The following is a 115343-nucleotide window of genomic DNA, read 5'->3' as shown; positions in this document are numbered from 1 at the left end:
GGTACCTATCAGATGCTGCCGATGGAACTGGCGACCGTCGTTCAGGAGCGCGTGAAAGTCATCTATGTCCTGTTGCAGAACCACGGCTTCGCCTCGATCGGCGCGCTGTCAGAGTCGCACGGTTCCCAGAGGTTCGGTACCCGCTACACGATGGGTGCAGGCAATGCGCACAACGAACCGGGTGAATACCTGCCGGTCGATATCGCCAAGAATGCCGAATCGTGGGGCTTGGACGTACTGCGCGTGTCAACGATGGACGAGTTCCGCGATTCCTACCGCAAGGCCGAAGCATCGGACAAGGCGACGATGATCCACATCGAGACGGATCTGTACGGACCGAATCCGCCGAGCTCAAGTTGGTGGGATGTTGCAGTGGCCGAGGTCTCGCGTATCGATTCGACCACCAAGGCCCGCAAGGAATACGAAGAGAAGAAGGCCGAGCAGCGCCTCTACCTCTAACGATGACGAGCCGGCGATAAGCCGTCTGCGTGCAGGTGCCTTGTCGCATCATATCTGCAGAGGCAGAAAAGACGCGGCAGCAGGGGTGTCCCTGCTGCCGCGTTTATGCGTGGCGCGACCAGATCAGATCTGGTCAGCCGCTTTCAGGATCTGGCGGATGACCACGACCGGTGTCAGGATCGAGGTGGCCAGACCGGTTGGGGCGGTCAGTGCCAGGGCAGTACATGGGCTGATGCGTCACGATTTGGGGAATGTTCGGACAAATAGATGTGTCAATCGTGGGTCGGCTGAGTGCGTATGAGGCAGTAGGACCTGGCGTCGACAAGCCCGAGTCGGCGGCCACGCTGAGAGTGGACGTGCGAAGCAATGGGATGATGCAGTCGTGAAGCGGCGGCGTTAAGTCACTGCTCTGACAGGGCAGTGGCACACCTAAATGTAGTGACAAATATTCGGCGTTGTCGTACACTGAAAGAGTACAAGCTGAATAGCTCGACGAAGTGAGGAGAAAGGTCATGGCAGTTCACGACGTTCTAACCGTTGGCCGCAGTGGCGTGGATGTGTACCCCCTTCAGGTGAACACGCCCCTCGACCAAGTAACGACGTTCCAAAAGTTCCTCGGCGGATCGCCGATGAATGTCGCGGTGGCAGCGGCAAGACTGGGTGAGGATGCGGCAATCCTGACAGGTGTGGGCGACGATCCATTCGGAAAGTACGTTCGCGACGAAATGCGTCGCCTGGGTGTCAGCGATGAATTCGTCATCACCGATCCGAACCTGAACACACCGGTGACGTTCTGCGAGCTTGTTCCCGACGCGCCGTTCTTTTTCTACCGTGAGCCGTCGGCTCCTGACCTGCAGATCAAGACGTCTGATCTGCCGGAAGAAACCGTGAAGAACTGCAAGGTCTTCTGGTTCAGCGGCACCGGCCTGTCAGAGGACCCCTCCTACACCACCCACATTGACGCCCTGAAGATGCGCGGCCACAAGCCATACACGATTTTCGATATGGACTGGCGGCCCATCTTCTGGGACGACATTGAACTCGCCAGGCAGCGCTACGCCGAGTGTCTCGAATACACCGACGTGGCAGTGGGTAACCGCACCGAATGTGAAATTGCAGTAGGGGAGAAGGACCCCGAGCGTGCTGCAGATGCGCTCCTAGAACGCGGCGTTAAGATCGCCATCGTCAAGCAGGGGCGTGACGGTGCACTGGCTAAGACGGCCGACGAGCGCTTGGTTGTGCCTGAACTACCGTGCGTGCCCATGAACGGCGCAGGTGCTGGTGACGCATTCGGCGGCTCGCTGGTGCACGGTCTGCTGCAGGGCTGGGATCTGGAGAAGATCATTCAGGGCTGCAACGGTGCCGGCGCGATCGTGGCATCTCGTCTGGAATGCTCCACAGCAATGCCGACTGAGGAAGAGATCTGGAAGGCAGTCAACGCCGGAACATGTGATGTTCTGACCGAAGACAACTGACTCATCTCAGTGGCCTGAGAGGGTGGGCTAGTAGCCCGATTAGTTCGGCTCTCGCCCACCTTTTCATGTGGCCTTAGAACGGCGGCGTGGCGGCTCCTCGTCTGGCAGACTGTTTGTGCGTGCAATAATCTTTACACGTATGACAAATGCCGATAGGGTCGGTGCGTGCTCCATTGAAATTATCGTCCTGGCACTGACATTCCTCACGCTTGAAACGGTCAAACGAAGCAACATGCGTGGAATCTACGGCGCATTGAGAAGTTTCACGAGGGTGTTCGCAAACTCTGGTGGACCTGTCATCTCAATGTATTTTCTGGCTCCAATCGCCATTGTCAGCGCCACTGTTGGAAAACTGCTCGCCAACCGGATCAACCAAGCTGTTTTCAACGCGATTGTTATTGTCCTAACTATTGTGTCCGCGGCTTGTCTGCTTGTGTAAAGAATCGTGCGAAAGCCCAAGTCCGAGTCGCTGTAATGCTGGGAATATATCGCATCAGGGTTTTAATGTCAGAACAAGCCGTGCTATGATTGGCAGTCAGGCGCACAACGGGATAGCCAACGCCGGTTGTCCGTGACAATAAGAGAGGTCTTATCATGGTCAATATTGGTCTCATCGGTGCAGGTCGCATTGCACACGTGCACGCCAACACCATTGCCGCCAATCCCAACGCACAGCTGGTGGCGATTGCTGACCCATATCAGCCAGCAGCGCAGGAACTGGGTGAGCGATTCGGCGCAACGGTTCTGTCCGACGCGAAGGACCTGTTTGCCCTCGACAACCTTGACGCAGTCGTCATCTGCTCCCCAACACCGCAGCACCCACAGCACATCATTGCCGCCGCCACAGCCGGCCTGCCCGCATTGTGCGAAAAGCCGATCGCCCTGGATTACGAGGCAGCCAAGCAGCTCGAGAAAGACCTCGAAGGCCTCAACCCGACCATCATGCTCGGCTTCAACCGTCGCTTCGACCCGTCCTTCGCCGCGATCAAAGCCCTCGTCGATCGGGGTGAGATCGGTCAGGTCGAGCAGGTGACCATCACCTCGCGCGACCCCGAAGCTCCCAGCCCGCAGTACGTGGCCACCTCAGGCGGCATCTTCAAAGACATGACGATCCACGACTTCGACATGGCGCGCTTCTTCCTCGGCGACATTGTCGAGGTATTCGCCTACGGCCAGAACTTCGACCCGGAGATCAAGAAAGCCAACGACTTCGACGCAACAATGATCCTGCTGCGCAACGCTGACGGCGTTGTCGCCACCATCATCAACTCGCGCCACTGCGCCCCCGGCTACGACCAGCGCCTGGAAGTCTTCGGTGCCGACGGCGTGCTGAACGCCGACAACGTGCGCGCCACAACCGTTGAACTGTCCACATCGAACTTCTCCGCATCGAAGGAGCCGTACCTCAACTTCTTCCTGGAGCGCTACGCCCAGGCATACAGCAACGAGCTCAACACATTCCTCGACGCGATTGCACACGGCCAGACACCGACCCCGAACGTCACCGATGGGATCAAGGCTCTTCAAATCGCTGAAGCCGCTCAGGAATCGGCTCTGACCGGCGCATCCATTACGTTGTCCTGAATCACCCGCACATCCACACGACACGAAAGATTGACACGATGAAGATTGCAGGAGCCCCGATCAGCTGGGGTGTATGTGAAGTTCCAGGCTGGGGATACCAGATGAACCCGCAGCGCGTCCTGACGGAAATGAAGCAGATCGGCCTGACCGCCACAGAATTTGGCCCCCAGGGATGGCTGCCGCTCGAAGCTGAAGCCCGCGCCGCGCAGGTCGCCACGTATGAACTCGACGTCGTCGGCTCATTCTTCCTGTCCATCATGCACGACCCTGAAATCGACCCGATTCCTGCCGTCCAGAAAGAACTCGATGCATTCGAGGTCGCAGGCGGCAAATACCTGATCCTCGCCGCAGACTCCGGCGTTGAAGGATACGACGAGCGTCCTGTCCTGGACGAAAAAGGCTGGGAAACACTGTTCACCAACCTCGACCGCATCTCAGCCGCATGCGCCGAGCGCAATGTGATCGCCTGCCTGCACCCGCACTGGGGCACCATGGTGCAAAACGTTGACGAAGTGGAGCGCGTCCTGGACAACTCGAAGGTTGGCCTGTGCCTGGATACCGGCCACCTCGCCTGCGGTGGTGCAGACGTTGTCGAACTGGTCAACAAGTACGCCGACCGCGTCGACATCGTCCACGCCAAGGACATCCACAAGGACATGACCGACAAGCTTCTGCCCGGCGAACTCAAGTGGGGCGAGGGCGTCAGGGCCGGTATGTTCGCACCCATTGGCGAGGGCGACATTGATTTCGCTGCGATCGTCAACAAGCTCAATGAAGCTGGATTTGACGGTTACTACGTCCTTGAGCAGGACATCATGATCGACGAGGAACCACCGGCAAACGGCGGTCCTGTCGTTGACGTCAAGAAGTCTCTGGAAGTGCTCAAGGCTCTCGACAAGTAAGACGGGTCTATTGACGAGGCGTCTCGCTGTCTGGCGAGGCGCCTCGTGTGCGTCTAACGCGCCGACATCGTGCCTGTCGTTTCCCTTTCGATCAGAGACGGCGAGACGACCACATGATGTGGCGCTCCGTCCGGATCCTCCATCCGCTCCAGCAAAATCGACGCCGCGCGCGTTCCCATTTCCTCCACGGGCTGCGAAATCAAAGTCACCTGAGGTGACACCATTGTCGTCCAGTCAGCATCATCGGTGCCGATCAGTGACACATCCTCGGGCATGCGCCGCCCACTTTCCTGCACCGCCCGATACGCACCCATCGACAGCACGGCGTTCGCCGCGTAGATGGCGGTCGGCGGGTGGGCTCGAGCCAAAGCGGACGCGGTCGCCTGGCGGGCTCCTCCGGCGTGAATATTCGTCTCCACCAGCTGCAAACCATGACGATCGCGATGCGCCTCCGTCCATGCGGCCTGGAAACCCAGATAGCGGTCAAACGTGGTGGAAGCTGCAGACGGACCAAACAAACACAGAACACGCTGGTGGCCGCGTTCAATCAGATGATTCGCAGCTAACCGGCCGACAAGAACGTTATTCAAGAGCACCGAGTCACCCTCGTACGATCCGACACGCCGGTCAACGACGACGGTGGCAATGCGGGCCCGGGTCAGCAGCTCAACGTTCTCATCAGCTTCCGACGCCGCGGTCAGGATCACTCCGCACATGCGCTGTGAAATGGCATTGGCAATAAAGCGGCGCTCGCGGTCCAGATCTTCACCCGTATTACACAACACGATCGACAGACCGTTGGCGGTGGCGATCTGCTCAATGGAGGCGACCAGTCGCGAAAAGTACGGGTTCTGAATATCCGACACGATGACAGCCCACACATCCGAGCGCTGGCGGCGCAGGGCGCGACCTGTTGAATCGGGGACATAATGCGTGCGCCTGACAGCTTCCATCACCCGTTCAGCGAGGTCAGGCTTAACGGTGCCTGCGTTGCTCAACACGCGTGAGACGGTCGCCGTTGACACCCCTGCGGCGCGAGCGACATCGATCATGCGCACGCGTTGGGGAGCATCGATGGATTGATGTTTTCTTTTCATAGTGTCTTTTCCGCAAAATGCCAACCAGTGTTGCTGTCAAGTGTAATGACTGCGCCACTGCAGACCCGTCTTGACGTGGACTGTCAACAATATTAGCCTAAAATGTAATCGATTGCATGAAAGGCCGACGATGACCACCCCACATCCATTCACAGCTCTGCCCCTCGGCGGGATCGGAACCGGCAACCTGGCGCTCGCTGCCGATGGATCGCTCAAACAATGGCAACTGCACAACATCGGAAATCACACGGGAACGCTACCCGGATCATTCTTTGCCCTACGCATCAGTCAGTGGGAGCCGCCTTTCAACGAACAGCGTGTCCTGATCGCCCAACCAGGTGAGCCGCACGAACCAACAGTCTTGGTCAACGATGATGACGTACCGACTTGGCAGCGCGACCTGCTCGAGGAATTCTCACCGATGGCCAATGCCTCCTTCGAAGGACACTATCCATTTGGCACCGTGACATTCGTCGACGACACACTGCCGGTGAAAGTCACGCTCGACGCATTCACCCCGCTCATCCCGCTGAACGAAGATGACTCCGCACTACCTGCCGCCCTTTTCACCTTCACCTTCACGAACACTGACCCCAAGACCGGGCTCAACGGCTGGCTCGGCGCAGGTCTTCAGAACGCCATCGGTCATGACGGCATGACCAACCCGGTAGGCGTCCACTCACCGCGATACGGCGGCAACGTCAACACCGTCCACCGCGCAGACGGTTGGACCGAACTCACCATGACCAACCCCTCCTTAAACGAATCCGCTCCGCGCGATCCTGGAGCAGGCACCATGAGCCTGAGCGTGTCAGGCACGCGCGTCAGCTCCCTTCCTCAGTGGACTGATCCGGCGCAGTTCATGGACTTCATGGCGACACGCCAGCCGGTGGGCCCCGACGAATGGAACGACGTTCCAGATGACCTGCCTGACCCGCAGCCCAACGGCATCACAGTGCGTCCCATGCCCAGCCCGTCAGGATCAACATGGAACGGGGGAGTGGTCTCGCAGTTCTTCCTTGAACCGGGTGAAACCACCACAGTGCGCGTCGCGATCACATGGCACTTCCCGAACAGATACGTCAACTTCGTTCAATTTGGAGGCGTACAACCCACCTACGCTCCGGCCACACACTGGCTGGGAAACCGCTACACCACACGCTGGTCGGATGCCTCACAGGTCACCGCGTACGTACACGAAAACTGGGACACCCTCGAACACCACTCACGCGCATGGGTGGATGCCATGACGAGCTCTGACCTGGCCGACGAACCGGGCGGCGAAGTCGCAGATCGGATGCTCACACAGGCCGCAATTGTGCGCTCCCCGAGCTACTTCCAAAGTGCTGATGACCGCACATTCGCCTTCGAGGGAGTCCTGGGCGCATCCACGCCGATGTGGGCTGGATTCGTCGGCGGGTCATGTCCGCTCAATTGCACGCACGTGCACGCCTACGCGCAAGGCACAGCCAAGCTTTTCCCACGCATGGAACGCTCCATGCGCGAAACAGAGTTCACCATCACGCAGGCACCCGAAGGATTCATCCCGCACCGCGTCCTGCTGCCACTGGAGACGCCACAGATCTGGGACAGAGAAATCGGAGGACCGGGCGATCCGGCGCTTGACGGAATGCTGTCAATCGTTCTGCGCACATATCGCGAAGCCCGCTACCAGGCTGGCGGCGCATGGCTGGAGCAGTACTGGCCGAACCTGGTGCGGCTGATGGACTATATCGAAGACACATGGGACCCCGACTCAACCGGACTGCTCCACGGCATCCAGCCCTCCACGCACGACATTGACCTGTGTGGTATCAACCCCTACATGGGGACATACTGGCTGGCAGCACTGCGCGCGATGGAAGAGATTTCCAAACTTCTGGGCGACGATGAGCGCGCCAGCCACTACCGAGAACGCTTCGAGGCATCCTCACGTGCCTACGATGAGGCGCTGTTCACCGGCGAGTACTACCGCCAGGTCCTCGAAGAAGGGGACCACGACGACTTCCAGTGGAAGGACGGGTGCCTGTCTGACCAGCTCATCGGCCAATGGTGGGCGCACCAGCTTGACCTGGGATACCTGCTGCCACGCGACCACGTGGTGACGGCGCTGAAGAATGTTGTACGCCTGAACCTACGCACCGGTTTTGACGACTTCGAGCACCCCTACCGCTCATTCGCTACCGGCAAGGAAACGGGTCTGCTGATGTGCTCATGGCCGACCGGTGGGCGACCCGATGTGCCCACACGATACTGCGACGAAGTGTGGACGGGCATCGAATATCAGGTGGCGGCACACTGCCTGCACGAAGGGCTCACCGACGAAGGCTATGCGGTCCTGCACGGACTGTGGGCGCGTTACGACGGCACGACACGCAATCCGTACAACGAAATCGAATGCGGTGACCACTACACGCGCGCGCTGTCCGGTTGGAGCGTCTTCGATGAGCTCACAGGGATCACGTGGAACCAGTTCACCGGCGAACTGAGGATTGCCCGCGAGCCGCGCCGCAGCCTCGTCGTGATGACAGGCACCGGTTGGGGCACGCTGACGCGCGACGAGGGAGGCCTCACACTGACCTGCCTGTACGGCACCATCGATGCCACGGCCGTGACCGTGGCAGATACCCCCGTGGCGCCGGAAGGAGTGAACATCTCAGCTGGAGAGAGCGCTAAACTGTCTGCAGCACAGGAAAGTTGATCGAAAGGCGCCCAGTGACATCTGCGAAGCGTGCAGGAATCCCGACCACCATCATTGTCGTGGGGTTGATGCTGTTCTCCATGTTCTTCGGAGCGGGAAACCTAGTCTTCCCTCCACAACTGGGACAGCAGGCTGGAACGAACTACTGGCCGGCGATCCTTGGTTTCCTGTCAACCGGTGTGGTTCTGCCGATGCTGGCGATTATTGCGGTGGCAGTGTCTGGCGCCGGGCTGGGAGATATTGCCAAGCGAACCGGCAAGGTTTTCGCGATGATCTTCCCGGCACTGATCTACCTGTCGATCGGCGCGTTCTACGCGATCCCGCGTACTGCGAACGTTGCGTACGAAATGGGGTTTGTTGGGCCAACCGGAATATCGGGCACAGTGGCGCTGCTCCTGTTCGTCGTGGCGTTCTTTGCTCTGAGCCTATGGCTGTCACTGCGCCGCGCCGGCATCGTCGACGCGCTGGGCAAGTATCTGACTCCCGCCCTTCTGACATTGATCGTCATCCTGGTGATCGTGGGATCCGCGCGCCTGAGCGCTGCTCCCAGTGCGCCGAGCGAGGAATACGCGTCCTCGCCTTTCACGTCCGGCATCCTGGAGGGCTACTTGACGATGGATTCGCTGGCTGCACTGGTCTTCGGGATTGTTGTCCTGCTGTCGCTGTACTCGCGTGGAGTACCCGCGGGGCGCCCCTCCGTCATCGCCTGCATCATGTCAGGTGTGGTCGGGGCAGTACTGCTGGGACTTGTCTACCTGGGGCTGGGGCATCTGGGTCGCTCCGTTGGCCAGCAATTCAACAACGGTGCAGAACTGCTTGCCTACGCTTCGCACGTCGCCCTCGGATCAGCAGGATCGTGGGTGTTTTCCGGAATCGTCCTTCTGGCATGTCTGACGACGGCGGTTGGCCTGATCACCTCGACCGCCTCCTATTTCGCGACCCTGATCCCTGCTGTTGACTACCGAGGGTGGAGCATCATCTTCACCATCATCGGCGCGCTGATGGCAAACCTGGGCCTGACTGTCATCCTCGACATTGCGGCTCCTCTCAACGCGCTCCTCTACCCCGTAGCCGTTACGCTGATTTTCCTCACGCTGATCCAGGCCGCACTGCGTTTCCGCCTGGTGTGGGCCTATCGCCTGCCGGTTGCGCTCGCGGCGGTTTTCGCACTCAACGACCTTCTGCGTTCCTTCGACATTGAAATTGGTCGGGCGATCCCCGCCATCATGAAGCTGCCGCTGTATGGTCAGGGACTGTCATGGATCCTGCCAGTTGCCATCCTGGCTGCTATCTGCATCGTGATCGACAAAATCCGAGGACTGTCAATTCAGAGCCCCTCGGAGATTGCCCGTCGGTCAACACTGCTGCATGACCTGCCCGAAACGGAAACTACCGCTTAATCAATCCGGCGTACTCAAAAGCGCGCGCCAGACCATCCTCGTCAACGGGGGAGGTCACCCACGAGGCGATCGCCTTGACGTCTTCGCTTCCATTGCCCATCGCGATACTCGTGCCCACACCCGCCAGAAGCTCACGGTCATTGGGGGAGTCACCGATTCCTACAACGTCACTGATGCTGATTCCAAGGTGACCACACAGCACATGGGCGCCCGTCAGTTTGTGACACTGTGCTTTGAGGATTTCACCGACGCGCGCATCGGCCGTACCCACCGAGCCACCGATGATGTCGAAACGCTCATCCAGCTGGCTGCTCATCGCCTCAAATATTCCGGCGCGAGGTGCCAGGAACGCACATTTCGAGGCCGAATCGGGTATCCCGGAGCGCAAGTACGGTTCGATCTGGCGCATATACGGCACCCAATCGGGATCTTTGCCGGGGAAAACTGACAAATAGTCGGCAGACGGATGCATGGCCTCGGAACTTTGCCACACCCACAAACACTCATTGCGGCTCAGCACCTCGTTGACTGATTCAATGTCCGCACGGTCGATGCGTTCATCGCGGATCACCTGACCATCGACCTCAACGTAGGCACCTGATCCGCCGATTACTGCGGAAAAGCCCAGATCCCACAGCCACGGGTAGATTTCTGGAGTGGATCGGCCGGTGCACATGGCCAGAATATGTCCGGCCTCGCGTGCCTCGCGGCAGGCAGCTTGAGCAGATGGTGGCACGTCCTGCGTCCGTGTGAGCAGCGTGCCGTCAAGATCAATCAGAACGAGTCGAGCCACGGTACCTCCTTCGTATTAGGCAGTGTGTCATACCTGTGGAAGAATGGTCAGCTGAAATAAGGAGAAGCGATGGCGTATATCGGAACCGATGATTCCTCAGGCGACCCGGTCTTTCAGGAAGACTCGGACGTTAAAGTACGCACCTACCAGCGCGGTCGTATCCGCATGGTCTACGCCGTGCGTGATAACCGCGTCGAGGAACATGCGCCGGATCCTTCCCGCCCTGTCTTCGTCATGATTCACGGCGTGGGGATGGGCAGGCGAGCACTGGCTGGACTGGCCAGGGAACTGGCACCTCACGGCACTGCCTATACGGTTGACTTGCCAGGCTTTGGTGATTCACCCACTCCGAAGCGCCCCCCGTCGATGGCTCAGTACGGCAAACTCGTTGCCGCTTTCATACGGGACAACAAGCTGCGTCACGTGATCGTGATTGGTCACTCGATGGGCACCCAGGTCGCAGTGGAGGTGGCGCGGCAACGGCCCGACCTGATCGATCAGCTGGTTCTGATTGCTCCGACCATCAACCCCGCCAGGCGGACCCTCCACCAACAGGCATGGGATCTGATTACTGACTTTGCCGACGATGGGCTGCACGTGATGGCAGTGGGTGTTGCGAATTATCTGCGTGCCGGCCCAGTCTGGTTCTTCCGAACGATTCGCGCCATGATGGATCACCGCGTTGAACGCATCTACCCGCAGGTGCCCACACCCACACTGGTCATGCGCGGAGAAGACGACCTGGTGTGTCCGCACGACTGGACGAAGCGCGTGGCACAGCTGCTGCCACACGGCACGTACGCGTCGATCGAGAATCACGGCCACGAAGCTGTGCTGCGAGATGCCGCTGCTGCCACTCAGATCATTCTCGATCACGTACTATGACCAATGTGGACATATCTCATCAGCCACTGCTGAGCGTCATCATCCCGGCGTATAACTCGCAAGATTATCTGCGCCGATGTGTCGAGTCCCTGATCGGCTATGCGCACCCCATCGAAATCCTCATCATCGACGATGGATCGAGTGACAAGACTCCCGAGCTTGCCGACAAACTGGCGCGCAGATTCCCTGAAATCCGCGCAGTCCACCAGGCTAACGCAGGGCATGGCGGCGCCCTCAACACCGGCATCCGCGAGGCCACAGGCCGTTACCTGAAAGTCGTGGACTCTGACGACTGGGTCGACCGGCGCTCGCTGACACGCGTGTTGGATCAGATGGCCGCAGACCAGGACCGCGGCGACGACGTCGACATGTACGTGGCGAACTACGTCTACGAGAAACAAGGAAAATCTCATAAGCATGCGGTCCGCTTTCTCAACGTTCTTCCTGCTGATCGCATCATTGGGTGGGATGACATGCGTGCGTGCCGCTACGACCAGTACCTCATGATGCACACGCTCATTTTTCGCACCGAGCTGGTCAGACAATCCGGGATGATCCTGCCGGAGCATACCTTCTACGTGGACTACCTGTATTCCTACGTGCCCTTGCCGCATGTGCGAACGCTGCGCTACATCGATGCGAATCTGTACCGCTACTTCATTGGCCGCGATGACCAGTCAGTGAACGAAAAAGTCATGATTTCACGTATCGACCAGCTGCTGCGCGTCAACGCGGGGATGCTTGCCGGCACCCCTGACGAATCCACTGTCCCTGCACACCTGTATCGCTACATGATTCACTACCTGCGCATCAATTTCATCGTGTGCTCCCTGATGTTGTTGCTCTCTGGCACACCAGAACACGTCCAGGAGAAAGAACGCCTGTGGGCGGAAGCTGACCGAGACTACCCGCAGGTCACTCGGCAGGTCAGATCAGGTCTGCTCGGACGGCTGATCTCGCTGCCGGGAACGCCCGGACGCGTCATCCCGCTGTCGATCTACCGCATCGCCCGCGCCGTCCTCGGCTTTAATTAGAATGCGAAAAGAATCTGCCCGCCGGGCTCGGTGATCGTGACGTGCGGCGCGTCAGAATCATGCAGGTCGAGAAAAACGCAGATCGTGTGTCCATCCGCGCTGGAGCGGTACGACAGCTGCTCGTTGGTTACCTCGCACACCTGCGTGCGCGCATGGACAAGCCACGGATGCTGGCGACGCAGCGCAATGAGCGCCTGGTGGGTCTGGAACACTGATTCGCCCAGATTCGACAGGTGTTCGGGCAGATCAGGGAACGAGGGACGCACCTGATCGTCGCCGCCGAGCTCATCGGTCTTGATTCCGGTATAGCCCTGTTCGTCGCCATAGTAGATCGATGGGATCCCGCCGACAGTCATGACAATGGCGAGGGCGACGCCGACATGTTGGCTCCCGATCTGCGAGGCAATTCTCGTGACGTCGTGGTTGCCGATGAATGTCTGTGGGGTGAAGGAATCGAGGAAATGGTTGTGACGATCGAGGCACCACTGCAGCTCAAAGAAATTTCGATCCGAGATACTCGACCAGATTGCCTTCCACAGTTCGTATTGGGTCAGTGAATCAAAATGGCACTGCTCGATCATGTCGGTGTAGTCACCGTGGATTACTTCACCCATCAGCCACGTTTCAGGGAAACGCGCCCGAACGGGGTCGATGACGTCGCGCCAAAAATCGCTCGGCACAGAGTAGGCGGCATCCAGACGCCAGGCGTCGATGCCGCGTTCAAGCCAGTAGGTCATGACGTCGGTGGCGTATGTGCGCGCCTGTGCACCGGCGTGATTGAGCCGAACCAGCTCACCGTGACCTTCAAAGATGCGTGGAGTCGGACCTGCGGGGTCCTCCCAGTCAATGTCGAATAAGTCCGCGTGCTCACTGTCGGGGCCGGCAGCGAGAACCTCGCTGACCAGCGGGTGCCGAGAGCTGACGTGAGAAAAGACACCGTCACATGCCACGCGGATGCCGCGCTCGTGGCACGCGGCAATGAGGTGATCAAAGTCAGCTTCATCTCCCAGGCGCGGGTCAACTGCGAAGTGGTCAAGAATGTCGTAGCCATGTGATGTTGACTGGAAGATCGGGCCCAGAAGCAGGCCGTTGGCTCCCAGCTCGATCAGGTAGTCCAGCCAGTTTTCCAGCATGGTGATCCGGTGCGCCGACGCGTCGGCCCCGAACGGAGGACGAATGGGGGCGCCGCACATTCCCAGCGGGTAGACGTGCCACCACACCATGTGATCAATCCATGACATGACTTTCGCTTTCCTGGTCGTGGTCATAATGTAGACGCGTGGGACAAGTCATCGAGGGCATCGCAGTCATCGCAGTCATTATGGCTGTTGGATGGATCGCGCGCGCAACGAAAATCCTCAAGACCGATGCTACTGGACACATCACTGACCTGGTGTATTGGATCGCCGCGCCCGCACTCCTGTTCTCCACGATCGCATCAGCTGACCTCGATGTTGTCATCGGCCGTCCCCTCGTCGTGGCAGCAGCAAGCGGTGTCGTCACCGCCAGCGTGTTCGCTCTGATCGCTCGCCTGACGATGCGGCCGACGATTGGCGATCTGACGGTCGGCGCAATGTCGTCCTCGTTGAACAACGCGGCCTACGTCGGCATCCCGATCGCAATCTACGTACTGGGGTCAGCAGTACACGGCGTGCCGATCATGGTGTTTCAGCTGGGCTTCTTCACCCCGATGTTCTTCGTCCTCATCGACCTGTGTACGCCGGGTATCACGCTGTCGATTGTGACCATCGTACGCTCCGTGGTGACCAACCCGATGGTGATCGCGGCGTTCCTCGGATTCCTGTGCGCAGCGGTGAGCCTGGATGTGCCGCCACTGATCGCCAACGCGACCGAGATGATCGGGCAGTCCGCGCCGGCGCTGGTCCTGATTAGTTTTGGCGCTTCCTTGGTGGGGCAGCGCCTGACTGCGCGATCCCAGGACGGGCACATGGTGATACTCGCCAGCTGCTTCAAACTCATGGTTCAGCCGGCGTGCGCGTTCGGAGCAGGACTGCTGCTGGGCATGGACGGGCACGCGCTGTTGGCAGTCACGGTGATGGGCGCGATGCCCACCGCGCAAAATGCCTTCATCGCCTCAGCGCGGGCAGGCGTCGGCAATCACATCGCGCAGGGCACTGTGCTGATTACCACGATCATGTCACTGCCGGTGACCGTGCTGATCGCCTGGCTCTTCCACCTTGCGGCTCTGGTTTAGACAGATCACGACAGCGCGGCAGCGACCGCCAGACGCAGCGTCGTCTCAAACTGTGTTTCACGTTCCTGCGCCGTCATATCCGACGACGAGTCAAGCAGGTGATCCGAACACGTCAACACGGTCAGTGCCTCTCGGCCGCACTCTGCCGCCACGCCATACATCGCGGCAGCTTCCATATCCACGCCCAACACACCATAGTCCGCCAGGCGTTGTGTCTGACCGTCGGGCGCGAAGTAGAAGTGGTCACGCGAAATAATCGTTCCCACGTGAACAGTGTCGTCTTCGGTTGCGGCCTCGACGGCGGCTCGCGCCAGGTTGAACGAGGCGACCGCACTGAAATTGACACCGGGAATGCGCAGCTGATTCATTGCGGAATCCGTGTGTGCACCGATCGCGACGATCGTGTCGCCCACATGAACTTTCGGTGAGATTCCGCCGCACGTGCCGACGCGGATCACGCGCTGAACGTCGAAGAACTTCATCAGTTCGGTGACGTAGATCGTTGCGGAAGGCTGACCCATTCCCGATCCCATCACCGACAGTGGCTGACCGTCGACAGTGCCGGTGAAGCCCAGCATGCCGCGCACATCAGTGACCAGTCGCGGTGAGTCCAAAATTGTTTCAGCAATACGCTGGGCACGCTTCGGGTCACCCGGCATCAGGACTGCGGGGGCGAAATCACCTGGCTCAGCTGCAATGTGTGGGGTCGACATGGGCCTTCCTTCGTTCTCGTGTGGCGCGAGACCATCCGATATGCGGATACTTCTTCACCGCGCGCTGACAATACTCTAGCGTGAGCTTCATCCCGCAAGTGATGGAGTGACGAAAATGAGCTCACAACAAACCAAACCGCGTCGCGAAACGTGGTCCGGTCAAACAGCGTTCCTCATCTCAGCCATTGGTTCAGCTATCGGCCTGGGGAACATCTGGCGTTTTCCAGGCGTGGCCTACGCCAACGGTGGTGGCGCGTTCCTGGTGCCGTACCTCGTCTCCCTCGTCTGCGTCGGTATCCCGATCCTCTTTCTTGACTACGCGATCGGTCATAAACTGCGTGGCTCACCGCCGTGGGCGCTGCGCCGCATGACAGCCGGCGGAGAATTCCTCGGCTGGTTCCAGGTCGGCGTCTGCTTCGTCATCTTCATTTACTACGCAGCGGTGGTTGCCTGGGCGGCCAGCTATGCGTGGCACTCCATCACCCTGGCATGGGGAGATGACTCGCAGACCTTCTTCCTCGAAACGTTCCTCCAACTCGACGGATCAGATTCAGTGTCATGGACACCCGTCCTGTCAGTGTTGGTCCCTCTGGCCGTGATCTGGCTGTTCGTCCTGTTCATCGTGGGACGCGGACTGACCAAGGGCGTGGAACTGGCGAACCGTATTTTCCTGCCGTTACTGGTCATCCTGTTCGTGGTGATGGTGGTGCGCGCACTGTTCCTGCCTGGCGCCATGGAAGGACTTAACGCTTTCTTCACCCCGCAATGGGATCAGCTGACGAATCCGCATGTGTGGCTGGCAGCGTTTGCACAGATTTTCTACTCGCTGTCAGTGGGCTTCGGCATCATGGCGACCTACGCCTCCTATCTCAAGCCCAAGTCAAACCTGACCGGAACCGGCCTTGTTGCAGGTTTTGCCAACTCATCCTTCGAGCTGCTCGCCGGCATCGGCGTTTTCGCCGCCCTCGGCTTCATGGCACATGCTCAACAGGTTGGCGTGAACGAACTGGAAGGCCTTACCGGCCCGATCCTGTCGTTCGTGACCTTCCCGCAGATTATCTCGATGATGCCGGGCGGCCCCATCTTCGGCGTCCTGTTCTTCACGTCCCTGACGCTGGCAGGAATCACCTCGCTGCTGTCACTGTTGCAGGTTGTTTCCGGCTCCATCCAGGACAAGTTCGGAGTCACCCCGCGTAAGGCTGCGATGATTATGGGCGTGCCTGCGATGGTGCTGTCGCTGGGACTGTTCGGTGTGCGCTCGGGACTGAATGTCCTCGACGTCATCGACACCTTCGTCAACAACATCGGCGTGGTCGCCTCTGCCATGGCGCTGTGCCTGCTTTCCGCGTTCGCCGGTCCGCGCCTGAAGGGACTGCGTCTGCACCTCAACTCGGTCTCATCGATCCGAGTTCCCGCTTTCTGGGACCTCGTTGTGGGTGTGATCAGCCCGATCGTCCTGGGCTTCATGCTTATCAGCGCACTCATCGACTATGTGATGCACGGATATGACGGGCATGCTACCTCCTTTGTCGGCATGTTCGGTTGGGGAATGCTGCTGGCAATCATCGTCTTCGCCGTTATCATGACGGTGACCAAGTGGCATCACTCCCTCGACTCGCGCGCGAAAGGACTGGAACAATGACAGCGAGCGCACTCATCTTGATGGTCATCTCGATCCTGCTCGTGTGGGGAGGCCTCGTCGCCTCGACCGTCGCACTCAAGACCCTCAAGCAGCCTGACGTTGACGACACCATTGAGGAGCCTGTCGAGTGAAACTGGCAGCTTTCGATCTGGACGATACGTTAGCCCCCTCGAAGTCGCCGCTCCCGTCCCTGATGGACGAGCGCCTGTGCGCGCTCCTCGACGTTGCCGACGTGTGCATCATCTCCGGAGGACACATCGGCCAATTCCGCACACAGGTCCTGGCGCACCTGCACGCTGACGACGCGCAGCTTGAGCGCCTGCACCTGATGCCAACGTGTGGAACCCGCTACTTCAGGTATCGCGACCAGCAGTGGCACCAGATCTACGCGATGGATCTGAGCGCAGACGAGCGCCAGCGGGCCATCGAGTCCCTGACTCGGCACGCACACGACCTGGGAATTTGGGAAAGCCACACCTGGGGAGACATTATTGAAGATCGAGGATCACAGATCACCTTCTCTGCCCTGGGGCAGGAAGCGCCCCTGGAGGCCAAGCGCGCATGGGACCCGGACGGAACGAAGAAAGTTGCACTGGCTGAGCGGGTCGCCCGCGACGTTCCTGAGCTGTCGGTACGCGGTGGCGGGTCCACATCTGTCGATATCACCCGGCAGGGCGTTGACAAGGCGTTCGGCATGCGCCACCTGGTCGAGGCAACACGTATTGCAGTCAGCGACATAGTGTTTGTCGGGGACAGGCTTGACGAGGGTGGCAACGACTACCCGGTGAAAGCCGCAGGATTCACGACGATCCCAGTGTCAGGATGGGAGCAGTGTGCTGAGGTGATCGCGCAGCTAATTGAGTGCGCGAGTCGCCCAGAAAAACACTGCTGACGCAGCAGCCACATTCAGCGAATCCACACCGCCGGCCATCGGGATACGCACCGTCAGATCTGTCTGCTCAATGGTGCGGCGCGACAATCCGTCGCCCTCAGTACCGAAGAGCAATGCCACCTTCTTGTCCGGAGGGTTCGCCACGAACTCATCGAGACTCAGTGAGTCATCACTGAGTGCGCAGGCGACCGTGCAGTAGCCCGCCTCGCGCAGCACGTCAACGGCTGGCCAGGTATCCAGCCGAGTCCACGGTACCTGAAAGACCGTGCCCATGGAGACACGGACGGAGCGCCGATACAGCGGATCACAGCAGCGAGGTGTGACGATGACAGCGTCAACACCCAGAGCAGCTGCAGAACGGAAGATTGCACCGACATTCGTGTGATCAACCAGGTCTTCCAGCACAGCGATCCGGCGCGAACGTGTTAAGAGGTCCGACACGTCCGGCAGCTCGGGACGCTGCATAGCGGCAAGAGCCCCGCGATGCAGGTGAAATCCGGTGATGTGTTCGAGCACCTCTTCGGAGGCGATATACACGGGCACGTCACCGCCGTCAACACTTCCTGTCGAGGATGCCAGCAGATGCTCCATCTGCTCGAGCCAGCGCGGCGCCATGAGGAATGAACGCGGATGATGACCCGTCTCAAGTGCCCGCATGATCACATTGTGTGATTCCGCCATGTACAGTCCGCGTTCCACTTCCAAGCTTGAACGCAGCTTGACGTCCGTCATGCACGTGTAGTCAGCAAGCGCACCGTCCGGTACGGCTGCTTCCACGTCTTCCAGGCTCTGACATGCGGTTAAATCGATGATCACACCCGCCATTATGCTCCATCGTTTATCCACAGCGCACCGTGGGTACCCTCGTCAATCCACAAAGCCCAGACGCGTGCTGGCACAGGTCGATCCTCATGCGGTGAACTGCACGCACCGACACAGAAGGAGGACGTCATGCTGACCGAGCAGACGAAGGTAGAGGGAATGTATGGGCCTGCAGGATGGCTCGACACGAGTGGCATCACAGTTCTTTTGGCTCCTTACATGGAGCTGGATGATCACGATTATTGTCGCTTCACTATGGTTGGTGGGGACGATGCTCGCGAGCTGAGGAGCCTGCTGAGTGCAGAAAACCTGCAGTGTTCGCAAAATGGAGGGCCGACGGTTGAAGCCGCGCTCGATGCTGCGATCACTTTCCCTCAGGAGGTGTACGTGAGCGGTTATGTCATTCGCCAGCCGCGACGAGACGAACGAGTCAGTGTCGATGCGCTCGTGATACGTCACTCATTACCGGACGGTGTGACGCGAGCCTGGCCATATTTGCGCGACAGATACGCGCTGCATTGTCTGGCACCCGACGAATGCGACCGCATCTTGTTGGATGATCCGGTCGGGCATCTGGCGTGGTGGTTATGGTGGGACTAGAGACGCTAGGCTAGATCCATGTCCGTCTACTCATGGCTTTTTCGCAGCGTCATCCACCGCACTGATCCTGAACGTGCCCACCATGCAGGCCTTAACGCCGTTGCGTGGGCAGGACGACACGGCTTAATCCGCGCACTGATGCGCGCCACCATCGGATACTGGGATCCGCATGCACGCTCCATGCTGCTGTGGCCCACGCGCTCCCTGCCGACAATCGGTGAGCGCACCGTGCACGGACGCCTGGGTCTTGCAGCCGGAATGGACAAAGATGCACGCGCCATTGAGGGCATGTGCGCGCTGGGATTCGGATTCGTCGAGATTGGGACGATCACACCCCGACCGCAGCCAGGGAACGACCAGCCACGCCTGTGGCGCCTCATGGACCAGGCCGGCCTGCGCAACCGGATGGGATTCAATAACGAGGGTGTCGACCAGGCTGTTGCGCAGCTACGTGAGCTGCGATCCACTCGTCACGGCAGGCGCTGTATCGTCGGGGCGAATATCGGAAAGAACAAGGTCACTCCACTTGACCAGGCGCCTCGTGACTACGAGATCTGTGCCCAGAAAGTTGCGCCGTGGGTGGACTTCATTGTCGTCAACGTGTCCTCACCCAACACTCCGGGACTGCGGGACCTGCAGGCTGTCGATCAGCTTCGCCCCATCCTGGAGGCTGCGCGACGCGGAGCCGATGCGGCGCAGCAGCGCCGTCACGTGCCGTTGCTGGTGAAAATCGCGCCCGACCTGAGCGATGACGACATCATCGAGGTGTGCTCCATGAGCCGGGACATGAAACTGGACGGGATAGTGGCCACCAATACGACGATCAATCACGAGTGGGGAGAAGGTGGCGTTTCAGGAGCCCCGCTGTTCCCGCGTGCTCTCGATGTGGTGTCTCTGGTTGCTGAGCACCTGGACGACCATCAGCTTCTGATCGGCACGGGCGGGATCTTCACCGCATCTCAGGCTCAGGCCATGCTGGATGCCGGTGCCGACCTCGTTGAAGCATTCAGCGCATTCGTCTTCGAAGGGCCGACGTGGCCGGGCGCGATGAACCGCGCCCTGGCCCTGAACTAGTCTTTCTGTTTCTTCGACCCCTTCGGGAACTCGCCGCGTCCCACCTGAGGAGCCGGCGAGCGCCAGCGGCGTGCCATCAGCATGCGTGAAAATGCGTAGAACCACGAGCCGCGCGGGATCACCTTGTCAGGGAAGCGCTCGCGGATACGACGTTTGAGGATTTGCCAGACTATGACGCCCTCAATAATGCAGAGCAGCAACGCGCCGTAGAAGAAGATGAACATCACCATCATGACGACGGGGAGCTGACCGTTGGTTTGCTGCGCCGGTGCGATGAAGGAAAATGCCAGCGACAATGCGATGAAAACCAGCATCACCGGCATCATGAACTCGCAGATCGACCAACGGGCATCCAGGTAGTCGCGGATGAAACGACGGATAGGGCCACGATGCTGGGGCGGCATATAGCGCTCGTCTCCCGTCGTCATCGCTTCCTGTTCACGGCGGAAACGCTCATCACGCTTCTCTTTGGCCTGTCGGCGGGCTTCCTTACGGTCAGCCGGCACCAGCGGACGATTCCTGCGCGCCTCAGCCTGTCGGCGCGTCGGCGTCGGACGGCCCTTCTTTGCGCTCGCTTCATGCGTCGGCTCGTCGACGGGAGCGGCTGTCGTTGACTCTTCTGAAGATTTCTTACGGAATAACACACCTTTAGGGTAGTTGATTGAGACCCACAAGCCGAACTACTAAACTCAGTGATATGACTACCACTACTCATGATGACCTCACGCCCTCAGTCCAGGAGCTGCGTGAACGTGTCGATCAGCATTTCGACGAGCTGCTCGACGAACTCAAGACACTCGTATCCATTCCGTCAGTTTCCTCCCTTCCGGAGCATCAGGACGACGTGCAGAAATCAGCTGAACACGTCAGCAAGCTCTTCAACGATCTTGGCCTGGAGACTGAGATTCTACGTGCCGACTCGCCTTTCGGCGGACAGGGTGAGCCAGCCATTGTTGGACACACCCCCGTCATCGAGGGAGCGCCCACCGTCCTGCTGTATGCACACCACGATGTTCAGCCCACTGGTGAACTCGACCGCTGGGACGGTGACCCGTTCGACGCCACCGTTAAGGGGGACAGGCTCTATGGCCGCGGCGCATCCGATGATGGCGCCGGCGTGATCGTCCACCTGGGCGCCCTGCGCACCCTTGCCGATGATCTGGGCCTGAACGTGCGTGTCTTCATCGAAGGTGAAGAGGAGCTTGGTTCCCCCTCGTTCGAAAACTTTCTGACGACCCACGCTGACAAGCTGGACGCTGACGTCATTGTGGTTGCTGACGGTGACAACTGGAAACCGGGGATTCCCGCGATGACTGCGTCACTGCGTGGCAACGCCGTGGTGACCGTGGACGTGCGCGTACTCGAGCACGCTGTCCACTCCGGCGCATTCGGCGGTCCGATCATGGATGCTGTCACAATCGCTGCGCGCATGATTGCGACCTTGCACGACGAGGACGGCAACGTGATTGTCGAGGGCCTCAAAGCCACCGACACGTCCGATATAGACTGGCCTGAAGACGAGTATCGTGAGGCTGCTGGCGTCCTTGATGGAGTGACGCTTGCCGGATCGGGTGACCTGGCGGCGCGCGTGTGGACAAAGCCATCTATCAACGTTATTGGCATGGACGTTCGCTCTGTTGCGGAATCATCCAATACGATCGCCCCGCACGCACGTTTCCGCCTGTCGATGCGCGTGGCCCCCAACCAGGCCCCGGCCGAGGCTCGAGACAAGCTGATCGAGCATCTCAAGGCACATGTTCCGTTCGGCGCTGCCATCGACATTTCAGTGGAAAAGTGCTCACCGGGATTCCTGGCCGACCTTGATTCCGAACCTGCCCGCGATCTGCACTGGGCGCTGGACACCGCGTGGGACACTGACGCGGTGAATAAAGGTGTGGGCGGATCAATCCCGTTCATCTCCCACTTCAAGAAGCACTTCCCGCAAGCAGAGGTCCTTGTGACGGGCGTGGAAGACCCCTTCACGAATGCGCACTCCGAAAACGAGTCGCAGAGCATCCCCGACCTGAAGGCCGCGATCCTGGCAGAAGCGCTCCTGCTGGCCCGCACTGCCAAGCGCGCACGCAGGTAGTGCGCGTCCTTATCGTCGGACACTGGTTCGCCCCGCGCGCCCTCCCAGCACTGGAAGCGGTCGCGCGGGGTATTCAGCGTGTGCGCGACGCGGCATGTGAGCCGATCGTGTTCGGACCCGGCCCGTTCGTCACATCCGATCGCCTCATCGTTCGTGTCCCCGACTCCGCGACGAGTACACGCGACGCAGGCCGGGAACTTCGCCGCCTCCTCGACCAGGGCGATACTCCCGTGCTCGAAGGTGGTCATACCTCCTGCACAGACGGGGGAAGCGAATTTCTCAGTGCCATCACCTCGCTGCCTGTCGACACGTACGAGCAGATGGAACAGGCACTGCACCGCGCGCAATCGGACCGCAGGCTACGCGAGGTGGTCGCGCTCGCCTCGACCAGGCGCAGCTTGCTCGGCTTTACCTCGGTACTGTCGACACGCGCAGACGGGACGGCTCGTCATGACCAGAACCTGGGTTTATCGAGCCGCCTGACACGCCTGTTTGCCACACATCGGGATACAACGGACGTGTCACGTCTGGAAGGCAGTGGCGCGGCAGGAGGAGCGGCCGGTATGCTCGCCCTGTGCGGTGGGAGCATCGTGCCCACAGGCGAGGCCCTGGCCAGAACCCTCAATCTTGACCAGCGCATGGAGCAGGCGGATCTGGTCGTCATCCTTGAGCCCTGCGCGCACGACCCACTGCTGCATGATACCCTCATCGACACGCTGACCGACCATGCTGGTCGCCATGCGTTGCCAGTCGTCCTCGTGTGCGAATCGACGACACTGTCGGCACTGGAAAAAGCGCAGTGGGGTATCCACGGGATAATTGACACGCATCCTGGAGCACTCATGCCGACCTGTATCGCTGAGAACGAACAGGATGACTACGAGGTGCTTGAAGCTGCTGGAATGCGCCTGGCTCGCACGTGGATACCCGGCGTGGAAAACGCCACGATATGAACACGGTCGTGGCGCGTTGCTTATGAGCGTCGTAGGCTGGATCTACGAGTACTGAAATGATGAGGAGCAACATGTCTGACGTTGAGACACAAACCCCGGCCCACGAAGTGACCTTGACTGACGCGGCTGCCGCGAAAGTTAAGAGCCTGCTGGACCAAGAAGGCCGCGACGACCTGCGTCTGCGCATCGCCGTTCAGCCAGGGGGATGCTCGGGTCTGATCTACCAGCTTTACTTTGACGATCGCCTGCTTGACGGCGATGCCATCCGTGACTTCGAAGGAGTCGAAGTTGTCGTCGATCGTATGAGCGTTCCCTACCTTGCCGGAGCCTCCATCGACTTTTCAGACACGATCGAACGCCAGGGATTCACGATCGACAACCCCAATGCGCGTAACACCTGCGCATGCGGAGAATCCTTCCACTAAACCATTTCCCCCCTCAAACAAAGGTCCTGTACGTGAAATTTCAGCGAATCACGGCGGTTGTCGCTGCCCTCTTTCTGGCCGCAACGATGAGCGCATGCTCGTCCGGCGACTCCTCACAGTCCGGTCAATCAGGTCAGGCAGCAAGCCAATCTGGTGATGAGAACCGTCCTGCTCCCTCCGATGAGCCAAAAGTTGACCGCTCAGGCACGCAGACGATTCCCGAGGTGAAAGGTGATTTTGGGGAAGAACCTGTTATTACCCCGAGCACCGGATCCGAACCCGTCGACACCATCATTGCGACAACACTTGTGCAAGGTGACGGCCGTGAAGTTCAACCCACCGATGCCGTGCAGGTGGCATACAAGGGTGTTCTGTGGGACGGAACGGAATTTGACTCCACCTTCAAAGAAGGCGGGAAGCCCATTGCGTTCTCACTGGATCGCGTGATTGTCGGATGGAAAGCCGGACTGACAGGTCAACACGTGGGGGACCGGGTCGAATTGGTCATCCCATGGCAGTGGGCATACGGGGAGCAAGGACAGGCTTCGATTCCACCCAAGTCAACTCTGACCTTTGTTGTTGATATTCACAATGCGGTCGATACCGCTGATGTGGATCAGCTCAAGAGCGCCACGCTTACAGATGCAGCGTTGCCCGACGGTGTCACCGTGGAAGGTGACTTGGGAACTGCTCCGAAACTGACGCTGGCCGAAGGCGCGAACCCCGAACCAGGAACGTACCTCATTTCCGAGGGAACAGGTCCTGAACTGACCAAGGACAATTACGCTGTCCTGCGTGCCGTTGAAGCAGTGGTGGGCGTGCAGAATGAAGGACAGACACAGATGTGGAACGTCCCGAACCTTGCACCAGTCGCCAACCTGGCGCAACTGGAAGGTCACAAAGTCGGATCACGACTCATGGTCGTCATCGATATGGCCGATCCGCGTCCAACCTCGGATCAATCACAGTCAGGCGAGGTTCAGATGCTGCGCGACGTGGCCATTTTTGATCTGGCTGGATCGCTCTGACCTGTAAACAGATAGAATGACTCGAAGTCGACTACGTGACTAAGGAGCTATCGTGACCGAACAGAATGTGAACGTCCTTGTCTTCAGTGATGATGTGGATACCCGAAAAGCAGTCATAACGGGGGCGGGCGTGCGTCCCGGTCGAGACACTCCCACCGTCACATACGTTGAAGCTGCCACCGCTTTCGGAGCCGTTGAAGCAGTCAAAGATTCTGAGTTTGCGGCGTTGATCCTTGACGGTGAGACCGAAAAAGAAGGCGGTATGGCTGTCGCCAAACGCCTGCTGACTACCATGGATAATGTTCCACCCATCATTATGATCACGGCACGCCAGCAAGATGACTGGCTGGCGCAATGGTCCGGTGCAGCGGCCACCGTACCTGAGCCAATTGATCCCATCGTGCTGCAGGAAACTCTGGCACGCCTCCTTCAGGAGTGATTTGCGTGGAGTGGACTGACATTATTGAACGTCTCCTGGCCGGTGAGGACCTGAGCTACGAACAGACCTATGCGGTCATGGACCGTGTGATGACGGGCGAACTGGGCGACGTGAAACTCGCTGCCTTCCTGACGGCGCTATCGGCTAAAGGTCCCTACGTCAGTGAGATCCGCGGTCTGGCTGACGGCATGCAGGATCACGCCGAACCTGTCGATGTTCCCACCGATGTGCTCGACATTGTCGGCACGGGCGGTGATGGGGCACATACGGTGAACATCTCCACCATGTCAGCGATTGTCCTCGCCGCTGCTGGAGTGCCCCTGGTCAAACACGGTAACCGCGCGTCAACCTCGTCGTGCGGATCAGCTGACGTGATCGAAGAACTGGGAATCAAGATCGACCTGTCGCCCAGCGGTGTGGCTCAGGTGTTCGACGAACTGGGAATTACCTTCCTGTTCGCCAACAAGTTCCACCCGTCAATGCGTTTTGCCGCAACTGTGCGCCGCGCTCTCGGCTTCCCAACAGCGTTCAATATCCTCGGCCCGCTCACCAACCCTGCCAAGCCTGAAACATCTGCGATTGGTGTTGCCAACGAAAGTCACGCTCCGCTCATGGCAGGAGTGTTCGCTCAGCGCGGCCAGTCGGCTCTAGTGTTCCGCGGAAAGAATCATGGCCTGGATGAGCTCAGCTCAATTGAGCCTGCTCAGATCTGGGCAGTGCACGACGGTGAAATCACCTTCAGCGAAATTGATCCCGTCGCAGAGTTCGGCATGAAGCGCGGAACGCTTGAAGACCTGCGCGGTGGCAAAGCCCATGAGAACGCGAAAGTGGTCTACCGCATCATGGACGGAGAAGAAGGCCCGATCCGTGACGCCGTGCTGCTCAACGTCGCAGCCGGACTGGCAGCATTCGGACGTCACGATGGCGTCGGCCCGACCCACGGCTCACTGACCGACCGTATGCGCACCGGTATCGATATGGCGCGCGAGACGATCGACAGTGGTAAGGCAGCTGATCTGCTCAAGCGGTGGATCGAGGTCTCCAAGAGGGCCTCACTCAAGGCCTAGGTGGAACGCTTCTTCAAGGTCCTGGGATGCGAATGAGCGGAACGCGATATGCGTACGCATCTGAGTGACACCCGGGACCTTTCCCAGCTGATCTGACACGACCTCGGCAAGGTCTTCGTACTCGCGGACCTTGACGAGGGCGACCAAGTCGATATCACCGGTCACTGAATACACATCACTGACGCCATCCAGGTCAGCAAGCGCCTGTGCAACCTCGGGAATTTTATCGATCTCAGCGTTGACAAGAACAATTGCGGTCAGCATGGTCATCCTCTCCTGTAGGTTCCTAGTTCATTGTGGTCTCTGGACGTCTGGCCTGTCCAACGGCGCGGATGAGCGTGTCGCGTCGAAGCGGTGACGTCCACGTCGAACCGAGCGGCACGACCCCATCCCATTCAATCAGGCGTGCTCCCGGCCTGGTCAGATCGCGGTACAGCACTCGCGTCTCCTCCCACGTCGTCCCCGCAAGAAACACGTCTGGGCGAGCGGGGACATCCTCGTCATGGAGCATCTCCACCCACGGCAACGGTGACGTACCCGGCGGCGAGACCGCGACGCGTACCAGGCGCCCGAATGAAGTCAGCGCGATCTCCCATCCGCCTTCACTGCGATGGTGCGCCCATACGGCCCGCCGAGCCAGCCCGAGCGCCCGGACAATTCTCTGCTGCTCAATGCCGCGAATATACGTTCCGAGCAGGGTGCGCAGACGTGCAGCACGCTCAAAATGCTCATCGCTTGCAGCCTGATTCATCTGCTCATTCAACGCATCGATGACGCTGCACTCGTCACAATCCATCGCGTCGGCACCTGCCTGTTGGAGTGCGTCGATCGCCTCACGTGCAGATGCGTGCGTCGAATACGGTCCGAGGGCGTCGAGGGCTTCGTGCGATTCAATCACCGGCACGCATTCAAAACGATCGTGGCGCCGTACCACCCAGTGCGTGGCTTTTTGACGGCGCGAGGCGGAGTTGAACAGGGGAGACAGGGTGCGGATCAGACGCAGTTCCTCCACGCGTGCCTCAAGTTCAGTAGACGTGGATTGAGCCTCCACGCCGGTGGCGACCGCCAGCATTCGTCGGACCTTCCGGCGCGTCTCACTTGCCGTGAAGTAGGTGCGTACGCGTGAGCGGATATTGCGGGCAGAGCCGACGTACAGCGTTCCGCCGGCATCATCGACGAAACGGTAGGTGCCCGGTGTTTGCGGCAGAGAATCAGCGAGTGTGGATTTTTGACGTGTGCGTGGGGGAACGGGGCGCCCGAGTGTGACCAGATCCTCCACTGTTGATGCGCCGGACTTGCTGACCAGGTCGCACAAACCGTGGAATACCTGCACGGTCGCCAGTACGTCGCCGAGTGCGCGATGCGCGTCGTAGTCGCTGACACCAAAATGCGCAGCAAGGGTTCCCAGCTTGTGGTTGCTGATCATGGGGCGGGGGAGTGCGAGGCGTGCCAGAGCCAGGGTGTCAACGATGCGGATGCGCGGCCACGTCATGTCACACGCATTGGCGGCGCGGCGCAGGAAGCCGACGTCGAAACGTGCGTTGTGGGCGACAATGATGGGCTGCTCGTCAAAATCTGCCCACTGGTGAAACTGTGGATAGACGTCTGTTATTAGTGGGCACTGCGCCACCGACTCATCGCTGATGCCGGTCAGAGCAGTGATGGACGCTGGGATGGGCTGGTCTGGATTGACCAGGGTGTGAAACTGGTCGGTGATGCGCCGACCGTGCACTTTGACAGCGCCGATTTCTGTGATGGCGCTGCGTGTCCCGATGCCGGTAGTCTCTAAGTCAACGACGATCCACGTTGCCTCATCCAGCGGCGTGCCCAGCTGGTCGAGGCCAACCTGGACTCCAACGGGAACAGCTTCAGCCAAACGGCGTGCAACCGGGGAGTGAGGATGAAGGTCGACCTCGCCATGGCCATCTTGAGCCGGATGAGTCGAAATCGTCATACAGTGGATCCTAGTCGGTTGATTGCCCATCGCAGATGCCAGGAGGATTCGTGGCTTTCTATCAGACATTGAAATTTGCCGGTGGTCCGATTCTTCGCACCGCATACAAACCGTGGATTCGCGGAGAGGAGAATATCCCCAGCGAGGGGCCCGCGATTTTGGCGTCTAACCACAACGCTGTGTGGGATTCAGTGTTTCTGCCGCTCATGATTGACCGCGAAGTGGTGTTCATGGGGAAGGCCGACTACTTTACCGGCACCGGTTTCAAAGGATGGGCTACCAAGGAGTTCATGCGCGCAGTCGGCACGATCCCAGTTGACCGCTCTGGTGGGCGAGCGTCGGAAGCCGCGCTGCAGGCCGGTGTAGACCGCCTGAAGGAAGGGGAACTGTTCGGTATCTATCCCGAGGGGACCCGCAGCCCTGACGGGCGTCTTTACCGCGGTAAGACAGGTGTGGCCCGTTTAACACTGATTTCCGGGGCGCCGGTCATCCCAGTGGCCATGATCGGCACGCACGATGCGCAACCCATTGGGCAGCGGATCCCTTCGCGTGAAAACATCGGAATGGTCATTGGTGAGCCGCTCGACTTTTCGCGTTACCGCGGACTTGACCGAGACCGCTACGTTCTGCGCGCTATCACCGATGAAATCATGTACAACATCATGCTGCTGTCGGGCCAGGAATACGTTGACATGTACGCAGCCGACCGGAAAGCGCAGCTCGCGCAGGAGGGGAATTTTGATGGGCCTGTGCCCTCGAACGGTCGGACAGGTCCGGGCGGGCGCACGGCTCCCGACGTGTCTGTGCCGAAACGCCCAGAGGATTCATCTGACGATCCCGTAGACTAGAGACGTTCAGTTTTCATCGTCTGAAAGGTGTTTGCGCCATGTCGGTTCGTCGAGTAGCTTTGCTCACTGCTGGTGGTTTTGCCCCGTGCCTGTCGTCGGCTGTTGGTGGGCTCATCCAGCGTTATACCGATATTGATCCGTCCATTGAAATCATCGCGTACCAGCACGGCTACCACGGGCTGCTGACTGGCAACTACGTTGTCGTCGACGAGGAGGCCCGCAGGAAGGCCGGCATCCTTCACCGTTTCGGCGGTTCACCGATCGGCAACTCGCGCGTCAAGTTGACCAATGCGAAGAACTTGGTCGAGCGTGGCCTGGTCAAGGAAGGCGACGACCCGCTTCAGGTTGCGGCCGAGCAGCTGCGCAAGGACCATGTTGACGTTCTGCACACCATTGGCGGTGACGACACGAACACGACCGCCGCCGATCTGGCGCAGTATCTGCACGATCACGACTACGACTTGACGGTTGTCGGCCTGCCGAAGACCATCGACAACGACGTGGTTCCGATCCGTCAGTCACTGGGCGCCTGGACCGCCGCTGAGCAGGCCTCGATCTTCGCGCAGAACATCATCGGTGAGAACCGAGTGGGACCACGCATGCTGATCATCCACGAGGTCATGGGCCGTAACTGCGGATGGCTGACAGCAGCCGCTTCACGCAAGTACACCGAGTGGCTCGACCAGCAGGAATGGGTGCCGTCGCTGGGACTGAGCAAGGAACACTGGTCAATCCACGCGATCTTCGTTCCTGAAATGGCAATCGACCTTGACGAGGAAGCCGACCGCCTGCGCGCCATCATGGACAAGCAGGGCAATGTCAATATCTTCCTGTCTGAAGGAGCCGGCGTGCGTGAAATCGTCGCTGAAATGGAAGAACGTGGCGAAGAAGTGGCGCGCGACCCGTTCGGTCATGTGCGCCTTGATGAAATCAACCCCGGACAGTGGTTCGCCAAGCAGTTTGCTGACCGACTGGGAGCTGAGAAGGTCATGGTACAAAAGTCCGGATACTTCTCACGTTCAGCTCGCGCAAACCAGGACGACCTGCGTCTGATCCAGTCGATGACAGACCTTGCCGTCGAGTGCGCACTGCGCGGCGAATCCGGCGTGATCGGTCACGATGAGGAAAACGACGATCGTCTGTGCGCCATCGCCTTTCCGCGCATCAAGGGTGGCAAGCCCTTCGATATCTCCCAGCAGTGGTTCGTTGATCTGATGGATCGTATCGGACAGCCACTGGCGCCGACGCAGATGTAAGTATGCGACAGCCTGAAGAGCTCGAACCGGTTGCTGGAGGGTGGAATACGTGGAGACAGTATCCCTCCCTCCAGCAACCGCACTATCCAGATGAACACGCGCTGCGCGCGGTGACCGCTGAACTGCGCAGTCGCCCGCCCCTCGTCTTTGCTGGCGAGGTGGATGACCTGCGTGACGAACTGGCCGCTGCCGGACGCGGCGAAGCTTTTGTGCTCACTGGTGGTGACTGCGCGGAAACCTTCGCAGAGTCCACTGCTGATCACCTTCGCCTCAAGATCCAGACGATCCTGCAGATGGCCGTTGTCCTGACGTATGGAGCCTCGCTGCCGGTCATTAAAATTGGCCGTATCGCAGGGCAGTACGCCAAGCCTCGTTCATCGGATATCGAAAAGCGCGGTGACGTGACCCTGCCGTCGTATCGCGGCGATGCGGTGAACTCGTTTGAATTCACCGAAGAGGCGCGCACACCCGACCCCGGTCGACTGCTGGGCACCTACCAGCATGCTGCCGCCACATTCAACCTGATTCGCGCCTTCACGAAAGGTGGCTACGCTGATCTGCGCTTGGTCCACCACTGGAACCGCGGCTTCACGTCCAACCCGGCGTATGCGCGCTACGAATCGCTGGCCTCGGAGATCCATCGCGCCGTGAAGTTCATGGAGGCAGCCGGAGCTGACTTCGAGTCGCTGCGACAGGTCGACCTGTTCTCCTCCCACGAAGCGTTGCTGCTCGAATATGAAGCAGCGATGACGCGCGTAGATTCACGAACCGGCGACCTGTACGACACGTCCGGCCACTTCCTGTGGGTGGGGGAGCGCACGCGAGACCCGCAAGGCGCGCACGTCGAGCTGCTCTCACATGTGCGCAATCCTCTGGGGGTGAAGCTGGGGCCGACCACAACCCCTGAAGAGGCCATTGCACTGATCGACCGCCTCAATCCTGACGGCGAACCTGGACGATTGACGTTCATCGCCCGCATGGGGTCGAAACATATTCGCGATGCGCTTCCACCTCTTGTGGAAGCGGTGAAAACTGATGGCCGTCCGGTGATCTGGACAACCGACCCGATGCACGGTAACACGATCACGTCCTCAACAGGCCTGAAGACCCGCCAGTTCGAAACGATCATGGACGAGGTACGCGGGTTCTTCGAGGTTCACGACGCAGCCGGAACAGTTCCCGGCGGCATCCATGTGGAGCTCACCGGTGATGACGTCACTGAAATTATCGGCGGCTCCGAGCATCTGGATGAACAGTCCCTCAAGGACCGCTACGAAACCCTGGTTGATCCGCGCCTCAACCACCAGCAATCCCTGGAAATGGCGTTCCAGGTGGCTGAACTGCTGCGCTAGACAACGGTGATCGTGACAGTCGATCCCTTCGGGATCATCTGTCCGCTCCCGGGGTCGGTGGAGCGCACGGTGCCGAAAATGCCGCCGAGGATCTTGTTGACCTCCACTTTGAACCCGGCATCGCGCAGCGTCTTTTCAGCCTGATCGAGCTGCTTGCCCACCAGGTCGGGAACCTCGACCAGTTCGGGACCTTCCGAGACAACAAATGACAGCGTGTCACCGCGCAGCAATGTCGATCCGGCCTCAGCTGACTGAGAAATGATCTGGCCTTCGGGCACGGTGTCCGAATGTTGCGATGTGGATTCAGCAGCCAGGCCCGCTTCTTCAACGGCAGCGCGCGCCTCCTCGCCAGTCATTCCCGCTAGGTCTGGAACCGTGATCGGCTCACGACCTTTCGACACGACGAAATCAACCGCCGTGTCGTGGCGCACCTGTGCGGCAGCCTCCTCTGATTGTGAGATCACCTGTCCCTTGGCAACGGAATCTGAGTATTCCTCGCTCACTGTCCCTGCGGCCAATCCGGCGTTGGTCAGTGCCCCACGAGCCTGGTCCGCACTCAGGCCTACCAGTTGCGGCACAGCGCGCATATCCACACCTTTGGAAACGACGAGGGAGACCTCGCCGTCCTTATGGATCTGCGACCCGCTGGCCGGATCGGATCGAATGATCAACCCGTTCTTGACGTCATCTGAAAATTCTTCATTGAGCGTGGACGATAATCCCAGAGCTTCGAGTTCTGACTGAACGGCTTTGACGGCGCGGCCGTCAGTTTGCGGCATCGTCAGATAGGATCCTGGCCCGTACTGGCTCCACCACCACCAGCCGCCACCCGATCCGACGATCAGCAGCACGGCCAGCAGAGCGATGACGGTTTTCAAACGCGAACGCGACTTCTTGTGTGGCCGGTCGGTACGCGGCAGCGATCCCGATGCTTTGACGACGGTTTGTGACGAGGGCGTGAGGACGCCGCCAGGTAGCGCTGTCGTGACCGCGTGAAACTCGATGGGTGCCGTGGGCTGGCCGGACTGCACCGGCTGGACATCGGCGCGACGCTCGGCAAGATCGGACGGCAGGGAGGCGCGCACCCGTGCCACCAGTTCCAGTGCGTCGCGCGCATCCCGGGGACGTTCTGCCGGGTCGCGGGCAGCGAGCGTGGCGACCAGTTCATCGATCTCGGTAGGAAGCCACGAACACTCTTCAGATGGGGAGGGAACATCCTCGTTGACATGGGAGTACGCCATTTTCATGGCGGGCGCGCCATCCCAGGGCACGTGGCCCACGACCATCTCGTAGAGCATCATGCCAACGGAGTAGATGTCGGTGCGCGCATCGGTGTGACCGGTGGTTGCAATTTCAGGAGCCATGTAGGCGACGGTGCCGAGCATGGAACCAGTGGTGGACATCGATACTTCGGATGCCGCACGTGCCAGGCCGAAGTCTGTGACGCGCACGTGCGAGTCCTCAGAGATGAGGACGTTTTCCGGTTTCATGTCGCGGTGGACAACGCCGACACGATGCGCGGCGTGCAGAGCGTCAAGGATTTCCTGCGTGTAGCGCAGTGCCTGCGAGAGAGTGAAGGCGCCCTGCGAGTTGAGCAGCGTGCGTAGATTCGGACCGCTCACGAGTTCCATGACGAGGAATCCCTGCCCGTGCACGATGCCCTGGTCAAAAACGGAGACAACGCCGGGATGGATGATGCGTGCAGCGGCGCGGGCTTCGCGTCTGAAGCGGGCGACGAAGTCGGCGGACTCTGCCAGGTGCGGATGCATGACTTTCAGGGCGATGGGACGGTCCAGTCGCTCATCGTGCGCGATGTAAACAGTTGCCATCCCGCCGCGCGCAAGTTTGCGGTCGATGCGGTAGCGCTGGTCGACGAGCATCCCGATGAGCGGGTCAGTCACTGTTTCGTGGGTATCAGAAGATGGCGCGTCAGGTTCTGACGACGCTTTCTCATCTGTGTTTCTGGTACTCACGTCTTGGATTGTACGGGATGCCGGCTACATACGACTGCGGCGCGCCCGATGAGACGCCACCCAAAGGCCGCACGATCATCTAGGCTAGCGACCATGAACGAGCCTACTGACCTCATCAGCGTGGACGATGCTGCACAACTGCTGGGTATTGAACCGCGCCGAATCAAGCAACTGGTGCGTGACCGCATCCTGTTCACGGTGCCCGGAGAAGACGGCAAACCTGCCATTCCGCGCGAGATCATCGTCAAGTCCGAAGGCAAGTGGGAGCCGCTGGACACGCTGCCCGGCACGCTGACCGTGCTGGCTGATGGCGGCTTCAGCCCCCAGGAAGCTGTGGCCTGGCTGTATACGCCCGAAGCTGAGCTGGGTCAGACTCCGATGCAGGCCCTCCTCGAAGGGCGTCAGCACAGGGTGAACGCCATCGCCTCTATGCTCGCCTGGTAGTCAGCATCGGCTCCATTTCGCTCAGGAGTGTGCGCGAGTGCTCACCAAGTGCGGCCAGTGCATCGCGCCCCTGCTGCGTCACTGTGTCAATAAGCTGTTCGTGGGGCTGTCGCCCGACCTGCTCGATGATGCCTTGAAGATCGATTACGCCGTCGGGGCTGCCAATCAGTGTGGCGATCGCATGGCGCTGCTCGGCTGATGCGTGCTCCCATGTCAAAGCCAGCAGTGCCGTTCGTTTACCTTCGATCAGGTCTCCGCCTGCCGGTTTTCCGGTGGTCTGGGGGTCACCGAACACTCCGAGCTCATCGTCGCGCAGTTGGAACGCAATGCCCCACGGTTCGATGACGCGCTGCACTGCTTCGACCATGTCTGCCCGGCCGCCGGCAAGCAATCCGAGGACCGTGGGGTGCACAACCGAGTAGCGTGCTGACTTGCGGCGGATAACTTCCATGATGACGTCCAGGTCGAAATGGTCCAGTGCCGGCTGCTCGTTGACGATATCGAGGTACTGGCCGAGGGCGACTTCAGCATGCATGAGCGTGAGCTGGCGTAACACGGCTGGATTCGCAACCCGTGTCGCCGTAAAGTCAGCGGCCGAGAGCAGGAAATCGCCCACCAGAAGTGCGCCAGCTGTTCCAAATTCGCCGGCATCCCCGGTCCACCCCTGGTCTCGATGCATCTGCGCGAAAACAACGTGAGCGGTGGGGCGCCCTCGTCGAGTCTGTGCATGGTCGATCAGATCGTCGTGAGCCAGTGCGGACGCTTGGTAGAGCTCGGCGGCACCTGCCAGGCGCGCAATCGAATCATCACAGTCACCCCACGCGCGACCAGTGGCGAGCGCATACCCCAACATGACCCACAGGCCACGCAAACGCTTCCCACCTGCGATGGCGTCACGTGCGGCAGTAACGAGGGCGTCAGCCGGCTCCTGGGTGGGGCCGAGGGTGTTGATCAGGTCGGTGAGCGCGGCTTGGGTGTGGTCTCCAATGCGCTCCACCATGTCGCCTACTGTGAGATTCTCCATGCGCCAAGCGTATCGAATGAAGTGCTTCTAAGATACAAACATCCGCTGGAACAAAGGATTGACCGATATGGCAATTGTGTTGAGCTATCACGGTAACCGTGAATCGGAAGCAGCTTTGCAGGAAGCGTTGAGGCTCGCTGATGTCAGGCGTACATCTGTGGTCGTGGTGTTGGCACGTCGAGAAAGTGAAGATGACGCCCGCACCGCTGAAGATGCCGAGGAGCTGTTGTGGTCGCATCTGCGCCATGCCGACATTCCCTTTGAAATCCGCCACACGCAGCATGAGCAGGAAGTAGCCGACGCGGTCTTGGATGCGGCAGAGGAAATTTCGGCCGACTTGATTGTGCTGGGGCTTCGGCCGGGCGGGTCCGGGCGCACCACGGTCGGCCCGAATGCCTCGCGCATCTTGCTGGATGCCCCGTGCCCAGTGGTAACGACCACTACACATCGGTGATTATTGTGTCCAACGGGCGTTTTGTCGGGGACGGATTATAATGGTTCAGGTTCTTTCACACCAGTGTATGAAGCAGATCTGAGGAAGGGAATCAGCGTGAGCGCAACCCGCCCCAAGAAGGCAACGGCCGAAACGGCCGCGTCAAGCGACTCGAAGAAGGCCGCGCCTCAGTCGAAGTCGACCGCAAAGAAAAAAAAGAGCACAACTGCCAAAAAGACGACAACTGCTAAGAAGTCAGCGACCGCTAAAAAGCCCGCGACTGCGAAGAAGACGACTAAGAAGCACGCGACTGCGAAGAAGACGACGACCCGTAAGAGCGCTGCCAGGAAGTCCACAACGTCGAAGCGCACCGCCATCAAGAAGACCAATGAGAAGCCCAGGAAATCGGTTCAGGCGCACGACGAAGAAGAAGAGATGCCTGAAGATGACGACATTGATGACTCGAACATTGATCTGAGCAACGAGGAAGAAATCGACGTCGATGAGGCGGATGATGATTCGGACGATTCATCCGAATCAGACAATGAGCCTGAAGAGGAGGACGAGGACGACGCGAAAGGGGCTGCCGCGGATCTGCGGGAGCGCACCTCTCAGGGCATCCATACGCGCGGCGGGTTTGTCGTATCCGACTCTGATGAGACCGATGAGCCTGTCCAGAAAGTCACCGTGGCAGGCGCTACTGCCGATCCGGTCAAGGACTACCTCAAGCAGATCGGTAAAGTCTCCCTGCTGAACGCGGAGCAGGAGGTGGACCTGGCACGGCGCATTGAAGCCGGCCTGTACGCCGAATACAAGCTCAAGAACGAGTCGGACACGATGACGTCGAAGGCGCGTCGTGAGCTCCACTTCATTGCACAGGACGGCCAGAACGCCAAGAACCACCTGCTGGAAGCTAATTTGCGTCTGGTGGTCTCACTGGCCAAGCGATACACGGGCCGTGGGATGCAGTTCCTGGATCTGATCCAGGAAGGAAACCTCGGTCTGATCCGTGCGGTCGAGAAGTTCGATTACACGAAGGGCTATAAGTTCTCCACGTATGCCACGTGGTGGATCCGTCAGGCTATCACCCGAGCGATGGCTGACCAGGCGCGCACGATCCGCATCCCGGTTCACATGGTGGAAGTCATCAACAAGCTGGCCCGCGTCCAGCGTCAGATGCTGCAGGATCTGGGCCGCGAACCTACCCCGGAAGAATTGGCCAAAGAGCTGGATATGACGCCGGAGAAGGTTGTCGAGGTTCAGAAGTACGGTCGTGAGCCGATTTCACTGCACACACCTCTGGGTGAAGATGGCGACTCAGAATTCGGAGACCTCATTGAAGACTCCGAAGCGGTCGTTCCAGCCGATGCCGTTTCCTTCACGCTGCTGCAGGAACAGCTCCACCGCGTCCTCGATACGTTGTCGGAGCGTGAAGCTGGCGTCGTGTCGATGCGCTTCGGACTGGGTGACGGCCAGCCGAAGACTCTGGACGAAATCGGTAAGGTGTACGGCGTGACGCGTGAACGTATCCGTCAGATCGAATCCAAGACGATGTCCAAGCTGCGTCACCCGTCCCGCTCACAAGTGCTGCGTGATTATCTAGACTAGGACGCATGACTGCGTTTCAGACGTGGGATGAGCTTGATGCTCGTCCGATTCCTGCATGGTATTCAGCAGCTAAGTTCGGGATTTTCATCCACTGGGGCGTCTTCTCTGTCCCTGCGTGGAGGACACTGTCAAATGAACAGTTCGGCTCGTACGCTGAGTGGTATTACGCAAGCGTATATGGGCCGTACCGTAACGCTGACGGTGACTTCCACCAGCGCATGTATGGGGATGCGACTTACCGGGATTTTGTCCAGAATTTCCGCGCTGAGCTTTTTGACCCGACTGCATGGGCTGGTCTTTTTGCTCGAGCTGGCGCCCGATATGTGGTGCTGACTTCCAAGCATCATGACGGCTTCTGCATGTGGCCCACGGCGAATCGGAACAAACACGAGTGGAATGCGGGTGAGGTGGGTCCGCGCCGCGACATACTCGGGGAACTGACTCAGGCGGTACGGGAACGCGGAATGCGGATGGGGCTGTACTACTCCATGATTGAGTGGGAAACCCATCGGTCCCACAGGGTTAACGGAGGATTCTTCATTCCGCAGCGCGATGCCGAACGGTTTGGTATAGATGAGGACAAGTATCCAGATGAAATCCTCATTCCTCAATGGAAAGAACTCAACGAACGCTATTCGCCTTCGGTTATCTACACTGATGGCGGCGAATGGGATCTTTCCGAAGAGTACTCACATGCACGCGAACTGCTCCAATGGTTGTACACGCAAGCTCCTAATCGCGCGGACGTTGTTGTCAACGACCGCATGTTCAAAGGAATGCCAGGCCGGCACGGTGACGTGTTTTCAACTGAATATCAGGATATTGACGGATTCGGCACCAGGCACCCGTGGGAAGAAAGCCGAGGAATCGGCGGATCATATGGATTCAACAGGGCTGAAAACATTGAAGATTATGCGACAGCTCGTCAGCTTGTTACTTTACTGGCTCAAACAGTTTCCGCTGGCGGTAATCTTCTGCTGAATGTGGGACCAACAGCTGACGGAAGAATCCCAGTGATTCAACAGGAACGCTTAGTCCAAATTGGTGAGTGGCTCGATCTGCACGGTAAAGCCATTTATGACACGCTTCCGACTTCTGAATGGAAAACTGCTGAAAATCAAGAGGCCTGGTTGACGCACAATCCAAAAGAATCAGTGGTGTATTGTCTAGTGGATGCTGATTTGTATCGGGCAGGGGAGTCAGTTACGATATTGATGCCTTTAGGACGCTCGATTCTAAAAGTCGAAGACGACACAAGCGGTCAAAAACTCGACATTTCCATTCATGGCAGCACGTTGAAATGCAGCGCGCCGGAGAGTGGAGCTCATGAGTGTCCGGGGGTAATTCGTATATTTTACGCGTAAATGTCGCGTGCCCTAAGGAGTAAGAATGAGTACCCCTATATCCCCGAAACGCAAACGGCCCCTGAAATTCTGGCATGCATTGGCACCGATTATTCTCCTAGTCGTACTGATTTTATGGGGAATGGTCATTGGCCCATTGGTCTTTGATTTGGATTCATGGCCACTTGAATTCACGTTCTTGAGCGGCGCTCTGTGCATGTGGTGCCTGCTTTTCTATTTGGGTTATACATTCGATGACATTATTCCTGCGATGGCCGAACGCACCCGTACGGCCCTGCCGGCAATCTGGATGTTGATGGCGATCGGCGTCCTGATTGGATCGTGGACAGCATCCGGCACCATCCCGATGCTGGTGTATTACGGGATGCTCATCATTAATCCCACGTGGATCTATCTGGTCGCATTCCTGATCACCTCCGTGTTCTCACTGGCAACAGGTACTTCGTGGGGGTCAGTCGGCACAATTGGCGTGGTGGTCATGAGCGTCGGCGTTGCCACAGGTGCAAACCTGGGCCCTCTGGCAGCCGCAATCATTGGCGGAGCCTATTTCGGTGACAAGATGTCGCCGCTGTCGGATACGACGAACATGGCAGCGATGGGCGCGGGCATACCGGTGTATGACCACGTCCGATCAATGCTGAATACGACAGGGCCGTCATACATCGTTGCCGCCGTGCTCTACGGTGTCCTGGGCCTTGTTCAGCCAGCAAGTCAGGATGCCAACATTGACGAACTGACAGGACCAGTCGCCCAATCTCTGGCCGAATCATTTTCGTTTAACGTCCTTGCTTTGATACCCATCCTTGTGATTATCGGGGGCGCAATCTGGCGCAAGCCACCCCTCCCGACGCTTCTGTTCTCCATCGCGTCCGCTGTGCCGATCGCTCTGTTCGTTCAGAAAGTGTCATTCACAAGCGTCATCAAGACACTGATGAAAGGTTTCGAAGGCACCATGCTTGCGGACGGCGGGACAAACCTGACTGAGCAAGCACTTGCAATCGTTGAACGTGGCGGCTTGTACTCGATGGCATCTGCCGTGCTTATCACGTTGAGCGTATTTATGTTCATTGGTTCCATGGACGTTATCAATGCAATGGAAACCGTTGTTCACAAGGCCTTTAAAGGAATCCGAAGCCGATCTGGAGTCATCATCGCGTCACTGTTGTCGTCAGCTTTCATCAACGGCTTCTCATCCAACCAATATGCAACGGCCTTTATTGTCGGTAATGCATTCGGAACGAAATACGACGAGGCTGGAATTCCACGAAAAGTCCTGTCGCGTTCAATTGAGGACTATGGGACATTTATTGAGCCCATGCTTCCCTGGACGACAACCGGGGTCTACATGGTGGCAACCCTTGGAGTGGCCTATTCAAGCTACGTTGGGTTCATGTTCCTTCAGATCACCAACTTCATCGTGGCACCGTTGCTGGCGATTACCGGTATCGGATGTTTCTACGGTGCGAAGAAGGTCAAGCAGCGTCAGGACTGATCCATCAGGTGGCGCTCGTCGTCGATGCGCAGTGCGGAATCCCGCAGGGCGTCCATGTGAAGGCGAGCGTGGTGTGCGCAGAACAGGAGTGGCCCTGAGGCCATAGTGACGCGCACCCATGCACGGGCGCCGCATGCGTCGCATCGGTCTACTGCGCGCAATGTCGGTTCCGTCGTGTCTGGTCGTGTCAGTGTCGCTGCGTTCATGGTTCCATCACAGCACACCGGTCGCTCGCCGTGCATCTTCTTTCGCCAGTGGCACAATCTCGGCGGTGCAATCCAGGAGCTTGCGGTGCTGCACCCTAAAATAGGGTGGTGAGTTCAGACGCTTCAACCTATTCCGCACGGCACCTGTCAGTCCTGGAGGGACTGGAAGCTGTGCGCAAACGCCCCGGCATGTATATCGGATCCACCGATCACAGGGGGTTGATGCACTGCCTGTGGGAAATCATCGATAACGCAGTCGATGAAGCGCTTGAAGGGTACTGTGACCGCATCGAAGTGCGCTTGCACCCGGATCATTCCGCATCCGTCCACGACAATGGTCGAGGCGTCCCTGTCGACACGGTTCCGTCAGTTGGCTTGTCCGGCGTGGAAGTGGTGTACACGAAGCTGCACGCAGGCGGTAAGTTCGGCGGCGGCTCCTACGCCTCGTCCGGCGGTTTGCACGGCGTGGGCGCATCTGTCGTCAACGCCTTATCCGCACGTATGGATGTGCAGGTCGACCGCTCCTCGAAGACCTATCAGATGTGCTTCAGACGCGGCGAGCCAGGGGAGTTTGATGATTCGCGCCAGCGCACCCCGAACTCACCGTTCAGCCCCTATACGCAATCCTCGCGCCTGCAAACTGTCGCTAAAGTCAAGCGCGGTGTGACAGGCACGCGCGTGCGTTTCTGGGCAGATTTTCAGATCTTTCCTTCCTCTGAAGGCTTTTCGTGGGACAACCTGATTGCCCGCGCACGCCAGACCGCGTTCCTCGTTCCCGGCCTGACGATCGCCTGCTGGGATGAGCGCACCACTAACGAGGACGGCGAACCGCTGCACGAAGAATTCCGTTTTGACGGCGGCGTCGTTGACTTCGTTGACTGGCTTTCCACCGATGGGCCTGTCACTGCAACGTGGCATGTCACCGGCGAGGGAACCTATAACGAAACCGTCCAGCAACTCGATCCTGACACCGGACACCTCGCACCTGTCGAAGTGGAGCGCACCTGCCAGGTGGATTGCGCATTGAGGTGGGGAATTGGCTACGACACTCAGGTGCAGTCTTTCGTCAACATTATTGCCACACCGAAAGGCGGCACTCATCTGGCCGGTTTCGACCAGGCACTGTTGAAAGTGATGCGCGCCCACGTTGAGAAGAACGCGCGCCGCCTGAAAGTGACGGCCAAGGACGGTCGCCTGGAGAAGGACGATGTCATGGCGGGGCTGTCCGCTGTGGTGACTGTGCGATTCCCCGAGCCGCAATTTGAAGGCCAGACCAAGGAAGTTTTGGGTACTCCGCAGATCCGCACCGTCGTCAACCGCGTGGTGACCGACGCTCTGGAATCCACGTTGAAATCCAGTAAGCGCGACGTGAAGCAACAGGTGCAGGCTCTGGCTGAGAAAGTCGTGGGTGAGATGAAGGCGCGCGTGTCGGCGCGTGTTCACAAGGAAATTTCGCGGCGCAAGAACGCTCTTGAAACATCGTCCCTGCCTGCCAAGCTGGCAGACTGCCGCTCCGAAGATGTCGAGCACTGCGAGCTGTTCATCGTCGAGGGCGACTCGGCACTGGGCACCGCGAAAGCGGCGCGAGATTCACGCTTCCAGGCACTGTTCCCCATTCGTGGCAAGATCCTCAACACGCAGAAAGCATCGACTGCTGAGATGCTCTCCAATGCTGAATGCGCGAACATTATCCAGGTCATCGGTGCTGGCTCCGGCCGCACATTCGACATTGACCAGGCACGGTACGGCAAAGTCATCCTCATGACGGATGCGGACGTCGATGGCGCGCACATCCGCACGCTGCTCCTGACGCTCTTTTTCCGCTACATGCGTCCGATGGTGGAAAGCGGGCGAGTGTACGCGGCCGTGCCGCCGCTGCATCGCATCGAGCTGCCCGCACACGGCAAGAAGCCACGAGATTACGTGTACACCTATTCCGAAGAGGAACTGCACAGCACACTGCGTGAGCTCAGGAAAGTGCGGCGCACATGGAAGGAACCTATTCAGCGTTACAAGGGCCTGGGCGAGATGGATGCTGACCAGTTGGCTGAAACCACGATGGATCCGCGTCACCGTTCCCTTCGACGTGTCACGCTGGCCGACGAAGAGGCATTGCGTGAAGCTGAGGACGTGTTCGAATTGCTCATGGGGTCGGTGGTTGCCCCGCGGCGTGACTTCATCGTCGAGGGTGCACATCAGGTTGATCGTGAGCGAATTGACGCGTGAGCCAGCTCATCCGATTCTGAATAGGACTGAAGTCTCGGTAAAGTAGAGATATGACTGGTTTGGCTGATCGAGTCTGTCCACCTGCACAGGCTTCTTACCCGGGTCCTCACTTGGGACTTCGATGGCGTTCGATTCTTCCTCAGGACGGTCCCGCCGTGTATCGACTGATCCTCGAAATCGAAGATCATGACCATGCCATCCACCGCACGTCGCTTCGCGACGTTGCGGATATGATCGCCGGCTGCACGGAAACCGACTGGCTGGACGTCATCGTCGGATTGGATGCGCAGCGCACGATTGTTGCCATTGCATCTGTTCGTGTCATGGGTAACCTCGACGGCGTGGCCACAGCCATCGTCAACGCGTTCGTTCATCCGCATTGGCGAGGGCGAGGCATCGGCCGCTCACTGTTGTACTGGCAGGACGCACGTGCCCGCCAGATGCTGGTCGAACACTTCGGGGCCGATTCGGATGCGCCCGCCTACATCGCCAACGGTGTCGATTCGCATATGACGGATCGCCGTAGGCTCTACATCGCCGCAGGCTATTACGCCTGCCGCACATTCCAGCTTATGTACCGCGAGCTTGAAGGCTCCGAGCAGCTGCCCACCCCGCGCGACGGCTACACGATTGTTCCGTGGGGCTCGGTGCCGACCGAACAGGTCAAAGCGCTCCACATGGATGTCTTTACCGCTCACTTCTGGCCGCATTTTCGCGAGCAGTGGTGGAACGAGGCAATGGATGAACTGGTTCCATCATGGTCATGCCTGGCGCTTTCCCCTTCCGGTGAACTTGCAGGCTATCTGACTGTTGGCAGGCCTGATCTGAGATGGGTCCTGGAGGGACGCAAGGAAGCGTATGCGACACTGTTAGGGGTCAACCCGGATCACCGCGGGCACGGTTTGGCGGGCTTGCTGCTGCGCACCGCGATCGTGGCGGCGTCCCGCGCGGGGATGACGCGTTTCGGTCTGGATGTGGACACACACAACGCGTCACATGCTCACGAGATCTACGAGCATTACGGGTTCGTGGACGAGCGAGCGGAAGTTGTGTATGCGATTGAGCACTAGATCAGAAGGAGGCAGCAGTGGTTGAGCGCGACTCGGACATCGTGACATGGAGAGCTCTCACGCCTGATCATGCTGTCGCACTGGCCGATCTGATTGCATGCATTGAGCGTGTCGACGATCCTCCATACCGCACAAGCCTCGACGAAATTGTCGAGTTGCTGTCCAACATGTCCAAGTGGCGTGGCGTCATTGGCGAGCTCAATGAGACAGGCACGTATGTCGCATTCTCGATTATCACCACGCGTTTCGTGGGTGTGCCTGAGTGCGTGTGCCAGGGCGGCGTTCACCCGGATTTTCGCCGCCGAGGCATTGGCCGCTCGCTCATCGAATGGCAAACCCGCACCTCGACCGAGATACTCCGTGTCCTCGCGGAGCGCAAGGAATTACCGGACGATGAACCCGTGGGAGTTCATGTTCCGCACGTCGAAACCGGCATGGACACGCCTGACAGTGATGTCATCGGTCGTATCGTGACGCACGTGGATATGGGGCACGAGGAACTCGAGGAACACCTGCGTGAACTCGACTACCACTGGTCGAACACGTATTTTGAACTGCGCGCAGATTTGGAATCAGTGCCGCAGATGCCGGAGTTGAACGCCTACCTGCAGGTCGCCCCGTGGGATGACATGTGGGAGGACCCGGTTCGCCGTGCCGCTAACCGTCTGGCTGACCAGGAATGGGGGAGGCCCCCTCAGTCAATGGAGCAGTGGCTGATGGGGCGCACCGCGTTCGCGCCGCAGTGGTCGTTTGTCGCCCTCGACCGTTCAGGTGACCGCCCGCAGGTGGCGGGTTTCCTGTTGGCCTCGCGCTACGAACAGGACTGGGCGGCACTGGGATGGTCAGAAGGGTACATCGACCAGATGGGAGTGCTCGAAAAGTGGCGTAATGCCGGCGTTGTCGAGGCGTTGATCATTGCCTCCATGCGTGCGCAAAAAGACGACGACATGGATAAGACGGGAGCCGGACTGGGATCGGCTAACCACTCAGGAGCACTGGCCGTCTACGACGGGCTTGGTTTTCACGTGGTGGGCGAATCTCGGCTGTACGCCTTGGATGTCTAACCGATTGTTGCGATCGCGTGCTTGATGGGCTGGCCGGAGCCGTCGCGACGCTCATCAAGCTCGGGTAGGTCCGTGGGCTGACCGTTCGCTGAAGCTGCCCGAGGCGGGCGAGGCCCGACCCACGCAGTGTCCAGGCGTGCTTCTCCACGCAGGAAACGGTGCGCGCGAACGCCTTGCGTGCCGCGGCCCTTCATCGGGAAGACCTCAAAGGGGCTGACCTTGACGGTTGTCTGACCGGTGCCGGGCAGTGCGCCTTCAGCTCCCGCAACCGTGACCACGCACGCTTCACTCGGATCAGCAACGACCCATAAGCCGATCACCTCGGCATCTGCTGCCAGCTTGATGCCAGCAACACCACCGCCGGTTCGTCCCTGCGGACGTACCTTCGACGCATCGATGCGCAGCAAGTGAGCATCTGAGGTGACGAATGCGATTTCGTCTGAGTCGTCGCACACATCGAAGCCAACCAGGTGGTCGCCCTCGTCCAGCGAAATAACCTCCCACGAATCGCGTTGCAGCACGTCAGGGCGCAGACGCTTGACCACGCCGTGCGCCGTGCCCATCGCCATGATTGCGTCGCCGGTCGGATCGATCAACCCAACGGGCGTTTCCTCAGAGTGCACAAGCAGTCCGGCAGGTGTTGCCGCAGCGAAGGACAAGCCGGTGTCAAAGCGCGGCAGTCCGGGCAAGTCCACGACATCGATGCGGTGCGCAACACCATCGCTCATCACCACGGCCACCTGTGAGCGGGTGGTCGTCGGGATCTGCATCTTCCAGCCATCGAAACTGGCACGCGCGCCGCGTTCGAGCACGTCACCGCCCTCCACCCGGGCCAGTCCGCCAGTTGCCGTCAGCACCACCACGCACGGCTCGTCCGGTATCTCAAGAGCAGGGGCAGATGATGATCCACTCTGCGGAGCAGATGCAGCCAAAACGGTGTCGCCCTCGCCGGCCGATGCGAGCAGTAATGTGCGCCGAGGAGTGCTCAGGCGGGCGGACACTTCCTGCAGATCTGATTTGACCATGTCGCGCAGCAGCTCATCGGAGCCGAGGACTTCTTCGAGTTCAGCGATTTTCGCGCGCAAGTCATCACGCTCAGCTTCCAGTTCGATGCGCGAGAATTTCGTCAGGCGTCGCAGGCGCAATTCCAGAATGTAATTGGCCTGCGCTTCACTCAGATCAAAGGCCATCATGAGGCGCTGGCGCGCTGAGTCGACGTCGTCGGATGAACGGATAATGGCGATAACGTCATCAATATCGGCGATCGCGATCAGCAGGCCTTCAACCAGGTGCAGGCGCTCTTGCCATTTGTCCACGCGGAAGCGGCTGCGACGCGTGGTGACCTCGATGCGATGGTCGATAAAGACCTGCAGCATTGCCTTGAGCGACATTGTCTGAGGCTGCCCGTGTACCAGCGCGACGGCGTTGACAGCGAACGATTCCTCCAGGGGCGTGCGCTTGTACAGTTGCATGAGGACGGCCTCGGGGTTGAAACCATTTTTGATTTCAACGACCAGACGCAAGCCGTGGTGACGATCCGTGAGGTTTTGAACCGCGGAAATTCCCTTGAGTTTGCCAGAGGAAACGCTGTCCTTGATTTTCTCCATGACACGTTCAGGGCCGACCATGTAGGGCAGCTCCGTGATCACCAGTCCGCGCTTGCGGGCAGTGACACGTTCAATCGACACTTTCGCGCGGGTCTTAAAAGATCCGCGACCGGTCTCGTAGGCTTCGCGGATTCCGTCCAACCCTACGATGACGCCGCCTTCAGGCAAGTCCGGTCCGGGCACGTAGCGCATCAGGTCATCGACGGTGGCATCCGGATTGTCGAGCAGGTAGATGCACGCGGCAATAGCTTCACCCAGATTGTGCGGTGCAATGTTGGTCGCCATGCCGACGGCAATGCCGGACGAGCCATTGACAAGCAGCTGTGGGAAACCGGCGGGCAATACGTCCGGCTGCATGAACTGGTTGTCATAGTTGGGAACGAAGTCAACGGTGTCCTCGTCCAGGCCTGCCGTCAGATCCAGCGCGGCAGGAGCCAGGCGTGCTTCGGTGTATCGAGGGGCTGCCGGCCCGTCATCGAGTGAACCGAAGTTACCGTGACCATCGACGAGGGGAACCCGCAGGTTAAACGACTGCGCCAGACGCACCAGCGCGTCGTAGATAGCGGAATCTCCGTGCGGGTGGAGCTTACCCATCACTTCACCCACAACGCGCTGAGACTTGACATGGCCCTTGTCGGGCCGCAGTCCCATCTGTTCCATCTGGTACAGAATGCGTCGCTGGACGGGCTTGAGTCCGTCACGGGCATCAGGCAGTGCGCGCGCATAGATCACCGAGTACGCGTATTCGAGGAACGACCCCCGCATTTCTTCGGAGACATCAATCTCAGAGATGGATTCTTCAAAGTCCTCCAAACGAGGCGTGGTCGTGCGTCGCATGTTCGCATTGTGCCGCGAACCACCTGTGGAAAGACGCTTCCCACGCCGCAACAAGGCACAATTGGAGAATGGACACACACGCTTCAATCCGGCAGCACGGCTTCTATCCGTCCCTCGTGATACGCGCCTTGGATCGCATTCTCGGCGACGAAGAACCGCTGGCTATGGTGTCTCAGCTGGAGGCGGCGTTTGACCGTTCCAGCATGTTCCGCCACCTCACGGTTGCCGTTCTGACACCGACCACGTTGATCCAGATCCACGTTGACGAACTGGACCGGGGTGGCGCCATGACGAACACGATCATCACCCCGACCACTCGCATCCACGGAGCTTCACTCACTGAGGTTGTAACCGACGCGATCCATGATGGCGGCAGTCAGCTGAGCGAGCTGACCATGGCGATCAACTGCGGCAGTCAGCGTCGCGGTGAAGTGGAGCTCAACCAGTGCGATGACCCGCAGTGCACCGCTGACCACGGCTTCACCGTCCACACCTTCCCGGAGGATTTCTCGATGCGTTTTTCGGCCGCCGCTGATGGCGAGGCCGCCCTCGCCAATGCTGAACGATTCGTCGACGCGACGCTCCAGGTCATCAAGGGGAATCATGCGCATTAACGAGGGCGACCCGCACCTGCCTGGTCCGAGCGATCTGCGCATCACTGACGTCTTGGGCCGGTGGATCGACGGTGTGGGACGGTCGTATGAGCAGATGGTGGTGATCCTGGCTGATGGTCTGGGGGCGGTGCCGCTGGCGGATCACTTCGGCCATGCGAGCGTGCTGCGCGGATACCGCGATGAGATCGAGCAGGCTTTCACCACTGTTCCCTCGACAACAGCCGCAGCGATCACCTCATTCGCGACGGGAGCGCCCCCTGGCGCCACGCGTATGGTGGGATACTCGGTGGCGTATCGGGGCAGGGCAATGAATCTGCTGGCCTTCGAGAACGGACCGGATCCGACAGTCTGGCAGGAAGTACCCACCCATTTCGAGCGCCTGGCAGATCGCTCAGTGTCCTCAGCTGTGATTTCACCTCCGAGCTTTGCCGGCTCAGGTCTGACTCTGGCCGCGTTGCGCGGGGCGCGTCATGTGGGCGCGGTATCGATGCAGGAGCGCATTGACGCTGCAATGTGCGAACTGCAGGCAGGCACCCGCATCGTCTATTTCTACTGGTCAGATATCGACCACGAGGGCCACAGGCATGGCGTCAATTCCGAGCAGTGGCGCCGCGCGCTTGAAGAGTTCGATGCGGGTATCGGGCATCTGCTGACGCGCATTTCTCATATGCGTTCGGCCGATCGAATCGCCGTGATGCTCACCGCTGATCACGGAATGGTGGATGTGCACCCCGATGATCTGATCGACGTGGCGCACACGCCTGAATTGCGCGAGGGGGTCGAGCTGATCGCGGGTGAAACACGCTCGGTTCACCTGCACGCGCAGCCGGGTCGAGCCGCGGAAGTCCTCGCCCGGTGGGAGGAATATCTGGGTGAGCGTGCCTGGATCGTGCCGGCGGACGCGTTACCAGGCGTGATAGGTGAGGGGCCAGGCGTGCAGGTTGTCGGTGATGCGATGGTGATGTCGCGCGGCAGGTACGGCATTGTGGATTCTCGTGTGCAAAGTGAGGGCGCAATGGCGCTGATCGGGGTGCATGGGTCAATGACCGAGGCTGAAATGATGGTGCCGGTCGTGCGGCTCGCTTAGGATTTCGAGCCGAAAACGATCTCATCCCAACTGGGTACCGAGCGGCGACGCGTGTTTTTCTTTGGTGCTTCAGCCTTTGGCTCAAGGTCTTCCATGCCGGGAAGCGCCGAGGTTTGCGGCTCGTCGGGCTGTTCGGCGGTGGGCGTTGCCATCACGGAACTCCACAGATCCCGGGAGGTCCCCGGCGCCGTCGAGGGTGCCTCTTCGTCGGGTGTTTCGGTCACGATGTCATCATCGTGGGGGTCGATCACTCCGGTCTCCATCGGTTCAGGTTCTGTCGTGTGCGTGCGTGAGCGAGCCAGGGAGTAAATGCGCGCTGACAGTGAATCGCGCTGGACGCGCTCATCTGGATCCTCAGTGTCGTCACCTTCACCGTCGATCACAATTTCCTGACGCTTGCCGCGCTGAGCGTTGAGCTGGTCGAGCAGCTCGTCATTGACCGGCGTGGGAGCCGGCTCGTTGTCATCTTCGGGATGCAGGGGAGTGAAGACAGCAGAGACAGGGGAAGATGGAGTGGCGTTCTCGGTGAGCCACCGGGCTTCCTGATCGATTGCTTCCGCGCTGGATTCGGAATGATCCATGCGCCAATGTGCGGCGTGTTCGGCTGCGCCCTGAATGAACGTCACGAAGACTTCCCACGGGCCGTCCTGCTCACGCCTGGCTGACCAGATGATTGATTCGGGATCCACTCCGCGAGCCGCCAAGCGGTCGACAACGAGGTCACCCATCAGAGGTGAATCCTTTTCGCCACCCACATGCGATTCGCGTGCACGCTGAATGGCCCACGCTTTTTCTGCGTCGATCGGTGCTTCGAAACGCTCAATCAGCGCGATATCCGTATCGTATTCAGCGGCGATTTCTGATGCTGACATGCCTGAGCGCAGGAGTGCCTGAATGTCACGCGGACGCAGAGCCCTGGATTGGATGGGTTCAACTCGGGGGCGTCCACGGCGAACTGACGCGCGCAATTCGTCAGTGACTGCCACGCGGTAACGTTCACCGTCTGCGTCGGTGAAAATCAGCGATTCATTGTCACTGCCGACACCGAGCAGCTCAAGATCGATCATGAAAACCTCCCGAATACATCTGATTGAAATCGTCTCAAAGAAGAGTGAAGATCGGTGGCGCTTGGCGCGCGTGTCTAGTAAACGATCGGAATAAAACAGTGTCAGTATGGACGCCATAATGCGCAGAAGCGCAATGAGTGTTACTATCCCTGCGCTGAGCAAGATTTGACCCGCAGGCTGTGCGAGGAGGAGGAACCGTGGCAACTGACTACGATGCCCCACGTAAAAACGACGACGATGTGGCGGAAGATTCCATCGAAGAATTGAAGGCTCGCCGCAAGGACGCCGGTTCGAATGAGGTAGACGAGGACGAAAACGAGGCGGCGGAGAATTTTGAGCTGCCGGGCGCCGACCTGTCGAAAGAAGAACTGACTGTGCATGTGGTTCCTCGCCAGGATGATGAGTTCACGTGTACGAGCTGCTTCCTGGTCCATCACGCATCGCAGCTGGCTTATGTTGATGACAACGGTCAGCCTGTGTGCACGGAGTGTGCTGGGTAGCTATGGGCTGGTTGAAACGTCGACGTCGCGATGATGAAGAGCAGGTCGAACAGCACGCACACGACGAGTCACAGGACAAGCGGCAGGCCGGTGATGACGCGGAGATCTGGGATGAGCCAGGTCCGCGTTCAGCTGAGGATGTGGACGTCTCCCAAGGGTATGTCGACCTGGGTGCGCTGAAGATTCCGGCGATCAAGGGCATGCAGCTGCGCACGCAGCTGGCTGACGACAAGCGCACCGTGTTGCGCGTGTTGATCGTGCTGGGCAATTCGGGCCTGCAGATTTCAATCGCCGCCGCCCCGCGTTCCGGTGGAGTGTGGGACGAGGTGCGCGAAGAGATTCGTGAATCGCTGACATCCAACGGCGCCAGCGTGGAGGACGCTGAGACGCGCTATGGCGCCGAGCTGCTGGCTGACATGCCGGTGACCTTGCCGGATGGCTCAAAAGCGACGTCACGGATGCGCATCATTGGCCGTGAGGGTCCGCGCTGGTTTGCGCGCATTGATGTGTTGGGGCCTGCAGCTCAGTCAAGCGAAGCGGGCGAAGGAATTGAGAAGGTGATTGATCGCCTCGTGGTTGAGCGTGACGACCGTCCCCGCGCGCGCCTTGACCTGCTGCCGATGCATGTTCCTGACAATGCCGTTCAAGCGCCGATTGTGCCGCAATGAGTGACCCGAACGAGGTTTTCCCGAAGCGCTCGTGGTGGCAGAGATTGAGCGACGCGTGGCGTTTTTCGACCCCTGAAGCGACTGAGGCCGATGATGAGCAGCGCTCTCAGCGTTCGCGAGGCACTGTGCCGATCAAGGACGTGCGTCCGCGTGAAAAGGTGGTTATTTCGGGTGTTCTGAGATCGGTGACGCTGTATCCGCAGGAGGGTCCTGATCAGCTCGATGCGACGTTGTACGACGGGACCGGTTCAATCGTGATCAGGTGGCTGGGGCGGTGTGAGATCCCTGGCCTGCGCGTGGGGCACCACGTGGAAATCGAAGGAACTGTAGGTGTTGATCACGGAATCTACGTGATTTCTGACCCGCTGTACCGCCTGTTGGCTGGAGAACATTCGTGAGAGTTGTTGATTCGCTTCAGGACGAGGAATTTTCTGTCTGGTCGGCGTTGGGCGGCTGGCGGGGTATCGTTGAATCGGTCGCTCCGATCATCGTTTTTGTCGCGACGTATATCGCGACCCACGAACTGACGTGGCCGCTGATCGCCTCCGGTATTCTCGCGGGCCTCTTCGTCGTTGCACGCCTGGTGTCCGGTCAGCAGATCACCCAGGCACTGTCGGGTGCCATCGGCGTTGCACTGTCGTGCGTGTGGGTGGTGTTCTCCGGTCGAGGGCAGGATTTCTTCATCGTGGGTATCGTCACGGCAGCGGTTCTGAGTGTGGCGTTGCTCGTGTCGATCGTGCTCCGGCGTCCTGCGGTCGAACTTGTGTTGAACATGTTCTGGGAAAAAGGCGCAGTGCCGCGCCGTGTATGCACCACGCTCACGTGGGTGTGGTTCGCACTGTTCTTCATTCGCTTCGCAGTGCAGGTGCCACTGTGGTGGGTAGGCCAGATTGCTGGACTGGGGGTCGCGAAACTCGTACTTGGATTGCCGCTGTTCGCCGTGGCATGTTGGATTACGTGGATGACGCTGAGGCCCTTCGTCTCACTCGCGTCGGTGGAAGAACGTTCGACCGTTGACAACGGTGTAGATGAACCCCAGAGGTGAGTGCCACTCATAAACCCCCGTAGCGACCTGCTCAAGCCTCCAGTGGGCGTGTGTTTTCGCGCGGTGAACGCTTCGCGAGAGTGGACCGAGGTTGTCAAGGCGCGTCTGCCCGGATAGCCCATCTGGATCGAACGCCTGGGTATGGTCGATATCGCAGCTTCGCGAGCGAACATTCGAATACGGGAAGACTTCATAGGGTTCGCGCGTCTGGAGCGCCAGTCGCATATCGCCAGACGGATCATGGCGATCAATCGGCGTGAGAGCCCGCGGATCAAGAACGGGCCGGATCGTGACGCGAGAGTGAGCAAACATCTGCCGCAGCTGTTTCAGCCCGACACTGCCGTGCCCGTCAATCTGCGCGACGGGGGAGTCATCAACGTGGACGATCACAGTGGCAGCAGGCTGGAGTGAGCGCGAAGCGGATCCTTCGTCCAGAAGCCTGGCCGCGTAGTGCGGCGTTGCGAGGATACCCAACGCCTGTGAGCGTCGTTCATCGATGCTGAGTTCGTCAGCATCTGCGAGCAATCCAGCTAAACGCGTGATCGTATTGTCCAGTGCAATCGCGTCAGTCGCACTGAGTGTGGCATCGACATAGGCGATGGAACTGGATTCTTCATGCGTGATCTGAACGCGGCGCGTGGACTGCGCTCGCGCGCATTGCGCGTCGAATTCATCGGGATTTATACGGGCGATGAGGTTGTCAACATGTCGACAGATGCGCGCCTGAGACCAGGCAGCAATAGCCCCGAGGAAGCAGTCAATCTGACGGCAGTCAGCCTGACTGAGCAGCGTCGTGCGTTCAGCGACCGTCATCGCTTTCCACACGGGAACTTCTGCAGCGACAACTTGCTGCCACAGGCACGGCAGTCTAAAACTCAGGTCAAGTAAGGCTCCCATTTCATCGAGCATTTTGGCAGGAGACAGCCCTAACGCAGCAGATAGCTCAAGGTGTGCGAATTCGGCAATTCGAGGTACGCCCTCACCGGCTCGCTGCACCAGGTCCTGTTCGCCTTCAACAGCTTCACTCACGGCAAGAACAGCGCGGACAACCATCTGGGCACGCCGAGCCTGCGCCACACGCACCGCACGATCCGCGTCGCGGGCAGCGTTGACCAGCTCACGAGCCGTGGCCTCAGGAGTGTCACAATCTCCTGCACTTACCGCAATGTCGAACATGTGTTCGATTGTGGCAGTGGGCACGGGCATCTGCGTTCCATCCGCAGGCTCACAAGCAGCCCATGAAAGTGATGTACCTCACATTAAGCTGTGGTGGTTGGAGCATCAGCCTGTCCGGTCTCCGGCACAACGCCATTGACCAGCGTCCCCAAATGCTCCAAGTGTTTCCCGCGCTTTTCGGGCACCAGCATCAACAGTTCATCGCCTGACTCGAACACGTCGTCAGGTTGTGGATTCATAGGAATCTGGTCGCGCAGTAACGCCGCCAAGACCGTTCCTGCAGGGAAGTCAACCTGACCGATTCGCTCGCCCACCAGGGGCGAATCCTCCGGAAGGACAATCGCATACATTGCAACATTGGCCTTGTTGAACGTAAACAGCGGGATGGGAGCGCCCTCGGAAACAGCTTCCTCAACCAGGGCGGTCATGATGCGCGGCGTGGACACCGGCACGTCAACACCCCACGCCTCGTTGAAGAGCCATTCATTGCGCGGGTGATTAATACGGGCCACCACGCGCGGCACGCCGAACTCGGTCTTCGCGAGCAGGGAGATCACCAGGTTCGCCTTGTCGTCGCCCGTTGCGGCAACCAGGACGTCGGTTTCTCGCACTCCCGCGTCGGCGAGGACGTCCGGTGAGCACGCATCGGCCAGCACCCAGTCCGCATCAGCCACAGTTGCCACACGCATCTGGTCAGGATTGTGGTCGATCAGGGTGACCTCGTGGCCATGATCCAGAAGTTCGAGGGCGACGAAGCGTCCCACTGAGCCAGCACCGGCAATCACGATTTTCATCTAGTTCTCCAATTTCGGTGCAGAGGTGAGCACATTGCGCAGCGCAAGCGAATCTGTGCCTGACACGGCGAAAATCAGCTCATCATGTTCCTGAACGACGAGGTCGACGCGCGCAGGCTGGATCACGCCCAACCGAGACACAAAGGCGAGTCGCTCGCCGGTCAGTTCCTCAACGACTGGCAGCGGAACGGAGGTCCACGACGGGTCTGGGATAACGTTCACGAGCGACACCAAGCCGGTCGAGTGCGTCCAGGTCACGTGCGCATTTGGCGGCATCATCCAGCGCAGAACAGCCTCGGACGTGCGGCGAACCGCTGCTACCGTGGGGATGCCCAAGCGCTCATACACTGCGGCTCGCGAGGGGTCGTAGATGCGTGCGACCACGCGCTCAACATGGAAAGTCGTGCGAGCTACTCGGGCCGCAATGATGTTTGAATTGTCGCCATTGGAGACCGCGGCGAAAGCGTACGCATCCTTGATGCCCGCCTGACGCAGAGCATCGCGATCCATGCCGACGCCTGTCACACGCCGACCGGAAAAGTCGGATGACAGGCGTCTGAAAGCCTGAGCGTTCATATCAATGACGGCAACTGAATGGCCCTGTTCATCAAGTGTCGAGGCGATCGACGCGCCGACCCGGCCACATCCCATAATTACGAAATGCACAGGTTCAAAGGTACTCGGTTTTCCTGTCGAAAGGGTAGTAGGCTAGACCATCGTGTTGGAGGCTTTTTCTCGCGCCAAGCGCGTACTGATTGGGCGACCCATGCGTTCAGACGCCATGGGGCACCAGTTATTGCCCAAACGGATCGCATTGCCGATCTTCGCATCTGATGCGCTTTCATCCGTCGCTTACGCGCCAGATGAAGTTCTGCTTACCCTGGCAATCGCCGGAGGAGTTGCAGTAACCCAATCGGTGTGGGTGGGGCTGGCAGTGGCGGTAGTGCTGCTGGTCGTCGTGCTGTCCTACCGCCAGACCGTACACGCCTACCCGTCAGGCGGCGGAGACTATGAAGTCGTGACCAAGAACCTCGGACCGTCGTGGGGACTGGTCGTCGCATCGGCGTTGCTGGTGGACTACGTGCTGACGGTGGCGGTGTCGATCTCCTCAGGGGCGCACTACGTGACCACCGCAATCCCACAGCTGGCAGGCCAGGAAGTGCCGATCGCAGTGGCCGTTGTCATCGTGCTGTGCCTGTTGAATCTGCGCGGTATGCGCGAGGCAGGTTCAGCTTTCGCTATTCCGACATACATTTACATGGCTTCAATTGGTATTCTCATCGCGGTCGGCATGGTCAAACTGGTCACAGGCCACCTCGGTCAGGCTCCCTCGGCAATGTATGACCTTGTCCCGCAGGCCTCTCACGTATCGGGCCTGGTCGGACTGGGCGGAGCGCTGCTGGTGATGCGCGCATTTTCCTCGGGCTGCGCAGCGCTGACCGGAGTCGAAGCGATCTCCAACGGCGTGCCCTCATTCCAGCGCCCCAAGTCCCGCAACGCGGCGACAACTCTCGCGATGCTCGGCGGGATCGCTGCCACCATGCTGATTTCAATTCTCGTATTGGCGAAGGCGACCGGCGTGAGAATCGTGGAGGATCCGGCCACACAACTGAGTCTGAACGGGGCGCCAGCAGGCGATGTCAGGCTCGACCCGGTGATCGGCCAGTTGTCTTCAGCAGTATTCGGACACGGATCGATCCTGTTTTACCTGATCACGATTGTGACCGGATTGATTTTGGTGCTGGCAGCCAACACGGCGTTTAACGGTTTTCCAACCTTGGCCTCGGTACTGTCACGCGACTCGTTCCTGCCGCGTCAGCTGTACCGCCGTGGAGACCGGCTGACATTCTCAAACGGCATCGTTGCCTTGTCGGCCGCAGCAATCGTCCTGATCATCGCGTTTGATGCGCAGGTTACCCACCTGATCCAGCTCTACATCGTCGGCGTGTTCATCTCTTTCACGCTCAGCCAGGTGGGCATGATCCGCCACTGGAATGCGAAACTGCGCAATCCTCAGCGCGCCGACTCGCGGGCCTCCCTGCTGCGCTCGCGGCTGGTCAACATGATCGGATTCGTGCTGACGGGAACGGTGCTGATCGTCGTACTCGTGACGAAATTTACCCGCGGTGCGTGGATCACATTGCTGTTGATGGGGCTGGTGTTCCTGACTCAACGTGCCATTCGCCATCACTACGACACCGTTGCAACGCAGCTGCGCGTGGAGGACTACTCGACTCGGCGCGCACTTCCGTCGCGCGTGCACGCGTTAGTGCTGGTGTCGTCAATGAGCAGAGTGACGATGCGGGCAATTGCCACTGCCCGCGCGACGGCGCCCTCGTCACTGCAACTGGTGAGTGTGGTTGCCGACCAGGCTGAAGAAGAACGGATCATCCGGCAGTGGCGGGCCTCCGGTCTGCCGATCCCGCTGACGATTCTGTCAGCACCTTACCGGGATATCACGCAGGTCATCGTCCAGCACGTGCGTTCCCAGCGACGCCGGTCACCTCGCGAAATGGTGGTTGTGTACGTGCCGCAGTTCCTCGTGTCGCACTGGTGGGAAAATGTGCTGCACAATCAGACGGCACTGAGGTTGCGTCAGGCACTGCTGCGGATTCCGGGCGTAGTCCTCACTCTTGTACCATGGAAACTTGGGGAAGACAGCCAGGTGGAGGGTGAGCAGCCAATCAAACGCCAGCTGATTAACGACCCGTTCCGTTCACGTCAGAAAGGTCCTCATGACTCCGCCTCGTAATCGCGAAGAATTGACGCTCACGCTGGGAGAACCTGCACACGGTGGAGCATGCGTCGCCCGAGACAACGACGGTCGCGTCGTTTTCGTGCGACACGGGCTGCCCGGTGAGAAAGTCGTGGCACGTGTGAGTGCCACCCGCAAGCGCCTTGCATGGGCCAATGTAATCGAGGTGCTCGAGGCAAGCCCTGACCGTGTCGAGCCGGCATGGCCGCAGGCTGCTCGCGAAAAGATCGGTGGAGCCGAACTGTGTCATGTGCGTCCCGCAGCCCAGCGCACCTGGAAGGAAGACGTGCTGCGTGGACAGATCCGGCGCGTCGGGGGAGAGGGCCTGGCACAAGCCGTCGACTCGATCGGAGGCGTCCGCGTGCAGGCGTGCCCGGGCGATGAGGATCCGGACGACTTACTGCTGCACAGGCGAACACGCATCGAGCTGGTGGCTGACAAGGACGGTAGGCTGGGCATGTCGCGCTACCGGTCGAACCAGGTCGTTGCATTAGAGTCAATGCCGCTGGCCGTAGACGCACTATGCGAGATCGGCCTGTTTGACGGGAACGATTCGCGGTGGCTGACCGCGTGGGGGCCGCGTGATCGTGTGCGAGCGGTCGCCTCAACGGGCGGTGACATCGCCGTGGTGACGCCGTCGGGAACGTACGACGGGCAGGGCAAGCCACTGGACCGCGAAAAGTTGCGGTGGGTCGTGGAGCCCGATCCCGAACCGTTCAACGTCCGCCCCTCGGGCTTCTGGCAGACGCATGTACGCGGTGCGCAGGTCCTGTCCGATGCTGTACGCCGTCTGGCTGGCCAGGGCAGCGCGGCAATGGAACTGTATTCGGGGGCCGGATTATTCACACGCTCGCTTGCGGGCGCGTTCGGACGCGTCGTGTCGCTCGAGGGTGACGACGGTGCCGTGGAAGATGCCGCGCTGAACCTCGGGGGAGCGGCACATGTTGAAACGTTCATCGGGGATGTTGATCATCAGGGGATCCTCGATCTGTCCAACGAGCTGCAGTCACATGCCGATGTCGTGGTGATGGATCCGCCACGCTCGGGTGCGGGCGACGAGGTATGTCAGACGGTAGCCGCGCTTGGTTCGGAGCGAATTGTGCTCGTTTCATGCGATCCGGCGGCAGGTGCCCGTGACCTGCGGACTTTGACGGAGGGCGGATACCGCCTGACCTCCCTCGAAGCGTGGGACTTATTTCCGCACACTCACCATGTCGAATTTATCGCCGCGCTGGAGAAGGACTGAGTTTCTCGGCCCGGTGGCCGCAGACGGGTTTTTCGCGCGACACTGCGATTTCCTGCGTGCTCTGCGCGTGATTTTCGTGTTCTCCTTGCAGCGTCCCCGCCCTCTGATATCTTGATATCGAGACATTAGGGGGATCACATGGCTTTGCAAGGCAGTTTCGATGCACGCTCCACGCTCACAGTGGATGATTCGACGTACACCATCTACCGCCTCGATGCGGTGGACGGATTTGACCGGCTTCCATACTCACTGAAGATCCTGGCTGAAAACCTTCTGCGCAACGAAGACGGTGTCAACATCACCGCCGACCAGATCAAGGCGCTGGCCAGCTGGGACCCAAAAGCACAACCCAGCACTGAAATCCAATTCACCCCTGCGCGCGTTGTCATGCAGGACTTCACCGGCGTTCCCTGCGTCGTCGACCTGGCCACCATGCGTGAAGCAGTGGAGGAGCTGGGCGGCGACCCCTCGAAAATCAATCCGCTGGCGCCAGCGGAAATGGTTATTGACCACTCCGTGCAGATCGACGTGTACGGCACGCCGGAGGCGTTCGAAGCCAACCAGGACAAGGAATACGAACGCAACCGTGAGCGCTACCAGTTCCTGCGCTGGGGACAGGGAGCCTTTGAAAACTTCCGCGTCGTCCCACCGGGCACCGGTATCGTCCACCAGGTCAACATCGAATACCTCGCGCGCACCGTGTTCACACGCCAGGACGGCGAAGACACGCTCGCCTACCCGGATACCTGCGTCGGCACCGATTCCCACACCACGATGGTCAACGGTCTGGGCGTGCTCGGCTGGGGTGTCGGTGGTATTGAAGCCGAGGCAGCCATGCTCGGCCAGCCAGTTTCCATGCTGATCCCCCGCGTCGTCGGTTTCAAACTCTCCGGCGAGATCCCCTCCGGCGCGACCGCGACGGACGTCGTCCTCACCATCACGCAGATGCTGCGTGAACACGGCGTGGTCGGCAAGTTCGTTGAATTCTACGGCCAGGGTGTCTCCGCTGTGCCGTTGGCAAACCGAGCCACCATCGGCAACATGTCGCCCGAATTCGGCTCAACCGCCGCGATCTTCCCGATCGATGACGTCACCGTTGACTACCTGCGGCTGACTGGACGCAGCGAAGAAACGCTCAAACTGGTCGAAGCGTACGCCAAGGAACAGGGGCTGTGGCACGACCCCTCGCGCGAGGCAGAATACTCCGAGTACCTGGAACTCGACCTGTCCACAGTGGTGCCTTCCATTGCCGGCCCGAAGCGTCCGCAGGACCGCATCGAACTGAGCGCCGCCAAGGAATCATTCCGCGCCACGCTGCCGAACTATGTCAGCGAACACGAACAGCACTCCGCTTCAGAACTCGATGAGGCACTGGCTTCCACCTTCCCTGCATCAGATCCGGTCGATCCGGACGCCCTCGACCATGAAGACGATGACGAACCACGTATCGCTTCGACAATCGACGACCGACCGCACCACATCGTCGATGTCACGTTGGCGGACGGGACGGAAACGAAACTGGATCACGGTGACGTGGCGATCGCCTCGATCACTTCATGTACCAACACGTCCAACCCGGCGGTCATGATCGCGGCCGGTCTGCTGGCACGCAACGCAGTTAAGCGTGGACTGCACTCCAAGCCGTGGGTGAAAACCTCACTGGCCCCCGGTTCACAGGTCGTCACAGGGTACTTCGAAAAGGCCGGACTGTGGGGGGACCTCAACGCACTCGGGTTCAACCTGGTGGGCTATGGGTGCACCACGTGTATCGGCAACTCCGGCCCGCTGCCGGACGAAATCAGCAAGGCCGTCAATGACAATGACCTGGCTGTTGTGTCCGTGCTGTCGGGTAATCGCAACTTCGAAGGTCGCATCAATCCCGACGTTAAGATGAACTACCTGGCATCCCCGCCGCTGGTCATCGCCTACGCGCTGGCCGGTACGATGGATTTCGATTTTGAGACTGAAGCGCTGGGGCAGGACCAGGACGGCAAGGACGTGTTCCTGCGTGACATCTGGCCTGATGCGGCAGAGGTGGATGACACAATCAACTCGTGTATCGACCGCTCCCTGTTCGAGCAGGACTATGCGGACGTGTTTGCTGGTGACCACCGCTGGCAGGGTCTCGATACTCCCGAGGGTGATACGTTTGAATGGGACGAAGATTCCACCTACGTGCGCAAACCACCGTACTTTGACGGAATGACTCTGGAGACCGCTCCGGTTGAGGATATTCACGGTGCGCGAGTGCTGCTCAAGCTGGGCGATTCGGTGACAACGGATCACATTTCGCCGGCTGGCTCCTTCAAGCCGGATACGCCGGCAGGCAAGTACCTGATTGAGCGGGGAGTGGAACGCTCGCAGTTCAACTCCTACGGGTCGCGTCGCGGTAATCACGAAGTCATGATCCGAGGCACATTCGCAAATATTCGTATCCGAAACGAGATGGTGCCCGGCGTGGAGGGCGGATTTACCCGCGACTTCACGAAGGACGATGCGCCGACCGTGCCGGTATTTGATGCGGCGATGAGCTACAGCGAAGCAGGTGTGCCACTGGTGGTTCTGGGCGGAAAGGAATACGGATCAGGCTCCTCACGTGACTGGGCAGCCAAGGGAACAGTGCTGCTGGGCGTACGCGCGGTGATCACCGAATCATTCGAACGCATCCACCGTTCGAACCTGATCGGCATGGGCGTGCTGCCGTTGCAGTTCCCTGAAGGCGAAGATCGTAATTCCCTGGGTCTGGACGGTACGGAAGTAGTCGATATCACCGGCATTGACGCGCTCAATGATGGGTCGATCCCGAAGACAGTGCATGTCAGTGCCACCCGCGAGGGTGCGGACCCCATCGAGTTCGATGCGGTCGTGCGGATTGACACGCCTGGAGAGGCTGCCTACTACCGTAATGGCGGCATTCTGCAGTATGTGTTGCGTCAGCTTGCCCAGCAGTAGAGGCTTCTACTGTCCGGGCGGATACCGGTGAGACAGTGCGACGATCGTGGCGCCAAGCTCCGAATCGAGTGGCCACGAGCGCGCACACTCACGGGCCGCATCGCGCAGGAGAATATGCGCCTGATCCGGGTCGGTGCCCACGCACACTGAAGCCTGAGTGAGAAGCTCACGCACCTTCGGGTCGTGCGCGGCTTCACGGGCAACGACTTGCAACGCGTGCGCTGTCAGCGGATTGACCGGCCGATGTCGGGTGGGGTGCAGCAGAGGGATGCGGCCATTGCGGATACGGCGCTCCAGTTCGCGCATGTATGCGACGAATGTTTCATCCATCATGCCGGTTGCATGCCACGTGACGCGCCGACCATGCACATCCGTCACAGTGACACAGGTTGAAGTCTGTGCCGGGCGGATTGAAATCGTCACGATGTCAAGCAGCTCAACTGTGCGCGTGCCGCGCATGGATCGCACAGCGAGGTAATCGGGCGTCAGATAGAGCCTGCGCGGAACTTCAACGATGAGCAGAGCCAGTCCCAGCACGCTCAAACCCAGCGCCACGGCGATGATCGCGACGCGTGGCTGAGTGGTGAGTTCCCGCCACAGAGCCCACGCACCAATCAGCACCATCGCGCCGTAGCACGCGATCAGTTCCAGCGGCGCGTACAGGGTGAGTGGAAGCGTGGTTGCACGCAGACGTGCCACATGATGACGCCACAACGCAGCACAGATACACGCGATGAGGAACGCGATCGGTATCACAATGGCCCACGCTGGCATAGGAGCAGTCTACCCGCTAGCTACGACGACGAGGATGACGCTCACGCCACCGCGAACCGAAAGAGGATTCGATACGTGCGTCGAGCGCCCGCCGTTGATCGCGATACATACGGTCAACCAGGTCGCGCCCGCTGATCCAGCCGACCATGTGGGCGGGCGCACCCTGCCCGTCGTCATGCAAGACGGGAATCCCCTCGACGCCACTGGATGTCAGCACGCGCATGACCGTGGACGGCAGATCCGTGTCAACCACGTACACATGTCGCAACGGCAGAGCTTCCAACGCGGTGTCATGCTCGACCCCTTCTTCACGCCAGGAGGCAATATCCAGGGCGCTGACAACACCGGACACCACGCCGTCCGCATCGACCACGGGGAGTGCCTGGGCGTGCGCTTCGCGCATGCGGGACACCGCGCGCATGATGGTGTCTGATGGGCTAAGAGTGGCAGGAGCTGGCTGCATGAGCGCCCCGGCCGGGTTGACACCCAGCAAAGTGTGGGACACGGGATCATCGAGGATATCGCCACGCCTGCGCAGCTTTTCCGTGTAGATCGTGGAGCGTGTCAGGAACCGTGAGCATCCTGTTGCGATCACGACGGCCAGCATCATGGGAAGAATCAGCGAGTACTGGTCCGTCATCTCCACGATGATCAGAACCGCTGTCATGGGTGCACGCGCAGCCCCAGCAAAGGCAGCACCCATGCCGATTACTCCGAACACCGCTATGGACGAATCAGTGAGCGGATCAATCAGATGTCCGATCGCGCTGCCGACCATTGCACCAATGAACAGCGTCGGAGCGAACACGCCGCCCGAACCGCCCATTCCGATCGTGAAGGACGTGAAAATCATGCGACCCACAGCCAGCGCAAGCAGCGTGGCGATGGGCAGTGCGCCATGAAGAGCCTCGAGCTGGATCGGGTAGCCCGAACCGTACATGGCGGGGAAGAAAAACAGGCCAATGCCCAGCACGACTGACATGAGAGCTGCGCGAGACCACTGCGGAAACGCGATAACTGCCGTGAGACGTTCCCACCCCCAGTCGAGCCAGTCTTCCATCGCATACAACAATTTGGAAAAGGCCAGCCCGCACAGGCCGGCAATCAGGCCGACGAGGGCGGCCCACCCTATGTCAGTCAAGGAAGCCAGGTCCACGCTGTAGTTCAGGTCAACCAGGGGCGCTGACCCCTGAAGTGCGCGGGCAACGATCGATGCCATGACAGACGATATGACGACGTAGCCGAATGTCTCTGCGGTAAAGCGCACCAAAATCACTTCGAGCGCAAAGATCGCACCAGCCAGCGGAGCATGGAATGTGGCGGCAATACCGCCGGCAGCACCGCAGGAGGCGAGCACCACGACGCGTGTGGTGGGAAGACGCACCCACGATGCGATCGTGGATCCCAGGGACGCACCGACCTGAACGATCGGGCCTTCACGGCCAGCCGACCCGCCGCCACCGATTGTCAGGGCGGAGGAGACCAATTTGACCACCGCGACGCGGCCAGGAATCTTGCCGCCCCTTCGGCGCACCGCCAGCATGACCTCAGGGATGCCGTGTCCTTTGGCCGTGGGGGCCCATCGCCAGATCATCGGCCCATACATGAGTGCTGACACGACGGGGACGGCAATGATCAGGATGTGTGTCCACGCCGGCCACCCGTGGGGTGCTCCGCCTGTTACCGAATAGTCCGCAGCGCCGGTGGTGGCGCGCATCCACACGGCGATCAGCCAGTTGAAGATGACGGCTGCCAGTCCCACCACTGCGCCGACAATGCCGGCTACTACCGCGAACGCTGAACGGTGATCAGTGACGATTGCACTGATCGCTCTACGCACGCGGCTCATAGAGTGGTGACGCTGATCTCAGCCGCACCATCAGCGTGAAAACCCCACACTGTCGCGTAGAAACCCAGCTCACTCGCCCAGGCCTTCGCAATGCTGGCAGCAGTACGCAGCGAGTGCCCTTCGCCATCGAATTCGACGAGGGCGACCGGTCGATCCAGTTCGCGAAGCGCATCGTAAATGCTGCGTGACTGTGAAGGCAGCACGATCGTGTCCTCTGTGCCCTGCAAAAGCAGGAGCGGTGCGTGAATGTCCTGGACGTGGCAAATCGGAGAGCGCTCCGTCCACACGGGATCGTCCAAGTTGTCCGAGCCCAGAAGCGTGTAGAAGTAGTGGGACTCAAATTTGTGGGTTTCCTGCGCCATGCGATGCAGGTCAGACACACCTGAGGAGGATGTCCCAGCCGTAAACACGTCGGTTGTCGCCAGAGCTGACAGGGCGGTGAAACCGCCGGCGGAATGGCCGCGAATCGCGACTCGTGCGGGATCAACGAGGCCCTGATCAATCAGGTAGCGCGCCCCGTCAGCACAGTCCATGACATCGATGACGCCCCACTGGCCGTTGAGCGCCTCACGGTATTCGCGTCCTGATCCGGTGGATCCGCGATAATTCACGTCCAGGAATGCGAAGCCGCGAGTCGTCCAGAACTGTCGGGCAATGGACAGGCCGGGGCGAGCTGACGAGGTCGGCCCGCCATGAGCGGACACGATCAGTGGCGGAAGTTCGCCGTCAGGTGCGGTGAAGTCGGGATTGACCGGCGCGTAGTAGAAGCCGTCTGCCTCATTGCCGTCGCTGGTCGTCCAGCGCACGGTCTGTGCAGTTGAAATCATCTCCTCAGCGATCTCAGCTTCCGAGGACGGGCGCAGCACGTGCGCGTGCGAATCGGTGATCTCGACGATGGCTGGCGCGTGCGTAGGGGAGTCGGCCAGGAAAACGACGCGCCCCTCGTCGGAAGCGACGTTACCGATGGGCCACCATCCGGTTTCCCATTCTTCCAGCAGGCCATTGTCCAGTCGCACGCTGCCGACGTGCCACGTGTGATCCTGCGACCAGGAGCAGATCAGGTGCTCATGATCCAGGTTGTCGTAGGAGTGCAGGCCCAGTTCCCAGTGGGGGTGTGAGAACGCGCGCTGACCGGGATGCAGGACACGTGTACGCAGGCGATCCGTCCACGCGTGGGCATCCTCGTCCTCGTGCCATTCGAAGCCTTCAGTGCGGTACAGGTTTGCCCATCCTGAGGAATCATCCACGTGGATCAGGTCGCCGCGCAGAGTCCAGCGAGGCTCATAGACGCAGACACCTTCTCGGTCCACCAGCGTGACGTGGGTATCGATGTCACCCTCGAACGTGAGGGCGCCAACGTGCAGGACGGACTGAGTCCACGGCATGTGCGGGTGGTTCCATGACAGCCACGCCAGCTTCGACCCATCCGGGGAGAGCGTGGGTGCCGAGCAGAAGTCGGTGCCGGAAAAGACGGTGCGAATAGGCTTCGGATCGCGCGCCGCGGAGCCGTCCAGAGGGATCGCCACCATCGTGTTGACCGGTTCACCCTGTCCCGTGTGGTCCTCACATACGGCGTAGACCAGGGAGCGAACCTCGTCAATCTCAAAGTCGCCGTAGCGCTTCTTTTCCATCGGGGTCAGTGCCGTCAGGCCAACGGTGGGTGCAGACATGTCGAACAGGTAGACACGGTCATCAAAGCCGTCGGAGAAAACGAGGATGTTCTCGTGGACGGCGTAGGCGCGGCCACCGTAACCGTGGACACGGGTGCGCACATCGGGCAGGCGCACACCGTCAATCATGGGCAGGAGCTCCATCGTCTGACCCATGCCGTTACGTCGTAATAGAACGTTGCGCCCATTATCGGTAGGATGGCCTTCTACCCAATACGTGTCGGCGCCATCGATGCGTACTTGAGAAAGCGTCACGAATCGAGCCGTGAATGACTCGCCCGTGATCGGGGATTCCCACTGGCCGTACGACTTCACTGAGGGGGACATGTGCAACCTCTGTCAACTCGGATATGCGCGTCTGTCGCGTATATCAATCCTAGCTGGAACCAACGGACTTTGAGAGGACCATTAGACTCGTAACTATGGTTCTTCCAGACAGTGCCGACGAGTTGCCGATTTTGTCGCATATCGACGGGCCTGACGACGTTCAGCATCTGACCACGTCGCAGGCCGTTGACTTGGCTGACGAAATCAGGCGTTACCTCATTGCGTCCGTGTCACGTACGGGCGGGCATATGGGACCCAACCTGGGTGTGGTGGAGCTGACGATTGCGCTGCACCGTATCTTCAACTCACCTACCGACTCAATAATCTTCGACACAGGTCACCAGGCCTACGTCCATAAGCTCCTGACAGGGCGCAAAGACTTTTCACATCTGCGCGAGGCGGGGGGACTGTCCGGATACCCCTCGCGCGCCGAATCAGAGCACGACATCGTGGAAAATTCCCACGCCTCGACAGCACTGTCGTGGGCTGACGGCATTTCGCGCGAAAAGACACGCACCGGGAATTCATCCTGGACAGTGGCAGTCATCGGGGACGGGGCGCTCACCGGCGGTATGGCATGGGAAGCACTGAACAACATCGCTGAGCAACCTCACCGCAACATCGTCATCGTGGTGAACGACAATGGCCGCTCCTATGCTCCTACCATTGGCGGTATGGCGCACCATCTGGATGCGCTGCGCACCTCGGAGCAATATGAGCGCGCCTTGTCATGGACGAAGAAAACACTGCTGGGAATGGGGGAGCCTGGGCGTGCTGCCTTCGAAGCGCTGCACGGACTGAAAGTGGGAATCAAGGACGTGTTGGCGCCACAGGTCATGTTCGAGGATCTGGGGCTGAAGTATTTGGGACCGATCGACGGGCATGACATCGTTGCGATGGAAACCGCGTTGACGCGGGCGCGCAGCCTGCACCAGGCCGTCATTGTCCACGCCATCACGCAGAAGGGGCGCGGATACCGACCGGCGGAAAAAGACATCGCAGACCGCTTCCATGCGGTCGGCAAAATCCACCCGGAAACGGGCCTGCCGATCAAACCCGCGCGCTTTGGGTGGACCAGCGTCTTTGCCGACGAAATCGTGAAGATCGCCCGCGAACGTGAAGATGTTGTCGGCATTACTGCAGCGATGAAACTGCCGGTGGGACTGGGCCCGCTGTCAGATGAATTCCCCGACCGCGTCATCGACGTCGGCATTTCTGAACAGCATGCCGTCACCAGCGCAGCCGGAATGGCCTTCATGGGTGCACACCCCGTTGTCGCGTTGTACGCCACGTTCCTGAACCGCGCGTTCGACCAGGTCCTCATGGACGTGGCACTGCACCATGCGGGCGTGACCTTCATCCTTGACCGTGCCGGCATCACCGGAGCGGATGGGCCCTCGCACAACGGCATGTGGGATATCGCATTGTTGTCGATCGTGCCGGGACTGCAGATAGCGACCCCTCGTGACGAGGAAACTCTGCGGGCAGCGCTGCGTCGCGCCATTGACATTGCTGATGCTCCCACCGTGGTGCGTTACCCGAAAGGCCCGCTGCCGCAGCCGATCCCTGCGCTGCGCAGCGTCGGCCCGGTCGACATTGTGCACGAGGGAGGCGACGGAGAAACGAAAATCCTGATCGTCGCCCTGGGCGCCATGGTCGCCCAGGCGATTGACGCCTCGAAGCAATTGGCCTCAGATGCGACGGTATGCGTTGCTGCCCCGACGTGGATTCAGCCCGTACCCGATGAACTGGTGGCGATGAGCCGCGACTATGACCTGGTTGTCACCGTGGAAGACGGCGTCGTGCGAGGAGGCTTCGGATGGGCATTGTCGCAGGACACAGATGTGCCGGTGATTCCGATGGGGATTCCCGATGAGTTCCTCGCGCACGACTCGCGCGCTCACATTCAGCACGAGATCGGCCTGGACGCTGCCGGCATCGTGCGTAGCGTGCGCGACTACCTCAAAGCGTCGAACAGACACTGAGATACCAGCTCACGCTGCCAGGCGCGTGCGCCGCCCTCGTCCAATCGCTGATCGAGCGCCTCGGGGGTGAGCGGCTTGAGGGGAGCCCAGCACACGAAACGCTGCACGCGCGGCTCCAGGACAACTTCGGGTGCCAGCCCGAGCTGTTCGGCAACACCGGCGACCGCTTCACGAACCGCGAGCAGACGCTCATGTGCGTGTTCGTCGAGACGCTGCCACAGGCGCGCTTCCGGAATCGTGCCGGCAGGATGTGTAACGCGTTTGGGCGGCAGCTGGTCTTCTGGCATGCGCCTGGCGCGTTCAATCGCATCGAGGAAGTCCGTCGTATATGGACGGGTGACGGGAGAGCGGAAAGAATCCAGTGAGCGCAGCTGGCGACGATTGGTCGGTGGACGCTGAGCGGCTTTCAGCAGGTCAGAATTGCGGACAACGCGCGTGCGTTCCAGGTCTTTGTCGCGGGCGATCTCTTCACGCGTGAGCCACAGTTCGCGGGCAACGGCCAGCGCTCGACGGGAGCGCAGTTTGCCCAGGCCTTTGATACCGCGCCAGTGATGCGTCTTCGGAGTCGGAGCAGGGGCGTGCAGCACGTGGGCGAATTCCTCCTGTGCCCACTCCCAGCGATCCATGTCGTGCAGCGTGATCGAGAGCCGCCGGTACAGTTCTGTCAGAAATTCCACGTCCAGTGCGGCATAGCGCAGCCAGTCGGTGGGCAGCGGTCGCACCGACCAGTCGGATGCCTGATGGTCCTTGGCTAATGAAAATCCCAGTACCTGTTCACACACGGCTGCCAGACCGAAACGTTGCAATCCGATGAGGCGTGCCGCAACTTCGGTGTCAAACAGGTCAGTGGTGTGCAGGTTCAGGTCACGCAGATTGGTCAGATCCTGGCTGGCGTCGTGCAGGATCCACGTGGCATCCAGTGCCGGTGCCAGGGCTGACAGGTCAGGCAGCGCATGCGTATCAATCAGGTACGTTCCGACATCTTCGCGCCGGATCTGCACCAGGTAGGCGTTCGTCGTATAGCGGAAGCCATGGGCGCGTTCCACATCGAGGGCGACCGGCTGGCTGGAGGCTCCCAACTCAGCGGCAACCCGCTCAAGGGCGTCTGTGGTGTCAATGACTGAGGGAACGCCGTCGCGCAAACGCCTGACAGTGGGGGGATCGTCCGTGTTCCCGCGCGGCAGGCCGCCGGGATTATCAACGAGCATCCGTATTCAAAACCTCATGTAGAAACTGATCTGACTCAACGCCGGCAACGTGGCACAACAGGGAATTCCAGGCTACAAGGTGTTCGCCCAGATATGGAGTCGACGGAGTCCACGAGGCCCGCAGTTCGACGTACAAGGTGGATCCGCGCAACGTGAGACCCCCGAAAGATTCGGAAACTTCCCGCGTCACGGTGCCGGTCATGTCATGATACCCAGCGCCCGCATCTTCGAGGCAGTCGTGCGCCCAGTTCCACAGGCCTTCACCGATCATAGGGTCGTTACCCATTTCGGGGTCGATCTGGGCGCGAAGCTGAGCGACAAGGCGGAACTGTCCGTTCCAGCCGGCTTGCGTGTCCGGGTCGAACAGGATGACGAATCGGCCTGATCCCAAGGATTGATCGTGCGCGCGGTGCACGGTTCGCATGGCAAGCGCAGCGGTCCACGGAGCCAGCTTGCTTGGACCGGGCACCTCTTCAATCTCCACATGAGGATTGATCGGTGCGTCACGAAGCGACATTAAAGCTGTGACAAACGCCTCAGGAAGTTGTTCCTCACCCACCCCTTCACACTAAGAGGGCGCAGCGGTGGATTCAGTCAGGCACGCCGACCCATTGCCAGACCCGCACGGCGGCGCCCTTCTGATCAGGGAAGGATGCCAGCAGGGAACCAATATGCCCACCGTTTTCACGCGGCCAATCGTGACTGTCTGCAGCCGGAAGTGCGTCACCGTTCATATCGGCCTCGACCGCGACAGCACCATTGATCATGCGCACAATGTCACCCTCGTGAGTGACGCGTTGACAGACACCGTCACGCACGCCGGGCGCCGTGGCGCGCACATGAATCATCGAACGTGCCCACTCGAGCATGCGTCGGCATCTGCCGTCGCGCGGCTCACTCCAGTCCAGCACGCAATGGTCGACAGTCGTGCGCGAGGTTGGGTCGGGAACGTCTCCGCTCCAACCGTGCTCACTGAATTCTTTTTGACGGCCCTCGCGCACGAGTTGGGCGCGCTCGTCGTCTTCCTGGTCGGCAAAGAATCGGAACGGTGTGCGCGTGCCCCATTCCTCACCCATGAACAGCATGGGGGTAAAGGGGCTGAGCAGGATGATTGCTTCAGAGGCGGCCAGTTGTGCGTCGGAGAGCACCTGGCTGGGGCGGTCGCCTTGAGCGCGGTTGCCAACCTGGTCGTGATCCTGGGAAAAGACGACGAATTTGCGCCGATCCAGAGTGGCAGGAACGGGTGCACCCCAGTTTTGGTGGCGGAACGTCGAGTAGCGACCATCATGGTAGAAGACATTTTCCAGCACGGTTGCCAGCGCGTGCGTATCGGCAAAATCACCGTAGTACCCGTCAATTTCGCCCGTGAGCGCCACGTGCAGGGCGTGGTGGATGTCATCAGCCCACTGAGCGTCCATCCCCATGCCGCCCTCACTGGTGGGCATCACCATCGAAGGCTGGTTGAGGTCAGATTCGGCAATGAGCGTCATCGGGCGCCCCTCGTCGTGCGACCACTGGGCCACGCACTGTGATAGTTCTGCCAGCAGGTGTCGATCCGTCTCGTCGTGAATGGCGTGAACCGCATCCAGACGCAGCGCATCGGCATGCATGGTGACCAGCCAATGGCGACACACGTCAATAAGGTAGGCGCGCTGTTCGGGACCGTTCAAGTCCAGCACAGGCCCCCACGGTCCGGTCGCAGTGGGGTGGAAGTACGGTGCGAACATCGACAGGTAGTTGCCCCACACACCGAGGTGGTTGAGGACGACGTCGATGCACACATTCAGGCCGCGTTCATGGGCAGCGTTGACAAATTCGACGAGGGCATCCGGACCGCCGTAGGCTCGGTGAACGGCGAAAAGATCCACGCCGTCATACCCCCATCCGAACTCTCCGCTGAATTGTGCCAGCGGCATGAGCTCAACTGTGGTCACCCCCAGGTCACGCAGGTGGTCGAGGCATTCGATGGCACTGATCAGGGTGCCTTCAGCAGTGAACGTACCGACGTGGAGTTCATAGATGACGTTGCCCAGGACGGACGTGCCGGGCGATGCGACCCAGTGATGTCGTGAAGGATCCCAACTGCGTGACAGACCATCAACCCCGTAAGGCTGGTAGAAGGATCGCGGATCAGGCAGCGGGTCAGAACCATCGAGGCTGAAACCGTAATCTGTCCCATCGGGCAGATCAGGGCCGTCCCACCAGCCGCCAGCGGCGCGGCTCATGGGGAGCTGCGCGTCGGCCAGAACAAGGTCGACGCTCTGAGCGTCCGGCGCCCACACCCGCGTCACGAGAGTTTCTCCACAACCACGACGTTGTCGTCACTCATCACATCAGCCAGGCTCAAACCGTTGCCGTCAGTGACGTCGAATCGTCGCCCTGACATGATGTCCTGCCATGAGCCGGCTGGAAGGTAGACACGATGATCCCCCCAGCCGCCGATCTGACGCAGTGCCCTGAGCAGTCGCACAGCGATGACACACACGCATGGGCCGTCCTGGTTGCCGCGTGCATAGGCGATCGCATGTCCGGTGGTTGTTGCCAGTGGCGTATACGTTGCGTGTGCGGATACGAATGCGTCGCGGTGGCGGCTGCGAAGCTTCAGGATGGCGCGGGTCAGGCGCACTTTTCGACCCTCGAGAGTCTGCTCGTCTGAATCCAGCAACCGCCCGAGTCGTTCAAAATCAACCGGACGTCGGTTATCCGGATCAACCAGGGAAGTCGCCAGCCCCTCGGAACCTTGATACACATCAGCCACTCCAGGAACCGTCAATTGCAGGGCTTTCGTCACTTCGATGCAGCAGTTGCGAACCGACTCCGTCAGCTCATGAAAGCGTGTGAGCAGTTCGGCGATCGAGGAATCAGCGAGTACCTGGCGGGCAAAGTCAAACAGCTCCTCTTCCCGCTCTTCATCAGGATGCGTCCATGTCGTCCACGTTTTCTGTTCCCGCACTGCCTTTTGCAGGTAGTCAGTCAGGCGCTCCTGCGTCATCGGGTCGGACTCACACCACGTGGTCGCGGCAAGTGTCTGCCACAGGAGGTTTTCCGTGCGCCCATCCAGCGTGAGTGGCCGGTATTCGGCGCTGGTCAGACGTAGCTGCTGGACGAGGGAGACCCATTGACTGGGATATGACGTGATGGCGGCCAGTGTGGCTCGCACATCTTCACCACGCTTGGAATCGTGGGTCGTTCCGCATGTCATGGTCGCCGGCCACGACGACTGCAATGCACTTTCGAACGCATGGAACGTGTCGAGGTTGATACCGAAATGGGTGGGGTTGCCTCCCACTTCAGTCAGTGCGCACAGGTGTGTCCAACGGTAGAACGCGGTGTCTTCGACACCTTTTGCCATGACCGCACCGCACACCTGCTGGAACCGCACCGGCACTTCGTCGCGGCGCTCATCGGAGGATGCCAGACCTGCCGTGCCGATTTCGTCGCCCAGGATGAGCGCAATGAGCACATCCATCGTGTCCTCAATGCCGTCAAACCCTGAGTCACGCAACTCGCGCAGCGAACGGTCACGCACCTCGGTCATCTCATCGCGCGCCCACTGCGGGGTGGGGGATCCGGGCACCACGTAGATCCGGTAGCGATCCATATTCATCACGAGGGCGCCCAGGCAGCGTTCGAAGGTACGCATCGTGTGGTCACGCAGACGCAGGTCCTGTTGGCAAATTTCCCAGATCAACGAGGCCAGGCGGTGCAGCTCAGCTGCCAGCGAGGTGCGAATGATCTGCCGTTTCGATTCGTGTTCGAGCCGCGCAAAGTCCGCCGGTGAATCTTCGGTCAGCTCCTGCATGATGGCACCCATCGGCATGTTCGCTCGCGGATCGACCTGCAGGGAGTTGATGCGCCATGCGGTGTCATAGCCTGTCGTTCCGGCAACATCCCAATCAGAGGGCAAGTGCTCTTCGCCTTCGAGAATCTTTTCAGCAGCAATCCAGGCGCCGCCGGTGCGTTGGCTCAGACGCTGGAAATAGCCGCGCGGATCAGCCAGGCCATCAGGATGATCCACTCTGAACGCGTCAATGAAGCCTTCGTCGAACAGGTCGAACAGCAGGTGATGAGTCGCCTCGAACACGTCTTCACGCTCGACACGTAAACCTGCCAGCGTGTCCACGTCAAAGAAACGGCGGTAGTTGAGTTCCTCGTCACCGACCATCCAGTGAGCCAGGCGGTAATGCTGGCGCTCCAGCAGAACTTCCAACGGGAGGAACTCGGTTCCCTCCGCCAGGGGGAACACGTGATCGAAGTAGCGCAGGACAGGTTGCTCACCGTATTCCGGCTCAGTTGGAACCACCATCGATTCCACGTGTAGGTCACCGGCGGAGAGCACCTGGCCGATGCGCGCACCCAAAATCGGCATCAAAATGGGCTGATCGGTCGCCACGTCGAACCAGCGTGCGCGCGGCGACTCGGCGCCCCGTTTCAGCACTGACCACATGGCGCGGTTCTGCCACACCGGAGTGGGCACAGCCATGTGATTCGGCACGATATCGACCACGACGTGCAGGCCGAGGGCGTGCGCGGCGCGCGCAAAATCTTCAAACCCTTCACGCCCACCCAGCTCCGCGTTGACATGGGAGTGGTCCACCACGTCGTACCCATGCCGGGAGCCCTTGACAGGCTGCAGGATAGGGGAGAGGTAAACATCCGTGGCTCCCAGACGGCGAATATGCTCGAGGACACCACGGGCGTGTTCAAATGTGAAATCCGGAGTGAGCTGGAGTCGATACGTCGACAGTGGAGTGTATCGAGATGACGGGGGAACGTGGGGGTGAAGATCAGACATGTCACTGTCCCAACGGATTCAGCAGAATCATGGTGGTGCGGCCGGGCAGCGTGATCGAGTCACCGGACTGGTACTGACTGTGATCATCATCGTCACCCGTGTTGATCATCGTTGTCCAGGTCTTGCCATACGTCTGGTTCGGAATGGTGAATTCAACGGAGTCAGGAGACGCGTTGATCATCAGCAGGAAATCATCATCGGTGATCGTGTTGCCCTCAGGGTCGGGTTCCTGAATGGCGTTACCGTTGTAGAAGACCATCGTGGAGCGAGCCCATGCCTGGTTCCACTCGTCTTCCGTCATGTGAGTGCCGGCAGGGGTGAACCATTCGATCTCGCCCAGCTCCGATTCACCGCCGCGCGTTGCCGGCCCTTTCAGGAAGCGTCGGCGGCGCAGAACGGGGTGATCACGCCGCAGGTGGACGAGGCGCTGAGAGAAAGCGAGCAGTTTGCGCTGCCAGTCCTCCAGATCCCAGTGCATCCATGACAGCTCATTGTCCTGGCAGTACACGTTGTTATTGCCCATCTGCGTGCGTCCGATTTCGTCACCGTGAGCCAGCATGGGCAGACCCTGCGAGCAGAAAAGAGTGGTGAGTAAATTGCGAATCTGGCGCTGGCGGAGCTCCTGAATGCCCGGATCATCCGTCGGACCTTCCGTTCCGCAGTTCCAGGAGCGGTTATTGGACGAGCCGTCATTGTTGTCCTCACCGTTTGCCTCGTTATGTTTGCCGTTATAGGACACGAGGTCACGCATGGTGAAGCCGTCATGAGCGGTGATGAAGTTGACCGAGGCGACAGGGCGCCGTCCTGAATGCTCATAGAGGTCAGCACTGCCAGCCAGACGGGAGGCAAAACTGGACAGGGACGAGAACTCCCCGCGCCAGAAATCGCGCACCGCATCGCGGTATTCACCGTTCCATTCGGACCACAGGGAAGGGAAGCCTCCTACCTGGTAGCCGTTGGAGCCGACGTCCCACGGCTCAGCGATGAGTTTGACCTGGCTGATCACCGGATCCTGGTGGATCAGGTCGAAGAAAGTCGAGGCACGCGAGACCTCGTCAAACTGGCGTGCCAATGTCGTTGCTAGGTCGAAGCGGAAGCCGTCGACATGCATGTCAGTGACCCAGTAACGCAGCGAATCCATGATGAGCATCAGGACCGAGATCGAGGACATGAGCAGGGAATTGCCTGTGCCGGTGGTATCGAAGTAATGCCTCAGGTCATCGGGAACGAGGCGATAGTACTTCGCGTTATCGAGGCCCTTGAGTGACAGCGTCGGCCCCATGTGGTTACCTTCAGCGGTGTGGTTGTACACCACGTCGAGGATGACTTCGATACCGGCCGCGTGGAGCGTCTTCACCATGTTCTTGAACTCGGTGACCTGCCCGCCGAGCTGACCCGACGATGAATAGGCGTTGTGCGGGGCGAAAAATCCGATGGTGTTGTAGCCCCAGTAATTCGACAGGTCACGAGCCTGCAGGGATGGATCATTGACGAACTGGTGGATCGGCATCAGTTCAATGGACGTGATGCCAAGATCCTGCAGGTGTTTGATGATCGCCGGATGAGCGATCCCTGCGTAGGTGCCGCGCAGCTCTTCAGGCACGTCCGGGTGCAGCATGGTCATGCCGCGTACATGTGCCTCGTAAATGATTGTTTGGGAATACCCGTAGTTCGGGCGACGGTCATCGCCCCAGTCGAAGGACTCGTCGACGACGACGGAGAGCATCGTGTCGTGGACAGAGTCGTCGTGATTCGGTTGCGATGGGTCGTTGAAGTCGTAGGAAAAGACCGAATTGGAATTGTTGATCTGCCCTTCAATTGCTTTCGCATAAGGGTCGAGCAGGAGTTTGGACGGGTCGCATCGATGTCCCTCGTCTGGCGCGTAGGGACCGTGGATGCGGTAGCCATAGCGCTGTCCGGGCCCTATGCCGGGCAGGTAGGCGTGCCACTGGTCATAATCGACCTCAGTGAGTTCAACTGTGGTTTCGTGACGATCCTCGTCAAGGAGACACAATTCAATGCGGTCCGCGATAGATGAATAAACTGCGAAATTTGTTCCATTGCCGTCATACATTGCGCCCAGCGGGTAGGCATGTCCTGGCCAAATATCCATACTCTTAGATTGCCATGAAACCGCAAAAAGGGTGCGATGAGTGTGGAAAATTGTGAAGCTGGTCGCGAAAATTCCAGCCCGAAGGTGGCGAAAAGTCGCGGAAAATGGCGGAATTTCGACATTTTTCGGTGGGTTTTCGATGCCGGAGCGAGTCGTGCCTAAGTCCTCAGGATTTCCCCAACCGGGCCAGAACCTGTTAAGCTTCCCTGCGTCGCTTGATTGACAGGCGCATCGCGGATGTGGCTCAGTTGGTAGAGCATCACCTTGCCAAGGTGAGGGTCGCGGGTTCGAGTCCCGTCATCCGCTCGGGCGATTGGCGCAGCGGGAGCGCGCTTCCCTGACACGGAAGAGGTCACTGGTTCGATCCCAGTATCGCCCACTGAGTATTCATACGCATGCGGATGTGGCTCAGTTGGTAGAGCATCACCTTGCCAAGGTGAGGGTCGCGGGTTCGAGTCCCGTCATCCGCTCGGTCTGAGATGACTTGGTGGGTTGGCCGAGAGGCGAGGCAGCGGCCTGCAAAGCCGTATACACCGGTTCGAATCCGGTACCCACCTCGGGCGATTGGCGCAGGGGTAGCGCGCTTCCTTCACACGGAAGAGGTCACTGGTTCGATCCCAGTATCGCCCACCATTTGTTTTATGTGCCTTAGACTTCAAGAGACTCTTTAGTCAATAGTTGAAGTCGAAAGGTCATAGGCGATGACGCTAATCGGATTTTTGATTGGCTTGGCTGTCACAGTTGTAGTGGCATGGCTGATCATTAAGAAACACCATCCACAAACAGTATTGATCCTTGCAGGTTTGTTGCTTCTTTTCATTTCACTCCCTCTGTCTGAAGAGCCGCTGATGGACAGCGAGAAAACCACGGGGAATATGGTTCTTGACGTCGTGGATTTCTTACGCGACACATTTGCCTCCACATCTGCCAGTCTTGGACTCATCATCATGGCTGTGGGCGGATTCTCTCTGATAATGGAAAAAGTCGGTGCCAGCGCAATGCTGGTGCACCTTGCTATGAAGCCGCTGTCGCGGATCCGTAGGCCATACATTTTCCTTGGAATCGCGTATATTTTCGGACAGTGCCTCGGAATGATCATTCCGTCTGCATCTGGCTTGGCAATGCTGCTTATGGTGACTTTGTATCCACTTCTGCGTTCCTTGAGGATTTCGCGTCTGAGCGCGGCAGCATTAATTGCGACAACCTCCTGCCTGGATCTCGGGCCAGCGTCGTCGAACTCCAACTTATCGGCCGAGGTATCCTCCATGACCGTTCAGAAATACTTCATCGACTATCAGGGGCCTGTGGCAATTGTGACGATGGCAGTGATTGCCATCAGCCACATGCTGATTCAGCGTCATTTCGACAAGAAAGCCGGAACGCTGCCGGAAATAAATCCGCCCTCGAATCTCGAACAGGAAGCATCAGGAGCCTCACCGGATACAGGCAGTGTGAAAACCGAGCTCAAGACCCCCGTCTACTATGCAGTCCTGCCGCTCATACCGCTCGTCTTACTCATTGTTTTTTCGGAATATCTCATCTCCTCCGTCAAGATGAATGTTGCGACGTCAATGCTGACATCAATGTTGGTGGTCCTGATCATCGAAATGATCAGATATCGCTCATTCAGCAGAGCCAGCGAAATCATGAAAGTGTTCTTTCAAGGAATGGGGAAGCAGTTCGTTGCAATTGCCACGCTTATCGTCGCAGGACAGATGTTCGCCGCAGGCCTCACGCAAATCGGATTCATCAAGTTCATTGTCGATGGAGCATTCAATTTGCACCTGGGCGTTGTCGTCATGACAGTGCTCATGACACTGATAATCCTGTTGACTGCACTCCTTACCGGGTCAGGAAACGCAGCATGGTTCGCTTTTGCGCCCCTGGCTCCTCAGGTGGCGCAACCCCTTGGCCAGCCTGCTGTAGCAATAGCTCTGCCGATGGAGCTGTCGGCGGGCATCGGACGTTCAATGTCGCCGATCTCCGGTGTATTGATCGCGGTGTCGGGTCTGGCGGAAGTCAATCCCGTCGACCTGGCAAAACGCACAATTCCTGTGATGGCGGCGGCGTACATCACGCAGATCACCACATCCTTTATCTGGCTGTATCTGATTCACTGAGAAAGGAGAAGACCATGTTTGACACCATCGTCGCACGCTCCAATGAGATCGCTGACGACCTCATCGCTGTACGTCGTGACCTTCATCAGCATCCGGAACTAGGGTGGGAAGAATTCAGAACCACCAGTATTGTCGTTCAGCGACTTCGCGAGCTGGGCTATATCGTTCGTGTGGGTAAAGAAGTGTGCGAAGAGTCTGCCCGTATGGGAGTGCCTCCCGCAGAGGAACTCGAATCGGCTTACCAGAGAGCGCTGCAGGAAGGTGCACCGGAGGAACTTCTTGAAGCCATGAAAGGCGGTTTTACCGGAGCCGTCGGCATCCTTGAGAACGGTGACGGCCCGGTTGTGGGAATGCGCTTTGACATCGATGCGCTTCCGCTGGCAGAAACGACGGATCCAGAGCATTTCCCGAACAGGGAAGGCTTTCAATCCGTGCATGCCAACACGATGCACGCATGCGGACACGATTGCCACACGAGCATCGGCCTGGGAGTTGCGCAGCTGATGATGGAAATGCGCGATCAATGGTCAGGTACCCTCAAGTTAGTCTTTCAGCCAGCTGAAGAAGGCGTGCGTGGAGCAAAATCCATCGTCGCGCACGGGCACCTTGATGATGTAACTGTCATGCTCGGTTCTCATGTGACAGCATCGAACCAATGCAACGAGTTTGATATATACGCGGGCGCAGGCGGATCACTGGCCACAACGAAACTGGACGTGACTTACACCGGTTTGGCGTCTCACGCTGCAGGAGCTCCGGAAAAAGGCAGGAACGTGATGCCTGCTGTTGCTACAGCGATCCTCAACCTGTATGCGCTTCCGCGAAATTCGCAGGGAGAAACGCGCGTGAACGTGGGTGTTGTCCACGCTGGATCGGGCCGTAACATCATTGCCAACAATGCCACTATGCTGGTGGAAATTCGCGGCGCCAACACTCAGATCAATGCGTATATGGAGGAATATGCCCGACGGATTCTTGAAGATGCCGGGCACATGCATGGAGTCGAATGCGAGATCACGAAAACAGGAGAAGCAATTTCACTCGAGTCCTCTCCAGAGCTGATGGAGCGCATCGATCGGGTAGCAGAACAAGTTGAGGTGCGCCCCGCTTCGCCCAACCGACTGATTTCACCTGGATCGGAAGACTATTCGTTCATGATGGATCGGGTGCAGTCCAATGGGGGCCAGGCTTCATTCATTCGTATCCTTGTTGATTCGCCGGCTGCTGGGCATACCGTAACGTTCTCACCAAACGAAGACGCTATGGTGCGTGGCGTACGTATGTTTGTCGGTACAGCGCTTGATGTGATGGCACTACGCTAGACCTTCATGCGACGGTCATCATCGCCAATTGTCCTGCTGGCTCTCCCGGTCTACGTCCCGTCACTGACATGGTCCACCGGTATCGGTGCGCTCAATTCAGTGGTGGTATTGGCCGGGCTGTCCATGCAGATGAGCGAGTCATGGGCATCGGCGATGGTGGGAATCATGGGCGTTGCCGGTGTCATCGCATCTGTACCGATCGGCCGGATGGTCGACCGCATCGGCGACCGCTCATCATTCGTCATCGGCGGGCTGATCGCCGTGCTGGCCGGAACATGCGCCCTGGTATGTCTACGGTTTCCCGGCATTAACCGTGCAGTTGTTGCATTCGTTATCGCGATGGTCGCCATTTCGATCGCCGGAGACATGTGGCAATTGGCGCGGCAGTCCTATGTGGCAGAATCCGTGCCTATGACATGGCGAGCACGATCAATGTCGATGCTCGGAGGAATGTCCAGGCTCGGCCGGTTGATCGGTCCTGCGCTGGCGTCGCTGGCCATTGTGCTGGGAGGTATTCCCGGCACATTCTGGTTCTTCATCGCAGCCACCGTGCTTGCCCTGAGTCTGATCCTGTTGTTCACCGCGCCTACGCCCGAAATTCTGGATGTCAAACCGCCGGCGTCCCAACGATCGTCCAGTGAAACGCCGCCGGTGTCTTTGCAGCGTCGCCCTCGTACCCACGTGGACGTCGTGTCGACCATGCTGCTGTCGGTGGGGACAGTTCTGCTGTCGCTGGTGCGCACCAACCAGATCATTGTGGTGCCTCTGGTGGGCACGAGCCTCGGAATCACAGAGGAACTCATATCAGCGACCTTCGCGATTTCAGCGGGACTGGATGTCGCCGTCTTCTACTTCTCAGGCGCGATCATGGACCGTTTCGGCAGACGAGCATCCGTTCTGCCGTGCCTGTTGATCATGGCGGCAGGGTTCGTGGGATTGGCCCTGAGCGGGGGAGTCGTGAGCTTCATGGTCAGTGCATGTGTCGTGGGGTTCGGCAACGGATTCAGCGCAGGAACCGTTATGACGATGGGAGTCGACCTGTCTCCGGACATCAACCGCTCCCGATTCCTGGGAATCTGGCAGGCCATCTCGCAGGTGGGCCCGACGGTGGGTCCATTCGTGATTTCCGTGCTGGTGGCCGCATGGGGAGCAACGATGAGCGCGTGGGCGACCGCAGTGGCAGCTGCCTGCTGCGCAGTGTGGATGCTCGTGACAGTTCCCACGGCCTACGCTCGCCTCGGTATGGACGAACGAGGCAGGGCGCTGCCCGCTCAAAGCGACGCTCAGTCATAAAACATCCGCAGGACTAATCCAAGCGAAGAGCACACTTTTCTGTTTAAATTGCTCAACGTGAAGGCCGAAACAACCAGCGTGGATGCGATCATGCTCTGCAGCTACGGAGGACCCAGGCAACCCGACGACGTTTTGCCGTTTTTGCGCAACGCCACGCGCGGCAAAGGGATCCCTGACGAGCGTCTCATCCAGGTCGGCGGCCATTACAGCCTGTTTGGGGGGAAGAGCCCGATCAATGAATGCAACGACGAATTTTCGCGCGCCCTCGCTGGCGAACTCGAGCAGCGAGGAGTCAAATGCCCAGTCGTTGTCGGAAACCGCAACTGGCACCCCTACTTCACGGAAACACTGACGAGCCTGATCGACCTGGGACACCGCACTGTCCTATGTGTCTTCACCTCAGCGTTCGCTTCTTATTCCGGGTGTCGCCAGTACCGCGAAGATCTGGCTGCGGCGCTCGACGAGCTGGGCGACAAAGCCAGTGAGCTGGTTTTGACGAAAGTGCGTCCCTATTACACGACGCACGGAATTCTCAGCGCCCACGTCCGTTCCATCACACGCGCAATGCGTGAGCTGGACGACCCGCACCTTGTCCTCGTCACGCACTCCATCCCCGTGTCGATGGAGGCTAACTCCGGTGACCACCACCTGCCCACGTATGTCGGCCAGCACCACCAGCTGGGCGAGGAAATCTGTAGACGCGTTAGTGACGAACTGGGGCGAGAGGTGCCATTCGATTTGGCGTACTGTTCCCGATCGGGTCCGCCACAGTCGCGGTGGCTCGAACCGGATATCAATGACCATCTTGAATTCCTGCATGATGGCGGCACGCGCGCCGTGGTCGTCGCGCCGATTGGCTTTATTTCCGACCACATGGAAGTGGTCTACGACCTCGACACTGAAGCCAAGGCGACTGCAGACAATCTGGGAATGGACTATCGGCGCGCCGCCACTCCAGGCACCGATCCAGCGTTCGTGTCCTCGCTCGCTGACGTGGTCTGCGAACGGATCGGAAGCGGGGCAGCGGGCGACGCGATTGACATCAGGTGGCCCGTGACATGCTCGCAGGAATGCTGCCTGCCGCGTGAGTCCTACCAGATGCGTCCAACCTGTTTTAATCACCCCAACCAAGGAGAAACCCATGAGTGAAATGCCACATGGTCACCATCCGGCACCGGTTCACGACCCTCGCGACCGGACCGACATTGACCCCGAAGAAGTCAACGCGCGCGACAATTACTCGCTGCAATGCGTCTTCCGCACCGTGGTGCCGTTGCCGGCCGACAGCGCACACGACTTGGCGGCGGCAATGGAACGAGCCGTGCGGGACACCGGCGTGGAAATTCGAGGGTGGTATGACGTGGGCGGATACCGCGCTGACGCTGACCTGATGATGTGGGCACTGTCTGACAGCGCCGACAAACTGCAGGCCGGCTACCATGCGATCGTTGCGTCTGACTTGGGCGCAGCTCTCGAACCCGTGTGGTCAGCAATGGCGGCACACAAGGCTGCCGAATTCAACACCCGTCACCTGCCCGCCTGCTTCAACGGTGCAGCGCCGCGCGGATACTGCGCCGTCTACCCCTTTGTGCGCAGCTGGGACTGGTACTACCTGCCGAAAGCTCGCCGCGCTGCCATCTTGAAAGAGCACGGCATGAACGGCGTCGACTACCTGGACGTGCAGGTTTCCACGCTGGCCGCATTCGCGCTGGGGGACTACGAGTGGACGGTCGCCCTCGAATCCGACAGCCTCGACCGCGTCATGGGTGTGCTGCGTCGCCAGCGCGACGCGGAAGCTCGACTATTCGTGCGCGAAGACACTCCGTTCTTCACCGGGCCTCGCGTCGAACTGACCGAGTGGACGGATCGCCAGCCGCTACAGTAGAAGGATGACTACAGACCTTCTTCCCGTCATTGTCGGCGGTGACATCGGCGTGTACGCCATCGGGCGTTCATTCCACGAAGCCTACGGGTGCCGCTGCATCTGCCTGGCGGCATCCCCAACAGATGCGATTACACGCTCCGTCTTTTTTGACGTGGAAACACTTCCGCCACATGCCGATGACCGGCAGACACTTGCAGTCTTGCGCGGGCTGGCAGCTGCGAATCCCGGCAGGAAACTCGTACTCATGGCGAACGACGACCGACACTCGGTATTCGTCGGACGCTATCACAGCGAACTTGAAAAAGCAGGATACGCGCTGCCTTTCCCACCCGTTGAGGTCACCGAACGCGTCACAGATAAAGCTCAGTTCGCACAGATTTGCACCGAACTTGGCATTGACACACCTCGCACCGTCAGCGTGAACGTGGGGAGTGGTGAGACACCCTCGTTACCGTTCGACTTTCCCGTCGTTGCCAAAGCGGCGCGAGGGGACGCCTACGACCAGGTCGACTTCCCAGGTAAACGGAAGATCTATTTCATCGAGACCGCAGCCGAACTGGACGAGCTGTGGGCGACGCTGCGTGAGGCAGGATTCGACGATACGTTCCTTGTGCAGGAACTCATCCCCGGAGACAACACGCAGATGCGTTCCATCACCGCGTACGTCGATTCTCACGGTGACGTGACAATGATCGGGTCGGCACGCGTGCTGCTGGAGGACCATGCGCCCACCATGATCGGCAACCCTGTTGCGATGATCACCGAGCCATTCGACGATCTGTGGGACAGTGCCCGTGCTTTTCTGACCCACACCGGCTATCGCGGCTTCGCCAACTTCGACGTCAAAGTGGATCCGCGTGACGGCCGAGCCGTGTTCTTTGAAGTCAATCCGCGCATCGGACGCAACAGTTGGTACATGAGCGCCGCCGGCGTGAACCCCATGTCTATCATGGTGCGCGACCTGATTGACCATGAGCACGTCAAGCCGCAGGAAGTACACAACAAAATTCTCTACTCCCTGGTTCCCGATGCACTGCTGCGCCACTACGTGCGCGATGAAGAACTGCGCCAACGCGTCCACGCGTTGCAGCGCAGCGGCAAGCGCAAGAATCCGCTGGTCTACACCGCTGAAACGTCACTGGTACGATCGGCGATCGTCGCTCTCCAGACGCTCAACCATATCCGCAAGTTCCGACGTTTTTACCCTGAGGCCACAGACCGCTCATTCTAAGGAGGAGCCATCATGGCAACCGAGCTGCGTGAACTGACCGCAGATCAGATGAGGATCGCCGCCGCTGGCGTGATACCGCTGCCGATCGAACAGGCAGCGCCGTGGGAGGCATTCGAACAGACGCAGGGACGGCGACTATGGGGCCGTTTTGCATGGGAAAAAGACGATAAAGACCAGGCGATCATCGCACTGTACGAGTATTCGCTGCGCGGAGTGAAGTACTTGTGGGCCAAACACGGACCAGTCTGGCTGAAAGAACAGTCACCCGATAGTGAAGCGGCCTTGCGGGCCGACCTGGTACGCATGGTCAGGAAACGCGACAGAAGCATCGCCTTTATCCGCATGCACGCCTTCTTCCAGGCGCCGGACCTGCATGAGCCACTCCAGTTCATCACATATGACCGCACCGCAATCATTGACATCAGCAGCGGCACTGAGGATTCGATTCTCGCGACCATGACGAAAGACGGACGCCGTGCAGTTCGCAGAGCCAAGAAGAAGATGGCCGAGGGAGGCGCGCGAGTCGTTGAAGAAACAGGCCTGACGCGCGCAGCATTCCGTGAGTACTACGAGGTGATGAAGGAAACAGCGCGCAGGGATGGGTTCCATCCACATCCGCCGCAGGTCTACTGGTCGATGCTGGACTCCATGCCCGAATCTTCCCGACTGTTCGGCGTGCGTCTGCCCGATGACACACTGGTGTGCTGGGATCTGGTGTTGGTGCACGATAAGCAGGCCGTTGCCTACTATGGCGCATCGACAGATCAGGCGCGCACCGTGCTGGGGCCTGACGCATTGGATTTTGACGTGGCTGTTCGGCTGGCGAAGGAAGGCGTCAAGGGGCTTGACCTGATGGGCGTGTATTCGCCACGTGTGCCGGAGCTGTATTCGGTGGGCCGCTATAAGCGCCGCTGGTGCCAGTCATTTACCGATGTGGACGGCGCGTGGGACGTGCCGGTGATCCCCGGTGCACTCAGCGCTCTGAAGGCTGCGTTGGCCACGAAACATGCAGTGGAGAACGCTGTTCGCCGCGTACGCGTTACGATGGGCTAGGAAACTAGAAGCACGCACCCGTACAGCGTGCCAGAGAAGGAGCATCATCGTGTCAGAACTGACCGCGACTATTGACGGCAACATTGAACAGATTGACGAAGGAACAACAGGAGCTACGTGGTACTCCTCCAACCGGCGGGTAATCGCCATGAACGTCAACGGCGCACCGACCGATCTGACCGCTGAAATTCCCAATGGCGCTGAAGTCAGCGCTATTACGCTGGATTCTCAGGAAGGTCTGCAGATTCTGCGCCACTCCACCACGCACGTGCTGGCCCAGGCAGTGCAGGATGTATTTCCGGACGTCAACCTGGGAATTGGCCCGTTCATCACGGACGGCTTCTACTACGACTTCGGCAACATCGATGCAGTGACCCCAGAAATGCTTCGCGACCTCGAAAAACGCATGAAGCGGATCATTAAGGAAGGCCAAACGTTCCGCCGCCGCGTCGTCACCGAGGACGAGGCGCGCGCCGAACTGGCTGACCAGCCTTACAAGCTCGAATTGGTCACTACGAAGGGATCAGGCGCAGAAGGCGCGTCCGTTGAGGTCGGCCACGGCGAACTGACAATCTACGACAATGTGCGGCGCGACGGCAGCGTCGCATGGAAAGATCTGTGCCGCGGCCCGCACCTGCCGTCCACCAAACTGATCGGCAATGGCTTCGCATTGACGAAGTCGTCGGCAGCGTACTGGAAAGGTGATCAGAACAACGATCACCTGCAACGCATTTACGGCACCGCGTGGGCCAGCAAGGACGACCTCGTCGCCTACCAGGAACGAATCAAGGAAGCACAGCGCCGCGACCACCGGCGACTGGGACAGGAACTTGACCTGTTCTCATTTCCCGAGGAAGTTGGCCCCGGCCTGGTTCTGTTCCACCCCAAAGGCGGTATTTTGCGTCACGTGATCGAAGAGTACGTCACGCAGCGCCACCTGGAAGCAGGCTTTGACTTCGTTCATACGCCTGAGATCACCAAGTCAGGCGTATTCCACACCTCGGGTCACCTCCCGTACTACGCGGACACGATGTTTCCGCCGATGATGGTCGATGAAGAACGCGCAGAAGACGGGCACGTGACGCGTGAAGGCCAGGAGTACTACCTCAAGGCCATGAACTGCCCGATGCACAACCTGATTTTCCGTTCACGAGGGCGTTCCTACCGTGAACTGCCTCTGCGATTTTTCGAAATGGGACACGACTACCGCTACGAAAAGTCCGGAGTGGTGCACGGCCTGACACGTATGCGCGGATTTACGCAGGATGATTCGCACACGTACTGCACACCTGAACAGGCGCGCGACGAAATCACGATGCTGCTGAACTTCTTCTTGTCGATTCTGCGCGAATTCGGATTGACGGACTTTTATCTGGAACTGTCCACCCGCAGTGATGACGAGTCGAAGAAAGACAAGTTCATCGGCTCGGATGAGGACTGGGATGCGGCAACTCGGATCCTGGAGGAAGCATGCGCGTCAACAGGGCTGGACCTGGTGCCAGATCCAGGCGGTGCCGCGTTCTACGGTCCGAAGGTTTCCGTTCAGGTCAAGGATGCGATCGGCCGCACATGGCAGATGTCCACCGTCCAGTACGACTTCAATCAGCCTGAACGCTTCGGCCTGGAATACACTGCGCCCGATGGTACGCACCAGCGTCCGGTGATGATTCACTGCGCCAAGCTCGGATCCGTTGAGCGCTTTATCGGCGTGCTGACTGAGCACTACGCCGGCGCATTCCCGGCATGGCTGGCACCTGTGCAGGTCAAACTCGTTCCCGTAGCAGACGCATTCGATGAATACGTCGACCAGGTGGCTGCGAAACTGCGCGCGCGCCACGTGCGTGTTGAGGTCGACCATTCCGATGATCGTTTCGGCAAGAAGATTCGCAACGCCTCGAAGGAAAAAGTGCCGTTCGTGCTGATCGCGGGCGGTGAGGACGAAGAAGCAGGCGCTGTCTCGTTCCGCTACCGTGACGGAAGCCAGGATAACGGCATTCCGGTTGATGAAGCCGTTGAACGCATCGTGCACCACATTGAGACTCACAACAACGAGGACAAAGCGTAGAAAAGGGGAGCAGCGACATGAGGAACGGTCAGCCTCATCCGGGTGACCCGCAGGCGGAAGACTCAGGCGATTTTGCCGGTGAATTGGATGGCTTTGACCGGCTGTGGACGCCCCACCGCTGGGTCTACATCCAGGGAGATCACAAGCCTGCGGACTCGTCAGCAGGAGAATGCCCCTTCTGCGCGGCGCCGGACAAGACAGATGAAGAGGCACTGATCGTTCACCGCGGACGCACCTGCTTCGTATTGATGAATCTGTTCCCCTACAACTCCGGCCACATGCTCGTGTGCCCGTACCGCCACGTTGCCGACTACACGGATTTGACGGACGAGGAACGCATCGAGCTGGGCGAGCTGACCGCCACGGCCATGCGTGTGGAACGTGAGACGGCGGGTGCGCAGGGCTTCAACCTGGGCATGAACCAGGGACAGGTTGCCGGAGCCGGAATCGCCGCGCACCTGCATCAGCACGTGGTGCCCCGATGGGGAGGAGACTCAAACTTTCTGCCGATCGTGGCCCGCTCACGTGCACTCCCCGAACTGCTCGGTGATGCGCGGCAGCGTCTGGCCAAGGCGTGGCCTCAGGGAGATGACAAGTAGATGCTCGGTAACCATGGCAGGTCGGTGGCGACGACGATCTTCACACCTTTCGCCAAACTTCTGCATCGCCTTCACGTCACACCGAATATGGTGACAGCAACATCGACGACACTGGTCGTCATGATTTCCTGTGCGGTGCTGGCACGCGGCTACGTCTGGCAGGCTGGCGTCATACTCGGCGTGATCCTGTTTTGTGATTCCGTTGATGGAGTGCTTGCACGCTACAGCGGACAGACCTCACGGTTTGGCGCGTTCCTGGATTCGACGATGGACCGCCTCGGTGACGGGGCAGTGTTCGGTGCGCTGCTGGTCAATGCCGTATTCCACCTGGAGCCTTCACCTGAACGCACGACCGCGATCATCGCCGGAACGGTCGCGATGGTGGGCGTGGCAGCCGTTCCCTATGCCCGTGCCAAGGCTGAAATTATGGGGATTACCGCGTCGGTCGGTATAGCTGAACGCACTGACCGACTCATCATCGCGCTGGTGTGCGCAGCCCTGACCGATTGGAACCTGTGGTCGTGGTTCTACCCGATCGGACTGATATGGGTGGCATTCGCCTCGCTTATCACGGTGACGCAGCGCGTGCTGTACACGAAGAAGCAGATCGAGGCAGGCGACGCGGGTGAGTAACGCCTGGCAGCTGTCAGCATTTCGCCTCGCTCCGCGCCTGCCACGTTCACTTCTGTTCGGTGCGGCACGAACGGCAGGTGACATCGTCGCCGCACTCCCGCTAGACGTGACGGCGCGGCTGCGCTCCAACCACGAGCGAGTCGCCGGGCATTCGCTCCCTTCGAGCCACGTGCGCCAGGCCGTCCGACTGAGCGCGCAGACCTACGCCGAACAATTCGCGCTCACACACCTCATTGACGGCAACTTGGATGACATGGTGGACGTGCCGCGGATGGACATGCTGCGCGAACTGGCTGCTGACGGCCCCGTTGTGCTCGCCCTCGCACATGCCGGAAACTGGGACCTGGCCGGCGCATGGATGTGCCGCAACGGCCTTCCCGTGTTGACCGTGGCTGAAAAGCTTGACCCACCGGAATTGTTCCAGGCATTTGTCGACCTGCGCGAAGACCTCGGTATGGAAATTATCGGGGTGGGGAAGAAGGAATCCGTCTTTCACCAGCTCGCTGCCCAGGCGAAGGGACGCGCCAACCTTCTGGTACCGCTGCTGGCAGACCGCGATATTTCAGGCAGAGGCGTTGACGTTGATTTTGGAGGCCGCCGCGCACTTGTCGCAGCAGGCCCCGCAGCTTTGGCACAGCGCCTGAACCGCCCACTGGCAGCCGCGATGATCTATCACACCACAGGTAGCCACATTCGCATCGATATTTCCGACGTGATCGACAATCCCGGCGCTACCCAACCGCGTACCAGTGTGGAAACACACACCCAGGCGTGGGTCGACGCGCTTGTCCCTATGATTCGTGAACATCTGGCACACTGGCACATGATGCAACCGCTATTTGTCGACGACCTCGATCCAGAACGCCTGGCCAGGGCCCGCCGACGCGTCGAGGACTCACAGTGAAAATCGGAATCGTCAACCCCTACGCATGGGACGTGCCTGGAGGCGTCCAGTTCCACGTGCGTGACCTTGCTGAAGAGCTTATCCGCCGAGGCCACACCGTCTCCGTTCTGACTCCGGCCAGACACGACACAGACTTACCGAGCTGGGCCGTCGGCGCGGGTGAGACCATTCCGATCCCCTTCAACGGGTCCGTCGCACGCCTCTCATTTACTCCACGTTCAGCCGTACGCACCAGGAAATGGCTCGACGAGGGCGACTTCGATGTCGTCCATATCCATGAACCAGGGGTGCCATCTGTGTCCTTCCTGGCCTTGATCAATGCGGATGTGCCCATGGTGGGAACGTTCCATTCAGCAATGGAGCGCTCCTACGCCAGGGAAATCACCGCGGGCATGATCCGCCCCCTCATGGAGCGCCTGAGTGCGCGCATCGCAGTGTCGGCTGAAGCGCGCCGCACCCTGATCGAACACCATGGTGGTGACGCTGTGATTATCCCCAACGGCGTTGAGACGGAGAACTTCCGTCGCGCTCAGCCGCTGCCACAGTGGGAAGCCACCCAGCACAGGCCGGTGGTCGTCTTCTTGGGACGCCTCGATGAGCCGCGGAAAGGACTGGGCATCTTTGCCGGTGCGATCCGCACAGTGCTTGAACACGTCCCCGGGGCGCGCTTTATGATCGCAGGACGCGGCGATGCCGGCCAGATACGAACCGATCTGGAAGGCCTGGGAGACTCAGTGGAGTTCCTGGGCGAAATTACGGACGAGGAAAAAGAATCACTGCTGGCTGGCGCGACAATCTATGTTGCTCCGCAAACAGGGGGAGAATCCTTCGGCATTGTGCTGGTCGAAGCGATGGCTGCAGGGTGTGCCGTCGTCGCATCCGATATTGAAGCTTTCCGAGCCGTTCTCAACAATGGTGACGCCGGAATGTTGTTCCACAGCGGCGATTCAGCTGCACTGGCGGACGCCCTCGTCAATGCCTTGAGCGACGCGGACGCTTTGGACGAACTTGCCGTACGAGGGCAGGCCGCATCAGCCGCCTATGACTGGTCGACCGTCACTGATCGCATTATGGCTGTGTACCAGACCGTTGTGGCCGGGGCGCGTGAAGATCCTGGCAGGCAGAACGCCTTGTCGCTCATGCGTGGCGGACGGCTGCGGGAGGTTGACCAATGAGCCTGTGGCAGTGGATCCTCCTGGCCGGTGTCATCGTGGTTGTGGCGGTATTGATCTGGCAGTGCGTCATGTTGGCTGGGCGCCTGGACAGGTTGCATTGGCGCGTGACGATGTCACGCGTCGCCCTCGACACGCATTTGATCAGACGAGCCGTCGATGCAGGGCTGCTGGCGGCCAGCGGACTGGCAGGACAGGGAAGCGCCGACTTGGACGATGCTGCCGCGCGCTGCCTGGCGTTGAGCGGAACCCCACTGGTGGCTGACGATTTCGACCGCAAGCGTGACATTGACGGACTGTCTGACGGCGATGCGCAGATGGCTGCAAGACGTCTGAATGCCGAGTCGGCCCTGTCGCGACAGATTCGTGCGTGCATGACACCCCAGCTGCGCGACGAGGCGCGTGACGATGCCGATGCTGCACACCTGATCAGCGCACTCGACGCGTCGCACTACCGCGTGCATGTGGCTCGTTCAGTGCATAATCTAGACGTGACACAAATTAGGCGACTGCGTGCTCATCCGTTGGTGCGCATCGCTCACCTGTACGGCCATGCACGAGTGCCATCGAGCATCGACTTCGACGACGCGTAGTAACTAAAGGCGGTGAGACCCGTGAGCGAGCAACGTGTGAAGTGGGGAGGTCCCGGCGAGGACTACCGCCTTGCCAGGATTGGTCGCGTCGGCGGGAATCAGTGGGCTGACGCCCCGGCAGGCGCGCCGGCAACGGGTGTGCCCAGTCCGCAGGAAGTCGCTCCCGTATGGTCTCCGCCCATGCGCAAGCGCTCGATTGCGTGGTTTGAAATCATTTTCACCATTGTTGGCGTGGCGGCACTGGGTTTTGCGCTGTTCGGATACGTGCGCACCGGTGGTTTACCGTCAACAGTTCTGACCGGAGTGCTGGCATTGATTCCCTTGGGATTCATCATCGCAGTGCTGCGTTTTATTGATCGCTGGGAACCCGAACCGTGGGTCGCGATGCTCGTGACCTTCGTGTGGGGAGCGGGAGCTGCAGCAGTGGTGGCGATGGTGATCAACACTGCGCTGCAGACGAACATCCAGTTGATCACCGGGCACTCAGGCCTGACGATGGTAGCTACGGCCTCGATCGTGGCACCCATCGTGGAAGAGACCCTCAAGGGTGCGGGCGTGGTGTTTGTTCTGGCCTGGCGACGTCACCGCATCAACTCGCTGATTGACGGTATCGTCTACGCCGGAATGGCAGGCGCAGGTTTCGCGTTTATCGAGAACATCCAGTACTTCCTGCGCAGCTCAGAAGAGGGCCAACTGATGATCACGTGGTTCCTGCGCGGCATCATGAGCCCGTTCCTGCATCCGATGGCCACCTCGTTCATCGGGCTGGCGGCAGCGTGGGGCGTGGTGCGCCACAAGTCGGGTCTCGCATGGGTCTGGACCTTGCCGCTGGGGTGGATCGTCGCGGTCCTCATCCACGGATCGTGGAACTACCTGGCCAGCACGTCGATGGAACGGTGGTTCGTGTTTTACCTCTTCGTCGAGGTCCCGATTTTCATCGCGTGGATCGTCGCGCTGCTGGTCATGTCCGCGCGGCAGGCGCGCACCATTGCCAACGGGTTGGAGCCCTATGTGCGTACCGGATGGATCCTGCCGGGCGAAGTGACAATGGTGGTCAACCGCGGTGCCCGCCGTTCAGCCGTTAGGTGGGCAGCTCAGGGCGGTCGCGCTGCCAAACGCGCCATGAAGAATTTCCAGCGACTGGCTGCCGCATTGGGAATGGATGAAATGATCCACCGTAAGGCGGGCAGGCACGCAGATCGCGTGGCACAGGATCAGGACATGCTGCAGCAGTTGATCGCGTCCCGAGACGTGTTCCTGACGCGCACGCGCAGTGCTCACGCCAACAGGCAGATTGGACGATAACGAGTGAGTGACCTTGGACCGGAATGGATTCCAGACCAAGACGGCATACCGTTCCGACGCGCTGCCCGCGTAGCCGTATTCGACGAGGACGGCAAGCTACTCCTCGTGCGCGGACACGATTCAGAAAATGTCACACGCTCCTGGTGGTTCACCACAGGAGGCGGGCAGGAAGAAGGCGAAACACTGCAGCAGACGGCGGTGCGCGAAATTCGTGAAGAGACGGGGATCGCCCTGGATCCGACTCGTCTTGTCGGCCCTGTCCTGCATCGGCGCGCGCTGTTCGATTTTCTCAACGTGACAGCGCGCCAGGAGGAATGGTTCTTCGTTGCGCACGTGCACCGCACAGAGTTGAACTGGGACGGCTGGACTGAACTGGAGCGCAGCGTGCTCGATACGATGACGTGGTGGGACTTGGACGATCTTGAGGTCGAAGCCCGAAGAGCGGAAGTCTATCCACGTGACCTGGTCGCGATGGCTCGTCAATGGAAAGACGGGTGGGATGGGACCATGATCGAGCTTGACGAGTCATCCGTCGGGTAAAGTAGCCACCACATCAGCCACTGAGGAGAATGTCATGTATTTGCCCGTAATTCCCACTGTCCGACATGCCGATATGTCCGAGGGTGCAGGACGGTTCTCACCTGTCACGACGAAACTGGTTCAGGACGCGACGCAACTGGGTATTGACACGGCACTGGAGCCTTTCCAGGAAAAGGAGGCGTACGCCCTGACGATCGGTGAGGACGGCACTCATATTCGGGCCATCACCGAGGTTGGTGTGGTGCGCGCCAGCCGCACACTGAATCAGCTCAAGAGAGGCGGAGCTGCGCTGAGCGGAACGATTGTGGACTGGCCCGAATTCGAATGGCGCGGCCTCATGATCGACACTGTACGCCACTTCTTTTCCCTCGATGTCCTCAAGGAGATCGTCGATTTGATGGCAAGCCTGTCACTGAACGTCCTTCACCTGCACGTGAGTGACGACCAGGGGTGGCGAGTCGAAATTCCCGCTCTTCCCGAACTGACGGAAAAATCATCACAGAGTGCCGTGAATGGCGAAGGTGGCGGATACCTGACTGTCGAGCAGTACAACGACCTGCGACGCTACGCGAGTGCCCGCGGAGTTGACGTGGTGCCTGAGGTTGATATGCCGGGACACACCAACGCCGCACTGCACGCGATGCCGGGTCTGAATCCCGACAGTCAGGCGCGGGATGTCTACGAAGGTATCGACGTGGGAATGTCGACGCTGAGCACGCAGGCAGCCGACACCGAACGCTTCATGGACGAAGTGATCGGACAGCTGGCAGCTGACTCGCCGCTCGGTATGCATATCGGCGGCGACGAAAGCCATTCCACACCTCACGACGAGTTCCGCGCCCTGGTCACAATGGCGGTGGAACGCGTTCACGCATGCGGCAGGCGGGCGATCATGTGGCAGGAAGCGGGCGCAATGGCACACGAGGGCGACATCGTGCAGCTGTGGGATACCACCAACAATCATACTGAGGGCGTGCTGGCGGGCGTTGAGCGCGGTGCACGCGTCATCGTGTCGCCTGGACAGAAATCATATCTGGATATGAAAGAGAATGCCGATGAGCCGTGGGGCCAGGACTGGGCCGGGCCTCTACCGTTCCGGACAGCGCTGGAGTGGAATCCGCGCACCGCGCTCGAAGGGCTGGATCCGCGGGCGGTGATCGGTGTTGAAGCATGCGTGTGGGCAGAGTACATCCGCACGCGTGAACAGCTCTTTGAGAAGCTCCTGCCGCGTCTGACTGCCATTGCTGAGGTCGCATGGACCGGCAGTGGTGACGACAAGTGGGAGGAATTCTCCCGGCGCGTCACCTCGCTCACGGAACTGTGGGATGCCAAGCGGCTCACCTGGCACCGTTCAGAAGGCGTCGACTGGAAGTAGCCGAACCTAGAACAGGGCAGCGACGAGCGCGTCGAGGCGACGCACGGCCAGAGAATTGGGAATCGCGTCGCGGACAGCGGACTTGGCGCAAAAAGCGACGCCCCATCCTGCGGCCTGCATCATGGGGATGTCGTTCGCGCCATCACCAATGGCAACGCACCGCGAGGGGGATACTCCCAGCTGAGCTGCCCATTCAGTGAGCTTACGGACCTTCACGTGCGATGTCACGATCTCTCCGAGGACGTGGCCAGTCAGGTGCCCGTCACGCACTTCCAGTCGGTTCGCACAGTAAAAATCGATGCTCAGTCGCGTTGCCAATGGACCGACGACTTCCTCGAACCCGCCGGAGACCACACCAAAGGCACCGCCGGAAACGGAGTGGACACTTTTGATGAGTTGCTTGGCGCCGGGAGTGACGGTGAGGGAGCGGGTAACGTGGCGGAACACGGTCTCAGGGACGCCGGCAAGTGTGGCGACCCGCTCTCGCAAGGACTGCGCAAAATCGATCTCACCGTTCATTGCCCGCGCGGTCACTGCCGCCACTTCCTGACGCGTACCCGCCCACTCGGCAAGTTCTTCGATCACTTCCTGAGCGATCAGCGTTGAATCCACGTCGGTGACGATCAGCGCTGGCCCGCCTTCTTCACGAACAGAAACAGGGACGACCAGAACATCTCCCCACCGTGACAACGCGGCGTGCGCACCGTCAAGATCCAGCATGCCCACACCGTCATCACCCTCGCGCACGCAGGCCACCACGCACGCAGGGACGTCCCCGCCAATCGGGTTCGCCACGAACGGCAATGCTCGCACATGTATTTTTGAACGGCGCACACCGGCAAAATCTGCCAGTGCGCGAACTGCCGGAGCCTCGTACGGAAAACTTGCGACGTCATGCGGGGCAATGACGCAAAGTGCTGCGCCAGCCCGTTGGCTCACTTAGTCACCACCATACCCTTGGGGACGACGGTGATGCCGGACTCGGTGACGGTGAAACCGCGAGCGCGATCATGTTCCAGGTCCACACCGACCGTCGCTCCTTCTTCCACGACGACGTCCTTATCCAGGATCGTCTTGGAGACGATGGAGTGGCGACCCACGCGGGTGTTGCCCATGACGACCGAGTCAGTGACCTGAGCCCACGAGTGCACGTACACGCCAGGCGAAATGATCGAATGGTAAACCTCGCCGCCCGAAACAATCGAGCCGGGGGAGACAAACGAGTCGATGGCGTGCCCCATACGCGAATGCTCATCGCCGTAGACGAACTTTGCCGGCGGCAAGGAGCCATCGATGAGGGTCATCGTCGGCCAGTCGCGGTTATAGAGGTTGAAGATCGGGTGGACGCTGATCAGGTCCATATTCGCGTCGTAGTACGCGTCCAGTGTGCCGACATCGCGCCAGTAGTCGCGGTCCCTCTCTGTGGACCCGGGCACGATGTTGTCCTTGAAATCGTAGACACCGCACTGCTGACGTTCGACGAACCACGGAATGATATTGCCACCCATGTCGTGATTTGAATCCTCGTTTTCCGCGTCTGCACGAAGTGCGGCGACGAGGGCGTCCGTATCGAACACGTAGTTACCCATAGATGCGAGCACTTTGGACGGATCATCCGGCAGACCCTCAGCGTTTTGCGGCTTCTCGAGGAAGTTCTTCACCACGCCGCCTTCGGCGTCGATGACGCCCAGAGCGGGGGCGAGTTCAACCGGTTGGCGGATGCCTGCCACAGTTGCCGGAAGACCGGACTCAATGTGGTGCTCCACCATCTGAGAAAAGTCCATGCGGTAGATGTTGTCGGCACCGATGATCACCATGTAGTCAGGGTGCTCGTCCTCAATGACGTTCAGGGACTGGTAGATCGCGTCGGCACTGCCCAGGTACCAGTGCGGTCCCCGTCGTTGCTGCGCCGGTACGGGAGCAATGAAGTTACCCAGCAACGGCGACATATACCACGTCTTTGTAACATGTCGGTCCAGCGAATGCGACTTGTATTGGGTGAGCACGACGACACGCATGTAGCCGGAGTTGACGATATTGGACAGCGCGAAGTCAATCAGTCGGTAGTTTCCACCAAAAGGTACTGCAGGCTTGGCTCGATCCATGGTCAAGGGCATGAGACGCTTGCCTTCGCCACCCGCAAGAACGATTGCTAGGACATGTTTTTTTGCCATGTCTCAAGGGTAGGCAATAATCAGCGTGAATGTGCGCAAACGACACGAGATGCGCTGCTGTTCGATAAGCTCTCAGTAGGAGGCAGCCATGCGTATAGATTTATTGACACGTGAATATCCGCCGCACGTCTACGGCGGTGCGGGTGTTCACGTGACTGAACTGGCTCGCGTATTGCGAAGCCTAGGTCCTGACATTCGGGTTCACGCATTCGATGGTCCCAGGAAGCCGGGGGACGAGGGTGCCCTCGACGGTGTGCGGGGATACGACGAACTTGCCGAACTGGACGGCGCAAATGCAGCGTTGCGCACACTCGGGGTGGATCTGCAGATGGCGGCCCACACCGACGGAACTGACCTGGTGCATTCGCACACGTGGTACGCCAACTTTGCCGGATATGTGTCGAAGTTGCTGTACGACGTCCCTCACGTTGTTTCCGCACACTCGCTCGAACCGTTGCGCCCGTGGAAGGCCGAGCAGCTGGGCGGTGGCTACCGTCTGTCCAGCTTCGCTGAGCGCATCGCCTACGAGAATGCTGACGCGATCATTGCGGTGTCCAACGGGATGAAAGATGACATCCTGCGCTCGTATCCCAGTGTCGAAGAGGACAGGGTTCACGTCATCTTTAACGGTATCGATCTGAATGAGTGGCGCAAACCCTCCACCGAGGATGAGAAAGCCAACCAGGCGCGCGTGCTCAAGGAATTCGGTATTGATCCTGACCGGCCCACAGTGGTCTTCGTTGGGCGGATTACCCGTCAGAAAGGTCTGCCGTACTTCCTGCGCGCAGCTCGCCAGCTTCCACGAGATGCTCAAATCGTGCTGTGTGCAGGAGCGCCGGACACCAAGGAAATCGCCGCTGAGGTCGACACGTTGGTCAAGGAACTGGCGGCCGACAGAGACGGGGTCGTGCTCATCTCCCAGATGCTGCCGCGAGCCGATCTGTGTGCAATCCTGGACGTGGCGACCGTCTTCATCACTCCGTCTGTGTACGAGCCGCTGGGCATCGTGAACCTGGAGGCTATGGCGATGGAGTTGCCGGTGGTGGGCACACGCACCGGCGGAATTCCCGACGTTATTGTCGAGGGAGAAACCGGCTACCTTGTTCCCATCGAGCAGAAGACTGACGGAACCGGAACCCCCATTGATCCAGAAGCGTTCGAATCTGCGATGGCTGAACGCATCACTGCCGTGCTGGCTGATCCAGGGCAGGCGCGTCAGATGGGCAAAGCCGGCCTGGAGCGGGCGCGCACTGAATTTTCGTGGGACACAATCGGCCAGCAGACACTCGACCTTTATCGCGCGCTGGTGGGCTGATGAGGCAAGGTTCTGGCTACACTGAAGACATGGAGAACGTTGTTGATCTACACGACGTCACGCTTGAGCGCGGCGGATCCCACCTTGTTGATTCCCTGACGCTGTCGACGCATCGCGGTGAACACTGGGTCATTGTTGGCCCGAACGGTGCAGGCAAAACCAGCTTGATCCGACTGATTAGTGGGCGCGAGCGCGCAACCAGCGGTTCCGTGACCATTCTGGGCACGCCGATCGAAGAAGCCGACCCCGGGGAATTGTCCGCGCGCATCGGCTTTGCTTCACAGTCACTGACGGCACGAATCTCAGTGTCCATGCCGGTGCGCATGGCGGTGATGACCGCAGCATGGGGCAGGTCGATTACCTACGGCGAACAGTACGACACTGAGGACGAGGGGCGCGCAGATAACCTGCTGCACCTGTTCGGCGTCTCGCACCTGGCGGAGCGCCGTTTCGGAACGCTGTCAGAAGGGGAGCGCCAACGCGTCGCACTGGCTCGCGCACTCATGGCGGACCCGGAAATTCTGATACTTGACGAACCGAGTGCCGGACTTGATCTGGGGGCGCGTGAACTGTTGGTGGAGGCGCTGACGGAGCTGAGCGGGGATGCTCGTTCACCGCAACTGCTGCTGGTTACCCACCAGATTGAAGAAATTGCACCCGGCTTCACGCACGGCGTGGTGATGTCACAGGGCCACATCGTTGCGAGCGGGCCAATTGAACAGACTTTGACCAGTGAGACCCTGTCGACGGCATTCGATCTGCCGCTGGAGGTCGGTCACGGTGACGGGCGCTGGTGGGCGCGTATGAACAGGGACCGGAAACCCGACAGTTCCCGTCGACACTGAAACGGAGGAAACAGTGGTCTTTTATTGGTGGCTTCTCATCGCACTAGGCTTGGGCATCGTCGAGATGCTGTCACTCGACCTCTTCTTCCTCATGCTGGCTATTTCGGCACTTGCAGGCGGAATTGCCAGCGCTGCCGGAGGGGGAACAGGCGTGCAGGTGGCCGTGTTTGCGGTCGCCAGCCTGCTTCTTCTCCTTCTCGTTCGTCCATGGGCTAAGGCGCATCTGACACGCACGAACCCGAATATTCGAACCAATGCACAAGGGCTGATTGGAACAGACGCCCTCACGCTTACTCGAGTCAACAGAATCGACGGGCGTGCCAAAGTTGCCGGCGATACGTGGAGCGCGCGCTCGGCGGATGGGCGGGAAATCCCCGCCGGCGTCCACGCGCACGTTGTCCGCATCGATGGGGCAACAGCCATTATTGAACGTAACGAACCCCCTATGCAGTGAGAGGCTGTCATAATGTTTAACTCATTCGGGCAGACAATCGGAATGGCGCTGATCTTCCTCATCGTGCTGTTCGTTGTCGTCACCGTAGCCAAGTCAATCCAGGTGGTCCCGCAGTCGCGGGCCCTGGTGGTGGAACGTCTCGGTAAGTTCCAGTCGGTGCTCTACGCCGGACTTCACGTCCTGGTACCTTTCCTTGATCGCATCGCAAGCAAGGTTGACCTGCGTGAACAGGTCCAGTCGTTTCCACCCCAACCTGTCATTACCGCTGACAACGTTGTGGTCTCCATCGATTCGGTCATTTACTACCAGGTCAACGATCCGCGTAGCGCGACCTACGAAATCGCGAACTACATTCAGGCTATCGAGCAGCTCACCGTCACGACGCTGCGTAACGTGATCGGCTCAATGGACCTCGAGCAAACACTGACCAGCCGCGACCAGATCAACTCTCAGCTGCGCGGCGTCCTGGACGAGGCAACCGGCCGCTGGGGTATTCGCGTGAATCGAGTCGAGCTCAAGGCCATCGATCCGCCGCCGTCCATTCAGAACGCGATGGAGCAGCAGCTGCGCGCTGAGCGCGACAAGCGTGCCGCCATTTTGACTGCTGAAGGTGTGCGCCAGTCTCAGATCCTCAAGTCTGAAGGTGACAAGCAGTCCCAGATTCTGCGCGCTGAAGGTGCCGCACAGGCCGCAGTGACGAAAGCTCGCGGTGAATCCGAGGCCATCCAGACCGTGTTCAACGCCATTCACGCCGGCAAGCCGACCCCGGATCTTCTGTCCTACCAGTACCTGCAGATGCTGCCGCGTATCGCTGAAGGTGAAGCATCGAAGGTCTGGGTTGTGCCAACTGAGCTGACAGCCGCCCTCGACGCTGTGGCGAAAGGCTTTTCAGGTGGGGGAACGGATGGAGAATCCGGGCCGGCTAAGCCGACCATGCCGCCCACCCCTGTGAGGCACTCAAGCCAGGCACCGATTGTAGACACCCGTCCCAAAGGGCCGAGCGTCCTCGATGAGCCAACGCAGGCCCGCCCCTCCGAAAAGCTCAAAGACCTGATTGAGCCGATCGAAGATGTGGAGCTGCCTCCAGAGGAGAATGAGAAATAGATGGATCAGTTGTCCGACTCGGTGATGCGTGAAGTTGCCGATCAGGAAATTCGCTTTATCCGCCTGTGGTTCACGGATGTGGCCGGCGTACTCAAATCGCTGGCCATTGATCCAGGTGAATTGGAGGATGCGCTCAGCGAAGGTATCGGCTTTGACGGTTCCTCGATCGAGGGGCTGACACGCGTCCATGAGTCGGACATGCTCCTGAAACCAGATCCCAGCACCTTCCAGGTTTTACCGTGGGGTAGTGAGGACGACAAAGTTGCACGCATGTTGTGCGATGTCCTCACCCCCGACGGTGAGCAGGCCCGATCCGATCCGCGAGGAACGCTGGAACGTACTGTGCAGCGTGCAACCGACATGGGATTCACCGTGATGGTGCATCCCGAGATCGAGTTCTACCTGCTGCATAAGCCTGCAACCCCCGATCACCTCGTTCCCATTGACGGTGCCGGCTATTTCGACCATGTCACGCGATCCATTGCCCACGATTTTCGTCGTCGCCTGGTTCACATGCTCGAAAGCATGGACATCGCCGTCGAACTGTCCCACCACGAGGGCGGCCCTGGGCAAAACGAAGTTGACCTGCGGGCAGTCGATGCGGTTCGGGCAGCCGACAACATCATTACCGCCCGCACGCTCATTGAATACGTGGCACTGAGCGAGGACGTCGTCGCCACGTTTATGCCTAAGCCGTTTGCCGATTACCCCGGCTCAGGCATGCACACCCACCTGTCACTGTTCGAAGGTGACCACAACGCATTTTACGATCCGGCCGGCACGTATCAGCTGTCAGCTACCGGACGCCACTTCATCGCCGGACTGCTGGCGCATGCCCGCGAAATCAGCGCGATCACCAATCAGCACGTCAACTCGTTCAAACGTTTGTGGGGCGGGGGAGAAGCTCCCTGCTACGTGTGCTGGGGTCACAACAATTCATCGGCACTGGTTCGTGTGCCACTGTATAAGCCGGATAAACGGCGCTCAGCGCGGATTGAATACCGCGCACTTGATCCGGCGTGCAACCCCTACCTTGCGCTGTCAGTGCTCATCTCCGCAGGCTTGGATGGCATTGACAAGAAGATGGAGCTCATGCCTGAAGCTGAGGACAACGTGTGGGACCTGTCCGAACACGAACGTCAGGTTCTTGGCATCGATTCCCTGCCCGCCTCCTTGCACAGCGCCCTGGAATGTATGAAGAATTCCGATCTTGTTGCTCAGACCCTGGGTGAAGAAGTCTTCGACTACGTGCTGCGCAACAAGTTCAAGGAATGGGCTGAGTACCGCCACCAGATCACGCCCCAGGAAATCAGACAATTCATTAAGGCCAATTGATGCGCAGCGAGCGCATTGAAGCGCACCTGCGCAGTGCAGGCTTTCACGATGCCCGCACCAGCGCGGACTATTTCAGTCAGCTTCCTGACAGTGCCGACATCTGGATGCGGGCAGCTCAGACCAGTGCCGATCCAGACCTGGTTGCCCTCCAGCTCGTGCGACTGCACGAAGCGGACCCGAATGCTCTGCGCCACGTACTCAACCACGGTGCGGCGCGCCAGCTTGCCGCCGTGATGGGCGCATCGCGTCCCCTCGGCGATTTTATTGTTGCCCACTCTGACGCCATTGACGCGGTGTGGGTCGAGGCATGTGATGCTCGCCAGGTCATCCTCGACGCTCTTGCCTCGGCCACCGCAACAGCAGATGACCTGCGACGAGCGTACAGAAACGTGTTGATTTCGATTGCCGCCACTGACCTGACGGACTCCGACCCGGTTGGGCACTTGCCTGAGGTGGCTGCACGGCTGACCGATGCTGCTGACGCGGCGTTGGAAGGTGCCCTGTTGCTGGCACGGCGCCAGATCGACCCCGATCACACCGTCAAGTTCGCGATCATCGCTATGGGTAAGACGGGGGCGCGTGAACTGAACTATATTTCCGACGTTGACGTCATGTACGTGGTGGGCGTGCAGGAAGGCCAGTCAGAGCGCAGCGTTATTGAAATCGCCACGCGGCTGGCAGCGATGACCGCTCAGGCGTGTTCTGGTGCGGGCAGTGAGCCACCGCTGTGGGCAGTTGACGCCACGCTGCGGCCGGAAGGCCGTGACGGCGCGCTGGTCAGAACCGTCGAATCCTACGTCGCCTACTACCAGTCCTGGGCGCACACCTGGGAGTTCCAGGCACTGCTCAAAGCGCGCCCGGTGGCAGGGGATCGTCATGTCGGACAAGACTTCATTGACGCGATTACTCCATTTGTGTGGTCCGCCGCGGACCGCGAAGGGTTCGTGGACAACGCCCGCACCTTGAGGCAACGCGCCGAAGCCCTGGTCCCGGCTGCGGACAGCGACCGGGAACTTAAACTCGGTGCCGGAGGACTTCGGGACGTCGAATTTACGATTCAGCTGCTCCAGCTTGTTCACGGGCGCACAGACGAATCGATCCGTATTGCCGACACCGTCGGAGCAATCCGGGCACTGTCCGACGGAGGATATGTTGCCCGAACGGATGCGCGCGACCTGACGCACTGCTACTGCTTCCTGCGCACTGTTGAGCACCGGGCCCAGCTGGCACGCATGCGCAGAACACACATGATCCCCTCATCAGGACACGAACTGCGGCGTATTGCCCGAGCGTTGGGGCCGGAGCTCATGAGCGCGGAAAACCTCATCGACACCGTGGACGGCGTGCGTGAGCGCGTCCGCAAGCTGCATGACGATATGTTCTACCGGCCGATTATTGCGGCCACCGCCCGCCTGGCTCCCGACGAAGCCGCGCTGGATCTGGAGGCTGCCAAGGCTCGTTTGGCGGCGCTGGGGTATCTGGATCCTGCCGGAGCGCTCGGTCATATCAAAGCTCTGACACACGGCACGTCACGCCGTGCCACCATTCAACGCCACCTGTTGCCTGTCTTTATGACGTGGCTTGGGCACGGAGCTGACCCTGACCTCGGGCTGTTGAACTTCCGTACCCTGTCCGAACGCATCGGCGATTCGCATTGGTACCTGTCGCTTCTGCGCGATTCAGGTCTGGCGGCCTCACGACTGTGCGAACTCTTGCCGTCCTCACGCTGGGTTGCCTCCGCTCTTGCTGAGTTGCCTGAAGCAGTGCAGTGGCTTGACGGTGATGAGCAGCTCAAAGCGCGCGACCGTCAGCGCCTGATCAACGAGGTGGACGCGCTTATCTCGCGACACAGCGACACTGAACAGGCCATGTGGCGCGTGCAGGCGGTACGTGTACGTGAAGTGACGCGCGCAGCCCTGGGAGATGCACTGGCACATGTTGCCCCTGTGCGAACCGCCATTGCGGACGCTTCGGATGTGGCGCTTCATGGCGCACTGACTATCGCGACTCGCCAGTGGAGCAGTGAGCACGCAGACGCGCAGCCGCCACGCCTGGCTTTTGTTGCGATGGGTTCATACGGCGGACGCGAATCTTCGCTGATGTCCGACGCCGACATTATTGCCGTTCACGAGGGGGACGCCGGTGCCGCCGTTGACATCACCATGCGCGTGAAAAAGCTGCTCAGCTCTGTCCACGAGGGATCGGGGCTGAGCGTGGATATGGATCTGCGACCGGAAGGAAAATCCGGGCCAGTTTCGCGCACGGTGAGCTCCTATGAGGAGTATTACCAGCGGTGGGGATCAGTATGGGAACGTCAGGCACTGTTACGAGCCAGACCCGCAGCAGGTGACGGGGAGCTGCTGGCCGACTTCTTTGCCGCCATTGATCCGATCCGCTACGATCAGTCACCCTCGGACGCTGATATCCAGCAGATTCGCCTGCTGAAAGCTCGAATGGAACGCGAGCGACTGCCTCGTGGCATTGAGCCGACGCGGCATGTCAAACTTGGCGTGGGGGGAATGAGCGACGTGGAGTGGGTCGTGCAGCTCATGCAGATGCGTCACGTTCACAGCTGTGAGGAGCTGCGCACCACTTCCACGCAGCGCGCGCTGGCGGTCCTACGACACAGCAACCTGATCAGCGGAGAGGACGCTGATGACCTGGATCGCGCGTGGAGTTTAGCTCGACGCATCCGTACGGGAAACGTGCTGGCAACCGGGCGCACATCCGGGGTCAAAATCGACGTGCTGGCGCGCTCGGGTGCGAAACTGGCTTCGCTGGCGCACTTGTTAGGATATGGGGCAGGCGGCTATCACGCCCTGGAAGAGGACTGGCTGCGTGCGGCCCGGCGTTCACGGGATGTGATGGAACGGCTCTTCTGGTCAGACTCACGGTGAATGGCATCTTGAGGAAGTAGGAAATGAAACTTGTTCTTGTCCGGCACGGACAAACCGCCGCCAATCGATCACACGCACTGGATACGGGCCGTCCCGGCGCACCCCTCGACAAGCGAGGACGTAAACAGGCCGAATCGCTGGCAGCGCGGTGGGAAAACGATATTGCACCGGCACCAGGCCTGGTGGTCGTCTCACCTTTGATCCGAACGCGGCAAACAGCAGCACCGCTGATCGCCCGCTTCAACCCACACGTGTGGATTCGACCCGGCATCCGTGAAATTGAGACAGGCGACGGTGAAATGGCGGTGGACCGCGCCTCGGAAATGACGTACGTGCGCACCATCGTCCACTGGGCTCAGGGCAATCTGGATGCCAGAATGCCGGGTGCGCAAAACGGGCATGAAGTGCTGGCACGGGTGCGTCCCGTCATCGGAGAAATTGAACAGTGGGCCGAGGAGCACAAGGACGGAGTCGTCGCACTTGTCGCGCATGGCGCTATTTTGCGCACAATCACACCCGTGCTTGCCTCGAATGCGGATGCGCGCATGACGGTAACCAATCCGATGCGCAACACCGGCACCACGGTGCTCGATCGTGAAGGCGGCCAGTGGGTTGCGCGCACATGGAACGACCGTCCGATCGGCCAATGGCCCGTGCCCGACGGCGAGATTCCACTGGTGCGATCAGAACTGAGTGCTTAGAGAACCTTCGAGAAGAACGCCTTGGTGCGTTCGCGCGTGGGATGCTCGATGACGTCGGAAGGCTTCCCCGCCTCCACAATCACACCCTCATCCATGAACACGACCTGGTCGGCCACTTCGCGCGCAAACCCAACCTCGTGCGTGACAGCCACCATCGTCATGCCGGAGCGGGCCAGATCTTTCATCACGCCGAGCACTTCGTCAACCAACTCAGGGTCGAGGGCTGACGTCGGCTCATCGAACAACAACAGCTCCGGGTCCATGGCAAGTGCGCGCGCAATGGCAACACGCTGCTGCTGGCCACCGGACAGCTGCGAAGGATAGTGCTGAGCACGGTCAGCCAGACCGACACGATCCAGCAGCGACAGCGCCGTTTTCTGCGCCTCTTTTTCCTTGACGCCCTTGACGTGCACAGGTGCTTCCATCACATTTTCGAGGGCGGTCATATGGGGGAACAGGTTGAAACGCTGAAACACCATGCCAATGCGAGAGCGTTGCTGAGCGATGACCTTGTCGGGCAGGTCATGCAGAACAGGCTGACCAGATGAGTCAGTGGTTTCGCGGTACCCAATCAGGTCGCCTTCAACATAAATCCTGCCTGCGCTGATACGTTCCAACTGGTTAATGCAGCGCAGGAGGGTTGATTTTCCTGAACCGGACGGCCCCAGGATCACGCACACCTCGCCGCTGCGTACCGTCAGGTCGATGCCGCGTAATACATGAAGATCACCGAAGAACTTGTGAACTGCCTGCACGGAGACCATCGGGGCAAGTGAAGAGCTCATGGTGTGACCTCGATAAATGGATCGTTTTTCGTGGTGTGAGAGGAATTGATGGCGCTCTGGCGTCCCGTCTTGTGCGAGGAAGTGCCGGTCGTGCCTTCCGGGCGGTCAGAGGTAAAGCCACGCCCATAGTGCTGCTCAATGAAGTACTGAATGACCATCAACAGCGAGGTGATCGCCAGATACCACAGTGCGGCCGCGATCAGCAGGGGGATCGGCACGAACAGCGCCTGCCCCTTGGTGCGCGCCACGAACGTCAATTCCAGAGTGAACGGAATGGCGGCAACCAGAGAGGTGGTCTTGAGCATCGAGATCGTCTCATTCCCGATCGGCGGGACAATCACGCGCATTGCCTGCGGCAGGATAATGCGACGCAGGATCAGACCGCGATGCATACCGAGCGCGGTCGCTGCTTCTTCCTGTCCCTTATCAACGGACAGCAGACCTGCGCGGATAATTTCAGCCAGGTAGGCACCCTCGTTGAGTCCCAGGCCAATGAACGCCATCCAAAACGGCGTGAAAACCTGAGCGGTGTCGAAGGTGACGAACTCGGGGCCAAAGGGAATACCAAGTGAGAGCTGAGGGTAGAGGGTTGGAAGCAGAGACCAGAAGATGAGCTGCGTGTAGATTGGTGTGCCGCGGAAGAACCAGATGTAGAACGTGGCGACCCACCGCAGGATCGGGTTGGGCGACTGACGCATAATTGCCATCGTCACCGCGAGGACCGTGCCGAGGATCATGGCGACGATCGTCAGGAGGATCGTGTACATCACGCCGCTGACAATGGTGCGTGAGAACAGCCATTGCCACACAACGTCCCACCGGAAGTTCGGGTTGGTCAGCAGCGTGTTGATCGCCATGGCGACAAGCACGGCGACAATCGCAGCCGACACGAGCCGACCGATACGTGGCACGGGTTTGGCGTGAATAATCTCAACGCCGTCACGAATGTCTTGCTTCGGCACTGGTCACTCTTTCTCTGGTTAACCGACAGGTCACTCAACCGGCGGATTGACAGTGGCCGTGTCGAGGGCGGAGGAGTCCGCGCCGTAGGGCGCGAGGATTTTCTCTAGGTATCCGCTGTCCATCAGGTACTGCATGGCCTTGGCAAGGGCATCTGTCAGAGCCTGATCAGACGTGGAAACCGCAACGCCCTGTGGGGCTGCTTCGATGACGTCTCCAACCTGTTCGAGCTGTCCCTGGGTGAGCTTGACCGTGTAGCTGATCACTGTGGAATCTGCCAGGGTTGCGTCGTACTGTCCACCCACAACCTTCGTGGCGACGTCAGTCTGCAGATCCATCGGCATGACCTGAATGGCGGGTTTGCCGTCGGCTTCACACTTTGCGGACAGCTCGTTGGCGTACTCGTGCTGGAACGTGCCGTTCTGAACGCCGAGGGTGGCGCCACAGGGGTCAGCGGGGTCGAAGTTCTTCGGGTTGCCTGTCGATACGGCGTATGCGGAACCAACCTCGATGAACTGAACGAAGTTGGTTTCTTTCTCACGTTCTGGAGTAATCGTGAACGCTGACATGCCGATGTCAAACTTGGTGCCCAGTGCCGGAATGATCGTGGGGAACTCGGCGTGCGTGGTGGTGCCTTCCGACAGACCCAGCACCTGTGCGAGGCCGCGCACCAGGTCAACTTCGTAGCCAACAGGGGTCTGACCATCGTCACCGCGGAATTCCGCCGGCGCGTAGTCCGTGGAGGCACCATTTCGCAGGACGTCACGATCCTTGATTTCCTGTGGAACGAGGGCAGCGATATCATCCTGGACTGGAATCTGGCTGGTATCGAAGGGGGTGATCCCCGTGGATGCCATTGGATTGTCGGCAGATGAGGTCGCTGATTGTGCTCCGGATGATGCGCCGGCATTCGACTGATCGGCAGGGACGTCATCGGGATCAGAGCACGCGGCCAGGCCACAGGCGGTCAGGGCAGCAATTGCAGTGACGACAGTAAACTTACGCATGATTTCCTCCAATATGCGAGCAACGCGAAGGAACTATTTCTCCACGTCGACCAACATATACGAGTATGCGCATAAAAGTATAGTTATGTGTCGCCGTCTCAATATGTGAAGCGACCGGCGCGGCGGCATCGCCGCTCAGACATGGTCAGTGGCCACGCAGGGCACGACGCGACGGGCGCGCCTTCATGGGATCAATGCTGCGAGGAACGCGTTGGTGCGTCTTGTTCTCCAACGCTGTCAACCGCTGAGAGATCGCAGGAACTTCCTCACGAGTCAGCGTCTTCTTGAGCTTCCGGATACGACGGTCAAGCTGCCCGAGGGTGATCTGTCCATCACCATGGCCCACCTCAATCAGGTGAATCGGAACGTTCTGGGCGACACGCTGCGTGTTGCGACGCTCCTGATTCAACATCGGGCGCACACGCGAGGAGGGTCCCTCGGAAATGAAAACCACACCGGGCCTGCCGACAAGGCGCCACACCAGATCCTGATGGCGATTCGCTGCAACAGGCTCTTCGCTGACAATCCACCCGCGCTTGATCTGACTGATAACCGCATACACGGATCCGATCGTGCCGTCGATCTGCTGATACATTGCGCGGCGCACAAGTGCGGCGAGCAGACCCATGCACAGCAGCAGTGCCAACATGACTCCCGTCAAGATCCACATGAACCATGAGTTGGTGAGGAATCCGAGGAGGATGCCAAGAGCGATGAGAACGATGGAACCACCGATCATCACCCATCCGATCCACGGATATGAGCGCGCAGTGATCTTATAAGCGTCAGCGAAGTTCTGATACCACCGACGCTTCTTTTCCTGGGGTGCGTTTTCCTTTGCCATAACGGTCCTATCCTACCTGTGATTGGAGCCGTGCGGGACCACGGCTTCCTGCGCGACGCAAAATCTCACCCGTGAGTGCGATAACAAGTCCGGCGCACACTGCGATCGCATACGCCCACGGCGCACCGGACGAAGACGCCACCATGCCACCCGCGGCTGATCCACAGGACACGCCGATTGTGACCGAAGACTGCATCGACGTCATCGCCACTGAAACACCTTGTGGGGGAGCCAGGCGTTCCGACAATGAAAAGGCCGTCACCATTGTGGGCCCCACGAAGAGTCCGGCAATGAGCAGCATGAGAGCAGTCAGGATAATGCTCGAGGCCCCAGCTGTTGCCCCCATCGCTGCCGCAATTCCGACCCCGCCGATGATGACGCGCCACGACAGTCGCACGGATTCGGGAATCAAGACAACCATCAGGGCCATTGCGGCTGACCCGATACCCATGACCGCGTAAATCAAACCGGCCTGCGTCTGCATTCCGGCCATTGCTGCTCGTTGGGTGGTGCCGGCCTGAACGGAGCCAAATATCGTACCGATACAGGCCATGATGAGGATCGCCGGAAGGACAACGCGCAGCACCGAGGCGATCGACACCGGCGGGGTTTGCGTGCGATCAGCGTCGTCCTCGTTCGGCAGGGAAGCGGGCGTGCGAATAGCGAAAGGAATCCCGGCGCACAGCATGAGGAGGACGGCCAGTGCCAATGGCGCGGCAGGTGCTGCGGCGGACGCGGCGATGCCAACGAGGGCTGGGCCGAGGACGAAGACGAATTCATCAGCGGTGGACTCATAGGAAAAGGCTGCGGCCAGATGATGGGGGGAGGTAGTGCGCGCCACCCAGCGTGCACGCGTAAATGAGCCAATCGGAACGGCAGTCAGGCCCACGCATAAGGCAGCTAGCCACAAACCTGGGCCACTGTGAGCAGTCAGCGCTACAGCGCATAGTCCAGTTAGGGAGAGCGCGTTGAGGGGGAGCAGCGTGAGCAGTACCGGTCGTTGTCCGCCAAGGTCAGCCCAGCGTCCGATCAGCGGCGAAGCGATGGCTGTTGACAGAGAGACCACACCGGTCGCCAGTCCGCCGGTTGCGACGGATCCAGTAGAGGCGGTGATTGCCGTCATCGTCCCCAACGGAACCATGGCGTAAGGTGCGCGAGCCACAAACGCGATGATGAGCTCGGGCCACCCAACCAGAGCGGGCAGAATACGATAATGCGCCAGAGCGCGAAATGGTGATGTCTGCACGAAAGCATGTCCCAACATAGGCGTGCCCTCAAGGGTCTTGCCAGGCAAGAGCAGGAGGGCTTGCTGCGCCACGGCAGCGGTGCCATTCTAGCGTGTATCCATGCGCCATCCACAGATTGCGATTGCGTATTGTGTCATAGGGGAAGGCCCGTCACAGTAGGGGCATGGATATCAATTCCTACGAGTTGCGGTCATTGGCCTCGATGAGCCATGCCGGCCCCATGTGGCACACACTGACTCGCGATGGGAACGCAGGCCTGCTGGCACTGCGGTCAGCTGACGATGCGCAGCGCCTGGAGTCACGGTGGCGCGCCTGGGCGCAGATTGACTGTGACAACGTGGTACGGCTCCACGACGTGGCGCGCCATGACGATGGACGGTGTGCCGTTGTGATGGAGTACGTCACCGGTCGCACACTCGACACGCTGATCGGGACCCCCTCACTTCGTCGCAGGCAGGTGCGCGAGCACATCAGCGCGTCCATCCGGCGCGGTGTGGAGGCGCTCCACGAGCACGGCATCGTGCACGGCGACCTGTCTCCATCCAATATCGTGGTGCGCCCCGACTATCAGGCGGTTCTCATTGACATTATCGATGGTCCCGAAGGCATCATCGGCACTGAAGGATGGTCCGATGGTGAGGGCACAGTCGAGGGCGACTGGGACAGCGTTGCGCGTATTGAACGCAAACTCAGCGGCCCCGGCAGTGTGGGCGACGAATTAGGGGAGGTGCTGCGTCGCGCGGCGAACACGGAGCTCACACAGCATGAGAACGCGCCGGCACGGCATAAGCGACCTCGGTCTTCTCACGCAAAAGTCGGTTTTGCAGCGTGTATGGCGTTCGGAGTCGGCGCATGGGTGATCGGGCATGCAGTGCGCAGCGATGCTGAACAGAGCGTCTCCGAATCGGGCGCGGTATCAGCGTGCCCGAGCAGTGATGAGGCTCGTGACGTCATCACCGATGTGCTGCGTTCACGTGACAGCGCATTGATGAATCGCGATGTTGACGGGCTGACGTATGCAACCAGTGGTGTGTTGCTGGAGTCGGACCAGGCACTGATAGAGAATCTGGTCGCAGGCGGTGTGGAATTGAAGAATCTGTCGACAGCCGTTGTGGGCGATGTGACGGTTCGCTGCGACGGGCAGATGGTGACGGTCAGCACCCGCATTCAGCAGGCCAGCCACCAGCGCTGCGAGGCTGGACTGTGCCGCAGCGTCGGCACCCAGCCTGAACACAACGTGGAACTGACACTGGGCGGACATCCGCTGAGTGTTCACGACATAGCAAGCGGGGATGCGCCGAGTAACTCGAGCGCACCCCCGCCTGGTGAGGATTTCTAGAGACCCAGATCTGCCTGGAATGCTCCCTGCTCCAGACGACGCTTGACGTCCATCAGGTAGCGGGCCGCGTCGCCGCCGTCGACCAAACGGTGATCGTACGACAGGGCCAGGTACACCATCGAGCGGATGCTGATTGAATCATTGCCCATCGCGTCCTTGACAACCACAGGGCGTTTCACGATCGTTCCGACGCCCAGAATTGCGGTTTCCGGCATGTTGAGAACCGGAGTGTCGAAGAGTGCTCCACCCGATCCCGTGTTGGTAATCGTGAAGGTGGATCCGCTCAGGTCATCGACACCTGCGCTGCCATCGCGTGTGCGCTTGGCCAGGTCATTGATCGAGGCTGCAATTTCAGGAAGTGACTTGCTTCCTGCATCCTTGATGACCGGAACCAGCAGCCCGCGCTCGGTGTCCACGGCAATGCCGATGTGCTCGTGATCGTGGTACGTCACCTTCTTGTCGTCGATCGTTGCGTTGATCTTCGGGTGCGCAACGAGGGCTTCGGTAGCGGCCTTGACGAAGAAAGGCAGGAACGTCAGCTTCGTATTGTGCTTTTCCTGGAACGGAGCCTTGGAGGCTGCGCGCAGGGCAGCAATACGGGTGACATCCACTTCGACCACTGTGGTCAGCTGAGCAGCTGTCTGCAAAGACTCGATCATGCGCTTTGCGATCGTCTGGCGCAGACGCGTCATCTTCTCAGTCTTTCCACGAAGTTCAGACGGCTCGAAGACGATCGGCTCATCGGATGACTGCGGTGCAGGAGCCCCACCAGATGCGGCCGGCGCTGCCTTCGACGAGGACGACTCAATGGCTTTTTCGACGTCTTCGCGGCGAATACGGCCACCAACACCCGTGCCAGTCACGGTGGACAGGTCGATGCCGGCCTCACGTGCCAGCTTGCGCACGATCGGTGTGACGTACTGACCAGAAGCAACGGACTGTTCAGGCTGATCCGCAACCTTCGTGCCGGACTCGGTAGCTTTCGGCGCCAGCGTTTCAGGCGTCTCGAATTCCTTCTTATCCGAATCGCCTGGCTGATGCGGCATCGGAGGAGCCGGGGGTGCAGGCGGTGCGGGTGGCGCAGGGGGTGCCGGAGGCGCCTGACGAGGTGCGGGCGGCTCGGCCGATGGGGATGGAGCCGATGTATCTTCCGACGGCTCATCGGGTGCGACAGCATCTGCCGTCTTCTTTTCCGCCGACTGGTCAGATGCTGCGCCGCCGGCCTGATCGGAGATCACGGCCACCACGGTGCCGACCTCCACCGTTTCGTCTTCTTCCACCCGGATTTCCACCAGGTAACCGGATGCGGGGGAGGGAACTTCAGAGTCGACCTTGTCAGTGGACACTTCCAGAAGCGGCTCATCTGCTTCGACCTCGTCACCGACCTGCTTGAGCCAGGTTGTCACCGTGCCTTCAGTGACTGATTCGCCCAAGGCGGGCATGGTGACCTCGGTGGTGTTACCGCCGCTCGAGGCAGGGGCCTGCCTGGATTCGGCTTCCGGCTCTGGTTCAGATTCCTCGGAGGCAGCTTCCTGTGATTCATCGGCGCTCTGGTCGCCCTCGTCGCCTGCCTCGTCCGCTGAAGCCTCTTCACCTTCCTCGCCAATCAGGGCGATCTCGGTTCCGACCTCAACGGTTTCGTCTTCTTCAACCAGAATCTTGAGCAGAACGCCGCTGGCGGGGGAGGGAACTTCAGAGTCGACCTTATCGGTGGACACTTCCACAATCGGTTCGTCAGCTTCAATCTTGTCGCCCACCTGCTTGAGCCACGTTGTCACTGTTCCTTCAGTGACGGACTCGCCCAGAGCGGGCATCTTCACTGCTGTCGCCATCGTTCAATCTCCTTTATGCGTGACTCAGTTGTGGGAGTGAAGAGGTTTGCCGGCAAGGGCCAGAGCTGCTTCACCAATTGCTTCGTTTTGGGTGGGGTGAGTGTGAATCAGCGCGGCCAGATCCTCCGGATACGCTTCCCAATTCACCATAAGTTCGCCTTCACCGATCTGTTCACCCATACGGTCACCCACGGCATGGAACCCGACGATCGGGCCATCCTGGACGTTGATCAGCTTGACGAAACCACTGGTATTCAAGATATTTGATTTGCCATTGCCAGCCAAGTTGTATTCGACTGTGTGAACGGCATCGTCACCGTACTTTTCACGAGCCTGCTTTTCAGTCAGACCAACAGAGGCGATCTCCGGTTCACAGAAGGTGACGCGCGGAATTCCTGTCTCATCGATGACCTGAGGATTGAGCCCCGCGATCTCCTCGGCGACAAAAATTCCCTGCAGGAAGCCACGGTGAGCCAGCTGCAATCCGGGGACGATGTCGCCCACAGCGTAGACGTTGCCCACGCCGGTGCGCAGACGCTCGTCGGTAATTACGAAACCACGATCCATCGTGATGCCGGCCTCTTCGTAACCCAAGTCGTTGGTAACAGGACCGCGTCCGACTGCGACCAGCAGAATGTCGGCGTCAATTTCCTTACCGTTTTCGGTCGTGACGTGAACGCCGGAATCATCCTGCGTGGCACCGGCAAAACGCGTATTCGTGTGGAACTTGATGCCGCGCTTGCGGAACTGGCGCTCCAGCTGCTTTGAGACCGCTTCATCTTCGTTATTGGCCAGGTGCGGCAGTGCCTCGATGATCGTGACCTGAGCACCCAGTGAACACCACACGGAGGCAAACTCCAGGCCGATCACACCGCCGCCCAGGACGACCACGGATTCGGGCACCCATTCCATCTGCAGCGCCTGCTCAGAGGCGATAATACGGCCACCGATCTCGAGACCGGGGATTGAGCGCGAGTATGACCCCGTCGCAAGGACGATGTTCTTTCCCGTCACGGTGCGACCGTCAACGTCAATCGTGGTGGGGGAGGTCAGACGGCCCCATCCCTCGATCACGTCGATCTTTCGCTGGGAAATCAGCCCCTGCAGGCCCTTGTAAAGCTTCTTGATGACAGAGTCGCGGTACTTCATCAGCTGTGGCATGTCCACGCCTTCGAAGGAGGACTTCACACCGAAGTGCTCGGATTCCTTGACCGTGTCGACGATCTCAGCGGCATGCAAATAGGCTTTCGTTGGAATGCAGCCGCGGTGCAGGCATGTGCCCCCGACTTTGTCTCCCTCGATCAGTGCAACTTTCAGTCCTAATTGGGCGCCTCGTAAGGCAGCGGCATATCCGCCGGATCCTGCTCCTAAGATGACGATGTCGTAATCGGGCTCGCTCACTTATTCACTCCTCAAAGTTGGACTCGTGTGGACCGTCATGGACCAACTGGGTCTATTGTCCCACTTGCAGCGGTTTTTTTCTGACTTGTACGTGGGAACTTTTGGTGCGCCATCCCATATCTGGCGCCATCGCGCCAAGAACGGCCGTTTTGTCGCTTCTGGGCCGTACTATGTCATATGCGACAGCACCGCCGTTGCTGAAAGGAGACACTGTCCATGGGTGTTACGCCGGCACCACAGCCAGCAGAAAGCGTGGCAGATGATCGCGGCCCGTCATGGGGCTTGGGCCGCCTTGTTCCTGCCGCGTACTGGCTTTTCGGTGCGTGGACAACGGTCGTGTCGATTCGTAGCCTGACAAGTCGGGGCGAGGAACCGCTGGGGCCCTATGTGCTCGCCCTGGTCGCCTCACTGCTGTACCTCGTTGCAGCAGCGGCGTTGACTCATAACGGGCGCCGCATGCGCATGGTCGGATGGGCCAGTGTCATCACTCAGACGGTCGGCCCACTGATCGTCGGACTGTCGTTCTGGGGAATCAACGAGCTCACATCCGAGCGATCCCCGTGGAGTCGTTTCGGCGCGGAATACTATTATCTGCCGCTGCTGCTGGCAGTCGTCGGACTGGTGTGGCTGTGGTGGTCAAATCCGCGTCGTATCGTGGAACTTGCCGAACAGATCGAACGCCAGCCGAGGCGCCGCAGTTAGCACGAGTGCGGGAATCCGATCTGACGCCAGGCCTCATACAGGCCGATAGCAGCCGAGTTCGCCAGGTTGAGTGACCGGATCCCCTCGCACATGTGGATACGGACCCGCGACGTCACACGCGGATCATCCATCACGTCCTCAGGCAGACCGGTCGGTTCGGGGCCAAACATCAGCCCGTCGCCGTCGCTGTAGGACACATCGGTGTACATCGTGGTTGTGTGTCCGGTAAATGCCCAGATCTTTCCGGGAATGCCGGCCAGTGCATCGTCGAGGTTGGGGTGAACCTTCACGTGCGCCAAGTCGTGATAATCCAGGCCGGCGCGACGCAGTTTCGCGTCATCCATGTCGAAGCACAGTGGCTCAACCAGATGCAGCATCGATCCGGTGCATGCGGAAAGCCGGATGGCGGCTCCCGTATTGCCCGGGATGCGCGGTTCATAAAAGATCACATGTAACACGTGTTCAATCTTGCCCCCTATCGGGCGCTGACAGCGACATGGCGCGTCGTGATCTTTTACTCCTGAGGCGTGGCAAAGACTGCCGTCAGTCTCCCTCGTGCAATCGTGTGGAACATGGTTGCGAAGGCAACCTGGGCGGCCGAGGCGTCCTCGTCCACCTCGAGGGTTTCGACGTCCAGTG

The 115343-nt window shown here is 59.7% G+C and carries 102 protein-coding genes and 5 tRNA genes (2 of these 107 cut by a window edge); 72 read left to right on the top strand and 35 right to left on the bottom strand.

The window, feature by feature from the left end:
* The 5 genes from iolD to AC1EJ1_RS04275 form a co-directional block, all read left to right on the top strand.
* On the top strand, window positions 1–459 hold the 3' portion of the coding sequence (iolD, locus tag AC1EJ1_RS04295) for a 3D-(3,5/4)-trihydroxycyclohexane-1,2-dione acylhydrolase (decyclizing) (protein ID WP_480295370.1). The gene continues 1437 nt to the left of window position 1, outside the view; 459 of the gene's 1896 nt are visible here — the last part of the coding sequence; its start codon lies beyond the left edge, outside the window; the stop codon is at window positions 457–459.
* A gap of 512 nt (window positions 460–971) precedes the next feature.
* On the top strand, window positions 972–1934 hold the full coding sequence (gene iolC / locus AC1EJ1_RS04290) for a 5-dehydro-2-deoxygluconokinase (RefSeq protein WP_285014306.1): 963 nt from the start codon (window positions 972–974) through the stop codon (window positions 1932–1934).
* A 139-nt stretch (window positions 1935–2073) separates the two neighbouring features.
* Window positions 2074–2373 (top strand): hypothetical protein, encoded by a 300-nt coding sequence (locus AC1EJ1_RS04285; protein ID WP_480295369.1) that lies wholly within the window; start codon window positions 2074–2076, stop codon window positions 2371–2373.
* 155 nt (window positions 2374–2528) lie between these two features.
* Window positions 2529–3518 carry an inositol 2-dehydrogenase gene (gene iolG, locus AC1EJ1_RS04280; protein WP_480295368.1) on the top strand — a complete coding sequence of 330 codons (990 nt, stop codon included), beginning with the start codon at window positions 2529–2531 and terminating at the stop codon, window positions 3516–3518.
* A gap of 38 nt (window positions 3519–3556) precedes the next feature.
* Window positions 3557–4420, top strand: coding sequence for a sugar phosphate isomerase/epimerase family protein (locus AC1EJ1_RS04275; protein WP_285014303.1), 864 nt, complete (start codon window positions 3557–3559; stop codon window positions 4418–4420).
* A gap of 53 nt (window positions 4421–4473) precedes the next feature.
* On the opposite strand, the gene AC1EJ1_RS04270 is transcribed toward AC1EJ1_RS04275, so the two are convergent.
* A complete protein-coding gene (locus tag AC1EJ1_RS04270; RefSeq protein ID WP_480295367.1) occupies window positions 4474–5517 on the bottom strand; it encodes a LacI family DNA-binding transcriptional regulator in 1044 nt (347 codons plus the stop codon).
* Between the two features lie 130 nt (window positions 5518–5647).
* Here AC1EJ1_RS04270 and AC1EJ1_RS04265 point away from each other — a divergent pair, with 130 nt between their 5' ends.
* Window positions 5648–8218: a GH116 family glycosyl hydrolase gene (locus tag AC1EJ1_RS04265; protein ID WP_480295366.1), complete on the top strand. Its 2571-nt coding sequence runs from the start codon at window positions 5648–5650 to the stop codon at window positions 8216–8218.
* A gap of 14 nt (window positions 8219–8232) precedes the next feature.
* A complete protein-coding gene (brnQ, locus tag AC1EJ1_RS04260) occupies window positions 8233–9618 on the top strand; it encodes a branched-chain amino acid transport system II carrier protein (RefSeq protein WP_480295365.1) in 1386 nt (461 codons plus the stop codon).
* Here brnQ and AC1EJ1_RS04255 read toward each other — a convergent pair.
* Window positions 9608–10411 (bottom strand): Cof-type HAD-IIB family hydrolase, encoded by an 804-nt coding sequence (locus tag AC1EJ1_RS04255; RefSeq protein ID WP_092648494.1) that lies wholly within the window; start codon window positions 10409–10411, stop codon window positions 9608–9610. The genes brnQ and AC1EJ1_RS04255 overlap by 11 nt on opposite strands.
* Window positions 10412–10480: 69 nt before the next feature.
* Here AC1EJ1_RS04255 and AC1EJ1_RS04250 point away from each other — a divergent pair, with 69 nt between their 5' ends.
* Window positions 10481–11296 carry an alpha/beta fold hydrolase gene (locus AC1EJ1_RS04250; protein ID WP_480295364.1) on the top strand — a complete coding sequence of 272 codons (816 nt, stop codon included), beginning with the start codon at window positions 10481–10483 and terminating at the stop codon, window positions 11294–11296.
* Between the two features lie 5 nt (window positions 11297–11301).
* The gene (locus AC1EJ1_RS04245; protein ID WP_480295363.1) at window positions 11302–12330 is read left to right on the top strand and encodes a glycosyltransferase family 2 protein; all 1029 of its coding nucleotides are present in this window, start codon (window positions 11302–11304) and stop codon (window positions 12328–12330) included.
* On the opposite strand, the gene AC1EJ1_RS04240 is transcribed toward AC1EJ1_RS04245, so the two are convergent.
* A complete protein-coding gene (locus AC1EJ1_RS04240) occupies window positions 12327–13571 on the bottom strand; it encodes an alpha-amylase family protein (RefSeq protein ID WP_480295362.1) in 1245 nt (414 codons plus the stop codon). The genes AC1EJ1_RS04245 and AC1EJ1_RS04240 overlap by 4 nt on opposite strands.
* A gap of 38 nt (window positions 13572–13609) precedes the next feature.
* On the opposite strand from AC1EJ1_RS04240, the gene AC1EJ1_RS04235 reads away from it, so the two are divergent.
* Window positions 13610–14545: an AEC family transporter gene (locus AC1EJ1_RS04235; protein ID WP_480295361.1), complete on the top strand. Its 936-nt coding sequence runs from the start codon at window positions 13610–13612 to the stop codon at window positions 14543–14545.
* Between the two features lie 5 nt (window positions 14546–14550).
* Here the strand turns inward: AC1EJ1_RS04235 and deoD are convergent, their stop codons facing one another.
* The gene (deoD, locus tag AC1EJ1_RS04230; protein WP_070726542.1) at window positions 14551–15258 is read right to left on the bottom strand and encodes a purine-nucleoside phosphorylase; all 708 of its coding nucleotides are present in this window, start codon (window positions 15256–15258) and stop codon (window positions 14551–14553) included.
* A 115-nt stretch (window positions 15259–15373) separates the two neighbouring features.
* On the opposite strand from deoD, the gene AC1EJ1_RS04225 reads away from it, so the two are divergent.
* From AC1EJ1_RS04225 to AC1EJ1_RS04215, 3 genes are read left to right on the top strand one after another with little or no spacing between them, the layout of a single operon-like run.
* The gene (locus tag AC1EJ1_RS04225) at window positions 15374–16900 is read left to right on the top strand and encodes a sodium-dependent transporter (RefSeq protein ID WP_480295360.1); all 1527 of its coding nucleotides are present in this window, start codon (window positions 15374–15376) and stop codon (window positions 16898–16900) included.
* Entirely contained in the window at window positions 16897–17031 is a 135-nt protein-coding gene (locus tag AC1EJ1_RS04220; protein WP_092648501.1) for a methionine/alanine import family NSS transporter small subunit, read from the top strand. Before AC1EJ1_RS04225 ends, AC1EJ1_RS04220 begins: the two co-directional genes overlap by 4 nt.
* Window positions 17028–17792, top strand: a complete 765-nt coding sequence (locus AC1EJ1_RS04215) for an HAD-IIB family hydrolase (protein ID WP_092648502.1) — start codon at window positions 17028–17030, stop codon at window positions 17790–17792. The genes AC1EJ1_RS04220 and AC1EJ1_RS04215 overlap by 4 nt, the downstream gene beginning before the upstream one ends.
* Here AC1EJ1_RS04215 and AC1EJ1_RS04210 read toward each other — a convergent pair.
* Window positions 17754–18608, bottom strand: coding sequence for a TrmH family RNA methyltransferase (locus tag AC1EJ1_RS04210; RefSeq protein WP_480295382.1), 855 nt, complete (start codon window positions 18606–18608; stop codon window positions 17754–17756). The two genes, AC1EJ1_RS04215 and AC1EJ1_RS04210, sit on opposite strands and share 39 nt — an antisense overlap.
* Before the next feature lie 135 nt (window positions 18609–18743).
* Here AC1EJ1_RS04210 and AC1EJ1_RS04205 point away from each other — a divergent pair, with 135 nt between their 5' ends.
* Together AC1EJ1_RS04205 and AC1EJ1_RS04200 are read left to right on the top strand one after the other, a co-directional pair.
* Window positions 18744–19214: a hypothetical protein gene (locus AC1EJ1_RS04205; protein ID WP_480295359.1), complete on the top strand. Its 471-nt coding sequence runs from the start codon at window positions 18744–18746 to the stop codon at window positions 19212–19214.
* A gap of 18 nt (window positions 19215–19232) precedes the next feature.
* Window positions 19233–20288 carry a quinone-dependent dihydroorotate dehydrogenase gene (locus tag AC1EJ1_RS04200; RefSeq protein ID WP_092648504.1) on the top strand — a complete coding sequence of 352 codons (1056 nt, stop codon included), beginning with the start codon at window positions 19233–19235 and terminating at the stop codon, window positions 20286–20288.
* Here AC1EJ1_RS04200 and AC1EJ1_RS04195 read toward each other — a convergent pair.
* Entirely contained in the window at window positions 20285–20932 is a 648-nt protein-coding gene (locus AC1EJ1_RS04195; RefSeq protein ID WP_058236549.1) for a DUF3043 domain-containing protein, read from the bottom strand. The genes AC1EJ1_RS04200 and AC1EJ1_RS04195 overlap by 4 nt on opposite strands.
* Window positions 20933–20985: 53 nt before the next feature.
* On the opposite strand from AC1EJ1_RS04195, the gene AC1EJ1_RS04190 reads away from it, so the two are divergent.
* The 6 genes from AC1EJ1_RS04190 to trpD all read left to right on the top strand — a co-directional run bounded on the left by AC1EJ1_RS04190 (window position 20986) and on the right by trpD (window position 26289).
* Window positions 20986–22377 carry a M20/M25/M40 family metallo-hydrolase gene (locus AC1EJ1_RS04190; protein ID WP_193600007.1) on the top strand — a complete coding sequence of 464 codons (1392 nt, stop codon included), beginning with the start codon at window positions 20986–20988 and terminating at the stop codon, window positions 22375–22377.
* Window positions 22377–23330: a glycerate kinase gene (locus AC1EJ1_RS04185; RefSeq protein ID WP_480295358.1), complete on the top strand. Its 954-nt coding sequence runs from the start codon at window positions 22377–22379 to the stop codon at window positions 23328–23330. The genes AC1EJ1_RS04190 and AC1EJ1_RS04185 overlap by 1 nt, the downstream gene beginning before the upstream one ends.
* A gap of 71 nt (window positions 23331–23401) precedes the next feature.
* The gene (erpA, locus tag AC1EJ1_RS04180; protein WP_058236551.1) at window positions 23402–23755 is read left to right on the top strand and encodes an iron-sulfur cluster insertion protein ErpA; all 354 of its coding nucleotides are present in this window, start codon (window positions 23402–23404) and stop codon (window positions 23753–23755) included.
* 32 nt (window positions 23756–23787) lie between these two features.
* Window positions 23788–24783, top strand: coding sequence for an FKBP-type peptidyl-prolyl cis-trans isomerase (locus tag AC1EJ1_RS04175; RefSeq protein WP_480295357.1), 996 nt, complete (start codon window positions 23788–23790; stop codon window positions 24781–24783).
* A gap of 52 nt (window positions 24784–24835) precedes the next feature.
* Window positions 24836–25222, top strand: coding sequence for a DNA-binding transcriptional response regulator (locus AC1EJ1_RS04170; protein ID WP_092648508.1), 387 nt, complete (start codon window positions 24836–24838; stop codon window positions 25220–25222).
* Window positions 25223–25227: 5 nt separating this feature from the next.
* Entirely contained in the window at window positions 25228–26289 is a 1062-nt protein-coding gene (gene trpD / locus AC1EJ1_RS04165) for an anthranilate phosphoribosyltransferase (protein ID WP_480295356.1), read from the top strand.
* Here trpD and AC1EJ1_RS04160 read toward each other — a convergent pair.
* Both AC1EJ1_RS04160 and AC1EJ1_RS04155 read right to left on the bottom strand, forming a co-directional pair.
* Window positions 26275–26559: an Lrp/AsnC family transcriptional regulator gene (locus AC1EJ1_RS04160; protein ID WP_480295355.1), complete on the bottom strand. Its 285-nt coding sequence runs from the start codon at window positions 26557–26559 to the stop codon at window positions 26275–26277. The genes trpD and AC1EJ1_RS04160 overlap by 15 nt on opposite strands.
* A gap of 16 nt (window positions 26560–26575) precedes the next feature.
* Window positions 26576–28243 (bottom strand): exonuclease domain-containing protein, encoded by a 1668-nt coding sequence (locus AC1EJ1_RS04155; protein ID WP_480295354.1) that lies wholly within the window; start codon window positions 28241–28243, stop codon window positions 26576–26578.
* A 50-nt stretch (window positions 28244–28293) separates the two neighbouring features.
* On the opposite strand from AC1EJ1_RS04155, the gene AC1EJ1_RS04150 reads away from it, so the two are divergent.
* The 3 genes from AC1EJ1_RS04150 to AC1EJ1_RS04140 are packed head-to-tail and all read left to right on the top strand — an operon-like array spanning window position 28294 to window position 31699.
* Complete coding sequence (locus AC1EJ1_RS04150; RefSeq protein WP_285014267.1) at window positions 28294–29091, top strand: lysophospholipid acyltransferase family protein; 798 nt, start codon at window positions 28294–28296, stop codon at window positions 29089–29091.
* A gap of 38 nt (window positions 29092–29129) precedes the next feature.
* Window positions 29130–30347, top strand: a complete 1218-nt coding sequence (locus AC1EJ1_RS04145; RefSeq protein ID WP_285014265.1) for a pyrophosphate--fructose-6-phosphate 1-phosphotransferase — start codon at window positions 29130–29132, stop codon at window positions 30345–30347.
* Between the two features lie 2 nt (window positions 30348–30349).
* A complete protein-coding gene (locus AC1EJ1_RS04140) occupies window positions 30350–31699 on the top strand; it encodes a class II 3-deoxy-7-phosphoheptulonate synthase (protein ID WP_285014263.1) in 1350 nt (449 codons plus the stop codon).
* Here the strand turns inward: AC1EJ1_RS04140 and pknB are convergent.
* Window positions 31696–33579, bottom strand: coding sequence for a Stk1 family PASTA domain-containing Ser/Thr kinase (gene pknB, locus AC1EJ1_RS04135; protein WP_285014329.1), 1884 nt, complete (start codon window positions 33577–33579; stop codon window positions 31696–31698). The two genes, AC1EJ1_RS04140 and pknB, sit on opposite strands and share 4 nt — an antisense overlap.
* Before the next feature lie 186 nt (window positions 33580–33765).
* On the opposite strand from pknB, the gene AC1EJ1_RS04130 reads away from it, so the two are divergent.
* Entirely contained in the window at window positions 33766–34116 is a 351-nt protein-coding gene (locus AC1EJ1_RS04130; protein ID WP_285014261.1) for an Rv2175c family DNA-binding protein, read from the top strand.
* On the opposite strand, the gene AC1EJ1_RS04125 is transcribed toward AC1EJ1_RS04130, so the two are convergent.
* Window positions 34100–35140 (bottom strand): polyprenyl synthetase family protein, encoded by a 1041-nt coding sequence (locus tag AC1EJ1_RS04125; protein ID WP_285014260.1) that lies wholly within the window; start codon window positions 35138–35140, stop codon window positions 34100–34102. The genes AC1EJ1_RS04130 and AC1EJ1_RS04125 overlap by 17 nt on opposite strands.
* A 67-nt stretch (window positions 35141–35207) precedes the next feature.
* Between AC1EJ1_RS04125 and AC1EJ1_RS04120 the strand changes: the two genes are divergently transcribed.
* The 4 genes from AC1EJ1_RS04120 (at window position 35208) to AC1EJ1_RS04105 (ending at window position 40037) form a co-directional block, all read left to right on the top strand.
* Window positions 35208–35594, top strand: coding sequence for a universal stress protein (locus AC1EJ1_RS04120; protein WP_058236560.1), 387 nt, complete (start codon window positions 35208–35210; stop codon window positions 35592–35594).
* A gap of 63 nt (window positions 35595–35657) precedes the next feature.
* Complete coding sequence (locus tag AC1EJ1_RS04115; protein ID WP_480295353.1) at window positions 35658–37181, top strand: RNA polymerase sigma factor; 1524 nt, start codon at window positions 35658–35660, stop codon at window positions 37179–37181.
* Between the two features lie 5 nt (window positions 37182–37186).
* A complete protein-coding gene (locus AC1EJ1_RS04110) occupies window positions 37187–38545 on the top strand; it encodes an alpha-L-fucosidase (RefSeq protein WP_285014256.1) in 1359 nt (452 codons plus the stop codon).
* Between the two features lie 25 nt (window positions 38546–38570).
* Window positions 38571–40037: a Na+/H+ antiporter NhaC family protein gene (locus AC1EJ1_RS04105; RefSeq protein WP_285014254.1), complete on the top strand. Its 1467-nt coding sequence runs from the start codon at window positions 38571–38573 to the stop codon at window positions 40035–40037.
* On the opposite strand, the gene AC1EJ1_RS04100 is transcribed toward AC1EJ1_RS04105, so the two are convergent.
* Window positions 40028–40243 (bottom strand): DUF7455 domain-containing protein, encoded by a 216-nt coding sequence (locus tag AC1EJ1_RS04100; RefSeq protein WP_285014253.1) that lies wholly within the window; start codon window positions 40241–40243, stop codon window positions 40028–40030. The genes AC1EJ1_RS04105 and AC1EJ1_RS04100 overlap by 10 nt on opposite strands.
* 105 nt (window positions 40244–40348) lie before the next feature.
* Between AC1EJ1_RS04100 and AC1EJ1_RS04095 the strand changes: the two genes are divergently transcribed.
* From AC1EJ1_RS04095 to AC1EJ1_RS04085, 3 genes are read left to right on the top strand one after another with little or no spacing between them, the layout of a single operon-like run.
* Window positions 40349–42469 (top strand): DNA gyrase/topoisomerase IV subunit B, encoded by a 2121-nt coding sequence (locus AC1EJ1_RS04095; RefSeq protein ID WP_480295352.1) that lies wholly within the window; start codon window positions 40349–40351, stop codon window positions 42467–42469.
* Between the two features lie 50 nt (window positions 42470–42519).
* Window positions 42520–43539, top strand: a complete 1020-nt coding sequence (locus tag AC1EJ1_RS04090; RefSeq protein WP_070726562.1) for a GNAT family N-acetyltransferase — start codon at window positions 42520–42522, stop codon at window positions 43537–43539.
* Between the two features lie 17 nt (window positions 43540–43556).
* Window positions 43557–44603 carry a GNAT family N-acetyltransferase gene (locus tag AC1EJ1_RS04085; RefSeq protein WP_070726565.1) on the top strand — a complete coding sequence of 349 codons (1047 nt, stop codon included), beginning with the start codon at window positions 43557–43559 and terminating at the stop codon, window positions 44601–44603.
* Here AC1EJ1_RS04085 and AC1EJ1_RS04080 read toward each other — a convergent pair.
* Window positions 44600–47047: a DNA gyrase/topoisomerase IV subunit A gene (locus tag AC1EJ1_RS04080; RefSeq protein WP_285014249.1), complete on the bottom strand. Its 2448-nt coding sequence runs from the start codon at window positions 47045–47047 to the stop codon at window positions 44600–44602. The two genes, AC1EJ1_RS04085 and AC1EJ1_RS04080, sit on opposite strands and share 4 nt — an antisense overlap.
* Before the next feature lie 68 nt (window positions 47048–47115).
* On the opposite strand from AC1EJ1_RS04080, the gene AC1EJ1_RS04075 reads away from it, so the two are divergent.
* Together AC1EJ1_RS04075 and AC1EJ1_RS04070 are read left to right on the top strand one after the other, a co-directional pair.
* Window positions 47116–47661, top strand: coding sequence for a DUF5998 family protein (locus AC1EJ1_RS04075; RefSeq protein WP_285014247.1), 546 nt, complete (start codon window positions 47116–47118; stop codon window positions 47659–47661).
* Complete coding sequence (locus AC1EJ1_RS04070) at window positions 47651–48748, top strand: alkaline phosphatase family protein (RefSeq protein ID WP_285014245.1); 1098 nt, start codon at window positions 47651–47653, stop codon at window positions 48746–48748. Before AC1EJ1_RS04075 ends, AC1EJ1_RS04070 begins: the two co-directional genes overlap by 11 nt.
* Here the strand turns inward: AC1EJ1_RS04070 and sepH are convergent.
* Window positions 48745–49815, bottom strand: coding sequence for a septation protein SepH (gene sepH / locus AC1EJ1_RS04065; protein WP_285014243.1), 1071 nt, complete (start codon window positions 49813–49815; stop codon window positions 48745–48747). The two genes, AC1EJ1_RS04070 and sepH, sit on opposite strands and share 4 nt — an antisense overlap.
* Before the next feature lie 197 nt (window positions 49816–50012).
* Between sepH and AC1EJ1_RS04060 the strand changes: the two genes are divergently transcribed.
* The 4 genes from AC1EJ1_RS04060 to AC1EJ1_RS04045 are packed head-to-tail and all read left to right on the top strand — an operon-like array spanning window position 50013 to window position 52028.
* Window positions 50013–50315, top strand: a complete 303-nt coding sequence (locus AC1EJ1_RS04060; protein ID WP_070726767.1) for a DUF4193 domain-containing protein — start codon at window positions 50013–50015, stop codon at window positions 50313–50315.
* Window positions 50316–50317: 2 nt separating this feature from the next.
* A complete protein-coding gene (locus tag AC1EJ1_RS04055; RefSeq protein WP_285014242.1) occupies window positions 50318–50983 on the top strand; it encodes a DUF3710 domain-containing protein in 666 nt (221 codons plus the stop codon).
* On the top strand, window positions 50980–51381 hold the full coding sequence (locus AC1EJ1_RS04050; protein ID WP_285014240.1) for a DNA-binding protein: 402 nt from the start codon (window positions 50980–50982) through the stop codon (window positions 51379–51381). Before AC1EJ1_RS04055 ends, AC1EJ1_RS04050 begins: the two co-directional genes overlap by 4 nt.
* Window positions 51378–52028: a DUF3159 domain-containing protein gene (locus tag AC1EJ1_RS04045; RefSeq protein ID WP_285014237.1), complete on the top strand. Its 651-nt coding sequence runs from the start codon at window positions 51378–51380 to the stop codon at window positions 52026–52028. The genes AC1EJ1_RS04050 and AC1EJ1_RS04045 overlap by 4 nt, the downstream gene beginning before the upstream one ends.
* On the opposite strand, the gene AC1EJ1_RS04040 is transcribed toward AC1EJ1_RS04045, so the two are convergent.
* The 3 genes from AC1EJ1_RS04040 to AC1EJ1_RS04030 are packed head-to-tail and all read right to left on the bottom strand — an operon-like array spanning window position 51966 to window position 54649.
* The gene (locus AC1EJ1_RS04040; protein ID WP_285014234.1) at window positions 51966–53234 is read right to left on the bottom strand and encodes a 13E12 repeat family protein; all 1269 of its coding nucleotides are present in this window, start codon (window positions 53232–53234) and stop codon (window positions 51966–51968) included. The two genes, AC1EJ1_RS04045 and AC1EJ1_RS04040, sit on opposite strands and share 63 nt — an antisense overlap.
* 53 nt (window positions 53235–53287) lie before the next feature.
* Window positions 53288–53998, bottom strand: coding sequence for a potassium channel family protein (locus AC1EJ1_RS04035; RefSeq protein WP_285014232.1), 711 nt, complete (start codon window positions 53996–53998; stop codon window positions 53288–53290).
* Window positions 53999–54649 (bottom strand): potassium channel family protein, encoded by a 651-nt coding sequence (locus AC1EJ1_RS04030; protein WP_285014327.1) that lies wholly within the window; start codon window positions 54647–54649, stop codon window positions 53999–54001. It lies immediately after the preceding gene.
* A gap of 115 nt (window positions 54650–54764) precedes the next feature.
* On the opposite strand from AC1EJ1_RS04030, the gene AC1EJ1_RS04025 reads away from it, so the two are divergent.
* The 3 genes from AC1EJ1_RS04025 (at window position 54765) to AC1EJ1_RS04015 (ending at window position 60951) form a co-directional block, all read left to right on the top strand.
* Entirely contained in the window at window positions 54765–56750 is a 1986-nt protein-coding gene (locus AC1EJ1_RS04025) for an APC family permease (protein WP_285014325.1), read from the top strand.
* Complete coding sequence (locus AC1EJ1_RS04020; protein ID WP_285014230.1) at window positions 56734–57999, top strand: class I SAM-dependent RNA methyltransferase; 1266 nt, start codon at window positions 56734–56736, stop codon at window positions 57997–57999. Before AC1EJ1_RS04025 ends, AC1EJ1_RS04020 begins: the two co-directional genes overlap by 17 nt.
* 138 nt (window positions 58000–58137) lie before the next feature.
* A complete protein-coding gene (locus AC1EJ1_RS04015) occupies window positions 58138–60951 on the top strand; it encodes an aconitate hydratase (protein ID WP_285014228.1) in 2814 nt (937 codons plus the stop codon).
* Between the two features lie 6 nt (window positions 60952–60957).
* On the opposite strand, the gene AC1EJ1_RS04010 is transcribed toward AC1EJ1_RS04015, so the two are convergent.
* The 3 genes from AC1EJ1_RS04010 to AC1EJ1_RS04000 are packed head-to-tail and all read right to left on the bottom strand — an operon-like array spanning window position 60958 to window position 65571.
* Window positions 60958–61725, bottom strand: a complete 768-nt coding sequence (locus AC1EJ1_RS04010; RefSeq protein ID WP_285014226.1) for a hypothetical protein — start codon at window positions 61723–61725, stop codon at window positions 60958–60960.
* A 16-nt stretch (window positions 61726–61741) separates the two neighbouring features.
* Complete coding sequence (locus AC1EJ1_RS04005; protein ID WP_285014224.1) at window positions 61742–63574, bottom strand: chloride channel protein; 1833 nt, start codon at window positions 63572–63574, stop codon at window positions 61742–61744.
* A complete protein-coding gene (locus tag AC1EJ1_RS04000; RefSeq protein WP_285014222.1) occupies window positions 63571–65571 on the bottom strand; it encodes an alpha/beta hydrolase family protein in 2001 nt (666 codons plus the stop codon). Before AC1EJ1_RS04000 ends, AC1EJ1_RS04005 begins: the two co-directional genes overlap by 4 nt.
* Window positions 65572–65666: 95 nt before the next feature.
* Between AC1EJ1_RS04000 and dxs the strand changes: the two genes are divergently transcribed.
* On the top strand, window positions 65667–67556 hold the full coding sequence (gene dxs / locus AC1EJ1_RS03995) for a 1-deoxy-D-xylulose-5-phosphate synthase (RefSeq protein WP_285014220.1): 1890 nt from the start codon (window positions 65667–65669) through the stop codon (window positions 67554–67556).
* On the opposite strand, the gene AC1EJ1_RS03990 is transcribed toward dxs, so the two are convergent.
* The 5 genes from AC1EJ1_RS03990 to glgX are packed head-to-tail and all read right to left on the bottom strand — an operon-like array spanning window position 67529 to window position 75672.
* A complete protein-coding gene (locus AC1EJ1_RS03990) occupies window positions 67529–68764 on the bottom strand; it encodes a ribonuclease D (RefSeq protein ID WP_285014218.1) in 1236 nt (411 codons plus the stop codon). The two genes, dxs and AC1EJ1_RS03990, sit on opposite strands and share 28 nt — an antisense overlap.
* Window positions 68754–69323: a DUF3000 domain-containing protein gene (locus tag AC1EJ1_RS03985; RefSeq protein ID WP_285014216.1), complete on the bottom strand. Its 570-nt coding sequence runs from the start codon at window positions 69321–69323 to the stop codon at window positions 68754–68756. Before AC1EJ1_RS03985 ends, AC1EJ1_RS03990 begins: the two co-directional genes overlap by 11 nt.
* A gap of 31 nt (window positions 69324–69354) precedes the next feature.
* Window positions 69355–71055, bottom strand: a complete 1701-nt coding sequence (gene treZ, locus AC1EJ1_RS03980) for a malto-oligosyltrehalose trehalohydrolase (protein ID WP_285014214.1) — start codon at window positions 71053–71055, stop codon at window positions 69355–69357.
* A complete protein-coding gene (gene treY, locus AC1EJ1_RS03975) occupies window positions 71052–73559 on the bottom strand; it encodes a malto-oligosyltrehalose synthase (protein WP_285014212.1) in 2508 nt (835 codons plus the stop codon). Before treY ends, treZ begins: the two co-directional genes overlap by 4 nt.
* A gap of 1 nt (window position 73560) precedes the next feature.
* The gene (glgX, locus tag AC1EJ1_RS03970; protein ID WP_285014210.1) at window positions 73561–75672 is read right to left on the bottom strand and encodes a glycogen debranching protein GlgX; all 2112 of its coding nucleotides are present in this window, start codon (window positions 75670–75672) and stop codon (window positions 73561–73563) included.
* A 233-nt stretch (window positions 75673–75905) separates the two neighbouring features.
* Between glgX and AC1EJ1_RS03965 the strand changes: the two genes are divergently transcribed.
* The 21 genes from AC1EJ1_RS03965 (at window position 75906) to AC1EJ1_RS03865 (ending at window position 93762) form a co-directional block, all read left to right on the top strand.
* Window positions 75906–75978: transfer RNA gene (locus tag AC1EJ1_RS03965), tRNA-Gly, on the top strand.
* A 1-nt stretch (window position 75979) separates the two neighbouring features.
* Window positions 75980–76051: transfer RNA gene (locus AC1EJ1_RS03960), tRNA-Val, on the top strand.
* A gap of 18 nt (window positions 76052–76069) precedes the next feature.
* Window positions 76070–76142, top strand: a tRNA-Gly gene (locus AC1EJ1_RS03955).
* Between the two features lie 16 nt (window positions 76143–76158).
* Window positions 76159–76229: transfer RNA gene (locus AC1EJ1_RS03950), tRNA-Cys, on the top strand.
* Window position 76230: 1 nt separating this feature from the next.
* Window positions 76231–76305 (top strand) — tRNA-Val (locus tag AC1EJ1_RS03945).
* 68 nt (window positions 76306–76373) lie between these two features.
* Window positions 76374–77792, top strand: a complete 1419-nt coding sequence (gene dcuC / locus AC1EJ1_RS03940; RefSeq protein WP_285014208.1) for a C4-dicarboxylate transporter DcuC — start codon at window positions 76374–76376, stop codon at window positions 77790–77792.
* 14 nt (window positions 77793–77806) lie between these two features.
* Complete coding sequence (locus tag AC1EJ1_RS03935; RefSeq protein WP_285014206.1) at window positions 77807–79114, top strand: amidohydrolase; 1308 nt, start codon at window positions 77807–77809, stop codon at window positions 79112–79114.
* Window positions 79115–79120: 6 nt separating this feature from the next.
* Window positions 79121–80407 carry an MFS transporter gene (locus tag AC1EJ1_RS03930; protein WP_285014205.1) on the top strand — a complete coding sequence of 429 codons (1287 nt, stop codon included), beginning with the start codon at window positions 79121–79123 and terminating at the stop codon, window positions 80405–80407.
* A gap of 57 nt (window positions 80408–80464) precedes the next feature.
* Window positions 80465–81556, top strand: a complete 1092-nt coding sequence (locus AC1EJ1_RS03925) for a ferrochelatase (RefSeq protein ID WP_285014203.1) — start codon at window positions 80465–80467, stop codon at window positions 81554–81556.
* Window positions 81549–82292: a hydrogen peroxide-dependent heme synthase gene (gene hemQ / locus AC1EJ1_RS03920; RefSeq protein ID WP_227469305.1), complete on the top strand. Its 744-nt coding sequence runs from the start codon at window positions 81549–81551 to the stop codon at window positions 82290–82292. Before AC1EJ1_RS03925 ends, hemQ begins: the two co-directional genes overlap by 8 nt.
* A gap of 4 nt (window positions 82293–82296) precedes the next feature.
* Window positions 82297–83523, top strand: coding sequence for a carboxylate--amine ligase (locus AC1EJ1_RS03915; RefSeq protein ID WP_285014200.1), 1227 nt, complete (start codon window positions 82297–82299; stop codon window positions 83521–83523).
* Between the two features lie 12 nt (window positions 83524–83535).
* Window positions 83536–84576 (top strand): lipid II:glycine glycyltransferase FemX, encoded by a 1041-nt coding sequence (locus tag AC1EJ1_RS03910; protein ID WP_480295351.1) that lies wholly within the window; start codon window positions 83536–83538, stop codon window positions 84574–84576.
* A 49-nt stretch (window positions 84577–84625) separates the two neighbouring features.
* On the top strand, window positions 84626–86641 hold the full coding sequence (thrS, locus tag AC1EJ1_RS03905) for a threonine--tRNA ligase (protein WP_092648526.1): 2016 nt from the start codon (window positions 84626–84628) through the stop codon (window positions 86639–86641).
* Between the two features lie 17 nt (window positions 86642–86658).
* Window positions 86659–87240 (top strand): HIT family protein, encoded by a 582-nt coding sequence (locus tag AC1EJ1_RS03900; RefSeq protein ID WP_285014196.1) that lies wholly within the window; start codon window positions 86659–86661, stop codon window positions 87238–87240.
* Window positions 87241–87873 (top strand): phosphatidylinositol phosphate synthase, encoded by a 633-nt coding sequence (gene pgsA, locus AC1EJ1_RS03895; protein WP_058236594.1) that lies wholly within the window; start codon window positions 87241–87243, stop codon window positions 87871–87873.
* Window positions 87866–88777 (top strand): phosphatidylinositol mannoside acyltransferase, encoded by a 912-nt coding sequence (locus AC1EJ1_RS03890; protein WP_480295350.1) that lies wholly within the window; start codon window positions 87866–87868, stop codon window positions 88775–88777. The genes pgsA and AC1EJ1_RS03890 overlap by 8 nt, the downstream gene beginning before the upstream one ends.
* A complete protein-coding gene (locus AC1EJ1_RS03885; RefSeq protein ID WP_480293964.1) occupies window positions 88774–89952 on the top strand; it encodes a glycosyltransferase family 4 protein in 1179 nt (392 codons plus the stop codon). Before AC1EJ1_RS03890 ends, AC1EJ1_RS03885 begins: the two co-directional genes overlap by 4 nt.
* Complete coding sequence (locus AC1EJ1_RS03880; protein WP_058236597.1) at window positions 89949–90542, top strand: hypothetical protein; 594 nt, start codon at window positions 89949–89951, stop codon at window positions 90540–90542. Before AC1EJ1_RS03885 ends, AC1EJ1_RS03880 begins: the two co-directional genes overlap by 4 nt.
* 21 nt (window positions 90543–90563) lie before the next feature.
* Window positions 90564–91847, top strand: coding sequence for a PrsW family intramembrane metalloprotease (locus AC1EJ1_RS03875; protein WP_074026159.1), 1284 nt, complete (start codon window positions 90564–90566; stop codon window positions 91845–91847).
* A gap of 3 nt (window positions 91848–91850) precedes the next feature.
* Complete coding sequence (locus AC1EJ1_RS03870) at window positions 91851–92387, top strand: NUDIX hydrolase (RefSeq protein WP_285014191.1); 537 nt, start codon at window positions 91851–91853, stop codon at window positions 92385–92387.
* Window positions 92388–92421: 34 nt separating this feature from the next.
* Window positions 92422–93762: a family 20 glycosylhydrolase gene (locus AC1EJ1_RS03865; RefSeq protein WP_285014189.1), complete on the top strand. Its 1341-nt coding sequence runs from the start codon at window positions 92422–92424 to the stop codon at window positions 93760–93762.
* Window positions 93763–93768: 6 nt separating this feature from the next.
* Here AC1EJ1_RS03865 and serB read toward each other — a convergent pair whose 3' ends face one another.
* Together serB and glgC are read right to left on the bottom strand one after the other, a co-directional pair.
* Window positions 93769–94431 (bottom strand): phosphoserine phosphatase SerB, encoded by a 663-nt coding sequence (serB, locus tag AC1EJ1_RS03860; RefSeq protein ID WP_070726769.1) that lies wholly within the window; start codon window positions 94429–94431, stop codon window positions 93769–93771.
* A gap of 266 nt (window positions 94432–94697) precedes the next feature.
* Window positions 94698–95936: a glucose-1-phosphate adenylyltransferase gene (gene glgC, locus AC1EJ1_RS03855; RefSeq protein WP_285014187.1), complete on the bottom strand. Its 1239-nt coding sequence runs from the start codon at window positions 95934–95936 to the stop codon at window positions 94698–94700.
* 88 nt (window positions 95937–96024) lie between these two features.
* Between glgC and glgA the strand changes: the two genes are divergently transcribed.
* The 7 genes from glgA to AC1EJ1_RS03820 are packed head-to-tail and all read left to right on the top strand — an operon-like array spanning window position 96025 to window position 104587.
* Entirely contained in the window at window positions 96025–97251 is a 1227-nt protein-coding gene (gene glgA / locus AC1EJ1_RS03850; RefSeq protein ID WP_285014185.1) for a glycogen synthase, read from the top strand.
* Window positions 97252–97280: 29 nt separating this feature from the next.
* Window positions 97281–98096 (top strand): ABC transporter ATP-binding protein, encoded by an 816-nt coding sequence (locus AC1EJ1_RS03845; RefSeq protein ID WP_285014182.1) that lies wholly within the window; start codon window positions 97281–97283, stop codon window positions 98094–98096.
* A gap of 13 nt (window positions 98097–98109) precedes the next feature.
* On the top strand, window positions 98110–98550 hold the full coding sequence (locus tag AC1EJ1_RS03840; protein ID WP_058236603.1) for an NfeD family protein: 441 nt from the start codon (window positions 98110–98112) through the stop codon (window positions 98548–98550).
* Between the two features lie 12 nt (window positions 98551–98562).
* Window positions 98563–99654, top strand: coding sequence for an SPFH domain-containing protein (locus tag AC1EJ1_RS03835; RefSeq protein WP_285014180.1), 1092 nt, complete (start codon window positions 98563–98565; stop codon window positions 99652–99654).
* The gene (locus AC1EJ1_RS03830) at window positions 99655–100989 is read left to right on the top strand and encodes a glutamine synthetase family protein (RefSeq protein WP_058236604.1); all 1335 of its coding nucleotides are present in this window, start codon (window positions 99655–99657) and stop codon (window positions 100987–100989) included.
* Window positions 100989–103886, top strand: coding sequence for a bifunctional [glutamine synthetase] adenylyltransferase/[glutamine synthetase]-adenylyl-L-tyrosine phosphorylase (locus AC1EJ1_RS03825; protein WP_480295349.1), 2898 nt, complete (start codon window positions 100989–100991; stop codon window positions 103884–103886). Before AC1EJ1_RS03830 ends, AC1EJ1_RS03825 begins: the two co-directional genes overlap by 1 nt.
* 23 nt (window positions 103887–103909) lie before the next feature.
* Complete coding sequence (locus AC1EJ1_RS03820; protein ID WP_285014175.1) at window positions 103910–104587, top strand: histidine phosphatase family protein; 678 nt, start codon at window positions 103910–103912, stop codon at window positions 104585–104587.
* Here the strand turns inward: AC1EJ1_RS03820 and AC1EJ1_RS03815 are convergent.
* The 5 genes from AC1EJ1_RS03815 to AC1EJ1_RS03795 form a co-directional block, all read right to left on the bottom strand.
* The gene (locus tag AC1EJ1_RS03815; RefSeq protein WP_058236607.1) at window positions 104584–105372 is read right to left on the bottom strand and encodes an amino acid ABC transporter ATP-binding protein; all 789 of its coding nucleotides are present in this window, start codon (window positions 105370–105372) and stop codon (window positions 104584–104586) included. The two genes, AC1EJ1_RS03820 and AC1EJ1_RS03815, sit on opposite strands and share 4 nt — an antisense overlap.
* Entirely contained in the window at window positions 105369–106334 is a 966-nt protein-coding gene (locus AC1EJ1_RS03810) for an amino acid ABC transporter permease (RefSeq protein ID WP_227469306.1), read from the bottom strand. Before AC1EJ1_RS03810 ends, AC1EJ1_RS03815 begins: the two co-directional genes overlap by 4 nt.
* Window positions 106335–106364: 30 nt before the next feature.
* Window positions 106365–107339 carry a transporter substrate-binding domain-containing protein gene (locus AC1EJ1_RS03805; RefSeq protein ID WP_285014169.1) on the bottom strand — a complete coding sequence of 325 codons (975 nt, stop codon included), beginning with the start codon at window positions 107337–107339 and terminating at the stop codon, window positions 106365–106367.
* A 145-nt stretch (window positions 107340–107484) separates the two neighbouring features.
* Window positions 107485–108183, bottom strand: a complete 699-nt coding sequence (locus AC1EJ1_RS03800) for a DUF4191 domain-containing protein (RefSeq protein WP_058236609.1) — start codon at window positions 108181–108183, stop codon at window positions 107485–107487.
* Between the two features lie 7 nt (window positions 108184–108190).
* Window positions 108191–109501: an MFS transporter gene (locus tag AC1EJ1_RS03795; protein ID WP_285014167.1), complete on the bottom strand. Its 1311-nt coding sequence runs from the start codon at window positions 109499–109501 to the stop codon at window positions 108191–108193.
* Between the two features lie 92 nt (window positions 109502–109593).
* On the opposite strand from AC1EJ1_RS03795, the gene AC1EJ1_RS03790 reads away from it, so the two are divergent.
* Window positions 109594–110769: a protein kinase domain-containing protein gene (locus tag AC1EJ1_RS03790; protein WP_285014165.1), complete on the top strand. Its 1176-nt coding sequence runs from the start codon at window positions 109594–109596 to the stop codon at window positions 110767–110769.
* On the opposite strand, the gene sucB is transcribed toward AC1EJ1_RS03790, so the two are convergent.
* The gene (gene sucB, locus AC1EJ1_RS03785) at window positions 110766–112601 is read right to left on the bottom strand and encodes a 2-oxoglutarate dehydrogenase, E2 component, dihydrolipoamide succinyltransferase (protein WP_285014163.1); all 1836 of its coding nucleotides are present in this window, start codon (window positions 112599–112601) and stop codon (window positions 110766–110768) included. The two genes, AC1EJ1_RS03790 and sucB, sit on opposite strands and share 4 nt — an antisense overlap.
* Window positions 112602–112625: 24 nt before the next feature.
* Complete coding sequence (gene lpdA, locus AC1EJ1_RS03780) at window positions 112626–114002, bottom strand: dihydrolipoyl dehydrogenase (RefSeq protein WP_058236612.1); 1377 nt, start codon at window positions 114000–114002, stop codon at window positions 112626–112628.
* 216 nt (window positions 114003–114218) lie between these two features.
* On the opposite strand from lpdA, the gene AC1EJ1_RS03775 reads away from it, so the two are divergent.
* Window positions 114219–114704, top strand: a complete 486-nt coding sequence (locus AC1EJ1_RS03775) for a hypothetical protein (protein WP_285014160.1) — start codon at window positions 114219–114221, stop codon at window positions 114702–114704.
* Here AC1EJ1_RS03775 and AC1EJ1_RS03770 read toward each other — a convergent pair.
* Together AC1EJ1_RS03770 and AC1EJ1_RS03765 are read right to left on the bottom strand one after the other, a co-directional pair.
* The gene (locus AC1EJ1_RS03770) at window positions 114701–115162 is read right to left on the bottom strand and encodes a tRNA (cytidine(34)-2'-O)-methyltransferase (protein ID WP_058236891.1); all 462 of its coding nucleotides are present in this window, start codon (window positions 115160–115162) and stop codon (window positions 114701–114703) included. The genes AC1EJ1_RS03775 and AC1EJ1_RS03770 overlap by 4 nt on opposite strands.
* Before the next feature lie 56 nt (window positions 115163–115218).
* Window positions 115219–115343: the 3' end of a YbhB/YbcL family Raf kinase inhibitor-like protein gene (locus AC1EJ1_RS03765; protein WP_257525469.1), read on the bottom strand. The gene runs 415 nt beyond the window's last position; only the last 125 of its 540 coding nucleotides appear in the window; its start codon lies beyond the right edge, outside the window; it ends in the stop codon at window positions 115219–115221.

This window comes from Pauljensenia sp. C0170B4, from assembly GCF_056590235.1.
The sequence above is the reverse complement of the archived record's forward strand: the minus strand, read 5'-3'. Positions and strand labels throughout refer to the sequence as shown.

Bases quoted from the DNA above. Each gene is read 5' to 3' on its own strand.
- iolC (WP_285014306.1), top strand. From the start codon at position 972: ATGGCAGTTCACGACGTTCTAACCGTTGGCCGCAGTGGCGTGGATGTG.
- AC1EJ1_RS04285 (WP_480295369.1), top strand. From the start codon at position 2,074: ATGACAAATGCCGATAGGGTCGGTGCGTGCTCCATTGAAATTATCGTC.
- iolG (WP_480295368.1), top strand. From the start codon at position 2,529: ATGGTCAATATTGGTCTCATCGGTGCAGGTCGCATTGCACACGTGCAC.
- AC1EJ1_RS04275 (WP_285014303.1), top strand. From the start codon at position 3,557: ATGAAGATTGCAGGAGCCCCGATCAGCTGGGGTGTATGTGAAGTTCCA.
- AC1EJ1_RS04270 (WP_480295367.1), bottom strand. From the start codon at position 5,517: ATGAAAAGAAAACATCAATCCATCGATGCTCCCCAACGCGTGCGCATG.
- AC1EJ1_RS04265 (WP_480295366.1), top strand. From the start codon at position 5,648: ATGACCACCCCACATCCATTCACAGCTCTGCCCCTCGGCGGGATCGGA.
- AC1EJ1_RS04250 (WP_480295364.1), top strand. From the start codon at position 10,481: ATGGCGTATATCGGAACCGATGATTCCTCAGGCGACCCGGTCTTTCAG.
- AC1EJ1_RS04240 (WP_480295362.1), bottom strand. From the start codon at position 13,571: ATGTCATGGATTGATCACATGGTGTGGTGGCACGTCTACCCGCTGGGA.
- deoD (WP_070726542.1), bottom strand. From the start codon at position 15,258: ATGTCGACCCCACACATTGCAGCTGAGCCAGGTGATTTCGCCCCCGCA.
- AC1EJ1_RS04225 (WP_480295360.1), top strand. From the start codon at position 15,374: ATGAGCTCACAACAAACCAAACCGCGTCGCGAAACGTGGTCCGGTCAA.
- AC1EJ1_RS04220 (WP_092648501.1), top strand. From the start codon at position 16,897: ATGACAGCGAGCGCACTCATCTTGATGGTCATCTCGATCCTGCTCGTG.
- AC1EJ1_RS04205 (WP_480295359.1), top strand. From the start codon at position 18,744: ATGCTGACCGAGCAGACGAAGGTAGAGGGAATGTATGGGCCTGCAGGA.
- AC1EJ1_RS04200 (WP_092648504.1), top strand. From the start codon at position 19,233: ATGTCCGTCTACTCATGGCTTTTTCGCAGCGTCATCCACCGCACTGAT.
- AC1EJ1_RS04190 (WP_193600007.1), top strand. From the start codon at position 20,986: ATGACTACCACTACTCATGATGACCTCACGCCCTCAGTCCAGGAGCTG.
- erpA (WP_058236551.1), top strand. From the start codon at position 23,402: ATGTCTGACGTTGAGACACAAACCCCGGCCCACGAAGTGACCTTGACT.
- AC1EJ1_RS04160 (WP_480295355.1), bottom strand. From the start codon at position 26,559: ATGACCATGCTGACCGCAATTGTTCTTGTCAACGCTGAGATCGATAAA.
- AC1EJ1_RS04155 (WP_480295354.1), bottom strand. From the start codon at position 28,243: ATGACGATTTCGACTCATCCGGCTCAAGATGGCCATGGCGAGGTCGAC.
- AC1EJ1_RS04145 (WP_285014265.1), top strand. From the start codon at position 29,130: ATGTCGGTTCGTCGAGTAGCTTTGCTCACTGCTGGTGGTTTTGCCCCG.
- AC1EJ1_RS04140 (WP_285014263.1), top strand. From the start codon at position 30,350: ATGCGACAGCCTGAAGAGCTCGAACCGGTTGCTGGAGGGTGGAATACG.
- pknB (WP_285014329.1), bottom strand. From the start codon at position 33,579: ATGCTCGTCGACCAGCGCTACCGCATCGACCGCAAACTTGCGCGCGGC.
- AC1EJ1_RS04130 (WP_285014261.1), top strand. From the start codon at position 33,766: ATGAACGAGCCTACTGACCTCATCAGCGTGGACGATGCTGCACAACTG.
- AC1EJ1_RS04125 (WP_285014260.1), bottom strand. From the start codon at position 35,140: ATGGAGAATCTCACAGTAGGCGACATGGTGGAGCGCATTGGAGACCAC.
- AC1EJ1_RS04120 (WP_058236560.1), top strand. From the start codon at position 35,208: ATGGCAATTGTGTTGAGCTATCACGGTAACCGTGAATCGGAAGCAGCT.
- AC1EJ1_RS04110 (WP_285014256.1), top strand. From the start codon at position 37,187: ATGACTGCGTTTCAGACGTGGGATGAGCTTGATGCTCGTCCGATTCCT.
- AC1EJ1_RS04105 (WP_285014254.1), top strand. From the start codon at position 38,571: ATGAGTACCCCTATATCCCCGAAACGCAAACGGCCCCTGAAATTCTGG.
- AC1EJ1_RS04100 (WP_285014253.1), bottom strand. From the start codon at position 40,243: ATGAACGCAGCGACACTGACACGACCAGACACGACGGAACCGACATTG.
- AC1EJ1_RS04090 (WP_070726562.1), top strand. From the start codon at position 42,520: ATGACTGGTTTGGCTGATCGAGTCTGTCCACCTGCACAGGCTTCTTAC.
- AC1EJ1_RS04080 (WP_285014249.1), bottom strand. From the start codon at position 47,047: ATGCGACGCACGACCACGCCTCGTTTGGAGGACTTTGAAGAATCCATC.
- AC1EJ1_RS04075 (WP_285014247.1), top strand. From the start codon at position 47,116: ATGGACACACACGCTTCAATCCGGCAGCACGGCTTCTATCCGTCCCTC.
- AC1EJ1_RS04070 (WP_285014245.1), top strand. From the start codon at position 47,651: ATGCGCATTAACGAGGGCGACCCGCACCTGCCTGGTCCGAGCGATCTG.
- sepH (WP_285014243.1), bottom strand. From the start codon at position 49,815: ATGATCGATCTTGAGCTGCTCGGTGTCGGCAGTGACAATGAATCGCTG.
- AC1EJ1_RS04055 (WP_285014242.1), top strand. From the start codon at position 50,318: ATGGGCTGGTTGAAACGTCGACGTCGCGATGATGAAGAGCAGGTCGAA.
- AC1EJ1_RS04050 (WP_285014240.1), top strand. From the start codon at position 50,980: ATGAGTGACCCGAACGAGGTTTTCCCGAAGCGCTCGTGGTGGCAGAGA.
- AC1EJ1_RS04040 (WP_285014234.1), bottom strand. From the start codon at position 53,234: ATGCCCGTGCCCACTGCCACAATCGAACACATGTTCGACATTGCGGTA.
- AC1EJ1_RS04035 (WP_285014232.1), bottom strand. From the start codon at position 53,998: ATGAAAATCGTGATTGCCGGTGCTGGCTCAGTGGGACGCTTCGTCGCC.
- AC1EJ1_RS04030 (WP_285014327.1), bottom strand. From the start codon at position 54,649: ATGGGATGTGGCCGGGTCGGCGCGTCGATCGCCTCGACACTTGATGAA.
- AC1EJ1_RS04025 (WP_285014325.1), top strand. From the start codon at position 54,765: ATGCGTTCAGACGCCATGGGGCACCAGTTATTGCCCAAACGGATCGCA.
- AC1EJ1_RS04020 (WP_285014230.1), top strand. From the start codon at position 56,734: ATGACTCCGCCTCGTAATCGCGAAGAATTGACGCTCACGCTGGGAGAA.
- AC1EJ1_RS04015 (WP_285014228.1), top strand. From the start codon at position 58,138: ATGGCTTTGCAAGGCAGTTTCGATGCACGCTCCACGCTCACAGTGGAT.
- AC1EJ1_RS04010 (WP_285014226.1), bottom strand. From the start codon at position 61,725: ATGCCAGCGTGGGCCATTGTGATACCGATCGCGTTCCTCATCGCGTGT.
- AC1EJ1_RS04005 (WP_285014224.1), bottom strand. From the start codon at position 63,574: ATGAGCCGCGTGCGTAGAGCGATCAGTGCAATCGTCACTGATCACCGT.
- AC1EJ1_RS04000 (WP_285014222.1), bottom strand. From the start codon at position 65,571: ATGTCCCCCTCAGTGAAGTCGTACGGCCAGTGGGAATCCCCGATCACG.
- dxs (WP_285014220.1), top strand. From the start codon at position 65,667: ATGGTTCTTCCAGACAGTGCCGACGAGTTGCCGATTTTGTCGCATATC.
- AC1EJ1_RS03990 (WP_285014218.1), bottom strand. From the start codon at position 68,764: ATGCTCGTTGATAATCCCGGCGGCCTGCCGCGCGGGAACACGGACGAT.
- treY (WP_285014212.1), bottom strand. From the start codon at position 73,559: ATGTCTGATCTTCACCCCCACGTTCCCCCGTCATCTCGATACACTCCA.
- glgX (WP_285014210.1), bottom strand. From the start codon at position 75,672: ATGGATATTTGGCCAGGACATGCCTACCCGCTGGGCGCAATGTATGAC.
- dcuC (WP_285014208.1), top strand. From the start codon at position 76,374: ATGACGCTAATCGGATTTTTGATTGGCTTGGCTGTCACAGTTGTAGTG.
- AC1EJ1_RS03935 (WP_285014206.1), top strand. From the start codon at position 77,807: ATGTTTGACACCATCGTCGCACGCTCCAATGAGATCGCTGACGACCTC.
- AC1EJ1_RS03930 (WP_285014205.1), top strand. From the start codon at position 79,121: ATGCGACGGTCATCATCGCCAATTGTCCTGCTGGCTCTCCCGGTCTAC.
- hemQ (WP_227469305.1), top strand. From the start codon at position 81,549: ATGAGTGAAATGCCACATGGTCACCATCCGGCACCGGTTCACGACCCT.
- AC1EJ1_RS03915 (WP_285014200.1), top strand. From the start codon at position 82,297: ATGACTACAGACCTTCTTCCCGTCATTGTCGGCGGTGACATCGGCGTG.
- AC1EJ1_RS03910 (WP_480295351.1), top strand. From the start codon at position 83,536: ATGGCAACCGAGCTGCGTGAACTGACCGCAGATCAGATGAGGATCGCC.
- AC1EJ1_RS03900 (WP_285014196.1), top strand. From the start codon at position 86,659: ATGAGGAACGGTCAGCCTCATCCGGGTGACCCGCAGGCGGAAGACTCA.
- pgsA (WP_058236594.1), top strand. From the start codon at position 87,241: ATGCTCGGTAACCATGGCAGGTCGGTGGCGACGACGATCTTCACACCT.
- AC1EJ1_RS03880 (WP_058236597.1), top strand. From the start codon at position 89,949: ATGAGCCTGTGGCAGTGGATCCTCCTGGCCGGTGTCATCGTGGTTGTG.
- AC1EJ1_RS03865 (WP_285014189.1), top strand. From the start codon at position 92,422: ATGTATTTGCCCGTAATTCCCACTGTCCGACATGCCGATATGTCCGAG.
- glgC (WP_285014187.1), bottom strand. From the start codon at position 95,936: ATGGCAAAAAAACATGTCCTAGCAATCGTTCTTGCGGGTGGCGAAGGC.
- glgA (WP_285014185.1), top strand. From the start codon at position 96,025: ATGCGTATAGATTTATTGACACGTGAATATCCGCCGCACGTCTACGGC.
- AC1EJ1_RS03845 (WP_285014182.1), top strand. From the start codon at position 97,281: ATGGAGAACGTTGTTGATCTACACGACGTCACGCTTGAGCGCGGCGGA.
- AC1EJ1_RS03835 (WP_285014180.1), top strand. From the start codon at position 98,563: ATGTTTAACTCATTCGGGCAGACAATCGGAATGGCGCTGATCTTCCTC.
- AC1EJ1_RS03830 (WP_058236604.1), top strand. From the start codon at position 99,655: ATGGATCAGTTGTCCGACTCGGTGATGCGTGAAGTTGCCGATCAGGAA.
- AC1EJ1_RS03825 (WP_480295349.1), top strand. From the start codon at position 100,989: ATGCGCAGCGAGCGCATTGAAGCGCACCTGCGCAGTGCAGGCTTTCAC.
- AC1EJ1_RS03820 (WP_285014175.1), top strand. From the start codon at position 103,910: ATGAAACTTGTTCTTGTCCGGCACGGACAAACCGCCGCCAATCGATCA.
- AC1EJ1_RS03815 (WP_058236607.1), bottom strand. From the start codon at position 105,372: ATGAGCTCTTCACTTGCCCCGATGGTCTCCGTGCAGGCAGTTCACAAG.
- AC1EJ1_RS03805 (WP_285014169.1), bottom strand. From the start codon at position 107,339: ATGCGTAAGTTTACTGTCGTCACTGCAATTGCTGCCCTGACCGCCTGT.
- AC1EJ1_RS03800 (WP_058236609.1), bottom strand. From the start codon at position 108,183: ATGGCAAAGGAAAACGCACCCCAGGAAAAGAAGCGTCGGTGGTATCAG.
- AC1EJ1_RS03790 (WP_285014165.1), top strand. From the start codon at position 109,594: ATGGATATCAATTCCTACGAGTTGCGGTCATTGGCCTCGATGAGCCAT.
- sucB (WP_285014163.1), bottom strand. From the start codon at position 112,601: ATGGCGACAGCAGTGAAGATGCCCGCTCTGGGCGAGTCCGTCACTGAA.
- AC1EJ1_RS03775 (WP_285014160.1), top strand. From the start codon at position 114,219: ATGGGTGTTACGCCGGCACCACAGCCAGCAGAAAGCGTGGCAGATGAT.